Source organism: Micromonospora olivasterospora, from assembly GCF_007830265.1.
Taxonomy (GTDB): domain Bacteria; phylum Actinomycetota; class Actinomycetes; order Mycobacteriales; family Micromonosporaceae; genus Micromonospora; species Micromonospora olivasterospora.
Genome location: NZ_VLKE01000001.1, coordinates 1149656 through 1264998 on the forward strand (window position 1 = coordinate 1149656; position 115343 = coordinate 1264998).

Annotated in this window: 93 protein-coding genes, 3 tRNA genes, 3 rRNA genes and 10 pseudogenes (1 of these 109 cut by a window edge); 38 read left to right on the top strand and 71 right to left on the bottom strand. The window is 72.5% G+C overall.

Translation table 11 applies throughout. The features are described 5' to 3' along the window. The 6 genes from JD77_RS05045 to JD77_RS05070 all read right to left on the bottom strand — a co-directional run. Nucleotides 1-2309: the 5' portion of a molybdopterin oxidoreductase family protein gene (locus tag JD77_RS05045; protein WP_211372490.1), read on the bottom strand. The gene continues 130 nt to the left of window position 1, outside the view; only the first 2309 of its 2439 coding nucleotides appear in the window; it begins with the start codon at nt 2307-2309; its stop codon lies beyond the left edge, outside the window. A gap of 2 nt (nt 2310-2311) precedes the next feature. Further along, entirely contained in the window at nt 2312-2860 is a 549-nt protein-coding gene (locus JD77_RS05050; protein ID WP_145773252.1) for an HPP family protein, read from the bottom strand. A gap of 51 nt (nt 2861-2911) precedes the next feature. Next, the gene (locus JD77_RS05055) at nt 2912-3448 is read right to left on the bottom strand and encodes an SRPBCC family protein (RefSeq protein WP_246140529.1); all 537 of its coding nucleotides are present in this window, start codon (nt 3446-3448) and stop codon (nt 2912-2914) included. Between the two features lie 171 nt (nt 3449-3619). Further along, entirely contained in the window at nt 3620-4258 is a 639-nt protein-coding gene (locus tag JD77_RS05060) for a DUF3618 domain-containing protein (protein WP_145773253.1), read from the bottom strand. Continuing rightward, nucleotides 4255-4716 (bottom strand): phage holin family protein, encoded by a 462-nt coding sequence (locus tag JD77_RS05065; protein WP_145773254.1) that lies wholly within the window; start codon nt 4714-4716, stop codon nt 4255-4257. The genes JD77_RS05060 and JD77_RS05065 overlap by 4 nt, the downstream gene beginning before the upstream one ends. Nucleotides 4717-4738: 22 nt before the next feature. After that, complete coding sequence (locus tag JD77_RS05070; RefSeq protein WP_145773255.1) at nt 4739-5530, bottom strand: hypothetical protein; 792 nt, start codon at nt 5528-5530, stop codon at nt 4739-4741. Between the two features lie 188 nt (nt 5531-5718). On the opposite strand from JD77_RS05070, the gene JD77_RS05075 reads away from it, so the two are divergent. Continuing rightward, nucleotides 5719-6210, top strand: a complete 492-nt coding sequence (locus tag JD77_RS05075; protein WP_145773256.1) for a DUF4383 domain-containing protein — start codon at nt 5719-5721, stop codon at nt 6208-6210. A 44-nt stretch (nt 6211-6254) separates the two neighbouring features. Here JD77_RS05075 and obgE read toward each other — a convergent pair whose 3' ends face one another. The 7 genes from obgE to JD77_RS05110 all read right to left on the bottom strand — a co-directional run bounded on the left by obgE (nt 6255) and on the right by JD77_RS05110 (nt 15342). Next, nucleotides 6255-7709 carry a GTPase ObgE gene (gene obgE, locus JD77_RS05080; RefSeq protein ID WP_145773257.1) on the bottom strand — a complete coding sequence of 485 codons (1455 nt, stop codon included), beginning with the start codon at nt 7707-7709 and terminating at the stop codon, nt 6255-6257. An 88-nt stretch (nt 7710-7797) separates the two neighbouring features. After that, nucleotides 7798-8052: a 50S ribosomal protein L27 gene (gene rpmA, locus JD77_RS05085; RefSeq protein WP_088975624.1), complete on the bottom strand. Its 255-nt coding sequence runs from the start codon at nt 8050-8052 to the stop codon at nt 7798-7800. 11 nt (nt 8053-8063) lie between these two features. Beyond that, on the bottom strand, nt 8064-8378 hold the full coding sequence (gene rplU / locus JD77_RS05090; protein WP_145773258.1) for a 50S ribosomal protein L21: 315 nt from the start codon (nt 8376-8378) through the stop codon (nt 8064-8066). A 237-nt stretch (nt 8379-8615) separates the two neighbouring features. Then, complete coding sequence (locus JD77_RS05095; RefSeq protein WP_145773259.1) at nt 8616-9098, bottom strand: hypothetical protein; 483 nt, start codon at nt 9096-9098, stop codon at nt 8616-8618. Nucleotides 9099-9216: 118 nt separating this feature from the next. Next, nucleotides 9217-12258 (bottom strand): Rne/Rng family ribonuclease, encoded by a 3042-nt coding sequence (locus tag JD77_RS05100; RefSeq protein ID WP_145773260.1) that lies wholly within the window; start codon nt 12256-12258, stop codon nt 9217-9219. 138 nt (nt 12259-12396) lie between these two features. Then, nucleotides 12397-13146, bottom strand: coding sequence for a TIGR03936 family radical SAM-associated protein (locus JD77_RS05105; RefSeq protein ID WP_281292080.1), 750 nt, complete (start codon nt 13144-13146; stop codon nt 12397-12399). Between the two features lie 150 nt (nt 13147-13296). Beyond that, nucleotides 13297-15342 carry a TIGR03960 family B12-binding radical SAM protein gene (locus tag JD77_RS05110; protein ID WP_145773261.1) on the bottom strand — a complete coding sequence of 682 codons (2046 nt, stop codon included), beginning with the start codon at nt 15340-15342 and terminating at the stop codon, nt 13297-13299. Nucleotides 15343-15708: 366 nt separating this feature from the next. Between JD77_RS05110 and JD77_RS33375 the strand changes: the two genes are divergently transcribed. Continuing rightward, a complete protein-coding gene (locus JD77_RS33375) occupies nt 15709-17349 on the top strand; it encodes a hypothetical protein (RefSeq protein WP_145773262.1) in 1641 nt (546 codons plus the stop codon). Between the two features lie 39 nt (nt 17350-17388). Here JD77_RS33375 and JD77_RS05120 read toward each other — a convergent pair whose 3' ends face one another. Both JD77_RS05120 and ileS read right to left on the bottom strand, forming a co-directional pair. Next, nucleotides 17389-18108, bottom strand: coding sequence for a lysophospholipid acyltransferase family protein (locus JD77_RS05120; protein WP_145773263.1), 720 nt, complete (start codon nt 18106-18108; stop codon nt 17389-17391). A 161-nt stretch (nt 18109-18269) separates the two neighbouring features. After that, nucleotides 18270-21461: an isoleucine--tRNA ligase gene (ileS, locus tag JD77_RS05125; protein ID WP_145773264.1), complete on the bottom strand. Its 3192-nt coding sequence runs from the start codon at nt 21459-21461 to the stop codon at nt 18270-18272. A 381-nt stretch (nt 21462-21842) separates the two neighbouring features. Between ileS and JD77_RS05135 the strand changes: the two genes are divergently transcribed. Beyond that, nucleotides 21843-22283: a carboxymuconolactone decarboxylase family protein gene (locus JD77_RS05135; RefSeq protein ID WP_145773266.1), complete on the top strand. Its 441-nt coding sequence runs from the start codon at nt 21843-21845 to the stop codon at nt 22281-22283. Nucleotides 22284-22333: 50 nt separating this feature from the next. On the opposite strand, the gene ndk is transcribed toward JD77_RS05135, so the two are convergent. Further along, nucleotides 22334-22759 (bottom strand): nucleoside-diphosphate kinase, encoded by a 426-nt coding sequence (gene ndk, locus JD77_RS05140; protein WP_145773267.1) that lies wholly within the window; start codon nt 22757-22759, stop codon nt 22334-22336. Between the two features lie 143 nt (nt 22760-22902). On the opposite strand from ndk, the gene JD77_RS05145 reads away from it, so the two are divergent. Next, nucleotides 22903-24171: a VOC family protein gene (locus JD77_RS05145; protein WP_145773268.1), complete on the top strand. Its 1269-nt coding sequence runs from the start codon at nt 22903-22905 to the stop codon at nt 24169-24171. 10 nt (nt 24172-24181) lie between these two features. Here JD77_RS05145 and JD77_RS05150 read toward each other — a convergent pair whose 3' ends face one another. From JD77_RS05150 to JD77_RS05160, 3 genes and pseudogenes are all read right to left on the bottom strand, one after another. After that, complete coding sequence (locus JD77_RS05150) at nt 24182-24532, bottom strand: DUF4233 domain-containing protein (protein WP_145773269.1); 351 nt, start codon at nt 24530-24532, stop codon at nt 24182-24184. A gap of 118 nt (nt 24533-24650) precedes the next feature. Further along, nucleotides 24651-25921, bottom strand: a pseudogene (locus tag JD77_RS05155) (bifunctional folylpolyglutamate synthase/dihydrofolate synthase). 68 nt (nt 25922-25989) lie between these two features. Beyond that, the gene (locus JD77_RS05160; protein WP_145773270.1) at nt 25990-28608 is read right to left on the bottom strand and encodes a valine--tRNA ligase; all 2619 of its coding nucleotides are present in this window, start codon (nt 28606-28608) and stop codon (nt 25990-25992) included. Nucleotides 28609-28677: 69 nt separating this feature from the next. On the opposite strand from JD77_RS05160, the gene JD77_RS05165 reads away from it, so the two are divergent. Beyond that, the gene (locus tag JD77_RS05165; protein WP_145773271.1) at nt 28678-29358 is read left to right on the top strand and encodes a hypothetical protein; all 681 of its coding nucleotides are present in this window, start codon (nt 28678-28680) and stop codon (nt 29356-29358) included. Between the two features lie 140 nt (nt 29359-29498). Here JD77_RS05165 and rrf read toward each other — a convergent pair. The 3 genes from rrf to JD77_RS05180 form a co-directional block, all read right to left on the bottom strand. Further along, nucleotides 29499-29615, bottom strand: a 5S ribosomal RNA gene (gene rrf / locus JD77_RS05170). An 85-nt stretch (nt 29616-29700) separates the two neighbouring features. Further along, nucleotides 29701-32812, bottom strand: a 23S ribosomal RNA gene (locus JD77_RS05175). A gap of 368 nt (nt 32813-33180) precedes the next feature. After that, nucleotides 33181-34696: ribosomal RNA gene (locus JD77_RS05180) — 16S ribosomal RNA — on the bottom strand. The 16S, 23S and 5S rRNA genes sit together here, the layout of an rRNA operon. A 622-nt stretch (nt 34697-35318) precedes the next feature. Here JD77_RS05180 and JD77_RS05185 point away from each other — a divergent pair. Beyond that, nucleotides 35319-35546: a hypothetical protein gene (locus JD77_RS05185; protein ID WP_145773272.1), complete on the top strand. Its 228-nt coding sequence runs from the start codon at nt 35319-35321 to the stop codon at nt 35544-35546. 81 nt (nt 35547-35627) lie between these two features. Here the strand turns inward: JD77_RS05185 and JD77_RS05190 are convergent, their stop codons facing one another. The 6 genes from JD77_RS05190 to JD77_RS05215 form a co-directional block, all read right to left on the bottom strand. Further along, on the bottom strand, nt 35628-36425 hold the full coding sequence (locus JD77_RS05190; RefSeq protein WP_145773273.1) for a carbon-nitrogen hydrolase family protein: 798 nt from the start codon (nt 36423-36425) through the stop codon (nt 35628-35630). Between the two features lie 105 nt (nt 36426-36530). Further along, nucleotides 36531-37826: an ATP-dependent Clp protease ATP-binding subunit ClpX gene (gene clpX / locus JD77_RS05195; RefSeq protein WP_145773274.1), complete on the bottom strand. Its 1296-nt coding sequence runs from the start codon at nt 37824-37826 to the stop codon at nt 36531-36533. A 213-nt stretch (nt 37827-38039) separates the two neighbouring features. Further along, nucleotides 38040-38702: an ATP-dependent Clp protease proteolytic subunit gene (locus JD77_RS05200; protein ID WP_145773275.1), complete on the bottom strand. Its 663-nt coding sequence runs from the start codon at nt 38700-38702 to the stop codon at nt 38040-38042. A gap of 14 nt (nt 38703-38716) precedes the next feature. After that, complete coding sequence (locus JD77_RS05205) at nt 38717-39358, bottom strand: ATP-dependent Clp protease proteolytic subunit (RefSeq protein ID WP_145773276.1); 642 nt, start codon at nt 39356-39358, stop codon at nt 38717-38719. A 171-nt stretch (nt 39359-39529) separates the two neighbouring features. After that, nucleotides 39530-40882: a trigger factor gene (gene tig / locus JD77_RS05210; protein ID WP_145773277.1), complete on the bottom strand. Its 1353-nt coding sequence runs from the start codon at nt 40880-40882 to the stop codon at nt 39530-39532. A gap of 144 nt (nt 40883-41026) precedes the next feature. Beyond that, nucleotides 41027-41100: transfer RNA gene (locus JD77_RS05215), tRNA-Pro, on the bottom strand. A 281-nt stretch (nt 41101-41381) separates the two neighbouring features. Here JD77_RS05215 and JD77_RS05220 point away from each other — a divergent pair. Continuing rightward, nucleotides 41382-41455: transfer RNA gene (locus tag JD77_RS05220), tRNA-Gly, on the top strand. 131 nt (nt 41456-41586) lie between these two features. Here the strand turns inward: JD77_RS05220 and JD77_RS05225 are convergent. After that, the gene (locus JD77_RS05225; protein WP_145773278.1) at nt 41587-42000 is read right to left on the bottom strand and encodes a contact-dependent growth inhibition system immunity protein; all 414 of its coding nucleotides are present in this window, start codon (nt 41998-42000) and stop codon (nt 41587-41589) included. Nucleotides 42001-42098: 98 nt separating this feature from the next. On the opposite strand from JD77_RS05225, the pseudogene JD77_RS35860 reads away from it, so the two are divergent. Both JD77_RS35860 and JD77_RS35865 read left to right on the top strand, forming a co-directional pair. After that, a pseudogene (locus JD77_RS35860) lies at nt 42099-42404 on the top strand (winged helix DNA-binding domain-containing protein); the annotation flags it as partial. A gap of 116 nt (nt 42405-42520) precedes the next feature. Next, nucleotides 42521-43168, top strand: coding sequence for a DNA glycosylase AlkZ-like family protein (locus tag JD77_RS35865; RefSeq protein ID WP_484213896.1), 648 nt, complete (start codon nt 42521-42523; stop codon nt 43166-43168). Here the strand turns inward: JD77_RS35865 and JD77_RS33380 are convergent. Together JD77_RS33380 and JD77_RS35410 are read right to left on the bottom strand one after the other, a co-directional pair. After that, a complete protein-coding gene (locus JD77_RS33380) occupies nt 43143-43673 on the bottom strand; it encodes a hypothetical protein (RefSeq protein ID WP_246141371.1) in 531 nt (176 codons plus the stop codon). The genes JD77_RS35865 and JD77_RS33380 overlap by 26 nt on opposite strands. Beyond that, nucleotides 43658-44323 (bottom strand): annotated as a pseudogene (locus JD77_RS35410) (MFS transporter); the annotation flags it as partial. The gene JD77_RS33380 and the pseudogene JD77_RS35410, both read right to left, overlap by 16 nt. Before the next feature lie 281 nt (nt 44324-44604). On the opposite strand from JD77_RS35410, the gene JD77_RS05240 reads away from it, so the two are divergent. Further along, the gene (locus JD77_RS05240; RefSeq protein WP_246140531.1) at nt 44605-46539 is read left to right on the top strand and encodes an Hsp70 family protein; all 1935 of its coding nucleotides are present in this window, start codon (nt 44605-44607) and stop codon (nt 46537-46539) included. Nucleotides 46540-47779: 1240 nt separating this feature from the next. Here the strand turns inward: JD77_RS05240 and JD77_RS05245 are convergent. Further along, a complete protein-coding gene (locus JD77_RS05245; protein ID WP_145773279.1) occupies nt 47780-48325 on the bottom strand; it encodes a hypothetical protein in 546 nt (181 codons plus the stop codon). Nucleotides 48326-48433: 108 nt separating this feature from the next. Between JD77_RS05245 and JD77_RS05250 the strand changes: the two are divergent. Both JD77_RS05250 and JD77_RS05255 read left to right on the top strand, forming a co-directional pair. Beyond that, nucleotides 48434-49665 (top strand): annotated as a pseudogene (locus JD77_RS05250) (GNAT family N-acetyltransferase). 57 nt (nt 49666-49722) lie between these two features. Continuing rightward, a complete protein-coding gene (locus JD77_RS05255) occupies nt 49723-50058 on the top strand; it encodes a hypothetical protein (protein ID WP_145773280.1) in 336 nt (111 codons plus the stop codon). 31 nt (nt 50059-50089) lie between these two features. Here JD77_RS05255 and JD77_RS05260 read toward each other — a convergent pair whose 3' ends face one another. The 4 genes from JD77_RS05260 to JD77_RS05275 form a co-directional block, all read right to left on the bottom strand. Continuing rightward, the gene (locus JD77_RS05260; protein WP_145773281.1) at nt 50090-50557 is read right to left on the bottom strand and encodes a ribose-5-phosphate isomerase; all 468 of its coding nucleotides are present in this window, start codon (nt 50555-50557) and stop codon (nt 50090-50092) included. Nucleotides 50558-50631: 74 nt separating this feature from the next. After that, the gene (locus JD77_RS05265) at nt 50632-51828 is read right to left on the bottom strand and encodes a DUF1015 family protein (protein WP_145773282.1); all 1197 of its coding nucleotides are present in this window, start codon (nt 51826-51828) and stop codon (nt 50632-50634) included. A 96-nt stretch (nt 51829-51924) separates the two neighbouring features. Next, a complete protein-coding gene (locus JD77_RS05270; protein WP_211372491.1) occupies nt 51925-52239 on the bottom strand; it encodes a hypothetical protein in 315 nt (104 codons plus the stop codon). Nucleotides 52240-52517: 278 nt separating this feature from the next. Then, on the bottom strand, nt 52518-53117 hold the full coding sequence (locus JD77_RS05275; RefSeq protein WP_387229037.1) for a mycothiol-dependent nitroreductase Rv2466c family protein: 600 nt from the start codon (nt 53115-53117) through the stop codon (nt 52518-52520). 243 nt (nt 53118-53360) lie between these two features. Here JD77_RS05275 and pepN point away from each other — a divergent pair, with 243 nt between their 5' ends. Then, entirely contained in the window at nt 53361-55913 is a 2553-nt protein-coding gene (gene pepN / locus JD77_RS05280; protein ID WP_145773284.1) for an aminopeptidase N, read from the top strand. Between the two features lie 160 nt (nt 55914-56073). On the opposite strand, the gene JD77_RS05285 is transcribed toward pepN, so the two are convergent. The 6 genes and pseudogenes from JD77_RS05285 to JD77_RS05310 all read right to left on the bottom strand — a co-directional run bounded on the left by JD77_RS05285 (nt 56074) and on the right by JD77_RS05310 (nt 61939). Beyond that, entirely contained in the window at nt 56074-56481 is a 408-nt protein-coding gene (locus JD77_RS05285; protein ID WP_145773285.1) for a DUF5130 family protein, read from the bottom strand. Next, nucleotides 56468-56776 carry an aa3-type cytochrome oxidase subunit CtaJ gene (ctaJ, locus tag JD77_RS05290; protein WP_449289050.1) on the bottom strand — a complete coding sequence of 103 codons (309 nt, stop codon included), beginning with the start codon at nt 56774-56776 and terminating at the stop codon, nt 56468-56470. The genes JD77_RS05285 and ctaJ overlap by 14 nt, the downstream gene beginning before the upstream one ends. 49 nt (nt 56777-56825) lie before the next feature. Next, a complete protein-coding gene (locus JD77_RS05295; RefSeq protein WP_145773286.1) occupies nt 56826-58289 on the bottom strand; it encodes an amidase in 1464 nt (487 codons plus the stop codon). Nucleotides 58290-58348: 59 nt separating this feature from the next. Beyond that, on the bottom strand, nt 58349-59746 hold the full coding sequence (locus tag JD77_RS05300; RefSeq protein WP_387229214.1) for an FAD-dependent oxidoreductase: 1398 nt from the start codon (nt 59744-59746) through the stop codon (nt 58349-58351). Further along, a pseudogene (gene kynU / locus JD77_RS05305) lies at nt 59743-61019 on the bottom strand (kynureninase). The gene JD77_RS05300 and the pseudogene kynU overlap by 4 nt, the downstream one beginning before the upstream one ends. 14 nt (nt 61020-61033) lie before the next feature. Continuing rightward, complete coding sequence (locus JD77_RS05310) at nt 61034-61939, bottom strand: tryptophan 2,3-dioxygenase (protein ID WP_145773287.1); 906 nt, start codon at nt 61937-61939, stop codon at nt 61034-61036. Nucleotides 61940-62084: 145 nt separating this feature from the next. Here JD77_RS05310 and JD77_RS05315 point away from each other — a divergent pair, with 145 nt between their 5' ends. The 3 genes from JD77_RS05315 to JD77_RS05325 all read left to right on the top strand — a co-directional run bounded on the left by JD77_RS05315 (nt 62085) and on the right by JD77_RS05325 (nt 64160). Next, the gene (locus tag JD77_RS05315) at nt 62085-62537 is read left to right on the top strand and encodes an Lrp/AsnC family transcriptional regulator (RefSeq protein WP_145773288.1); all 453 of its coding nucleotides are present in this window, start codon (nt 62085-62087) and stop codon (nt 62535-62537) included. A gap of 105 nt (nt 62538-62642) precedes the next feature. After that, entirely contained in the window at nt 62643-63164 is a 522-nt protein-coding gene (locus JD77_RS05320) for a hypothetical protein (protein WP_145773289.1), read from the top strand. Between the two features lie 213 nt (nt 63165-63377). Next, on the top strand, nt 63378-64160 hold the full coding sequence (locus JD77_RS05325; RefSeq protein WP_145773290.1) for a class F sortase: 783 nt from the start codon (nt 63378-63380) through the stop codon (nt 64158-64160). A gap of 42 nt (nt 64161-64202) precedes the next feature. On the opposite strand, the gene JD77_RS05330 is transcribed toward JD77_RS05325, so the two are convergent. Both JD77_RS05330 and JD77_RS35415 read right to left on the bottom strand, forming a co-directional pair. Further along, the gene (locus tag JD77_RS05330; RefSeq protein WP_145773291.1) at nt 64203-64745 is read right to left on the bottom strand and encodes an HNH endonuclease; all 543 of its coding nucleotides are present in this window, start codon (nt 64743-64745) and stop codon (nt 64203-64205) included. Nucleotides 64746-65049: 304 nt separating this feature from the next. Beyond that, nucleotides 65050-65334, bottom strand: coding sequence for a winged helix-turn-helix domain-containing protein (locus tag JD77_RS35415; RefSeq protein WP_387229210.1), 285 nt, complete (start codon nt 65332-65334; stop codon nt 65050-65052). On the opposite strand from JD77_RS35415, the gene JD77_RS05340 reads away from it, so the two are divergent. The 3 genes and pseudogenes from JD77_RS05340 (at nt 65311) to JD77_RS05350 (ending at nt 68619) form a co-directional block, all read left to right on the top strand. Continuing rightward, entirely contained in the window at nt 65311-66363 is a 1053-nt protein-coding gene (locus tag JD77_RS05340; RefSeq protein ID WP_387229207.1) for a mechanosensitive ion channel family protein, read from the top strand. The genes JD77_RS35415 and JD77_RS05340 overlap by 24 nt on opposite strands. 253 nt (nt 66364-66616) lie before the next feature. Continuing rightward, nucleotides 66617-67991: pseudogene (locus JD77_RS05345) on the top strand (MFS transporter). A gap of 208 nt (nt 67992-68199) precedes the next feature. Next, nucleotides 68200-68619 (top strand): globin, encoded by a 420-nt coding sequence (locus JD77_RS05350; protein ID WP_145773293.1) that lies wholly within the window; start codon nt 68200-68202, stop codon nt 68617-68619. Between the two features lie 160 nt (nt 68620-68779). Here the strand turns inward: JD77_RS05350 and JD77_RS05355 are convergent, their stop codons facing one another. The 4 genes from JD77_RS05355 to ettA form a co-directional block, all read right to left on the bottom strand. Continuing rightward, nucleotides 68780-69364 (bottom strand): type III secretion system chaperone family protein, encoded by a 585-nt coding sequence (locus tag JD77_RS05355; RefSeq protein WP_145773294.1) that lies wholly within the window; start codon nt 69362-69364, stop codon nt 68780-68782. Nucleotides 69365-69513: 149 nt separating this feature from the next. Further along, nucleotides 69514-70254 carry a DUF8185 domain-containing protein gene (locus JD77_RS05360; protein WP_145773295.1) on the bottom strand — a complete coding sequence of 247 codons (741 nt, stop codon included), beginning with the start codon at nt 70252-70254 and terminating at the stop codon, nt 69514-69516. Next, nucleotides 70251-70694, bottom strand: a complete 444-nt coding sequence (locus JD77_RS05365) for an acyl-CoA thioesterase (protein ID WP_145773296.1) — start codon at nt 70692-70694, stop codon at nt 70251-70253. Before JD77_RS05365 ends, JD77_RS05360 begins: the two co-directional genes overlap by 4 nt. Before the next feature lie 2 nt (nt 70695-70696). Further along, nucleotides 70697-72373 (bottom strand): energy-dependent translational throttle protein EttA, encoded by a 1677-nt coding sequence (gene ettA / locus JD77_RS05370; RefSeq protein ID WP_145773297.1) that lies wholly within the window; start codon nt 72371-72373, stop codon nt 70697-70699. A gap of 174 nt (nt 72374-72547) precedes the next feature. Here ettA and JD77_RS05375 point away from each other — a divergent pair, with 174 nt between their 5' ends. The 3 genes from JD77_RS05375 (at nt 72548) to otsB (ending at nt 76880) form a co-directional block, all read left to right on the top strand. Continuing rightward, nucleotides 72548-72733: a hypothetical protein gene (locus tag JD77_RS05375; protein ID WP_145773298.1), complete on the top strand. Its 186-nt coding sequence runs from the start codon at nt 72548-72550 to the stop codon at nt 72731-72733. A 140-nt stretch (nt 72734-72873) separates the two neighbouring features. Then, nucleotides 72874-74274 carry an alpha,alpha-trehalose-phosphate synthase (UDP-forming) gene (locus JD77_RS05380; protein ID WP_145773299.1) on the top strand — a complete coding sequence of 467 codons (1401 nt, stop codon included), beginning with the start codon at nt 72874-72876 and terminating at the stop codon, nt 74272-74274. Next, nucleotides 74271-76880, top strand: a complete 2610-nt coding sequence (gene otsB, locus JD77_RS05385; protein ID WP_145773300.1) for a trehalose-phosphatase — start codon at nt 74271-74273, stop codon at nt 76878-76880. The genes JD77_RS05380 and otsB overlap by 4 nt, the downstream gene beginning before the upstream one ends. Nucleotides 76881-76968: 88 nt before the next feature. Here otsB and cobA read toward each other — a convergent pair whose 3' ends face one another. From cobA to cobC, 3 genes and pseudogenes are all read right to left on the bottom strand, one after another. Beyond that, nucleotides 76969-78186: a uroporphyrinogen-III C-methyltransferase gene (gene cobA, locus JD77_RS05390; protein ID WP_145773301.1), complete on the bottom strand. Its 1218-nt coding sequence runs from the start codon at nt 78184-78186 to the stop codon at nt 76969-76971. Next, nucleotides 78183-79306, bottom strand: a pseudogene (gene cobT / locus JD77_RS05395) (nicotinate-nucleotide--dimethylbenzimidazole phosphoribosyltransferase). The gene cobA and the pseudogene cobT overlap by 4 nt, the downstream one beginning before the upstream one ends. Beyond that, a pseudogene (gene cobC / locus JD77_RS05400) lies at nt 79306-80399 on the bottom strand (Rv2231c family histidinol phosphate aminotransferase CobC). The pseudogenes cobT and cobC overlap by 1 nt, the downstream one beginning before the upstream one ends. 132 nt (nt 80400-80531) lie before the next feature. Between cobC and JD77_RS05405 the strand changes: the two are divergent. Next, nucleotides 80532-82664, top strand: a complete 2133-nt coding sequence (locus JD77_RS05405; RefSeq protein WP_145773302.1) for a transglycosylase domain-containing protein — start codon at nt 80532-80534, stop codon at nt 82662-82664. 70 nt (nt 82665-82734) lie between these two features. Beyond that, nucleotides 82735-83555, top strand: a pseudogene (locus JD77_RS05410) (SURF1 family cytochrome oxidase biogenesis protein). A gap of 25 nt (nt 83556-83580) precedes the next feature. Here JD77_RS05410 and JD77_RS05415 read toward each other — a convergent pair. The 4 genes from JD77_RS05415 to JD77_RS05430 form a co-directional block, all read right to left on the bottom strand. Then, nucleotides 83581-85173, bottom strand: a complete 1593-nt coding sequence (locus tag JD77_RS05415; protein WP_211372492.1) for an ATP-dependent DNA ligase — start codon at nt 85171-85173, stop codon at nt 83581-83583. Nucleotides 85174-85196: 23 nt separating this feature from the next. Beyond that, on the bottom strand, nt 85197-85403 hold the full coding sequence (locus tag JD77_RS05420; protein ID WP_145773303.1) for a hypothetical protein: 207 nt from the start codon (nt 85401-85403) through the stop codon (nt 85197-85199). Between the two features lie 73 nt (nt 85404-85476). After that, complete coding sequence (locus JD77_RS05425; RefSeq protein ID WP_211372779.1) at nt 85477-86832, bottom strand: dipeptidase; 1356 nt, start codon at nt 86830-86832, stop codon at nt 85477-85479. A 121-nt stretch (nt 86833-86953) separates the two neighbouring features. Beyond that, on the bottom strand, nt 86954-87577 hold the full coding sequence (locus tag JD77_RS05430; protein WP_145773305.1) for a uridine kinase family protein: 624 nt from the start codon (nt 87575-87577) through the stop codon (nt 86954-86956). A 113-nt stretch (nt 87578-87690) separates the two neighbouring features. On the opposite strand from JD77_RS05430, the gene JD77_RS05435 reads away from it, so the two are divergent. Beyond that, nucleotides 87691-88092, top strand: a complete 402-nt coding sequence (locus JD77_RS05435) for a rhodanese-like domain-containing protein (RefSeq protein ID WP_145777432.1) — start codon at nt 87691-87693, stop codon at nt 88090-88092. Nucleotides 88093-88126: 34 nt separating this feature from the next. Here JD77_RS05435 and JD77_RS05440 read toward each other — a convergent pair whose 3' ends face one another. The 5 genes from JD77_RS05440 to ssb form a co-directional block, all read right to left on the bottom strand. After that, nucleotides 88127-88411: a hypothetical protein gene (locus tag JD77_RS05440; protein WP_145773306.1), complete on the bottom strand. Its 285-nt coding sequence runs from the start codon at nt 88409-88411 to the stop codon at nt 88127-88129. 53 nt (nt 88412-88464) lie between these two features. Further along, on the bottom strand, nt 88465-88941 hold the full coding sequence (locus tag JD77_RS05445; protein WP_145773307.1) for a hypothetical protein: 477 nt from the start codon (nt 88939-88941) through the stop codon (nt 88465-88467). Nucleotides 88942-88950: 9 nt separating this feature from the next. Then, a complete protein-coding gene (locus JD77_RS05450) occupies nt 88951-90507 on the bottom strand; it encodes a cobyric acid synthase (RefSeq protein WP_145773308.1) in 1557 nt (518 codons plus the stop codon). Continuing rightward, nucleotides 90504-91526 (bottom strand): cobalamin biosynthesis protein, encoded by a 1023-nt coding sequence (locus tag JD77_RS05455; RefSeq protein WP_145773309.1) that lies wholly within the window; start codon nt 91524-91526, stop codon nt 90504-90506. The genes JD77_RS05450 and JD77_RS05455 overlap by 4 nt, the downstream gene beginning before the upstream one ends. A gap of 260 nt (nt 91527-91786) precedes the next feature. Beyond that, complete coding sequence (ssb, locus tag JD77_RS05460; protein WP_145773310.1) at nt 91787-92674, bottom strand: single-stranded DNA-binding protein; 888 nt, start codon at nt 92672-92674, stop codon at nt 91787-91789. A 314-nt stretch (nt 92675-92988) separates the two neighbouring features. On the opposite strand from ssb, the gene JD77_RS05465 reads away from it, so the two are divergent. The 7 genes from JD77_RS05465 to JD77_RS05495 all read left to right on the top strand — a co-directional run bounded on the left by JD77_RS05465 (nt 92989) and on the right by JD77_RS05495 (nt 101851). Beyond that, the gene (locus tag JD77_RS05465; protein ID WP_145773311.1) at nt 92989-93408 is read left to right on the top strand and encodes an HPF/RaiA family ribosome-associated protein; all 420 of its coding nucleotides are present in this window, start codon (nt 92989-92991) and stop codon (nt 93406-93408) included. A gap of 103 nt (nt 93409-93511) precedes the next feature. Further along, nucleotides 93512-94561, top strand: a complete 1050-nt coding sequence (locus JD77_RS05470; protein ID WP_246140533.1) for an alpha/beta hydrolase — start codon at nt 93512-93514, stop codon at nt 94559-94561. A gap of 131 nt (nt 94562-94692) precedes the next feature. Continuing rightward, nucleotides 94693-94765, top strand: a tRNA-Arg gene (locus JD77_RS05475). Nucleotides 94766-94833: 68 nt separating this feature from the next. Then, nucleotides 94834-96318, top strand: a complete 1485-nt coding sequence (locus tag JD77_RS05480) for a tyrosine-type recombinase/integrase (protein WP_246140534.1) — start codon at nt 94834-94836, stop codon at nt 96316-96318. A 145-nt stretch (nt 96319-96463) separates the two neighbouring features. Continuing rightward, nucleotides 96464-98047: a site-specific DNA-methyltransferase gene (locus tag JD77_RS05485; RefSeq protein ID WP_145773313.1), complete on the top strand. Its 1584-nt coding sequence runs from the start codon at nt 96464-96466 to the stop codon at nt 98045-98047. Then, complete coding sequence (locus tag JD77_RS05490) at nt 98044-100491, top strand: DEAD/DEAH box helicase (RefSeq protein ID WP_145773314.1); 2448 nt, start codon at nt 98044-98046, stop codon at nt 100489-100491. Before JD77_RS05485 ends, JD77_RS05490 begins: the two co-directional genes overlap by 4 nt. Nucleotides 100492-100816: 325 nt before the next feature. Next, nucleotides 100817-101851: an NAD-dependent epimerase/dehydratase family protein gene (locus JD77_RS05495; RefSeq protein ID WP_145773315.1), complete on the top strand. Its 1035-nt coding sequence runs from the start codon at nt 100817-100819 to the stop codon at nt 101849-101851. Here JD77_RS05495 and JD77_RS05500 read toward each other — a convergent pair. Beyond that, on the bottom strand, nt 101831-103042 hold the full coding sequence (locus JD77_RS05500) for a hypothetical protein (protein WP_246140535.1): 1212 nt from the start codon (nt 103040-103042) through the stop codon (nt 101831-101833). The two genes, JD77_RS05495 and JD77_RS05500, sit on opposite strands and share 21 nt — an antisense overlap. Before the next feature lie 261 nt (nt 103043-103303). Between JD77_RS05500 and JD77_RS05505 the strand changes: the two genes are divergently transcribed. The 5 genes and pseudogenes from JD77_RS05505 to JD77_RS33390 all read left to right on the top strand — a co-directional run. Continuing rightward, on the top strand, nt 103304-104545 hold the full coding sequence (locus JD77_RS05505; RefSeq protein WP_145773316.1) for an IS256 family transposase: 1242 nt from the start codon (nt 103304-103306) through the stop codon (nt 104543-104545). Further along, entirely contained in the window at nt 104542-104742 is a 201-nt protein-coding gene (locus JD77_RS05510; protein WP_145773317.1) for a hypothetical protein, read from the top strand. Before JD77_RS05505 ends, JD77_RS05510 begins: the two co-directional genes overlap by 4 nt. A 324-nt stretch (nt 104743-105066) precedes the next feature. Continuing rightward, nucleotides 105067-105363: a hypothetical protein gene (locus JD77_RS05515; protein ID WP_246140536.1), complete on the top strand. Its 297-nt coding sequence runs from the start codon at nt 105067-105069 to the stop codon at nt 105361-105363. A 172-nt stretch (nt 105364-105535) separates the two neighbouring features. Then, on the top strand, nt 105536-105676 hold the full coding sequence (locus tag JD77_RS32755) for a hypothetical protein (protein WP_211372494.1): 141 nt from the start codon (nt 105536-105538) through the stop codon (nt 105674-105676). Then, nucleotides 105670-105942, top strand: a pseudogene (locus JD77_RS33390) (hypothetical protein); the annotation flags it as partial. The gene JD77_RS32755 and the pseudogene JD77_RS33390, both read left to right, overlap by 7 nt. 211 nt (nt 105943-106153) lie before the next feature. Here the strand turns inward: JD77_RS33390 and JD77_RS05525 are convergent. The 5 genes from JD77_RS05525 to JD77_RS05545 all read right to left on the bottom strand — a co-directional run bounded on the left by JD77_RS05525 (nt 106154) and on the right by JD77_RS05545 (nt 109439). Beyond that, nucleotides 106154-106741 carry a hypothetical protein gene (locus JD77_RS05525; protein WP_211372495.1) on the bottom strand — a complete coding sequence of 196 codons (588 nt, stop codon included), beginning with the start codon at nt 106739-106741 and terminating at the stop codon, nt 106154-106156. A gap of 224 nt (nt 106742-106965) precedes the next feature. Next, complete coding sequence (locus JD77_RS05530; RefSeq protein ID WP_145773320.1) at nt 106966-107430, bottom strand: GNAT family N-acetyltransferase; 465 nt, start codon at nt 107428-107430, stop codon at nt 106966-106968. Nucleotides 107431-107474: 44 nt separating this feature from the next. Next, entirely contained in the window at nt 107475-108155 is a 681-nt protein-coding gene (locus JD77_RS05535) for a hypothetical protein (protein ID WP_145773321.1), read from the bottom strand. A gap of 65 nt (nt 108156-108220) precedes the next feature. Beyond that, nucleotides 108221-108985: an alpha/beta fold hydrolase gene (locus JD77_RS05540; protein ID WP_145773322.1), complete on the bottom strand. Its 765-nt coding sequence runs from the start codon at nt 108983-108985 to the stop codon at nt 108221-108223. Next, nucleotides 108978-109439 carry a hypothetical protein gene (locus JD77_RS05545; protein ID WP_145773323.1) on the bottom strand — a complete coding sequence of 154 codons (462 nt, stop codon included), beginning with the start codon at nt 109437-109439 and terminating at the stop codon, nt 108978-108980. Before JD77_RS05545 ends, JD77_RS05540 begins: the two co-directional genes overlap by 8 nt. Before the next feature lie 115 nt (nt 109440-109554). On the opposite strand from JD77_RS05545, the gene JD77_RS05550 reads away from it, so the two are divergent. Next, nucleotides 109555-110181, top strand: a complete 627-nt coding sequence (locus tag JD77_RS05550; protein ID WP_246140537.1) for an alpha/beta hydrolase family protein — start codon at nt 109555-109557, stop codon at nt 110179-110181. A gap of 194 nt (nt 110182-110375) precedes the next feature. Here the strand turns inward: JD77_RS05550 and JD77_RS05555 are convergent, their stop codons facing one another. From JD77_RS05555 to JD77_RS05575, 5 genes are all read right to left on the bottom strand, one after another. Further along, the gene (locus tag JD77_RS05555) at nt 110376-112439 is read right to left on the bottom strand and encodes an amylo-alpha-1,6-glucosidase (protein ID WP_145773324.1); all 2064 of its coding nucleotides are present in this window, start codon (nt 112437-112439) and stop codon (nt 110376-110378) included. After that, the gene (locus JD77_RS05560; RefSeq protein WP_145773325.1) at nt 112439-112810 is read right to left on the bottom strand and encodes an SCP2 sterol-binding domain-containing protein; all 372 of its coding nucleotides are present in this window, start codon (nt 112808-112810) and stop codon (nt 112439-112441) included. Before JD77_RS05560 ends, JD77_RS05555 begins: the two co-directional genes overlap by 1 nt. A gap of 211 nt (nt 112811-113021) precedes the next feature. Beyond that, nucleotides 113022-113438, bottom strand: coding sequence for a CBS domain-containing protein (locus JD77_RS05565; RefSeq protein ID WP_145773326.1), 417 nt, complete (start codon nt 113436-113438; stop codon nt 113022-113024). Nucleotides 113439-113530: 92 nt separating this feature from the next. Continuing rightward, the gene (locus tag JD77_RS05570; protein ID WP_145773327.1) at nt 113531-113971 is read right to left on the bottom strand and encodes a PPOX class F420-dependent oxidoreductase; all 441 of its coding nucleotides are present in this window, start codon (nt 113969-113971) and stop codon (nt 113531-113533) included. A 190-nt stretch (nt 113972-114161) separates the two neighbouring features. Further along, nucleotides 114162-115184, bottom strand: a complete 1023-nt coding sequence (locus tag JD77_RS05575; RefSeq protein WP_145773328.1) for an aspartate-semialdehyde dehydrogenase — start codon at nt 115182-115184, stop codon at nt 114162-114164. Nucleotides 115185-115343 lie beyond the last annotated feature (159 nt).

A 115343-nucleotide genomic window follows, 5' to 3' on the forward strand; every position in this document is an offset into this window, starting at 1 on the left:
TCGCGGACCAGCCGGACCGCGGCGACCTTGAAGATGGGCTGCTTGGACACGGGGTCCCAGGCGGTGACCGTCAGCTCGTTCGCCGCCCGGTCCGGCTCGGCGCCGTCCCCGGCGTCCCAGTAGCCGTAGTGGAACGGCACGAAGACCACGCCGGGGCGTACCCCGCAGACGCGGGCCCGGACGCGCACCACGCCGCGCGGCGACTCGACCCGGACCCGGTCCCCCTCCCCCACGCCGAGCCGGTCGGCGTCGGCCGGGCTGACCTCGACCCAGACCTCCGGCGCGGCGTGCACGAGCTGCGTGGCCCGGCCGGTCTTGGTGCGGGTGTGGAACTGGTAGACGGTCCGGCCGGTGGTGAGCAGCAGCGGGTACTCGTCGCTCGGCACCTCCGGCGACGGCTGGTACGGCGTGGCGTGCAGGAACGCCCGCCCGCCCGGCTCCTTCGCGCGGTACTCGTCCGGCAGCAGCTCCGCGCCGGTGGCCAGGTCCTGCCCGTACGTCTCGCAGTAGTCCGGGTCGGTGTTGAACACGCCGTCGGTGTAGAGCCGCTCGGTGCCGTCGGGATGCTCGGAGTCGCACGGCCACTGGATGCCGCCGCCGCGCAGCCGCTCGTACGTGATGCCGGTGTAGTCGCACGGCCGGCCCCGCGAGCACTCCTTCCACGCCTCGAACGCCGACTCGGGGTCGGACCACGGGACCAGCGGGTTCCCGTCCCGGTCCCGGAAGTCCATCCGGCGCGCGTAGTCGAGGAAGATGTCGAGGTCGGGGCGGGCCTCGCCGGGCGGGTCGACGGCCTTGTCGGAGATGTGCACGGTCCGGTCGACGCTGGTGAACGTGCCGGTCTTCTCGCCCCAGGTGGCGGCCGGCAGCACCACGTCGGCCAGCTCGGCGGTCTCGGTCAGGAACAGGTCCTGCACCACCAGGAACAGCTCGGGCTTCGCCAGGATGCGGCGGATGCGGGCCAGGTCCGGCAGCGACACCGCCGGGTTGGTGGCCGAGATCCAGAGCAGCTTGATCGAGCCCTGCTCCGCGTACCGGAAGATCTGCATGGCGTGGGTCGGCGGCGCCCAGTGCGGGATCGTGTCCACGTCGACGTTCCACAGCCGGGCCAGCTGCGCGACGTGCTCGGGATTCGCCCAGTTGCGCAGACCGGGCAGGTCGCCGTCGGCCCCGCACTCCCGGTTGTTCTGCGCGGTGGGCTGGCCGTTCATCTGGTACAGGCCGGCGCCGGGGCGGCCGAGCATCCCCCGGAGCAGGTGCAGGTTGTTCACCGCGCAGCTCGCAGCGGTCGCCTGGTTGGACTGGTAGAAGCCCTGCAGGACGGTGGAGAGCAGCCGGTCGCAGGTGCCGAGCAGCTCGGCGGCGGCCTCCAGGTCGCGGGCGGGGACGTCGCAGATCTCCGCCACCCGCCGTACGGGGTAGTCCTCGACCACCCGGCACAGCTCCGCGAAGCCGATCGTGTGCGCGCGCACGTACGCCTCGTCGTACCAGCCGCGCCGGATCAGCTCGCGGAGCAGGCCGTTGAGCAGGGCGACGTTGGTGCCGTTGCGGACGGCCAGGTGCACGTCGGCCTCCCGGGCCACCGGGGTGGCGCGGGGGTCGACCGCGAGCATGGCCGGCGCGTTCGGGCCGCGCCGCCGGTCCAGCATCCGCATCCAGAGCACCGACTGGGTCTCCGCGACGTTGTGCCCCCACAGCGCGATCGCGTCGCAGTGGTCCACGTCGGTGTACGACCCGGGCTGCCCGTCGGTGCCGAAGGACGCCTTGAGCGCGGAGGCGGCGGTGGCGGTGCAGAGCCGGGTGTTGCCGTCCATGTGCGGGGTGCCGATCCCGGCCTTTCCGATCACGGAGAGCGTGTAGTACTCCTCGAGGAAGAGCTGGCCGGAGGTGTAGAAGCCGAAGTGCCCCCACCCGCCGGGGCCGTCGAGCAGCTCCTTCGAGCGGGCCACGATCCGGCCCATCGCCGTGTCCCAGTCGGCCTCGACGAGGCGGCCGCCCTCGCGTACCAGCGGCCGGCGCAGCCGGTCCGGGCTGTGGTTGGCCTGCCAGCCGTACAGGTCCTTGACGTCGAGGCGGCCGTGGTTGATCCGGTCACCCGCCCGCCCGCGCACGCCGACGATCCGGCCGCCGTGCACGGCGATGTCCATGGCGTCGCCGTTGGAGTGCAGGATCGACGCCGAGGGCACCCAGCGGTCGACGTCCGCGTCGGTGTGCCCGTCGGCGAGGAACGTGTCCACCCGCGCCGGCCAGGGCTCACCCGGCCCGTACGGCGTGCTCGGCCCCCAGGGGTCCGCGATCCGGTCGATCATCCTCACCCCTTCCTCGGCGCCGGCCCCGGCGCCCGCCACAGCGGCATGTCCCGGCCGGTGGCGCGGTTGAACAGCAGGTCCACCAGCGTCACCAGCACCACGGCCCCCGCCGCGACGATGAGCTGCCCGGGGGTGTGCAGCAGACCCAGGCTGACAATCAGTGTGGTCGCCCCGGCCGGCGGATGTGCCGCCTTGAGCAGCACGAGCACCAGCGCGGTGACCGCCAGCGAGCCGGCCGCGGCGACGATCCGCAGTCCGGTGACGCCCTCCTGGAGCGCCGAGGGGCGGCCGGCCAGCCCGGTCGCCGCCAGCAGGGCGTACCCGGCGAGCAGGGCCACCAGGTGGCCGATGACCGTGTTGCGGGGGGACGACTCCGGCTTCTCGGGCTGCTCGACGTGCAGCATGATCGCCGGGCCGAGGCTCGGGAACAGCCAGGGCTGCCGGGTCAGCAGGGCGACGGCGCCGGCCACCACCACGGCGACGGCCGCGCCGCCGAAGGCGCGCACACCCCTGCTGGCGGGGGACGACGGCTCGTCGATCTCAGGGGGCATGGCGGCTGATGTACCCCGACCCGCGGCGTACGAATCGGGCCGGGTACCCGTTCAGCCGGACTCGACCAGCGACTTCACCCGGCGCAGCGTCTCCCGCAGCCCGGCGTCGGGGTCGTGGCCGCCGGGCAGCCCGGCGATCCGGCGCACCGGCCCCGTGCGCCAGCGCAGCTCGGCCCGGATCTCGGTGCCCGGGTCCTGCGGGGCGGGGACCAGCTCGATCCGCCCCTGCTGCGGGTACGGGCCGTCGGTCACCCGCCAGCTCAGCCGGCCCGGGCCGTCGACCGTGATCTCCGCCCGCCACTCCGTGCCGCCGCCGGCCGGGTCGCGGGCCACGCAGCGCCACCGGTCGCCGTCGAGCTGCTCCAGGGTCGCCCACTCGGCGAGCGCCCGGTCGAGCCGCGCCCGATCGGTCCAGAAGCCGATCACGTTGGCCATCGGCCGGTCCACGGTGATCTCCCGCCGGACGACGTACCAGCCGCCCTGCCGCTCGGGCCGGTGCCGGCGCCGCCGGACCACCGCCCGCCCGACGCCGGCCGCGGCGACCCCGGCGGCACCGATCAGCGCCCATCTCGCTCCCCTGCTGGTCATGCCCGTTCCCTCCGCCCGGGGCGCCCGCGATGACCGCCCGTACCGGGCAGCGCTACCCGGCACCGCGGGCTCGAAACGACGAACCGCCCCGGAAGGCCACGCACACGACGGCTCGCGGCCACTCCGACGGGCGCCGGGAGTGGCCGCGAGCCGCGGCGTACGGGAACCTTGTCAGCGACCCACCTGCTGGGCCTGGTCCTTCACGTCGTGGGCGGCGGCGCGGGTGTCGTCCTTGACCGCGTGCACGGCGTCCTGGGCGGTGGCCCGCACCTCCTCCTTCGCCTGCTGCGCCGGCCCGCGCAGTTCGTCCCTCATCTCCGCGGCCACCTCGCCGAGCTTCTCCCGCACCGCTCCGGCGTGCTCGCCGGCCCGCTCCCGGACCTCGGTGGCGAGCCGCTGCTCGCGGCGGGTGGCCGGGATCAGCGAGGAGGCCAGCATGCCGACGCCGAAGGCGACCAGGCCGGCGGCGAGCGGATTGCCCTCGGACTTCTCCCGCAGCACCCGCGGGGCGGCGTGCGCGGCGTCGCCCATGGTCGAGGCCGCCGAGTGCGCCTTGTCGCTCGCGGTGGCGGCGGCCGAGGAGGCGCGGTCGGCCACCGCGTGCGCGGCGTGCCCGGTGTTGTGGCCGTAGTCCGAAGCGGTTCCCATGACCCTTTCCCTCACATTCTGTAGCGCGTTGCGCGCCCGCTGCTTGCGGTCGTGGACGATGCGGCCCGGGCTGACCTTGTACGCCAGGGCGTCCACATCGCTGCTCAGGCTGTTGCGGGTGGCCTCGATCTCGCGGCGGATCTGGTCGGGATCGGTGCTCATCGGGTGACTCCCTCCGGGTGTGGCTTGAGCGCGTCGGGAATCCGCTGGAGGCTGTCGCTGGTCCGGGCGAGACCGCGTACGCGCTGGGCGTTCTTCTTCGCCATGGAGTAGAGGACCGCGGCGATCGCGCCCCAGATCACGGCCACGATCAGGGCCGCCCAGCCGGCGTCCAGCACGTTGGACAGCCCGGCCCACAGGGCGATCGACAGGAACAGCGCCACCATGTAGCCGCCGAACCCGGCGCCGCCGAACAGACCGGCGGCCTTGCCCGCCCGCCTGCCCTCCTGGCGGATCTCGGCCTTGGCCAGCTCGACCTCCTGGCGCATGAGCGTCGACAGGTCGGTGGTCACCTGGCGCAGCAGCTCACCGACGGAGCTGCCCCGGACCTCGTCCGCGGTGGGCGGGGCACCCGCGGGGCCGTACCCGGAGTTCACCCGGGAATCCTGCGTCGTCGTCATGCCGCCGTCTCCCTTCGGACGCTCACCGACGCGTGCCGTTGGACGGCACGCCCGGCAGCGGGTCGGTCTGGCTCACCGGCGGCAGCGGCTGGCCGATGCCGCCCGCCGGGTCGGCGTAGCTGGTGTGCGAACGTGGGTCGGGGTAGGCGGCGCCCCGGCCGGAGTAGCCTGGGGCCGGCTCCACGTACGTGCTGGGGGTCGGGTCGAGGTAGCCGCCGGGCGGCGCCTGGTTCGGGACCCCGTTGGTGGACGGCAGGACCGCGGTGCGCTCCGGGTCGTAGCCGTTGGTCGAGCCGTACGCCTGGTGCGCGCCGCCGTCGGGCGTCGCGGCGAGGTTCTTGGTCAGCCGGCCGGCGAGCACGCCGAGCACGGCGGCGCCGACGAGGAACGTGCCGGGGTTGCGCCGGGCGTACTCCTTCACCTCGGCGAGGAGGTCGCCGGGCTGGCGCTCCTCCAGCCAGCCGGCCACGCCGTGCACCCGGTCGGCGGCCTGGTGGGCCAGCTCGGTCACCGGGCCGGACTGGCCGGAGTTCTGCGCCATCGCGCGCATCTCCTCGGCCAGCGAGCGCAGCCCGCCGGCCGCCCGGCGCTGCTGCTCACCGGCGTGGCCGGCGAGCTGGTCGCGCGCCTCGCCGTACAGGTTGCGCGCCTGGCGCGTCGCCTCGCCGACGACCTCCCGGCCCTGCTCCTTGGCCGTCTGCGCGACTGCCCCGCCCGCCTGGGCGGCCTCCGCGCCGACCTGGCGGGCCTGGTCGCGGACTCCGCCGCCGTTGCTCGACTCCTGCCCGTACGTGGGGGAGAGATCGTAGGTCATGATGTCCCTTCCGCTCGCAAACTCGTCGCGGTCGTGCTGGGGGATTTGGCCGGCGATCACATCGCCGGTGTCGTATGACCTACCCCGCGCCGGGTGTTCCATGCCTGATTCGCCATTCGACTGCATGGCGTACCCACAGGAACACAGAATGGAAAATCGCGGGCTTCCGACCGACGGAGGTGACATCGATGGCGCGTGACCGGCACGGTGGGGCGCCGGCGGGTCCGAAGCCCGCGGTGCAGGGCGCCGCCGTCCTGGTGGCCGCGGTGTTCCTCCTGGTCGGCGTGCTCGGGTTCGTCCCCGGCGTCACCGCGGGGTACGACGACATGACGTTCGCGGGGCACACCTCGGGCGCGAAGCTGTTCGGGCTGTTCCAGGTGTCGATCCTGCACAACCTGCTGCACCTGCTGTTCGGGCTGGTCGGGCTGGTGCTGGCCCGCAACGTCGCCGGGTCCCGGCTCTTCCTGGGCGGCGGCGGCGCGATCTACCTGGTGCTCTGGTTGTACGGGTTCGCCATCGACTTCTCCGCCGAGCACAGCGTGGTCAACTTCATCCCGCTCAACGGCCCGGACAACTGGCTGCACCTCGGGCTCGGCTTCGGCATGCTCGCCATGGGGCTGCTGCTGTCCCACGGCGTCGGCACCGGCGAGCCGCTGGACAGCCCGCCCGACCGCCCCTGAGCCCGGCCCGCAGGCGGACGGACCGCCTGCGGGCCAGGTGCCGGCTACTCGTCGAGGTCGGCGTCGGTCTCGGTCTCGGCCACCAGCTCGTCGGCGGGCCGCTGCCGGCGGGCCTTGCGCGCGGCGAGCCGCTCGGCGGCGTTGGGCCGGGCCGACCTCTCCTCCAGCCGCACGTCGGTGCCCCGGTTGCCGGGGACGAACTCGACGCCCGCGTAGACGGTCGGCTGCCAGTCGAACTCCCGCTCGGCGATGCGCACCAGGTCGCCGGGGTTCGCCCCCGCCTTGGCCAGCGCGTCCTCGACGCCGAGACGGTTGAGCCGGTCGGCCAGGTATCCCACGGCCTCGTCGTTGTCGAAGTTCGTCTGCCGCACCCAACGCTCCGGCCGCACGCCCCGGACGGTGTACGAGCCGTCCTCCTCGGCCTTGATGACGAAGCCGGCGTCGTCGACCGCCTTCGGCCGGATCACGATGCGGGTGGGCTCCGCCGGCGGGACGGCGGCGCGGGACCGCTCGACCAGCTCCACCATGGCGTACGTCAGCTCGCGCAGCCCCTCCCGGGTCGCCGCCGACACCTCGAACACGCGGAAGCCGCGCCCCTCCAGGTCGGGCCGGACGATCTCGGCGAGGTCCCGGCCGTCCGGCACGTCGACCTTGTTCAGCGCGACGAGCCGGGGCCGGTCGGCCAGCCCGCCGTACTCGGTCAGCTCGGCCTCGATGGTGTCGATGTCGGCGAGCGGGTCGCGGCCCGGCTCCAGCGTGGCGGTGTCGATCACGTGGACGAGCACGGCGCACCGCTCGACGTGGCGGAGGAACTCCAGCCCGAGGCCCTTGCCGGTGGCCGCGCCCGGGATCAGGCCGGGCACGTCGGCGACGGTGAAGGTCGCCTCGCCCGCCTGGACCACCCCGAGGTTCGGCACCAGCGTGGTGAACGGGTAGTCCGCGATCTTCGGCTTGGCGGCGGAGATGACCGAGATCAGCGACGACTTGCCGGCCGAGGGGAACCCGACCAGGCCGACGTCGGCGACGCTCTTCAGCTCCAGCACCACGTCGAGCTGGTCGCCGGGCTCCCCCAGCTCGGCGAAGCCGGGCGCCTTGCGCCGGGCGTTGGCCAGCGACGCGTTGCCCCGGCCGCCCCGGCCGCCCCGGGCCGCCTCGAACGTGGTGCCGGCGCCGACCATGTCGGCCAGCACCTCGCCGTCCGGGGTCTGCACGACGGTGCCGTTGGGCACCTTGATCACCAGGTCGCGCCCGTTCGCGCCGTCCCGGTTCGAGCCCGCGCCGCCCCGGCCGTTCTCGGCCTTGACGTGCGGGCGGAAGTGGAAGTCGAGCAGGGTGTGCACCTGCGGGTCGACGACCAGGGTCACGCTGCCGCCGTGCCCGCCGTTGCCGCCGTCCGGCCCGCCGAAGGGCTTGAACTTCTCCCGGTGGATCGAGACACAACCGTGCCCGCCATCGCCGGCCTGCAGGTGCAGGACGACCCGGTCCACGAACGTCGTCACGTCGTCAATCCTTCCAGCGAGGCCACCCTCGCACGAGAAAAGCGAAGCGGGCCGGGACCCGAGGTCCGCGGCCCGCTTCGCCGGCAGGCTACTGCTGGGGCACGATGCTGACGGTCTTGCGACCGCGCTTGGTGCCGAACTGGACCGCACCGGCCGCCAGCGCGAACAGCGTGTCGTCGCCGCCACGGCCGACCAGGTCACCGGGGTGGAACTTGGTGCCACGCTGACGGATGAGGATCTCACCCGCGCTGACGACCTGACCACCGAAGCGCTTCACGCCGAGCCGCTGGGCCGCGGAGTCACGGCCGTTACGCGAGCTGGACGCACCCTTTTTGTGAGCCATCTGAGGACGACCTACTTCCCGCTGGAGATGCCGGTCACCTTGACCTGGGTCAGCGGCTGGCGGTGACCCTGGCGCTTGTGGTAGCCGGTCTTGTTCTTGAACTTGTGAATCCGGATCTTCGGGCCCTTGGTGTGCGCGGCGATCTCACCGGACACCGAGACGTTGGCGAGCTTGGCCGCGTCGGTCACCAGGTCGTCACCGTCGACGAGGAGCACCGCGGTGAGCTGCACCGCGTCGCCGGGGGTGCCGGCGAGCTTCTCGACCTCGATCACGTCGCCCTCGGCGACCTTGTACTGCTTGCCGCCGGTCTTGACGATCGCGTACATCGGAGGCGGACTCCCTGTCGTTGAGGCTGCTGGTGGTCGTTCCCTCGGCGGCTCGCCGGGTAGCAGAGGCACGGCGGCGCGGGCACGCGGGAACTCGGCACACAAAAGTGCGCCGCAAGATAGCGTACGCCATCGGCCGCCCGACACCCAAACCGGCCTCCCCGTTCCCGCCCCGCCGGCACCGAACGCCGCCGCGGGGCACCCACGGGGGCGCCGGAAGGGCCACTCCCGGCACCCTCAGCAGAGCTGGTCGAGACGGTTCTGGAGCCGGTCCAGCTCCTCCTCGTCGATCGCGTCCACGTCGGTGCCGAGCACCGCCACCTCGCTGGCCAGGTCGGTCAGCAGCGTACGCAGCTGCGGGTCGGTGGCGCGGGTCGCCTGCTGCCGCAGGGCTGCCCGCCAGCCGGTCAGCGCCGCCTCGGCCCGCTTCCGGGCGGCCTCCGCCGTCGCGCTGTCGTTCGCGCCGACCGCCCCGAGCATCATGCCCAACTCGGCGACGTACGTGTGGACGGCCGTGCCCGTCGCCTGCTGGGCGGCGGCGCAGACCGCCGGGGCGTTCCCCCCGGCGGGAGCCGGCGACCCGCCGCCCGTCCCGGTGGTGGCGCCGGGGCCCGTGGAGCCGGCAGGGGCGGCGCGGTCGAGGCCGGCGCGCTCGGCGGAGCAGCCCGCGCCGGCGGCCAGGGCGGCCACGGCGACGGTTAGGGCGAGCAGACGACGCATACTTCTCTCCTGACCGCGGTGGCGCGATCGTAACCGGGCCCGGGACGCGACAGGACCCCTCCCGCCCGTGCTGCTGCCGGGGAGAGGGGTCCTGCGGGACGCGCGGCTGGTCAGCCGGTCACGGACGGGTACGCCGACGGGTGCCGCCGCGGCGGGACCGGCGCCGGCTCAGGCCGCCCTCGACGTCGGTGTCGTCGCCCAGGGCGTCCGGGTCGTCGGCCCCGGCGAGCCGGGCGGACTCGCCCCGCTGGCTGTCCGCGACGGCCGGCGCGGCCTCGGTGTCCGTCTCGAACCGGGACAGGTCGTAGCCCATGGTGTCGTGGTAGTCGTCCGGAGCCACCGCCGGGCCGCTCTCGGCCGGGGCGTCGGTCACCTCGACCACCGTGCGCTCCGGCGTGGCGCTCTTGCGGGCCCGCCGCCGGGAGGTCGTCGCGCCGGCCTGCTCCGCCGGGGCCGGCGTGCCGACGGCGGAGGCGACCGCCTTGACCTTCTCCCCCGCGCCCTGGCGCGGCTTCTCCGGCACCGGCTCGGTGTGGATGATCACGCCGCGGCCCTTGCAGCAGTCGCAGGTCTCGCTGAACGCCTCCAGCAGCCCCGCGCCGATCCGCTTGCGGGTCATCTGCACCAGGCCGAGCGAGGTGATCTCGGTGACCTGGTGCTTGGTGCGGTCCCGGCCCAGGCACTCGGTGAGCCGGCGCAGCACCAGCTCGCGGTTCGACTCCAGCACCATGTCGATGAAGTCGATCACCACGATGCCGCCGATGTCGCGCAGCCGGAGCTGGCGGACGATCTCCTCGGCGGCCTCCAGGTTGTTCCGGGTGACCGTCTCCTCCAGGTTGCCGCCCGCGCCCGTGTACTTGCCGGTGTTGACGTCGACCACGGTCATCGCCTCGGTCCGGTCGATCACCAGGTGGCCGCCGGAGGGCAGGAAGACCCTGCGGTCGAGGCCCTTGAGGATCTGCTCGTCGATCCGGTACACGGCGAAGACGTCGGACGTGCCGACGTGGCGGCGCAGCCGCGGGACCAGGTCCGGAGAGACGTGCGACAGGTACGACTCGACCATGCCGTACGCCTCGTCGCCCTCGATCACCAGCTCGCGGAAGTCCTCGTTGAACAGGTCCCGCACGACTCGGATGACCAGGTCCGGCTCCTCGTAGAGCAGCACCGGGGCGCCGCCCTCGGCCGCCTTGGCCTGGATGTCCTCCCACTGGGCCTGCAGCCGCTTGACGTCGCGGGCCAGCTCGTCCTCGCTCGCCCCCTCGGCGGCCGTCCGGACGATCACACCCGCGCCGTCCGGGACGAGCTTCTTGAGCACGTCGCGCAGCCGCTTGCGCTCGGTGTCGGGCAGCTTGCGGCTGATGCCGGACGCGTTGCCGTTCGGCACGTACACCAGGTGCCGACCGGAGAGCGCGATGTGGCTGGTCAGCCGGGCGCCCTTGTGCCCGATCGGGTCCTTGGTGACCTGCACCAGCACCGAGTCGCCGGACTTGAGCGCCTGCTCGATCGAGCGGGCCCGCCCCTCCAGGCCGGTGGTGTCCCAGTTGACCTCGCCCGCGTACAGGACGGCGTTGCGGCCGCGCCCGATGTCGACGAAGGCCGCCTCCATGCTCGGCAGGACGTTCTGCACCTTGCCGAGGTACACGTTGCCGGCCATGGTGCCGGAGGAGTTGCGGCTGACGTAGTGCTCGACCAGCACGCCGTCCTCCAGGACGGCGATCTGGATGCGGTCGCCGCGCTGGCGTACCGCCATCACCCGGTCGACCGCCTCCCGCCGGGCCAGGAACTCCGACTCGCTGAGGATCGCCGGGCGGGTCCGCCGCTGCTCGCGGCCGTCCCGGCGGCGCTGGCGCTTGGCCTCCAGCCGGGTCGAGCCGGAGACGCCCTGCACCTCGTCGACCGCCCGGCGCGGCTCGCGGATCTTCACGACCGTGGGGACGCCGTCCTCGGCGGCGCCCTCGATGTCCCCCGCCCCGCGCCGGCGCCGGCGCCGACGGCGGCGGGTCATCCCGTCCCCGGTCTCCTCGCCCTCCTCCTCGCCCTCGGCCTCGGGGCCCTCCTCCCCCTCGGCCTGGACGGCCTCCTCGAGCTCCTCCTCCTCGGCGTCGTCCGCGCCGCCCTTGCCCCGGCCGCGGCCACGGCGGCCGCGGCGGCGGCGACGCCGGGCGAGGGTCTCGTCGTCCTCCTCCTCCTCGGCGCCCTCCTCCGCCTCGGCGGTGGGCTCCTCCTCGGCCTCCACGACCTCGACCGGCTCGGCCTCGCGGCGGCCCCGCCGGCGCCGGCGCGGCGGCTCCGGCTGCTCCTCGGCGGGCTCCTCCTCGGTCGTGAGGGGCACCACGACCCGGGCGTGTTCCTCGGGCTGGGGGGCCATGAAGAGGACGGTCGGCGCGGAGAGGGCGGCGCGGCGCCGCCGGGTCTTCGCCGGGGGCTCCTCGGCCGGCTCCGGCGTCGGCTCGGCGCCGGAGACGGACGCACCGGGCGACACCTCGCCGGGGCGGCTCGCGACGGCGCCCTCGGCCGGCCGGGGCGCCTCCTGGGCCCCGGCGGCCTCGGGCTCACCGGTGGTCTCGCCGGCCTCCTCCGCCGCAACGGCTGGAGCGACCGCGGCCTGCTCGGCCGGCAGCTCGGCGGCACCCGCGGCCTGCTCGCCGCCGGGCGTGGGCGCCGCCGGGGCCTCGACGGCCGACTCGGCCGGGACCTCCGCGGCGGGCGCGGCGGCCTTGCGCCGGCGGGTCCGGGTCACCTTCACCGGGGGTACGACCTCGTCGGACGCCGGCTCCGCCCCGGCCGCCACGACGGGCTCCTCGGTCGCCTTCGCGGTGGTCGCCTTGCGGCGGCGGCGCGTCGGCTTCGGCGCCTCCTCCAGCTCGCCGGCGACGGGGGCGAACACCTCCGCCTGCGGGGCCTCCCCGCTGGTCGACCCGGCGGAGGTGGACGCCTCCACGGGCGCGTCGGTCTGCTCCGGCTGGTTCAGCGGGGCCCGCCGCCGGCTGGCCCGCTTCCGCGGCGGCGCGGCCGGGGCCTCGGCGCCGGTCGGCGCGCCGATCGGCGCCGCGCCCTCGCTGGTCGAGCCGCCCGTGGCGGCGCCGGTGGTGCGGTCAGGGGCCTCGTCCGCCGGCTGTGCGCCGGTCCGTTCGCCGCCCTCGGGCTCGTTCTCGAGCATGGAGGTTCTCCAGTTCTGGCTGCCCCGGGCGCGGGTGAGCGCTGCCACGCAGGGTCGCCGCAAAGATGTTTCCGCCGGGCGCGCGAGCCGCGCGACCGCCGAAGTCTGCCTGCCTGAGCACTGACCGTCGGTCAGCGCTCATCCGATGGTTGCCCCGCCGCGGTCCGCGTCCAACGGATCCACGATCGCACCCTGCGCGGTCAGCGTGCCCTGCGCCAGCCGGATCACCCGCGGGGAGACCGGCGGCGTCAGGTCGGCCACCACGCGGAGGCCGGAAAGGACGTCATCGGGTCGTACGGACGGGGTGACCTGCCGCACGACCAGTTCGAGTATCGCACACGGTATGGCCATCGCCCCGGAAGGTGCCACCGGAGCGGACTGGACATCGATGCGCATGACGGCCGCGCGGGCGTCGAACGTGCGCCGGCCCTGCTTGGTCATGCGCTCGACGAGCACCTCGTCGGCGACGGTGAAGGCGGCCACGGCCCGTTCCAGCGTCGCCGGGTCCAGCTCGGGCAGCTCGATCCGCCAGCGCGACGCCTCGATCCGGTCGGCGAGGCTGCCGCCGCCCGCGACGACGGCGTCGAGCACGTCGAGGCCGGGTGAGAGGGCGGCGTCCAGCGCGGCCCGGAGCCGGCCCGGGTCGACCGGCTCGCGCAGGCCGATCTCCAGGTACTCGGCCTCGCTGGCGACCCCGGTCGGGGCGGCGCTGGCGTAGGAGATCTTGGGGTGCGGGGTGAAGCCCTGCGAGAAGGCGACCGGCACGTTGGCCCGGCGCACCGCGCGCTCGAACGCCCGGGCGAAGTCGCGGTGCGAGGTGAACCGCAGGGGCCCGCGCTTGGCGTACCGGATGCGGACCCGCTGGACGACCGGGGCCTGACCGCCCACCGGCTGTGGTTTCTTACTGATCGTCGTGCTCCTCGGAAGTCATGACCGGTTGATCATGGGGTCATTGTCGCCACAGGCGGTGACGATGACAACACCCCGACGACCAACGCGGAGAGCGGCGGGCGGCGTCGGGCCGCCCGCCGCCGGGCGTCACTGCTGGGCGCCGGTGGGTACCCGCAGGCCGGTGCCGTTGATCGGGGTGAGCGGGAGCAGCTTCTTGCCGGTGGGACCGATCTGGATCTCCGTGTCCATCGACGGGCAGACGCCGCAGTCGAAGCACGGGGTCCACCGGCAGTCGTCCTGCTCGTACTCCGACAGGGCGTCCTGCCAGTCCTGCCAGAGCCAGTCCTTGTCCAGGCCGGAGTCCAGGTGGTCCCAGGGGAGGACCTCCAGCTCGTCGCGCTCCCGGGTGGTGTACCAGTCGAGGTCCACGCCGAAGGCCGGGAGCACCTCCGCCGCGGCGTCCACCCAGCGCTGGTACGAGAAGTGCTCGCTCCAGCCGTCGAACCGGCCGCCGTTCTCCCAGACCCTGCGGATCACCGCCCCGACCCGTCGGTCGCCCCGGGACAGCAGGCCCTCGATCAGTGACGGCTCCCCGTCGTGGTACCGGAAGCCGATCGCCCGGCCCAGCGAGCGGTCGGCGTTGATCGCCTGCTTGAGCAGCCTGAGCCGGCCGTCGATGACCTCCGGCCGCTCCATCGCCGCCCACTGGAACGGGGTGTGCGGCTTCGGCACGAACCCGCCGATCGACACGGTGCAGCGGATGTCCTTCGAGCCCGTGGCGGCCCGGCCGGCCCTGATCACCTCGTGCGCCATGTCCGCGATCTCCAGGACGTCGGCGTCGGTCTCCGTGGGCAGGCCGCACATGAAGTAGAGCTTCACCTGCCGCCAGCCGTTGGTGTACGCGGTGACCACGGTACGGATGAGGTCGTCCTTCGACACCATCTTGTTGATGACGCGGCGGATCCGCTCCGACCCGCCCTCCGGCGCGAAGGTCAGGCCGGTGCGCCGCCCGTTGCGCGACAGCTCCTGGGCCAGCTCGATGTTGAACGCGTCCACCCGGGTCGACGGCAGCGACAGCGACACGTTCGTGCCCTCGTACTGCTGCGCCAGGCCGGAGCACATGTCGCCGATCTCCGAGTGGTCGGCCGACGACAGCGACAGCAGGCCCACCTCGTGGAAGCCGGAGAACTCCAGGCCCTGCCGCACCATCTGCCCCACGGTGGTGATCGAGCGCTCCCGCACGGGACGGGTGATCATGCCGGCCTGGCAGAACCGGCAGCCCCGGGTGCAGCCGCGGAAGATCTCCACCGCGTACCGCTCGTGGACCGTCTCGGCCAGCGGCACGAGGGGCTTCTTCGGGTACGGCCAGGCGTCCAGGTCCATCGTCGTGCGCTTGTGCACCCGGAACGGCACGTCCGCCCGGTTCGGCACGACCCGCTGGATGCGGCCGTCGGGCAGGTAGTCCACGTCGTAGAAGCGCGGCACGTACACGCTCTCGGTGCGGGCCAGCCGCAGCAGCAGCTCGTCCCGGCCGCCCGGGCAGCCCTCGGCCTTCCACTCCCGGACGATCGCGGTGATCTCCAGGACCGCCTCCTCGCCGTCGCCCAGCACGGCGGCGTCGACGAAGTCGGCGATCGGCTCCGGGTTGAACGCGGCGTGGCCGCCCGCCACGACCACCGGGTCGGCGTCGGTGCGGTCGGTGGCGAGCAGCGGGATGCCGGCCAGGTCGATCGCGGTGAGCAGGTTGGTGTAGCCCAACTCGGTGGAGAAGGAGACGCCGAACACGTCGAAGTCGCGCACCGAGCGGTGGGCGTCGACGGTGAACTGCGGCACGCCGTGGGCGCGCATCAGCCGCTCCAGGTCCGGCCAGACCGCGTACGTCCGCTCGGCGAGGGTGTCGGGCTGCTCGTTGAGGATCTCGTACATGATCTGCACGCCCTGGTTCGGCAGGCCGACCTCGTACGCGTCGGGGTACATCAGCGCCCAGCGCACGGTCGCCGAGTCCCAGTCCTTGACGACCGCGCCCAGCTCGCCACCGACGTACTGGATGGGCTTGGTCACCTGGGGCAGCAGCGGCTCGAGCCGGGGCCAGACCGACGACCCCGGGTCGCGGCGCGGCGACTGACGCACCGAGCTGGAGTCGTCGGAGGAGTCGCCCGCGGCGGGGCGCGGCGTGGTGGACGGGACACTCATGATGCCCAAGGGTACGCGGCCGTCCGGCGCCCACCGCGCCGCACCGCTCCCGCCCGTCACCCCCGCCGACGCTTCCCCCGGGCTTCTCCATGATCGTGCTCGATCCTCGATGTAGTGGCCTCGTCGACCCCTCGATACCCCTACTTCCACGATCGAGCACGATCTTCACGGCGGCCCGGGCGCGAAACGCGCGGCCCGACCGCGAAACGGGCGGCGGGATCAGCCGGTCGTGGCGGGTCCCCTGTCCGCCCGCGGCGACCGGATCGCAGTCGGTGGCACGCCGGTACTAACCTCGGACCGGCGCGTGCACCGCCGGGATCTGCTCCGGCACCGGCGGGGGCGTCACGCCGAGAGGAGAATGCCGCGATGCCGCACCCCCAGCCGGGAGCAGACCGGCCGGCCGACGGGGGCGCCCCGGCCGGCGGCCGGGACCGGGATCCGGCGGTCGACGAGGAGACGACCCCCTCCCCCGTACCGTCGACCGGGCCACCCGAGCCGGGCCGGAAGGACGCGGCCGAGCCTGCCCCGGACGCCGAGACCTCCCCGGGCGGGCCCGACGCCACCGCGCCCGACGGCGTGGCCGGCGTGGCCACGTCCTCGACCGGGCCGGAGCCCACCCGCGTCGATCCCGACCCGGCCGCCGGCACCCGCCCCGGGCACCCTGCCCCGGACCCGACGAGGGTGGAGGCCGGACCCGAGCGGGCGGAGGCGGACCACACCCCGGTCGACACCGGACCGCGCCCGGCCGACGCGGCCGGGCCGGAACCGACGAAGGTCGAAGGCCCGCCCCCGTCCCCAGCCGCCGGCACGGCGCCCGAGCCGACCAAGATCGACACCGGACCGCGCCCGGCCGCCGGCGGACGCGAACCGACGAGGGTCGACGCCGCGCCGGACCGGACGACCGTCGACCCCGCGCCTCCCGCGTCGCGCTGGAGCGGATCGGCGGCCGTCCCGCCGCCCCCGCCGCGCCGGCGGAGCTGGGGCGAGTCCGCGGAGCCCACCCCGCCCCCGCCCGCGCCGGTCGGGCACGGCCCGCTGCCACCGCCGGAGAGCCAGGTCCCGGTGGACCCGTGGGCCGGCGTGGACACCGGCAGCTGGGACCTGCAGGCCGCCGCCGAGCTGCCGCCGCCGCCCCCGCTGTTCCCGACGCCGCCGATGCCGCCGACGCGCCCGTATCCGGCGCCGGCCGTCCACCCGGTCACGCCGCCGCAGCCGGCCCGACCGGTGTCCCCGCCGCCGGCCCTGCACCCGGTGTCCCCGCCGCCCGTGGCCCGACCGCTGCCGCCGGCACCGACCCATCCGCCGGCCCAGGCCCACCCGGTGCCCCTGCCGCCGGCCCCGGCCTACCCGGTGTCTCCGCCGCCGGTCCGGCCGCCGAAGCAGCGCCAGGCCGCCGCGCCGCAGCCCGCTCCGCAGGCACCCCCCGGGTACGCCAAACCGCGCCGGCGCCGCCGGCGCTGGCCGTGGGTGCTACTGCTCAGCATCGCCTGCTGCTGCGGCTGCCCGGCGTACTGGGTCAAGCCGATGTGGGACCAGTACCCGGCGAACGCCGCGCTGCCCCAGCGGATCGACGACCTGACGCTGCGCGACGACGCCCGCAGCAGGGCCGTGACGGAGGAGCTGGAGACCGACGTACGCGACGCGAACCTGCTGGTGGAGGAAATCTTCGCCGGCATCTACGCCTCGCGCAGCGGCAAGCCGGTGACCGTGTTCGGCGGCACCGGGTTCCGGATCTACCCGGAGGGCGACGCCGACGACGAGATGGCCCGGCTGAAGGAGTCGTTCCAGCTCGGGGAGACGCAGGTGGTGGAGACGGACGTGCGGGGCCGGTTCGAGCGCTGCGCCGTCGGCGCCCTCGACGGCCTGGACGTGGTGGTCTGCACCTCGGTCGACCACGGCAGCATCGCCACGGGGGTGTTCAGCCAGCTTTCTGTGGACGACAGCGCCCAGTTGCTGGAGAGAATGCGCGAGGAGATCATCACCCGGGACCAGTCCGCGGCGAGCTGACCCCGGTGGCCCGCCGGGGAGGCGGGCCACCGGCGGGGCTCAGGCCCCGGCCGCCGGCCCGCCGTTGCCGGACGGCTCGCCGCCGACCGGCGCGTGGGCGCGCGGCGGGGCGTACCGCGGGACGTACTCCTGGCCGGTGAGCTTCTGGATCTCGCTCATCACCTCGTCGGTCATCTCCCGCAGCGAGGTCCGGTCGCCGGGGCGGCCGGTGAAGTCCAGCGGCTTGCCGAACCGCACGATGATCTCGGCCTTGCCGGGCCGCGGCACCCGCACCCCGATCGGCTGGGCCTTGTCGGTGCCGACCATGCCCACCGGGATGATCGGCACGCCGGCCGCCACGGCCAGCCGGGCCGCGCCCGTGCGTCCACGGTAGAGCCGGCCGTCCGGCGAGCGGGTGCCCTCGGGGTAGACGGCGACCAGGTCACCGGCCTTGAGCACGGGGATCGCCGCGTCGAACGCCGACAGCGCGGCCCGCCCGCCGGCCCGCTCGACCGGGATCGCCCCCAGGCCGGTGAGCACGAACTTGGAGAACGCGCCCTTGACGCCGGTGCCCTTGAAGTACTCCGACTTGGCCCAGAACGCCAGGTGCCGGGGCACGACCGTGCCGAGGAACAGCTCGTCGGCGACCGAGAGGTGGTTGCCGGCGAAGATGGCCCCGCCGGTCGCCGGGATGTGCTCCAACCCCTCCACGGTCGGTCGGAAGGCCAACCGGAGCGCGGGGCCCACGGTGTGCTTGCCGATGGTGTAGAGCAGCGGCACTGGTCCTCCGGCGGTCGTGCTGGAACGGGCGCTGTCACGTTAGCCGACGCGGTCACGCCTGCCCGAGCGGGTGTTGCGCGGCCCACCCCGTGAGCGCCCGGCGCTCGCGGGCGTCGACGGTGGTCAGGAGGGACCCCACGGAAGGGGTCCCTCCTGTCACCTCATACCCGGCGGACGGCCACCGTCACGCGCTCGCCCTCGCCGACCTCGCCCGCGAAGCCGTCGACCCCGTCGGCGAAGTCGACGGCGTCGGCCAGCACCTCCCGGGCGACGAATTCGCGGTACGCCGACACCGCGGCCCGGACCTCCTCGGACGCCGACAGCGCCACCACGATCCGGTCCGACACGTCCAGGTCGGCGTCCCGGCGGGCCTGCTGCACCACCCGGACGACGTCCCGGGCCAGCCCCTCGGCGGCCAGCTCCGGGGTGACCTCGGTGTCCAGCACCACCACGCCCTCGCCGCCGGGCAGCGGCGCGGAGTGCTCGGCGTCGGCGGCGACCAGGCGCAGCTCGTACTCGCCCTCGGCGAGGGTGACCCCGGCGGCCACGGGGGCGCCGTCGACCAGCTCCCACTCCCCCGCCTTGACCGCCTTGATGACCTGCTGCACCTGCTTGCCGACCCGGGGGCCGAGCGCCCGGGGCACCACGGTCAACACCTGCTGGCAGTACGCGGACACCTCGTCGGTGAACTCCACCGCCTTCACGTTGACCTCGTCGGCGACCAGGTCGGCGAACGGGCGCAGCTGCTCCGCCGCCGGCGACGCCACCGTCAGCCTCGACAGCGGCAGCCGCACCCGCAGGCCCTTCGCCTTGCGCAGCGACAGCGCCGCCGAGCAGACGTCCCGGGTGGCGTCCATGGCGGCCACCAGGTCGTGGTCGGCCGGGAACTCCTCCGCCGCCGGCCAGTCGGTCAGGTGCACCGACCGCTCCCCGGTCAGGCCGCGCCAGATCTCCTCCGCGGTCAGCGGCGCCAGCGGCGCCACCACCCGGCACAGCGCCTCCAGCACCGTCCACAGGGTGTCGAACGCGTCGGCGTCGCCGGACCAGAACCGGTCGCGGGACCGGCGGACGTACCAGTTGGTCAGGGCGTCCAGGAAGGACCGCACGGTGGCGCAGGCGCCGGAAATGTCGTACGCGTCCAACTGCCCCTGCACGGCCGTGACCAGCTCGTTCGTCTTCGCCAGCACGTACCGGTCGAGCAGGTGGGTAAAGTCCACCCGCCGCTTCGCGGTGTAGCCGTCGGCGTTGGCGTACAGCGAGAAGAAGTACCAGACGTTCCACAGCGGCAGCAGCACCTGCCGGACGGCGTCCCGGATGCCCGCCTCGGTCACCGACATGTCCCCGCCGCGCAGCACCGGCGACGACATCAGCATCCAGCGCATCGCGTCCGACCCGTACGAGTCGAAGACGTGGTACACGTCCGGGTAGTTGCGCAGGCTCTTGGACATCTTCCGCCCGTCCGAGCCGAGCAGGATGCCGTGGCTGAGGCAGTTGCGGAACGCCGGCCGGTCGAACAGCGCCGTGGCCAGCACGTGCATGGTGTAGAACCAGCCGCGGGTCTGCCCGATGTACTCGACGATGAAGTCGCCCGGGTAGTGGTTCTCGAACCAGTCGCGGTTCTCGAACGGGTAGTGCACCTGGGCGAACGGCATCGAGCCGGACTCGAACCAGCAGTCCAGTACCTCCGGCACCCGGCGCATCGTCGACTTCCCGGTCGGGTCGTCCGGGTTCGGGCGGACCAGCTCGTCGACCGCCGGCCGGTGCAGGTCGGTCAGCCGTACGCCGAAGTCCCGCTCCAGCTCCTCCAGCGAGCCGTACACGTCCACCCGGGGGTAGTTGGGGTCGTCGGACTTCCACACCGGGATCGGCGAGCCCCAGAACCGGTTCCGGCTGATCGACCAGTCGCGGGCGTTGGCCAGCCACTTGCCGAACGAGCCGTCCTTGATGTGCCCCGGGGTCCAGTTGATCTGCTGGTTCAGCTCGACCATCCGGTCCTTGAACTTCGTCACCGCCACGAACCAGGACGACACCGCCTTGTAGACCAGCGGGGTGTCGCAGCGCCAGCAGTGCGGGTACGAGTGGGTGTAGGTGTCCTGCCGCAGCAGCACCCCCCGCTCCCTCAGCTCGCGGATCACCGGCTTGTTGACGTCGAAGACCTGCTCGCCCTGGTACGGCGGGACCAGCGCCGTGAACCGGGTGTGGTCGTCCACGGTCACGATGGTGGGGATGCCGGCGGCGTTGCAGACGTTCTGGTCGTCCTCGCCGAAGGCCGGGGCCAGGTGGACGATCCCGGTGCCGTCCTCGGTGGTGACGAAGTCCGCGCCGAGGACCTGGTAGGCGTCCTCCCCCGCCTGCTCGACCAGGAAGTCGAACAGCGGGGTGTAGCGGCGCCCGACCAGGTCGCGGCCGTGGACCGTGCCGACCCGCTCGTACCCCTCCAGCTCCTTGGCGTACGCGGCCAGCCGCGCCGCGCCCACCACGTACCGGGAGCCGTCGCGCTCCAGCACGGCGTACTCGATGTCCGGGCCGACGGCGAGCGCCAGGTTGGACGGGAGGGTCCACGGCGTGGTGGTCCACACGCCGACCCGCACCGCGCCGCGCACCGGCTCCGGCGCGCTCTCGTCGGCGGTCAGCTCGAACCAGACGGTCACCGTCGGGTCGTGTCGGTCCCGGTAGACGTCGTCCATCCGGGTCTCGGTGTTCGACAGCGGCGTCTCGCAGCGCCAGCAGTACGCCAGCACCCGGAAGCCCTCGTAGACCAGGCCCTTGTCGTGCAGGGTCCGGAAGGCCCACATGACGCTTTCCATGTAGTCCAGGTCGAGGGTCTTGTAGTCGTTGGCGAAGTCGACCCAGCGGGCCTGCCGGGTGACGTACCGCTCCCAGTCGTGGGTGAACTCCAGCACGGAGGTGCGGCACGCCTCGTTGAACCGGGCCACGCCCAGGTCGAGGATCTCCGCCTTGCTGGTGATGCCGAGCTGCTTCTCGGCCACCACCTCGGCGGGCAGGCCGTGGCAGTCCCAGCCGAAGCGCCGCTCCACCCGGCGCCCGCGCATGGTCTGGTAGCGCGGCACCACGTCCTTGACGTACCCGGTGAACAGGTGGCCGTAGTGCGGCAGGCCGTTGGCGAACGGCGGGCCGTCGTAGAAGACGTACTCGTTGTCGGCGGCGCGCGCGTCGCCGCCGTCGACGGAGCCCGCTTCCTCCGGCCGCCGGGCGGAGGCCGGCCTGGCCTCGACGGACGCCTCGAAGGTCTTGTCGGCCGTCCAGTGCTCCAGGACCCGGCGCTCGACCGCGGGCAGGTCCGGGCTCGCCGGGACACCGGCGGCGGTCGGGTCGTGCAACGGATAGGCCATCGGGGGTCGCTCTCCTCGCAGCTCACGCTCGTGTGGGTCTGCGAGGACGAGCCCGTTCCGGGTACGCCGTCCGGCGCCCCGGGCCAGGCCCGCGGTACCACCCCGCTTGACGGCCGAGATCGACCGCCCGCTCGTTGGCCGGCTGTGACGGGCCGGACCCGTCCGGTTCTACTGAGCCGGTCACCCGGCCGTTCTTCCGGAGGCTCGCCGGTGATGGCCGGGTCGTCGCCTTACGGTGGTCAAGAATACTCGACCGGTCGCGGTGATCGCCGCCGAGTAATCGTGGTCGGTGCGCCATGACCACCGTCACAGCCCCTCCTCGTCACGTTCCCCGGGGGTCACCCCGTCGTACGGCCGTCGGAGCCACACGAGGAGGACGAGATGAGTCGGATCGACATGGCGGCGGTGGCGCCGCAGGCGCTCCAGGCGGTGCTGGGGCTGGAGAAGTACGTCCGGGCGAACGTCGAGCACACCGTGCTGGAGCTGGTGAAGATGCGGGCCTCGATGCTCAACGGCTGCGCGTACTGCGTCGACCTGCACAGCCGGGACGCCCTCGCGGCGGGCGAGTCCAGCCGGCGGCTGTTCGCCGTGGCCGCGTGGCGGGAGGCGCCCTTCTTCGACGAGCGGGAGCGCGCCGCCCTCGCGCTCACCGACGCGGTCACCCGACTCGGCGAGCACGGGGTGCCCGACGACGTCTGGGACGCCGCCGTCAAGGTCTGGTCGGAGAAGGAGCTGGCGGATCTGGTCGTGGCGATCGCCACGATCAACGTGTGGAACCGGGTCGCCGTGACCAGCCGGAAGCAGCCCCCGGCGCAGGTGTGACGGCGGTCGCGGGCCGCGATGATCGCCATCCGGCCCGCGACCCCGTGGGTTCAGCCCAGCTCGGGGAACCAGAGCGCGATCTCGCGATTGGCGCTGTCCGTCGAGTCGGAGGCGTGCACCAGGTTCTCGCGGTTCGACAGGGACAGGTCGCCGCGGATGGTGCCGGCGGCGGCCTTGCGACCGTCGGTGCTGCCGATCATGCCGCGCACCACCTCGATCACCTGGTCGCCGGAGAGCACCAGGGCGACCAGCGGGCCGCCGGTCATGAACGCCTTCAGCGGCGGGTAGAACGCCTTGTCGACGTGCTCGGCGTAGTGCTGGTCGGCGAAGTCGCCGTCCATCGTCCGCGACTGCATCGCGTCGATCCGCAGGCCCTTGCGCTCGAAGCGGGACAGGATCTCGCCGACCAGGCCACGGCGGACCGCGTCGGGCTTGATCAGCACGAGCGTGCGCTCGTCCGGGCTGCTGCTGGACACGCTGGTTTCCTCCTGTGCGCGGAATCCGGTTCGGCTGGGTACGGTCAGCCTATCGACCCGGTCCCGGCGCCGGCGCGGCGGCTGCTCCTTCCCCCGCTCGCCGATCCGGCCTAGCCTGGCCCTTGACCCCTGGGAGGTCCACTGTGGCGAATGGCGGGAGCCGGCCCATCGCGCCGGTACGCAAGCTCATCGCGGCCGTGCTGGGCACCGTGGCGACCTTCGTGCTGCTGTTCGGGCTGGGCATGACGAGCTGGGCGATCGTGGCGCTGGGGGCGGCGCTGCTGGTGCTGGCGATCGCGCTGGCCACCGTGCGCGGCGGCGGCCGCACCTGGGTCGTCGGCGTCGGCCACGTGCACAGCGTCTCCGAGCCGCCCACGGCGTACGCCTTCGGCCGCTGCGAGCTGCAGATCGTGATCGACGCGCCGGGGCTGCCGCCGAGGTCCAAGAAGATCATCGAGCCCCGGGTGCCGGTGGCGAAGTGGCCCTCGATCGGGCAGACGCTGCCGATCCGGGTGGCCCTGGACGACCAGCGGCACGTCCGCGTCCTCTGGGACGACATGCCGACCCACACGGAGACGGCCGCCGCCCTGGCCGACCTGCCGCCCGAGTACGCCGGCGCGGAGCCGGTCGACGAGGTCCTCATCCAGCAGGAGGCCCCGCCGTGGGCCGACCGCCCGGACGACGACTTCCACGACGACCCGCGGGACGCGCCCACGCCCGAGCCGCTGCGCGACGACCTGGGCCCGCTGCCGGAGCAGCGGGAGCCGGTCGTGGTGCACCAGCGCCCGGGCGGCCCGGTCGTGCTGGAGGGCACGCTGGTGGAGCCGGCAGCGGGCCCGCTGCCGCGCCGCGCCACCACCCCGGGCCCCCGCCCGCCGGCCGAGGAGCGGTTCGACGTCCCCGCCCCGGTCGACCCGATCGACGTGCCGCTGGACGACCCGGTTCCGCAGCGCGAGCCGGAGCTGCGCGCCGACCAGTTGGACGAGGCGATCTTCGGTTACGACCCGGAGGCCGAGCCCGTCGACGCCGCCGCGTTCAGCGGGGTGGGCATCACGATGCTGGTCACCCAGCTGGACCGTTCCCTGGAGTTCTACCGGGGCGTGCTCGGCTTCGAGGAGGTCGACCGGGGCTCCGGCAACGCGGTGCTCGCCTCCGGGGCGACCCGGCTGGTGCTGCGGGAGGTCACCGAGGCCGCCCCGATCAGCCGCCGCCTCGTCCACGTCAACCTGGAGGTCGACGACATCCAGGGCGCGTACGCGCGGCTGCGCGACTCCGGCGTCCGCTTCACGTACGCCCCCCGCGTGGTCAACCGGGGCAGCAGGCTGGAGGTCTGGGCGGCGGCCTTCCGCGACCCGGACGGCCACGGCGTGGCCCTCACCCAGTGGCGCACCCGCGCCGACGCCGAGGCGTAGGTGCCGCTCCTCAGCCGAGGATCACCCGCCGCACGTGCAGGGCGTACGCCCAGACCAGGGAGAAGATGACGCCCAGCGCGAACAGCGACCAGTGCAGCAGGCCCGAGAGCAGCAGCGCCCCCTGTAGCACGGTGCCGGCGTGCCAGGCCCACGGCCGGCGCATCATGCCGGCCAGCGCCACCGCCGCCACGGCCAGCGTCACGATCGCCGCGATGGCCGCCCCGCCCAGCTCCCCGCCGACCAGCCGGATCGGCTGGATGGCGAGCAGCAGCACCAGCGCCTCCAGGGCCAGCGTCCCCGCGCCCAGGCCGCGCACCGCCCCGGCCGGGTTGCGCAGCCCGGAGCGCCGCTGCCCCGGCACCCCACCCTCCGGCCCGCCCGCACCGCCCGGCGCGGCGTCGCCGGCCGCAGCCGGCGCCGGCGCGGCACCGTCCGCCGGGCGCCGGTCCGGCCCGTGGGCCGGTCGTCCTCGGGGGCGGTCATCGCTTGAGCAGTCGGCGGGCGTCGGCCACGGTCACCACCGACCCGGTGATCAGTACGCCGACCCCGGCCAGCTCGCCGGGGACGTCGGTCTCCGCCTGCGCCACCGCCGACTCGATCGCGTCGGGCATCTCCTCGGCCACCTCCACCCGGTCCGGCCCGAAGACCTCCCGGGCCAGCGCCGCCAGCTCCTCCGCCGGCATCGCCCGGGGCGAGCTGTTGCGGGTCACCACGAGCGAATCCAGCACCGGCTCCAGCAGCTCCAGCAGGCCGGCCGCGTCCTTGTCGCCGAGCACGGCGAGCACGCCCACCAGCTTGCTGAACGCGAACTCCTCCTGCAGCGCGGTGACCGTGGCGGTCATCCCGTGCGGGTTGTGCGCGCCGTCGAGCAGGATGGTGGGCGCGGTACGCACCTTCTCCAGCCGGCCGGGCGAGCTGGCCGCGGCGAAGCCCTCCCGTACGGTCTCGACGTCGAGCTGCCGCCGCGCCCCGCCCCCAGGAACGCCTCGACCGCGGCCAGCGCCACCGCCGCGTTCTGCGCCTGGTGGGCGCCGTGCAGCGGGAGGAACACCTCGTCGTACACCCCGCCGAGTCCCTGGATGCTGACTACCTGGCCGCCGACGGCCACGGCCCGGCGCAGCACGCCGAACTCGGACCCCTCCCGGGCGATGGTCGCCCCGACCTCGGCGCAGCGTTCCAGGATCGGCCGGGCGGCCTCCTCCTCCTGCGCCGCGCAGATCACGGTGGCCCCCTTGTGGATGATCCCCGCCTTGTGCAGGGCGATGTCCTGGAGCGTGTCGCCCAGCCACTCGGTGTGGTCCAGCCCGATCGGCGTGAGCACCGCGACCCCGGCCTGGACCACGTTCGTGGAGTCCTCGGCGCCGCCCAGGCCCACCTCGACGACGGCCACGTCCACCGGCGCGTCCGCGAACGTCGCGAACGCCAGCGCGGTGGTCATGTCGAAGTAGGTCAGCGGCTCGGCCGACCGCTGGTCGACCAGCGCGGCCAGCGGGGCCACCTCTCGGTACGTGGCCACGAAGCGTTCCTCGCTGACCGGCTCGCCGTCGAGGCTGATCCGCTCCCGAACGGTCTCCAGGTGGGGGCTGGTGTAGCGGCCGGTGTGCAGCCCGAACGCCCGCAGCAGCGAGTCGATCATCCGGGCCGTCGAGGTCTTGCCGTTGGTCCCGGTCAGGTGGATCGACGGGTACGCCCGCTGCGGGTCGCCGAGCAGGTCCAGCAGCGACTCGATGCGGTCCAGCTCGAAGACCATGCGGGTGAAGCCGCGCGCCGCCAACTCGGCGTCGACGGCGGCGAACTCGGTGCGGTCGGTGCGGTCGGTCACGAGGGCAGCGCCTCCAGTGCGGCGTCGATGCGGATCAGGTCGGCCTCGGCGGTCGCGAGCCGGTCACGGATCTTGGCCACCACCGGCTCGGGGGCCTTCCCGACGAACGCCGGGTTGTCGAGCTTGGCCCGGGCCTGGGCGACCTCCTTCTCGGCCGCCGCGCGGTCCTTGGTCAGCCGGGCCCGCTCGGCGGCCACGTCGATCGACCCCCGGGTGTCCAGGGCGACGCCGACCGCGCCGGGCATGGCGAGGGTGGCGCTGGCCTGGAAGTCGTCGCCGGCCTCGTCCAGCCGCACCAGCGAACGGATCAGCCGCTCGTGGCCCGCGATGCCCGCGCCGGCCAGGCCGTCGAGCCGCGCCGCGACCCGCTGGGTGGGGCGCAGCCCCTGGTCCGACCGGAACCGCCGGATCTCGGTCACCACCCGCTGGACGGTGCCGACCTCGGCCTCCGCGGCGTCGTCGACCAGCGTACGGTCGGCGACCGGCCACGCGGCCGTCAGCACCGTCTCCCCGCCGGTGAGCGCGATCCACAGCTCGTCGGTGACGAACGGGATCACCGGGTGCAGCAGCCGCAGCAGCTGATCCAGCACGTGCCCGAGCACCCGCCGGGTGACCTCCGCCGCCGCGCCGCCCTCGGCGAGCACCGGCTTGGTCAGCTCCACGTACCAGTCGCAGACGTCGTCCCAGGCGAAGTGGTACAGCAGGTCGCAGACCTTGGCGAACTCGTACGCCTCGAACTGCTCGTCCACCTCGGCGGTCACGTGCGCCAGCCGGGACAGGATCCACCGGTCGACGGTCGAGAGCCGGTCCGCCGCCGGCAGCGGCCCGTCCGTGTGGGCGCCGTTCATCAGCGCGAACCGGGTGGCGTTCCAGAGCTTGTTGCAGAAGTTACGGGAGCCCTGGCACCAGTCCTCGCTGACCGGGACGTCCTGGCCCGGGTTGGCGCCCCGGGCGAGGGTGAACCGGGTGGCGTCCGCGCCGAACCGGTCGATCCAGTCCAGCGGGTCGACCACGTTGCCGAACGACTTGGACATCTTCTTGCCGTGCTCGTCACGCACCATGCCGTGCAGGGCGACCACGTGGAACGGTTGGACGCCGTCCATCGCGTACAGGCCGAACATCATCATCCGGGCGACCCAGAAGAAGAGGATGTCGTAGCCGGTGACCAGGACGCTGGTCGGGTAGAACTTCGCCAGGTCCGGGGTCCGCTCCGGCCAGCCGAGGGTGGAGAACGGCCACAGCCCGCTGGAGAACCAGGTGTCCAGGACGTCCTCGTCCTGGTGCCAGCCCTCGCCGGCGGGCGGCTGCTCGTCCGGCCCGACGCAGACGATCTCGCCGTCCGGGCCGTACCACACGGGAATGCGGTGACCCCACCACAGCTGCCGGGAGATGCACCAGTCGTGCATGTTGTCGACCCACGCGAAGTAGCGCTTGGCCAGCTCGGCCGGCTCGATCTTCACCCGGCCGTCGCGGACCGCGTCCCCGGCCGCGCTGGCCAGCGGGCCGGTCCGCACGAACCACTGCAGCGACAGCCGCGGCTCGACGGTCGTCCTGCACCGCGAGCAGTGCCCCACCGCGTGCACGTACGGCCGCTTCTCGGCCACGATGAGCCCCTGCTCGCGCAGCGCGGCGACGATCGCCGGCCGCGCCTCGTACCGGTCCAGTCCCTCGAACGGGCCGGGCGCGGTGATGACGCCTCGCTCGTCCATGATCGTCAGGGCCGGCAGGTCGTGGCGCTGGCCGATCTCGAAGTCGTTCGGGTCGTGCGCCGGGGTCACCTTGACCATGCCCGTGCCGAAGCTCGGGTCGACGTGCTCGTCCGCGACGATCGGGATGCGCCGGCCGGTGAGCGGCAGGGCGACCTCGGTGTCGATCAGGTGCCGGTACCGCTCGTCGTCGGGGTGCACCGCGACGGCGGTGTCGCCGAGCATCGTCTCGGCGCGGGTGGTGGCCACCACCACCTCGTCGCTGTACCGGATGGAGATCAGCTCGCCGTCGTCGTCGCTGTGCTCCACCTCGATGTCGGACAGGGCGGTCAGACAGCGCGGGCACCAGTTGATGATCCGGTTCGCCCGGTAGATCAGGCCGTCGTCGTACAGCTTCTTGAACATCGTCTGCACGGCCCGGGACAGGCCCGCGTCCATGGTGAAGCGCTCGCGGTCCCAGTCGACCGCGTCGCCGAGCCGGCGCATCTGGCCGAGGATCGCGCCGCCGGACTCGGCCTTCCACTGCCACACCCGCTCGATGAACTTCTCCCGGCCCAGGTCGTGGCGGGACAGTCCCTGGGTGGCGAGCTGCCGCTCCACCACGTTCTGGGTGGCGATGCCGGCGTGGTCCATGCCGGGCAGCCAGAGCGCCTCGTACCCCTGCATCCGCTTACGCCGCACCAGTGCGTCCTGGACGGTGTGGTCGAGGGCGTGGCCCATGTGCAGCGAACCGGTGACGTTCGGCGGTGGGATGACGATGGCGAAGGGGGGCTTGTCGCTCTCCGCCGACGCCCGGAAGTGGCCGGCGGCTACCCACTGCTCGTACCGTCGCTGCTCTACCTCGCCGGGCTGGTACTGGCCGGCAAGGGTCGGGGCGTCGGGGCGTCGGGCATCCAGTCTCTCGGTCACCCTGAAAGTCTACGGAGCGCTTCGGCGGACCCGGCGTGCGCCACCGGTCCTTCGCGTACGGTGTCGGCTATGTCCGACGCGCATCTCACCGGGCGGTCGCTCGCCCACGAGCCGGAGCCGGTGGACCTCACCGAGGAGCCGATCCAGCTCAGCAACCGGGACCCCGGGGAAGAGGGCCGACGCCGTCCCTGGTCCCGCCGCCGTAAGGTCGTCCTGGGGGTGCTCCTGGTGGCCGGCCTCGCCGGCACGGGAGCGCTCGGCGCCGCCGGATGGCAGGTGGCCCGGCAGAAGGACGCGCGCCTCGCCGCACCGGACACGGTCGCCGGCCTCCAGCGGGACGACAGCGAGCGGGCCCGGAGCACCGCGGACTACCTGCGCGACGGCCTGGCCGCCGACATCGACCTGGACCGCAGCTTCGGCACCGTGTACAGGGACCCCGCGGACGAGAAGCGTTCGGTGCTCATCTTCGGCGGCACCACCCTGCTGTGGCAGCCGGAGCGCGACCTGGACACGCTGTTCGGCCTGATGGCCGACGAGACGGGCAGGGTGATGGGGGTGCGGGAGGTTCCGGCCGGCCGGTTCGGCGGCGTGATGAAGTGCGGGACGACGAGCGGCGACGGGGGCGACTTCGCCATCTGCGGCTGGGCGGACCACGGCAGCGTCGCGATGGCCATGTTTCCCGGCCGCCCCGTGGACGCCGCCGGCGAGCTGATGCGCCAGCTCCGCGAGGGCATCCAGACGCGCTCCTGAGGCCGCCCGCCGCTCCACCCCGCGCGCCATTCGATCGGGCCGTCCGCCGCCGCGGCGGGCGGCCCTGTTCCGCTCTCCCAAAAATGGGGTGGAAATGCGTTCAGGGCCACCCCGGATGGGGTGGCCCTGAACGAAAGAATGTCCGGCGGTGTCCTACTCTCCCACACCCTCCCGAGTGCAGTACCATCGGCGCTGGAGGGCTTAGCTTCCGGGTTCGGAATGTAACCGGGCGTTTCCCCTCCGCCATGACCGCCGTAACACTATCGACATATCAAACAACACCAAAAACATGGTCTGCTGTTCGCTTGTCGGGAATCACACAGTGGACGCGTAGCACCTTTGATAATCAAGTCCTCGGCCTATTAGTACCGGTCAACTCAACCCGTTACCGAGCTTACATCTCCGGCCTATCAACCCAGTCGTCTAGCTGGGGGCCTTACCCCCTCAAAGAGGGGTGGGATACCTCATCTTGAAGCAGGCTTCCCGCTTAGATGCTTTCAGCGGTTATCCCTTCCGAACGTAGCCAACCAGCCGTGCCCCTGGCGGGACAACTGGCACACCAGAGGTTCGTCCGTCCCGGTCCTCTCGTACTAGGGACAGCCCTTCTCAAGTATCCTACGCGCACGGCGGATAGGGACCGAACTGTCTCACGACGTTCTAAACCCAGCTCGCGTACCGCTTTAATGGGCGAACAGCCCAACCCTTGGGACCTGCTACAGCCCCAGGATGCGACGAGCCGACATCGAGGTGCCAAACCATCCCGTCGATATGGACTCTTGGGGAAGATCAGCCTGTTATCCCCGGGGTACCTTTTATCCGTTGAGCGACACCGCTTCCACATGCCAGTGCCGGATCACTAGTCCCGACTTTCGTCCCTGCTCGACCCGTCAGTCTCACAGTCAAGCTCCCTTGTGCACTTGCACTCAACACCTGATTGCCAACCAGGCTGAGGGAACCTTTGGGCGCCTCCGTTACCCTTTAGGAGGCAACCGCCCCAGTTAAACTACCCACCAGACACTGTCCCTGAACCGGATAACGGTCCGAAGTTAGATACCCAAATCAACCAGAGTGGTATTTCAACAATGCCTCCACCCATACTGGCGTATGGACTTCACCGGCTCCCACCTATCCTACACAAGCTAATTCAGATACCAATGTCAAGCTATAGTAAAGGTCCCGGGGTCTTTCCGTCCTGCCGCGCGTAACGAGCATCTTTACTCGTAATGCAATTTCGCCGGGCCTGTGGTTGAGACAGTGGGGAAGTCGTTACGCCATTCGTGCAGGTCGGAACTTACCCGACAAGGAATTTCGCTACCTTAGGATGGTTATAGTTACCACCGCCGTTTACTGGCGCTTAAGTTCTCCGCTTCGCCCCAAAAGGAGCTAACAGGTCCCCTTAACGTTCCAGCACCGGGCAGGCGTCAGTCCATATACATCGAATTACTTCTTCGCATGGACCTGTGTTTTTAGTAAACAGTCGCTTCCCCCTGCTCTCTGCGGCCATACAACGCTCCACCCGCAAGGGGCTTCACGTCTCCGGCCCCCCTTCTCCCTAAGTTACGGGGGCAATTTGCCGAGTTCCTTAACCACAGTTCGCCCGATCGCCTCGGTATTCTCTACCTGACCACCTGTGTCGGTTTGGGGTACGGGCCGCTCAGAACTCGCTAGAGGCTTTTCTCGGCAGCATAGGATCACTGACTTCACCTGAATCGGCTCGGCATCACGTCTCAGCCCACATGTGCTGCGGATTTGCCTACAGCACGGCCTACACGCTTACCCCGGCACAACCACCGGCCGGGCTCAGCTACCTTCCTGCGTCACCCCATCGCTTGACTACTACCCACCAGGATCCCACGCTCCCCACCCTCAACCCGAAGGTCTTGGATGGCTTGGGTGGTTAGCACAGCAAGGTTCATCAGGGACGCTCTTTCGCGGGTACGGGAATATCAACCCGTTGTCCATCGACTACGCCTCTCGGCCTCGCCTTAGGTCCCGACTCACCCAGGGCGGATTAGCCTGGCCCTGGAACCCTTGGTCATCCGGCGGAAGGGTTTCTCACCCTTCATTCGCTACTCATGCCTGCATTCTCACTCGTGCCGCGTCCACGACTAGGTCACCCCGTCGCTTCACCCCCGGCACGACGCTCCCCTACCCATCCACACACCTGCACCAGATATCAAGACCTGGCGAAGTAAAAATGTGAATGCCACAGCTTCGGCGGTGTGCTTGAGCCCCGCTACATTGTCGGCGCGGAACCACTTGACCAGTGAGCTATTACGCACTCTTTAAAGGGTGGCTGCTTCTAAGCCAACCTCCTGGTTGTCTATGCGACCCCACATCCTTTTCCACTTAGCACACGCTTAGGGGCCTTAGCTGGTGATCTGGGCTGTTTCCCTCTCGACTACGAAGCTTATCCCCCGCAGTCTCACTGCCGCGCTCTCACTTACCGGCATTCGGAGTTTGGCTGATTTCGGTAAGCTTGTGGGCCCCCTAGACCATCCAGTGCTCTACCTCCGGCAAGAAACACGCGACGCTGCACCTAAATGCATTTCGGGGAGAACCAGCTATCACGGAGTTTGATTGGCCTTTCACCCCTAACCACAGGTCATCCCCCAACTTTTCAACGTTGGTGGGTTCGGCCCTCCACGCGGTCTTACCCGCGCTTCAGCCTGCCCATGGCTAGATCACTCCGCTTCGGGTCTAGAGCATGCGACTCAAACGCCCTATTCAGACTCGCTTTCGCTACGGCTCCCCCACACGGGTTAACCTCGCCACATGCCACTAACTCGCAGGCTCATTCTTCAAAAGGCACGCCGTCACCCCGCAAGGCTCCGACGGATTGTAGGCGAACGGTTTCAGGTACTATTTCACTCCCCTCCCGGGGTACTTTTCACCATTCCCTCACGGTACTCGTCCGCTATCGGTCACCAGGAAGTATTTAGGCTTACCAGGTGGTCCTGGCAGATTCACGGCAGATTACAGGAGTCCGCCGCTACTCGGGAACACCCACAGAAGACCAGCCACTTTCACCTACCGGACTCTCACCGCCTACGGTCAGCCTTCCCAGACTGTTCGGCTAGCAACTGGCTTTGTAACTCCTCAGGTGGTTGTCAGCCCACCTCGCAGGGTCCCACAACCCCGACCACGCAACCCCTGACAGGTATCACACGCAACCGGTTTAGCCTACATCCGCTTTCGCTCGCCACTACTCACGGAATCACATGTTGTTTTCTCTTCCTACGGGTACTGAGATGTTTCACTTCCCCGCGTTCCCCCCATACACCCTATGTGTTCAGGTGCAGGTGACATCACATGACTGATGCCAGGTTTCCCCATTCGGACACCCTGGGATCACAGCTCGGTTGACAGCTCCCCCAGGCCTATCGCGGCCTCCCACGTCCTTCATCGGCTCCTGGTGCCAAGGCATCCACCGTTCGCCCTTGACAACTTGACCACAAAGATGCTCGCGTCCACTGTGCAATTCTCAACAAACGACCAACCCACAACCCACAGCCCCACACCAGCCCGACACACGTCGACGGTATGCGAGACCAGGCCATGCCTGGCAGCCCCCAGAACTCACGTCCTGGCCAAGGCTCCGAAAGAAACAACCCACGGTTGTTCCTTCAGGACCCAACAGGGTGCTATCCATCCTCCCCAGCCGCACCACAACCAACCGTTCCACACCACCGAAGTGGCCGTACCAGGCGTCGTAGCCGTTGCCAGGATCGAACTCACCAGTGTCTCCGCCATCGAGCACCCCGACCCGACATTCGCAGGTCGCTGGCTCCATACCGTCCTTCGACGGATGGTGCTCCTTAGAAAGGAGGTGATCCAGCCGCACCTTCCGGTACGGCTACCTTGTTACGACTTCGTCCCAATCGCCAGCCCCACCTTCGACGGCTCCCTCCCTTACGGGTTGGGCCACCGGCTTCGGGTGTTGCCGACTTTCGTGACGTGACGGGCGGTGTGTACAAGGCCCGGGAACGTATTCACCGCAGCGTTGCTGATCTGCGATTACTAGCGACTCCGACTTCACGGGGTCGAGTTGCAGACCCCGATCCGAACTGAGACCGGCTTTTTGGGATTCGCTCCACCTCACGGTATCGCAGCCCATTGTACCGGCCATTGTAGCATGCGTGAAGCCCTGGACATAAGGGGCATGATGACTTGACGTCATCCCCACCTTCCTCCGAGTTGACCCCGGCAGTCTTCGATGAGTCCCCGCCATAACGCGCTGGCAACATCGAACGAGGGTTGCGCTCGTTGCGGGACTTAACCCAACATCTCACGACACGAGCTGACGACAGCCATGCACCACCTGTCACCGGCCCCGAAGGACCCCCCATCTCTGGAGGATTTCCGGCGATGTCAAACCCAGGTAAGGTTCTTCGCGTTGCATCGAATTAATCCGCATGCTCCGCCGCTTGTGCGGGCCCCCGTCAATTCCTTTGAGTTTTAGCCTTGCGGCCGTACTCCCCAGGCGGGGCGCTTAATGCGTTAGCTGCGGCACAGGGAACCGGAGAGGCCCCCCACACCTAGCGCCCAACGTTTACAGCGTGGACTACCAGGGTATCTAATCCTGTTCGCTCCCCACGCTTTCGCTCCTCAGCGTCAGTATCGGCCCAGAGACCCGCCTTCGCCACCGGTGTTCCTCCTGATATCTGCGCATTTCACCGCTACACCAGGAATTCCAGTCTCCCCTACCGAACTCTAGCCTGCCCGTATCGACTGCAGGCCCGCAGTTGAGCCGCGGGTTTTCACAGTCGACGCGACAAGCCGCCTACGAGCTCTTTACGCCCAATAAATCCGGACAACGCTCGCGCCCTACGTCTTACCGCGGCTGCTGGCACGTAGTTGGCCGGCGCTTCTTCTGCAGGTACCGTCACTTGCGCTTCGTCCCTGCTGAAAGAGGTTTACAACCCGAAGGCCGTCATCCCTCACGCGGCGTCGCTGCATCAGGCTTCCGCCCATTGTGCAATATTCCCCACTGCTGCCTCCCGTAGGAGTCTGGGCCGTGTCTCAGTCCCAGTGTGGCCGGTCGCCCTCTCAGGCCGGCTACCCGTCGTCGCCTTGGTAGGCCATCACCCCACCAACAAGCTGATAGGCCGCGAGCCCATCCCAGGCCGAAAAACTTTCCACCACCAGCCATGCGGCCAGCAGTAATATTCGGTATTAGCCCCCGTTTCCGAGGGTTATCCCAAAGCCTAGGGCAGGTTGCTCACGTGTTACTCACCCGTTCGCCGCTCGAGTACCCCGAAGGGCCTTTCCGCTCGACTTGCATGTGTTAAGCACGCCGCCAGCGTTCGTCCTGAGCCAGGATCAAACTCTCCAACAAAAACTTGGAAAATCATCCTGACAACAAAAATGTTGCCAAAGGAATCCACACCAGCCGAACCAAAGCTCGACCAGCGCGGGGGTAAATCATAATTGGCACTGGCTTATCAAGCACCCTGTTGAGTTCTCAAAGAACAACCACACACCAACCAGAAGCCCGACCTGCGGACCCCGTTTGGGGCAACCTATCCATCCGCCCGCCCGCGTCAACCCCGTTTCCGAGATCTTCGCGTCGATTCAGACGAGACCCACGGCGACGCACGCCAGACTTGGCGGTCGTTTCTGTCGTGGGAAACCGCAGACCGGCCGATCGCCGCTTCGCGGCCATCCGCCCGGCTCCTGCCGGCTTCAGAACTCTAGCTGGTCGGCTTCGCGATCGCAACTCCGTCTCACCGGAGAACTTTCGCACCGCCCAGATCCCCAGCCTCGCTCGGCGTGTCCGCCACGAGCCTGGCACCCGCTCTCGGCCGGTTTGTCCTGCCTCCCGCGTGCAGAGAGAAAGTTACGCGGACGTCCCGCAGAAGGCAAATCGGTGGCTGTCGCTGGATTGCGCCGACGGCTTCCGCGCCCGCCGTCCATCCGCTCGCCCACACGTCGGCGCCGGTCGTGTCAGAGTGTCTGACATGGATGACGCCTCGCCGTTCCCGGCGACCACGCTCGCCGAGGAAGCGCTGCTCGGACTGCTGCTGCCGTTCTGGCAGCTGGTCATCGGTGCCGTCGTGCTGGTCGTCATCCTGGTCTCGCTCCGCCGGCTGGCTCACCGCGGCCGGTCCCGGATGACCACGGCGCTCCTCGTCACGGCCGCCGCGATCGCCGGCCTGACGATGATCGGGGTCCTGTTGCAGGGCTGACCGCTCCGTCGGGCAGCACGCCCGACCCGGCCAATCGGTGACGGATCCACCCGGACGACCAGAGCGGCCGGCGCCGGAGCGTCAGAGGCGGCGGTTGGCCAGGCTGGGCACCTCGGCGCGGATGGTCCGGAGCCGGTCGAGGTCCAGGTCGACGACGGTCAGGCCCGGGCCGTCCGGCACCTGGCCGAGGATCGTCCCCCACGGGTCGACGATCATGCTGCGACCGAAACACGTACGCGCCGGCTCGTGGTCGCCGATCTGGCCGGCCGCCGCGACGAAACACTGGTTCTCGATGGCCCGCGCCCGCAGCAGTACCTCCCAGTGGTCGCGCCCGGTGTGCAGCATGAACGCCGCCGGCACCACCAGCAGCTGCGCGCCCCCGTCGGTCGCCAGTTGGCGGTACAGCTCCGGGAAGCGGAGGTCGTAGCAGATCGAGAGGCCGACCCGGAGGCCCTCGACGTCGACCACCACCGGCCTCTCGCCGGGTGCGACCGTCGCCGACTCGAGGTAGGAAACCCGGCCGGGGATCTCCACGTCGTACAGGTGGATCTTGCGATAGCTGGCCGCCAGCGCACCGGAACGGTCGAAGACCAGCGACGTGTTCCAGGTGTGCTCGGGGTCCGGACCCTGCTCGTGGAACGATCCCGCGATGACCCAGATGCCGAGCCGGCGGGCGACCTCGGCGAAGAACCGCCCAACCGTGCCGTCGACGGTCTCGGGCGCGGGCATCCGGTCGGCGGTGCCGAGGTAGTCGACGTACTCCGGGAGGACCGCCAGGTCGGCCCCGGCCTCGGCGGCGCGGACCAGCAGGGCCTCCGCGGCCGCAAGGTTGGCGGCCCGGTCGTCGCGGGCGTTGAGCTGACAGACAGCGACGCGCATGAGATCAGCGTACGGGCGGAAGTGGCGCGGCGACAGCCTTGACGGCTCTCGGCGGACCGGAAGCCCGCGGCGGTCCGCCGCCGGCGGGACCGCCCGATCGACGGGTCAGGCGGACTTCTCCTCACGGTCCCGGCGCGCCCGGCGGCCCGTGAACTCGCGCGGCACGATGGTCGGGTTGACGTTCTCCAGCACGACCTCGCGCGTGATCAGCACCCGGGCGGCGTCGGGGTTGCTCGGCACCTCGTACATCACGGAGAGCAGGACCTCTTCCATGATCGCGCGAAGGCCCCGGGCGCCGGTGCCGCGCAGCATGGCCTGGTCGGCGATGGCCTCCAGCGCCGCCTGCTCGAACTCCAGCTCGACGCCGTCCAGCTCGAAGAGGCGCTGGTACTGCTTGACCAGCGCGTTGCGTGGCTCGGTGAGGATCCGCACCAGGGCCGCCCGGTCGAGGCTGCGGACGTTGGTGATCACGGGGAGCCGGCCGATGAACTCCGGGATCAGCCCGAACTTGAGCATGTCCTCTGGCATGACCTGGCTGAAGATGTCGTCGGTCGACCGCTCGGAGACCGACCGGAGCCGCGCGCCGAAGCCGGTGCCGCCGTGCCCGGTGCGGGCCTCGATGATCTGGTCGAGCCCCGCGAAGGCGCCGCCGCAGATGAACAGCACGTTCGTGGTGTCGATCTGGATGAACTCCTGGTGCGGGTGTTTGCGCCCGCCCTGCGGCGGCACGTTGGCCACCGTGCCTTCCAGCATCTTGAGCAGGGCCTGCTGGACGCCCTCGCCGGACACGTCCCGGGTGATCGACGGATTCTCCGACTTGCGGGCGATCTTGTCGACCTCGTCGATGTAGATGATGCCGGTCTCGGCGCGCTTGATGTCGTAGTCCGCGGCCTGGATCAGCTTGAGGAGGATGTTCTCCACGTCCTCGCCCACGTAGCCGGCCTCGGTGAGCGCGGTGGCGTCGGCGATGGCGAACGGGACGTTGAGCATCCGCGCCAGGGTCTGCGCCAGGTGGGTCTTGCCACACCCGGTCGGGCCCAGCAGCAGGATGTTGGACTTGGCCAGCTCGACGGTGTCGCTGCCGGAGCCCGGCGCGCCGGCCGCCTCGGCCTGGATGCGCTTGTAGTGGTTGTAGACCGCGACGGCGAGGGCCTTCTTGGCCTGGTCCTGACCCACGACGTAGTTGTCGAGGAACTGGCAGATCTCCATCGGCTTGGGAAGCTCTTCCCACTTCACCTCGCCGGACTCGGCCAGCTCCTCTTCGATGATCTCGTTACAAAGATCGATGCACTCGTCGCAGATGTAGACGCCGGGACCCGCAATGAGTTTCTTGACCTGCTTCTGCGACTTGCCGCAGAAGGAGCACTTCAGTAGGTCGCCGCCGTCACCGATCCGTGCCACCTACGTTCTCCCTGCGCTCATCGGCCGGGACACCGGCCATGACCTGCGGATGCTGTGCTCCGCCCGTCTCCGTTCACCCCGTCGGGCCGACCCGGCACGGCGGTACAGACCCGACGTTACCCGCTGGCGGGGGTTTCTCCGACCCCCAAAACGGGTGTGTCAGGAGGCCGGCCGGGAACGACGCCCCGACCGACCCCTCCGACCCGGTACGGCTCAGCTGGCGGCGTTGGCCGCCAGGAGGCCCTTCTTGCGGCTGGTGAGGATGGTGTCGACCAGCCCGTACTCGCGGGCCTCCTCCGCCGTCATAATCTTGTCCCGGTCGATGTCCTTGCGGACCTTGTCGACCGGCTGGTTGCAGTGCCGGGAGAGCATCTCCTCCAGCTGCGTGCGCATCCGCAGGATCTCCCGGGCCTGGATCTCGATGTCCGAGCCCTGCCCGTAGCCGCCCTCGGTGGCCGGCTGGTGGATGATGATCCGGGAGTTCGGCAGCGCCATCCGCTTGCCGGGGGTGCCGGCGGCGAGCAGCACGGCGGCCGCGCTGGCCGCCTGGCCCAGGCAGACCGTCATGATGTCCGGCCGGACGTACTGCATGGTGTCGTAGATCGCCGTCATGGCGGTGAACGAGCCGCCCGGCGAGTTGATGTACATGATGATGTCGCGGTCCGGGTCGGTGCCCTCGAGCGTCAGCAGCTGCGCCATCACGTCGTTGGCCGACGCGTCGTCCACCTGGACGCCGAGGAAGATGATCCGGTCCTCGAAGAGCTTGTTGTACGGGTTGGACTCCTTGACCCCGTACGACGTGCGCTCGACGAACGACGGCAGGACGTAGCGGTTGTGCACGGCCCCGAACTGGGGCGGCAGGCTCAGGTCGGTCATCGTCAGCTCCTCGGTCAGCTCAGGGTCCCGGCGCCTTCCGGAACCTGGGCGGCTCCGGTGATCACCTTGTCGATGAAGCCGTAGTCCATGGCCTCCTGGGCGGTGAACCAGCGGTCGCGATCCGAGTCCGCCTCGATCTGGGCCTGGTCCTGGCCGGTGTGGAAGGCCACCCGCTCCTGGAACATGCGCTTGGTGTAGAGCATCTGCTCCGCCTGGATGGCGATGTCGGACGCCGTGCCGCCCATGCCGCCCGACGGCTGGTGCATCATGATCCGCGCGTGCGGGAGGGCGTACCGCTTGCCCTTGGTGCCCGCGCAGAGCAGCAGCTGCCCCATGGAGGCCGCCATGCCCATCGCCACGGTGGAAACGTCGTTGTCGATGTACTGCATCGTGTCGTAGATCGCCATGCCCGAGTAGACCGAGCCGCCCGGCGAGTTGATCCAGAGGAAGATGTCCCGGTCCGGGTCCTCCGCCGCGAGCAGCAGCAGCTGCGCGCAGATGCGGTTGGCCACCTGGTCGTTCACCTCGCTGCCCAGGAAGATGATCCGCTCCTTGAGCAACCGGTTGTATACCGAGTCGTCGAGGTTGCCAATGTTGTCGCCACCGCGGGCGTCGATCGCCCTGAGGGGCTTCGATGGGATGTGCATGTCGGTCATGGCAGCCCTTCGCTCTCCGTACCGTCCTACCCGACACTAACCGCTCAGGCGGGTCGCAGAGTCCCGGTCGGGGCACTGTTCGCTGACAGCGCACCACTCGGAAGACGTACCCGGAAAAGGGATTCGGCCGCCGCCCACCGGGACCGGTGGGCGGCGGCCTCGCCCGAGGCGTCAGTGCTCGTGATCGTGGTCGTGCTCCTCGGCGCCCTCCGCGCGGATCGCGTCGAGGCTCACCTCGTTGCCGGCCGCGTCCTTGATCTTGATGCGCTCCATCACCGAGGCGAGCGCCTTGCCGCGCCGCACGTCGCCGAAGACGGCGGCTGCCGCGCCGGAGCGGACGAGCTGGTCGTAGTACTGCTGCGGCGCCATCCCGGCGCGCTGGGCGCGGTGGACGATCTCGTGGCCGAACTCGTCGTCGGAGACCTGGACGTCCTCGGCGTCGGCCAGGGTGTCCAGCAGCAGCTGGATCTTGACGCCCTCGGTCGCCGCCTCGTTCAGCTCGGCGTCGATCTGCTCCTCGGTCTTCTCCTCGGCGGCGAGGTACTCCTCCAGGGAGGCGCCGATGCGCTCGAGCTGGTCGACCATGGCCTGCTTGCGGCTCTCGACCTCCTCGCGGACGACGCCCTCCGGCGCCGGCACCGAGGCGGCCTCGACGAGCTGCTCGAGGGCCTTGTCCCGGGCGGCGTAGATCTGCTCGACCCGCTTGCCCCGGGTGACCCGCTCGCGCAGGTCGTTGCGCAGCTCCTCGATGGTGTCGAACTCGCTCGCCATCTGGGCGAAGTCGTCGTCGAGCTCCGGCAGCTCCTTCTCCTTGACCGTGCGGACGGTCACTGCCACCTCGGCGTCCCGGCCGGCGAAGTCGCCGCCCACGAGCTGGGTGGTGAAGGTGGTGCTCTCGCCGGCGGCGAGGCCGACGAGGGCCTCGTCCAGCCCCGGCAGGAGCTGCTTGCTGCCGACCTCGTGCGAGATGTTCGCCGCCGAACCGCCGGGGACGTCCTCACCGTCGACCGTGGCGTTCAGGTCGATCTGGACGTAGTCGCCCTCCTGCGCGGCCCGCTCGACGGTCTTCAGGGTGGCGAACCGCTCGCGCAGGTTCTTCACCTGCTCGTCGATCTCGCTGTCGTCGACCTTGAGCTCGTCGACCGTGACCTCGACGCTGCTCAGGTCGGGCAGGGTGATCTCGGGCCGGACGTCGACCTCGGCGGTGAAGTTCAGCGAGTCCCCGTCGGCGAACTCGGTGATCTCGACCTCGGGGCGACCGAGGGTCTTCAGGTCGTGCTCGCGGACCGCGGCGAGGATGTTCTGCGGGATGGCCTCCTGCACCGCCTCGTTGAGGACGGTGCCCCGGCCGACGCGCTGGTCGATGACCGCGGGCGGCACCTTGCCCCGGCGGAAGCCGGGAACCTGGACCTGCTGGCCGATCTCCCGGTACGCCTTCTTGAGGCTCGGCTCGAGCTCGACGAACGGCACCTCGATGGCGAGCCGCACGCGCGTCGGGCTCAGAGTCTCGACGGTGCTCTTCACAGGCGTACTCCTTGACGGATCTCAGTTGAGTCTGGGCGTGATTCAGCCCATCGAGTGTAGGCGAGCCGGCGCGAGGCCCCGGCAGCGCCCGGGGGGCCGCGCGAGGACGGCGGCGACCCTGGGCGGCCCGGCCGCGGACGACAGTCGGGGTGGCGGGATTTGAACCCACGGCCCCTCGCTCCCAAAGCGAGTGCGCTACCAAGCTGCGCCACACCCCGTGGCGACCAGAAGTGTATGCCGTCGAGCTCCAGCAGGAGTGCCGGGGCGTCCCACAACGCGCCGCCCCAGACAAAACGCCCATGCTGCCTCCGCCGGGCTCACGCGGCTTCGTGATCGACTCCGTGGTGGCGACATGGCGGTGTCCGAGCCGCCCCGATGCCCCCATGTCGGCGACACGGAGGGGATCACCCCGGCTCGGCCGCGTCGCGCGGTATGGGGCTGCGCGGCCGGGCCGGACACCGGGTAGGCTGTCGGCGCGCGCCCGTACGGCGGGGCGCACGCGGGCGTAGCTCAATGGCAGAGCTTCAGTCTTCCAAACTGACGGTGCGGGTTCGATTCCCGTCGCCCGCTCCACACCACTCCGGCCCAGGTCAGAGGCCATATCCGCCGGGCCTGCGGCGGTGCCATCCCCGGGCCGCCCACCTCCGCGGCGCGCCGCCCCGGGGTCAAGGCCTGGTCCTCGATCCGGGGGCGACGAGGCGATCTCATTGACCGAGGAACCGGAGCATGGCGTCGCGAAGCTGTCGGTCCGGGTCCCGGGGCCTCAGACCAGGGTCGGAGAACGGAGGACGGGCGACAAGCTCGGTCAGCACGGACGCGAGTCGCTTCCGCTCCGCCCGTAGGCCCGACCAGGCGGAGTCGGGTAGCCGCAGCACGTTGGAGAGCAGGTCGCCCGGGTAGTGGTCGCCCTCGGCCAGGGGGTCGCGGAGCAGGACCCGCACCGCGATCGGCAGCAGGGCCGGCACGCCGATCTCCTGCCCGAGCATGACGCGCAGGTCCTCGACCGTGAACGCCGCCAGCGGCTTGCGTCGCAGTTCGTTGCACCGCCGCACCAGGGAGGAGGCGTCCGGGCCGGGATCCGGCCAGACGTCGCGCTCAAGGTTCTCGATGGTGGTCACGGCCGTCAGGGTAGTTCGCCCGGTGTCCCCTGAGACGCCGCCAACCAGGGCAGAGCCGCCGCGTCTAGGGTCGGGGAATGGTCGACCGACGGCAGGTGATGAGCTTCCGGTTCCGGGCCCAGCAGTTGGATCGCGCGCGGGGCGGGCTCGACGACACCGCGATCCTGGACATCGGCGTGCAGGACACCGGCCCGGACGGGGCCAGGTGGGCGCTCGCCCTGCGTGGCGTCGACGTGGCGGCGCTGCCGGCCGAGGCGTTGCTGCTGCTGTGGACGGTGCGCGGGGCGCCGCACCTGTACCGCCGGTCCGACGCGGGCGCGGTGGCGGCCGCGGTGGAGCCGTACTCGGACGCCGACGCGGGCAAGCGCATCTACGACGCGGCCAAGCCGTTGAAGGCGGCCGGCATCGGCAACCTGGCGGCCCTGGACGAGGTGGCCTCCCGGATGCGGGCCATCGTCACCCGGCCCACCGTCAAGGGGAGGTCTCGGGCCGCCTGGCCGAGGCGCTGCCCGAGCCGTACCTGCGATCGTGCCGGCCCTGCAAGGCCACCCACCTGTACGAGATGCCGTTCCGGCTCGCCGCCGTGCGGGCCGGGCTGGAACTGCGGCTCGGCACCTCACCGCCGGTGCTGGAACGCATCCCCGGGTTCCGGAAGGCGGCGACCCCGGACGACCGGTTCGACCTGATCCGGGCGTACCTGCGCCTGCTCGGTCCGGCCACGCCCAAGCACGTCGCCGACTACCTCGACGCGCCGGTGAAGGACGTGCAGGCGCGCTGGCCCGCGGACGCCGTGGAGGTGGCTGTCGACGGCGAGCCGCGCTGGTTGCTGGCCGGCGACGAGCGGGCCCTGGCCTCGGCCGACGCCGAGGGTTGCCGGCTGCTCGGCCCGTTCGACCTGTTCCTCCAGGCCAAGGACCGGTCCACGCTGATGCCGGACGCGGCCCTCGCCAAGGAGCTGTGGCCGGTGCTGGGCCGTCCCGGCGCCGTCCTGGTCGACGGGGAGTTGGTCGGCACCTGGCGGCCCCGCAAGTCCGGCCGCGCGTTCACGGTCGCCGTCCGGCCCTGGCGCAGGCTGGACCCGGCGACCCGCGACGCGGTCGCCGAGCAGGCCGAGCGCCTCGCCGCGTACCGTGGCGTGAGCCTCACCGGCGTCGACTTCGGCGACTAGGCCGGCGGAGGGCGACCGCCGTCATGACGGCGACCGCGGCCAGCCCGGCGACGGGGGCGGGCACGAAGCCGTACCGGAACTGCGCGACCGGGCCGGTGAGCGCCGCCCCGGCGGCGCTGCCCACGGTGAAGGCGGTGATCACCCAGGCGAACGCCTCCGCGATCGTGCCGGGCGGGGCGAGCCGGTCGGCGGCGGTGAACACGGCGGTCAGCACCGGGGGCAGCGCGAACCCGGCGACGGCCAGCAGCAGCGCCATCCACGGCGGGCCGGGCAGCGCCAGCAGCGGCAGGAAGCCGGCGGCGAAGGCGGCGGTGAGCAGCGGGAGCCGGCCCCGGCCGCCGGCGCCGGCCCGCGTGTAGAGCAGGCCGCCGACCAGGGCGCCGCCGGCCTGCGCCGCGAGCAGCCAGCCGCTGAGCGCGCGGGCGCCGGCCGCCTCGGCGTACGCGGTGACGGCCACCGGGAGGCTGCCGATCGCCGCCCCGACGCAGACGACCCCGGCGAGCATCGCGGTGAACCGGCCGGCGCGCAGCGGGCCGGCCCAGTGCCGGGCGCCGGCTCCCCGCGCCAGGCGCGTACGGCCGGGGTGAGCGCGAAGACGGCGGTGCCGGCGAGCTGGAGGACGGCGGCGGCGACCAGGCCGGCCGCCGGGCCGGCGAGGGCCACCGTGGCGAGCGTGACCGGTGGGCCCGCCACGAAGATCACCTCCTGTAGGGCGACGTCCAGCGCGTACGCGGCGGGGACGGTGGCCCGGGGCAGCAGGTCCGGCCAGAGGGCCCGCAGGCATGCCTCCAGCGGCGGCGTGCCGAGCCCGGCCGCGGCGGCTCCGGGTACGGCGAGGGCGAGCTCGCCGCCGCTGGCCGCGACGGCCAGGAAGCCGAGGCCGGACAGCACCGCGGAGCCCCACAGCACGGGCGGTTGGCGCCAGCGGTCCACGGTGCGGGCGAGCACGGGCGCGCCCAGGGCCATCGCCGCCGTGTACGCGGCGACGAGGAGGCCGGCGGCGGTGAGGCTGAGGGACTGGCGGCCGAACAGCAGCAGCGCGAGCGGCCCGGAGGCCAGCGGCAGCCGGCCGACCTGGCTGGCCACGAGCACCCGCGGGACCTGCGGTGCCCGCAGGACGGCCGAGGCGCCGACGGAGGAACTGACAGCGGACATGGATCATCGCTCCCGGTGCGACAGGGTGGGGGTGGACGCGTCGGTGCTCGTGCGCGTCAGGGAGCGAAGTCGGCCCGCTCGTGGTCGTCGCCGTAGAGCGGCAGGGCAGGCGTGGCCCAGCGGGCGTACGCCGCCGCGAGAGCCTCCACCCGGACCACGCGCCGACCGTACCGCGTGCCGCCCCCACGCGCCGCCCCCACCCGGGCGGCGGCGGGAGGCCGGGTGTCGCGCCTGCGTACGATGCGGGGCCGGGATCCCCTCGTACCCGGAGGTAGCGGCAGATGGCAGGTCAGCACGAGGGGTACGCCCTCGGCGTGGACCTCGGCACGTCGAACACGGTGGCGGTGCTGCGCTGGCCGGACGGCCGGACCCGCCCGCTGCTGGTCGACGGCCAGCCGGTGCTCCCCTCCGGTGTCTACGCCGACGCCGACGGCCGGCTGCACGTCGGGCGGGACGCGCGGCGGCTGGCGCAGGCCGACCCGGGCCGGTACGAGCCGAACCCGAAACGCCGCATCGACGACCCGGCCGTACGGTTGGGCGACCGCGAGTACGTCCCCGCCGACCTGCTGGCGGCGGTCCTGCACGCGGTGGGGCAGGCGGCGGTCGCCGCGGTCGGTTTCCTGCCCCCGGCGGTCGTGACCTGCCCGGCGTCGTGGGACGCCGCCCGGCGTCAGGTCCTGTTCGACGCGCTGCTGCGGGCGGGCTGGCCGCAGGCGGCGGAGCACACCCTCTCCGGCCCCACCCCGCCCGGGACCCGGTTACTGCGCGAGCCGGTCGCCGCCGCCCGCTACTACACGCAGGTGCTGCGGCGGCCGGTGCCCGTCGGCGGCTCGATCGCCGTGTTCGACCTCGGCGGCGGCACGCTCGACGTGGCGGTGCTGCGCAACGAGGGCGCGGACCCGTGGGGCGATTCGGGCTTCACGGTGACCGCCGCCGGCGGCGCGCCCGACCTGGGCGGCCTCGACCTGGACGCGGCGCTGGTCGGGCGGCTGGGCGAGCTGGTGGCCGCTACGCACCCGGCGGACTGGGAGCGCCTGACCGACCCCGCCGACGCGGGGCAGTGGCGCGACCGCCACCAGCTCTGGGAGGGCGTCCGCGAGGCCCGGGAGATGCTGTCCCGGGCGACGGTGGCGCCCGTCGTCGTCCCCCGGTCGCAGGCGGTGGTCCGGCTGACCCGAGAGGACCTGGAGCGGGTGGCCGCGCCGCTGCTGCGCCGGGCGGTGGAGGAGACCCGGAAGGTCGTCGCCGCCGCCGGCCTCACCCCGGAGCAGCTGGCGGGGCTGTTCCTGGTCGGCGGGCCGACCCGGATGCCGCTGGTGGCCCGGCTGCTGCACGCCGAGCTGGGCATCGCGCCGACCGTGCTGGAGCAGCCGGAGCTGCCGGTGGCCGAGGGGGCGCTGACGGACCTGCCGACGCCCCGCCCGGCCCCGCGCCGCCGCCCGCGCCGGCCGGGCCGACCCCCGGAGGCGTACCGCCCACCGTGCCGACCCCCGGAGGCGTACCGCCCACCGTGCCGACTGCCGGAGGCGTCCCGCCCACCGTGCCGACTGCCGGAGGCGTCCCGCCCACCCTGCCGGGCGCGCCGGGCCCCGGCGGCGCGTCGCCGACCGTGCCGGCCGGCGGCCTGCCGCCCACCCGGCTCGACGGCGCGCCGGGGGTCCCGCTGTCGCCCGCCGGCCCGCCGGCGGGTCCCTGGGGCCAGCCGATCTCCGGCCCGCCGGTCTCGGGCCCACCCGTCTCGGGTACGCCCGCCCCACCGCCGGCCGGGCCGCTGCGGGGCGGGCGCGCGCTCTGGATCACCGTCGCCGCCGTCGCCGCGCTCCTCGGGGTGGGCGGCGGGGCCGCGCTGTGGCTTACCCGGGACCCCTATCCGGCCCTGGAGTTCGACCTCGACGAGGTCAAGCGCATCAGGGCCGGCGACGAGCGCCCGACGGAGGCGTTCACCGCGGTGCTCGGCGACGCCGGGTACGTGGCGTACCCGCTGCCCGACGACCGCCTGGAGATCGTGGCGGTCGACGCGAACACCGGGGCGCAGCGGTGGCGGAAGCAGACCGCCCAGCCGGCGGAGCAGTGGGACGGGATCGTGGCCGTGCCCGGCGCCGTGGCGGTGTTCGCCGGCGCGATCGGCTCGGACACCCCGCGCGAGCTGGAGCTGCGCGACGCCGGCTCCGGGGAGCTGCGGTGGCGGCGGACGATCACCGGCGACGACAAGGTGATTTTCGGCCGGGACGTGGCGGTGCTCGTGGAGCGGGCCGGCGACCGGCTGGTCGGGCTGCGCCTGCGCGACGGCGAGCCCGCCTGGAAACCGATCGACAACCCGCGGACCGAGTCCGGCGACGCCCGCAGCACCGTACTGCGGGTGGGCAGCGAGGAGAGCGCGGGCGGCCCGGCGTACACGGACGGGACGCCCCGCGACCCCTGGCGCGGCGAGGCGGACCGGCTGGTGCAGCTCGGCGCGGACCGCTCGGCGCGGCTGATCGACATGACCGGCGGCTCGGTCGTGCGTACCTGGCGCTCCGTCGCCGACCGAGACGACCTGGTCGCCGCCCGGGACGACCGGATGTACGTGGTCGACGACTCCGGCGGCCAGTACCGGCTGCTCGCGTACGACCTGACCCGGGTGGGCGAGCCGGTGATCCTGCACACCGCGCCGGACGACCGGCGGCGGCCGGAGGCGCTGGTGGCCTGCGGCGAGGACCGGGCGTGCCTGCTGGAGGTGCCGTCCGGCGAGGCGGACCGGGCCGAGGTGGTGGCGGTCACCGGGGACGGCAAGGCGAAGCACTGGACGGCGCCGGGGGCCAAGGAGCTGGTCCCGGTGGGCGAGCACCTGCTCGCCCGGCGGACGTACCCGGAGCCGGCGTCGACGCTGTTCGACCCGGAGGGGCGGGCGGTGCTGGCCGACCGCCCCGGGGTGGCCGTCCGGCTCGACGGGGGCAACCTGCTGGTCTTCGCCGACCCGCTCGGCGGCGGCGAGGCCGACCGCAGCGTGGCCGGGATGGCCGTCGACTCCCAGAAGCCGGACGAGTTGGGCGAGCTGCTGGACGTCCGCGGCGAGTCGTGCTCGTGGAACACCAGCGTGATCCTCTGCGCGGCGGAGAAGGACTTCGTCCTGTACCGCTTCGCGCGGTCGTGACGCCGCCCGCCACCCGTTTTCCGACGTCCGGACCACGAAGGAGCACGGCGCGGACGGGACGGTCTACAACTACGACGGCATGGTGGCCCCGGACGGCGGGGAGCCCGGCGTCGAGGACCCGCGGGCGCGGGTGGCCTCGCCCAGGGCGGACGCCGAGGGACACGGCGGAAGCCACTGACCCGGCCGCCCTCCCGGCGCGGATGAACTCCCGCCGGCCGGGTAAGCCGGCGCCGACCGGCGGGGGAACGACCGGCGTCGCGGCGGACCGCGACGCGCGGGCGGGCGGCTGGGGCACGCCCCGCCGCCCGCCGGTGCCGGCCGGGTCAGCCGCCCGTGACCCAGTTCCAGGCGGACATCACCCACTCGGTCTGCCGGAGGTAGGCGACCCCCAGGCCGACCAGGAACACCGCCGTCACGAGGTGGGCGCCGCGGGCGCTGCGCCGGACGCGCCCCAACTGCCGCTCCAGGACCACGCGGCCGAGCAGCCGGGACAGCCCGAACAGCCCGACGGCCACCAGCAGGCTCAGCACGAAGGTGAGCACGGGCGCGCCGAGGTTGCCGCGCCCGGAGATCGCCCAGATGCCCCAGCAGACGAACGCGAACAGGCCGCCGGCGGCGCTCCACTCGCCGCCGACCCGCAGCTGCGCCAGATGCCAGCTCAGCGGGCGGCGGGCCTGCGGGCCGTCGGACCAGAGACCGTCGTGCTCCCCGGGGTGGACGGTGGAGAACTGCTCGGTACGCGGGGTGCGCGGCTGCCCGACGGAGGCCACGCCCCGGCGGAAGGCGTCGCGCTGGGGCGGCACCCCGACACCCGGCTGCGGTGACACCTCCACGGTCCGCTCCGCCCACGGCTGTGTCTGGTCTGCCATCTCGCGCCCTCCCCCTGACCGGTGCCGGCGTCGACCGCCCGCGTCTTCGAGGGTAGCCAGCCCGGTAAATCGGTCGCCGACCCCGTACGGGTCGGGTAGACACGGGCGATGACACATCCCCTGCTTCCGATACGGGTCGCGCGCCCCGGTGACTTCGACGAGGTGGCCCGGCTGGTCGAGGTCGCGTTCCACGCCACGCTCGGCGAGGAGGTGCGCGAGGCGGAGCGGGGGCTGTGGGAGCCGGAGCGAGGGCTCGTGGTCCGGGACGGGCCGGACCTGGTGGCGCACGCCACGGCGGGCACCCGGGAGTTGACCGTGCCGGGCGCCGTCGTACCGGCCGCGCACGTCACGGGGGTCGCGGTGCTGCCGACGCACCGCCGCCGCGGGCTGCTCACCCGGCTCATGCGGCGGCAGCTGCGCGAGATCCGCGACGCGGGCCGGGAGCCGGTCGCCGTGCTCTGGGCCAGCGAGGGCAGGATCTACCCCCGGTTCGGCTACGGCCTGGCCGCGCAGCAGCTCACCGTCGAGTGCGCCACCGCCGAGCTGCGGCTGCCCGCCCCGGCCCCCGTCGAGGGCCGGCTGCGCCTGGACCGGCCGGCCCCCGGCAGCCCGAGCTGGCCCGGCTGTACGACCGGCTGCGCGTCGACCGCCCCGGCTGGTCGAGCCGGGACGAGCGGTGGTGGCGGTACGTGCTCAACGACCCGCCCGGCGAGCGCGGCGGCGCCACCGAGCGCCGGGTGGTGCTGCACGAGGGTCCGGGCGGTGACGTCGACGGGTACGCGCTGTGGCGTACCCGTGGGGAGTGGGACGCGGCCGGGCCGCGCGGGGTGACCATGGTCCAGGAGGTCGTCGCGGCGAACGTACCGGCCCGGCTGGCGCTGTGGCGGATGCTGCTGTCGCTCGACCTGACCCGCCGGCTCGACTACCGGGGCCCGGTGGACGATCCGCTGCTGCGCCTGGTGGACGAGCCGCGCCGGCTGGAGGCGCGGCTCGTCGACGCCCTCTGGGTACGGGTGGTCGACGTGCCCGCCGCCCTGGCGGCCCGCCGGTACGCCACCGAAGTGGACGTGACGATCGAGGTCACCGACGAGCTGCTGCCGGAGAACGCGGGCCGCTGGCGGCTGCGCGGCGGGCCGGACGGGGCCCGGTGTGGGCCCGCCGACGGGCCGGCGGACCTGGCCTGCGACGTACGGGCGCTCGGCGAGCTGTACCTGGGCGGCACGGGGCTGACCGCGCTGGCCGACGCCGGCCGGATCGTCGAGCGGCGGGCCGGGGCCCTGGCCGCGGCCGGCCCGGCGTTCACCTGGCACCGGGCGCCTGCCCCGATGGGCACCTTCTGACCCGCCCCGCCCGGGCCGGGGCGGGCGTTCGAGCGGCGCGGGCGGTACGGTCGGTTCATGGGGGACGCGGAGCGACGGCGACGCCGGCTGCGGCACCAGTCCGACGGCGAGGGGCGGAACGGCGAGGGGCCGACCGCCGCCACGACCGGGGTGCACGACCCGGTGGAGCCGCCACGGCGCCGGGGCGGGCCCGCCGCCGACGACCGGGACGGCGAGCGGGGCCTGCGCGGCCTGGTCGGCCCCGGATCGTCCCAGGTGGGGCTGAGCGCCGCGCTACGGGCCCGCGACGCCGCCCGGCCCACCGAGGAGGACATGACCGAGGCGGAGGCCCGGGTGGTGATCGTCCGGCGCAACTGGGTGCCCCGCGAGGACCTGCCGCGCACCAACCGCTGACCGGGCACGCCGAGGGCGGCCCGGCGGACGGTCAGGGCAGCTCGGGCAGTTCCCGGTTCTGCTCGTACGCGGCCACCTGGCCGATCCGGCGGGAGTGCCGCGGGTTACCGGAGAACGGCGTGGCGAGGAACGCCTCCACGATGGCGGTCGCCTCGTCGAGGGTGTGCTGGCGGGCACCGACGGCGACGATGTTGGCGTCGTTGTGCTCACGGCCCAGCTGGGCGGTGTCCAGGCTCCAGGCCAGCGCCGCCCGGACGCCGGCGACCTTGTTCGCGGCGATCTGCTCGCCGTTGCCCGAACCGCCGATGACCACCCCGAGGCTGCCCGGGTCGGCCACCACGCGGGCGCCGGTGTGCAGGCAGAACGCCGGGTAGTCGTCGTCCGGGTCGAAGACGTGCGGACCGACGTCGACCACCTCGTACCCCTGCTTGGCCAGGTGGTTGACCAGGTGCCCCTTCAGCTCGAAACCGGCGTGGTCGGATCCCAGGTAGACGCGCATACCGCGCAGTCTGTCAGGCCGTTCCTCCTCCGGCGGCGCGGGGGCGGCACCGGAGGAGGCGGATTCGTCACAGGTCAGCGGACCTCGGCCGACACCAGGCCGGCCCGGGCCTTCGGCGTGAACCAGGTGCTCTTGCGCGGCATCTTCTCCCGGGCCAGGTTCACGGCGACGAAGTCGTCCACGGTCACCGGGGCGATCAGCACGGCCAGCTCCGCCCGGCCCGCGTCGACCTCGCCGGTGAGCCAGCTCGCCGGGTAGTCGCCCCCGACGTAGGTGATCCGCTTGTCGCCCGGGTCGAGGCCGAGCGCGTCGCGCAGCAGCACCCGCTCCACCAGGGCGTGGTCGAGGTTCTCCAGCCGGCCGCCGTCGACGTGCGGCAGCCGCACGGCGTACCCGCCGTCGGGGAGCCGGAGATGGACGGTGCCGCCGGCCGCCGGGACGTCGACCGGCCCGTCGACTGCGGTGACCTCGGCGCCCGCGGCGCGGAGCCGGTCGAGCAGCTCGACCGGGGGCACGGTCAGCTCGCTGACCAGCCGGTTGTACGGCTGGATGGCCACGGAGGCGGGGGTGGTGACCACAGCCAGGAAGCGCGGCAGGTGACCGGTCTGGGCGGCCAGGCTGCGGTGGTTGCCGTCGGCGACCACCAGCTCGCCGCCGCCGGCGAGCGCGGTCAGCTCGTCCTGCTCGGGCCCGGGGCCGACCAGCCAGATCGCGTGGGTGCGCCCGGCCTGGTCGACGTCGGTGGCGGCGGGCGCCCCGGCCGCCTCCGTCGCCGCGGCCAGCGCGGCGTGCAGCTCGTCGCCCCGGCCGGTCTGCAGCAGCAGGACGGGCGAGAGCAGGTGCCCGAGCGCCTCGGCGAGGGCGACCCGCTCCCGCACCTTGGCGATGAAGACGTCCTCGTTGCGGATGACCAGGCCGGGCTCGTCCGCGCTGGTGGAGATCTGGTCGGTGTCGACCAGGGCCCACAGGCCGTACGCGGGCTCCTCCCCCGGCGCGCTGATCCGGTACAGGACCACGACCTGCTCGGCCGGCGTGTAGCTGCCGTCGGCCTTGGCCTCGGCGAGCCGGGCCACCGCGTCGGGCAGCGCGTCGAGGAACGGCTTCCCCACGCTGCCCGGCGCCCGGTGCGGCATCTCGATACCGAGGGCACTGTGCGGGTTGGCCTCGATGATCGCGGTGATCTCCGCGTCGTCGGCGAACTCGTCGTAGTTCTGCGCGCCGGTGCCGCCAGTGGTGATCCAGGCCCGGGCGATCGGATGCACGACCGTCATGTCCGCTGACGCTACCGGCGGGCGGTGGCGCCGCGCGTCGGACCCCGCACCCCGTCCACCAGATGAAAGGAAGGCCGCTGTCACCAGGGGCCCCGCTCACTCGTCGCTGCGGTGCCGCCCCGTGCCGGCCGCGGTGGCGGCGGGGGCCGCGGCGGGTACCGGGTCCGGCGCGGGCGCGCGTACCGGGATCGTCACGGCGACCGGGTCGGCGGGCGGGGTCAGCCGGGAGGTGGCCACCACCCGGGCCACGCCGACCACGATCGGCGGCGCCAGCAGGTCGACCATCTCGGCCGGCAGGGCCGGCCGTACGGAGGGCCAGCGCCCCTCGGCCACGGACCAGTACGTCACGCCGGAGTCCCCGGTCGGCGCCCCCGCTGGCGCGTCGTCGGACGTACTGCGGTGCTTGCTCATCGGATCGCCTCCACGGCTGCCACGTTGGCCCGGCGGGGCCATCGGCTGGGACATCCGGTGAAACGAGCCCTTCGCCGCGCCGGTGACGCCGCCCCGGCGCGCCGCCGATGCCGGGGCCGCCGAGGCGTTGCTACTGGCCGGTTCGGCCGCGGCGCGGCCCCTTTGGAGCTGAGCCGTTTGCGATATCGCCGGCCGCACCGGTGATTCGGGTACGACATCAGCTCCAAAGGGCTACCCACAGCAGGTAGGTGGGCCCTGGCCCTGCCCGCGGCGGTGTCTCAGTCGAAGATCGGACCGAGCTCGCGGGAGCGCTTGAGCTCGTAGAAGCCGGGGGTGCCGGCCACCAGCAGGACGCCGTCCCAGAGCCGACCGGCCGCCTCGCCCTTCGGGCGCGGGGTGACCACCGGGCCGAAGAAGGCGACCTTGCCGCCGTCCGGGCCCGGGGCGTGGATGACCGGGGTCCCCACGTCGGTGCCGACCGGCCGCATGCCTGCCTCGTGGCTGGCCCGCAGCGCCTCGTCGTACCCGGTGCTCTCGGCGGCGTCGGCCAGGGAGGGGTCGAGCCCGCCGTCGTTCAGCGCGGCCGCGAGCAGTTCCCGGCCCAACTCCTCCTTGCCGAGGTGGATGCGGGTGCCCAGCGCCGTGTACAGCTCGCGGAGCGCGTCCGGGCCGTGCTTCCGCTCGGCGGCGATGCAGACCCGCACCGGGCCCCAGCCCGTACGCATCAGCTCCTGGTACTGCTCGGGCAGGTCACGCCCCTCGTTGAGCACGGACAGGCTCATCACGTGGAAGCGGACGTCGACGTCCCGGACCTGTTCCACCTCCAGCAGCCAGCGGGAGGTGATCCACGCCCACGGACAGATCGGGTCGAACCACATGTCGACGGCGACACGGTCGGTCACGGTGATGTCCCTTCGCGACGGGAGCGCCGGGAGCGGCGCCCTCTCCCCCGATCCTCACCCCGGCGCCCGTGGACTGGTACCGGATTGAGAGCGTGACCTCGACCACCGCGAGGGGCCCTCGCATGGAAGGATCGGATCGGCCCGGTCGCCACGAGCGGGCGGTGGCTGGCGCCACGGCGGCGCGCGGCGAGAGTGGGATGGAGACGAACAGTGCCGGGAGTGCGCAACCTGACCCAGGTCGAGGCCACCGAGCGGGCCCGCCTGCTTGAGGTGACCGGGTACGACATCAGTCTGGACCTGTCGACCGCCGTCCTGGCGGCCGGTGGTCGCACGTTCCGGTCGGTGACCGAGGTCCGGTTCCGCTGCGCCGAGCCGGGTGCGACGACCTTCATCGAGGCGGCCGCCGATTCGGTGCGCTCGGCGACGCTCAACGGCGCCCCGGTGGACGTGTCCGGCTGGTCGGCCGAGAAGGGTCTGACCCTGACGGACCTGGCCGCCGAGAACGTCCTCGTCGTGGACGCCGACTTCGCGTACTCCAACAGCGGGCAGGGGCTGCACCGCACCGTCGACCCGGTCGACGGGGAGACCTACCTCTACAGCCAGTTCGAGACGGCGGACGCGCAGCGGGTGTATGCCTGCTTCGACCAGCCCGACCTGAAGAGCGTCTACACCTGGCACGCCACCGTCCCCGAGCACTGGCGGGTGGTGTCCAACATGCCGGTCGAGCGCGAGGAGCCGGCCGGCGAGGCGCTCAAGACGCTGCACTTCCGCGAGTCGGCGCGGATGAGCACGTACATCACGGCGCTCTGCGCCGGCCCGTACCACGAGGTGCGGGACAGCCACGACGGCATCGACCTCGGGGTGTACTGCCGGGCCTCGATGGCACGGTACCTGGACTCCGACGACCTGTTCCGCATCACCAAGCAGGGCTTCGACTTCTTCCACGAGCAGTTCGGGGTGCGCTACCCGCTGCCCAAGTACGACCAGCTCTGGGTACCGGACTTCAACGCCGGCGCGATGGAGAACTTCGGCTGCGTCACGCACGCCGAGTCGCACTACATCTTCCGCTCGCAGGTCACCGACTTCGAGTACGAGCAGCGCGCCAACACGATCCTGCACGAGCTGGCCCACATGTGGTTCGGCGACCTGGTCACCATGCGCTGGTGGAACGACCTGTGGCTCAACGAGTCGTTCGCCGAGTGGGCCAGCCACTGGTGCAACGCCAACGCCACCCGGTTCACCGACGCCTGGACGACCTTCCTGTCCATCCGCAAGAACTGGGGCTACCGGCAGGACCAGCTCTCCTCCACCCACCCGGTCTACTGCGAGATGCCGGACCTGGAGGCGGTCGAGGTCAACTTCGACGGCATCACGTACGCCAAGGGCGCGAGCGTGCTCAAGCAGCTCGTCGCGTACGTGGGCGAGGAGCCGTTCCTGGCCGGGCTGCGGGCGTACTTCGGCAAGCACGCGTGGGGCAACGCCACGTTCGACGACCTGCTGTCCGAGCTGGAGGCCGCCTCCGGGCGGGAGCTGCGCAAGTTCGCCGCCCAGTGGCTGGAGACCGCCCAGGTCAACACGCTGCGCCCCGAGGTGACGATCGGCGCCGACGGCGGCTACGAGCGGGTGGTGGTCCGCCAGGAGGCGCCGGCCGGGCACCCGACGCTGCGCACCCACCGCGTCGGGGTGGGCCTGTACGACCTGACCGACGGCCGGCTGGTCCGCCGGGAGCGGATCGAGGCGGACGTGACCGGCGAGCTCACGGAGCTGACCGCCCTGCACGGCGTGCCCGCGGCGGACGTGCTGCTGCTCAACGACGACGACCTGACGTACACCAAGCTGCGGCTGGACGAGCGGTCGATGGCCACGGTGGTGCAGCACATCGCCGGCTTCGAGTCGTCGCTGGCCCGCGCGCTGTGCTGGACGGCCGCGTGGGACATGGTCCGCGACGCCGAGCTGGCGGCCCGGGACTACGTGGCGCTGGTGCTGGCCGGGCTGCCCGCCGAGACCGACATCAACCTGGTCACCGCCACCCTGCGGCAGCAGGTGCCCATCGCCCTCAACCTGTACGTCGACCCGGCCTGGCGGCCGACCGGCTGGGCCGCGGTGGCGCGTACGGCCAGGGTCACCCTCGCCGTTGCCGAGCCGGGCGGCGGGCTCCAGCTGGCGTGGGCCCGGGCGTACGTGTCGTCGGCCCGCTCGGCGGAGGACCTGGCCGCGATCCGGGGCTGGCTGGACGGCGTCGAGGTGCCGGTCGGGTTGACCATCGACACCGAGCTGCGCTGGGCGATCGTCCACGCGCTGGTGGCGAACGGGGCCGCCGGCCCGGCCGAGATCGAGGCCGAGCTGGCCGCCGACCGTACGGCCAGCGGCGAGCGGGAGGCCGCGTTCGCCCACGCGCTGGTGGCGACGCCGGAGAACAAGGCCGCCGTGTGGGCGCAGCTCACCGGCCCCGAGGCGCTGCCGAACTGGCGTAACCGGGCGCTGCTGCAGGGCTTCGGCCCCTCGATGCAGGCCGAGCTGGTCGCCCCGTACCGGGAGCGGTACTTCGCCGTGGTGGACCAGGTGTGGGCGCAGCGGGACAGCGAGCCGGCGCAGGAGTTCGTGCAGCTGGCGTACCCGACGCAGCAGGTCTCGGAGGAGACCGTCGCGATGACCGACGCCTGGCTGGCCGCCGAGGGCCACCCGGCGCCGCTGCGCCGGCTCGTCGCCGAGGGCCGCGACGGCGTCGTCCGCGCGCTCAGGGCCCGCGCGAGGGACGCCCAGAGCGCCTGAGACACGGGAGTACGCGGCCGGGGGCCGGTGTGGGCTTACCCCCACACCGGCCCCCGGCCGTTCCTGCTTGCGCAAGGAGGTGGACGTGACTGCCCGTCCCGGGCACGACGAAGCCCGGTCCGCTCGCGGCGGACCGGGCTTCCCGGCGTGACTCGGCGGTTCAGCCCTTACCGGCGTGGCTGGCGAGCTGGTCGAGGCCGTTGATGATGCCGCCGGCCAGGTCGCCGCCACCGAAGGCGGCCACCATGGACAGCGCCGCCAGCCGGGCGTACGTGTCCGGGATGCGCTTGCGGGCGTGCCGCCCGGTGACGATCTCCAGCTGACGCTGGTTGGGTGACACGGCGATCAGCACCGACCGGTCGGGCTCGGCGAGCTGGCGGTGCAGCCGCTGGGCGTGCTCGCGGATCGGCTCGTCGAGGCCGCCCACGTAGACCGAGAAGACCAGCCCCGTCCCCTGGTCGGCCAGGCGGAGCGCCTCGTCGATGCGCAGCAGCTGACGGGTCGAGAACGGCCCGTCGAGCACCTCGGGCGGGTTGACCGGCCCGGCCTGCTTCTCACCAACGGTCACTTGCGCCTCCGGTTCCACCCGCCGGCGCCTCGACGCCGGCCTTCTCAAGCTTGTGGCTGGTCAACGCCGGCGCCTGCGCGCCGGCGGCCAGCGCGCAGCCGGTCGTGTCGGCCAGCTGCTCCGGACGGCCGAGGAACCAGACCGGAGCGAAGTCGAAGGGCCGGCCCGGCCGGTAGCGCTTGGCGCCGCCACCCTTGCCGCGGCCACCGGCGAACGCCAGCGCGGTGATCACCAGCACCGTGGCGGCCGGGATGCCGACGTAGATCAGCAGCGTGTCGGTAACAGACAATCCCAACGCCCCCAGGCGGAAAGAGAGACCAGGAATCCCCGGGTCGAGTGGACGATCATGAGGCCGGCCGCCCGACTCCGCTCGTATTCACGTTAGCGGAGCCCACGGCCCGCCAGATTGCGGGGTGGCGATCCCACCCGTCACTCACGTGCTCAAGCTGCGCGGCGACGGCGATCAGCGTGGCGTCGTCGCCGTAGGAACCGGTCAGCAGGGCACCGACGGGCAGTCCCTCGGCGGTACGCCCGAGCGGCAGGGAAACGGACGGCTGCCCGGTCAGGTTGAACACCGCGCAGTACGGCGAGAACCGCCGCTGCCGGTCGAAGTCGCGCTCCGGGTCGCCGTCGGCGGTGAACCAGCCGACGGGCGCCTGCGGCGCGGCGAGGGTCGGGCAGAGCAGCAGGTCGCAGCCGGCGGTGCGGCGGGCGCCGAGGCGTACCTGCGCCTGGAGCTCGCCCAGCGTGCCCATCAGCGCGCCCGCGGAGAGCGCCGCCCCCCGCGACCGCAGGAACCGGGTCAGCGGCAGCAGCCTGCTCTCCCGCTCGGGCGCGACCGGGGTGAGCGCCAGGACATACCAGACGACCTCGAACAGCGGCCACGTCTCGGGGCCGAGCGGCGCGGGCACCTCGACCACCTCGTGGCCGGCCGCGGTGAGCAGCGCGGCGGCCCGGTCGACGGCGGCCACGCAGTCGGGGTGGACCGGCTCGTCGGCGAGCATCGGGGCGGTGAACCGGCCGACCCGCAGCCGGCGGGGCGCCGCCTCGCGCGCCGCGGCCAGGTAGCCGCCGTCGGGTGCGGCCCGCGGCAGGTAGGGCTCGCCGGGCACGGGCACCGCCATGACGTCCAGCAGCGCGGCGACGTCGGCGACGGTACGGCCCAGCGGCCCGTTGACCGGCAGGCCGAACGCGCCGAAGCCGAGCGGGCCGCCCGAGACCGTGCCCCGGCTGGGCTTGTAGCCGACCAGCCCGCACAGGGACGCGGGGATGCGCAGCGACCCGCCGCCGTCGGAGCCCTGGGCGACCGGCACCAGGCCCGCCGCCACCGCGGCCGCCGCCCCGCCGCTGGACCCGCCCGCCGTGTACGCGAGGTCCCACGGATTGCGCGCCGGCGGCGCGACCAGCCCCTCGGAGTACAGCGAGCAGCCCAGCTCCGAGGTGGTGGTCTTACCGAGGCTGACCAGCCCGGCGGCGCGCATCAGCCGGACGACGTCGGCGTCGAGCGGGGGCACCAGGTCGGCGAAGGCGGCCGACCCGAAGGTGGTGCGCACGCCCGCGGTGAGGGTCAGGTCCTTGATCGCGGTGGGTACGCCGTGCAGCGGGCCGCGCGCCTCGGCGGGCGCGGCGTCGGCGGCCTGCGCCGCGTCGAGGGCCAGTTCGGGGGTGACCGTGACGAACGCGCCGACGGTGTCGGCGAGCGCGCCGACCCGGGCGAGGTGGTGCGCGACCAGTTCCACGCTGGACAGTTCGCCGCGCGCGATCGCGGCGCCCTGCTCCAGCGCGGTCAGGTCGTGCAGCTCACCCATCCCGCCATCCTGCCCCGTACGCCGGCTCTGATCACCGTGCGACACGACAGGTGAAGCGGTTACGTGAGGGTGCCAGCCGGCGCCACCCACTCGGATCGAGGGCCGCCCACGTCCTCGATGAGATCGAAGGCGCGGTCGTGATGCAGGACGACGGCAGAGTATTCGGCGGCGGCTGCGGCCACTGTGAGGTCCACCGGACTCGCGGCACGATGGTATCCGCGGGCTGCCAGAGCCAGTTGCAGATCTGTGGTGGAGAAGGAGACCAGCTCGTACTGGGAGACGTACCGGCCGGGCAGCGCCCGTTCCAGCGCGTGCTCGACGCGCCGCCGGGCCTGGAACACCGGGGAGGCGACCCTGTCCCGCATCTCCACGAAGTTCGCCAGCGCCATCCGGGCGATCGCCTCCGCGTTGGCCTGCCGCCGCGCCTGGAACAGCGGCAGCGCCGCCACCCAGTCGTCGCCGCACTCGTCGAGGCAGCGGTCCAGCTCGACCACGTCCTCGAACGCGCAGTTCGCGCCCTGGCCGTAGAACGGGACGATGGCGTGCGCGGCGTCGCCGAGCAGGCCGACCCGCCCGTTCGCCTGCCACCGGTCGCAACGCACGGTGCCGAGCACGCCGACGGGGTTGTGCTGGTAGTCGTCGACCAGGTTCGGCGCCAGCGGGACGAGGTCCGGGTAGTGGGTGGCGAAGTGCCGCTCGATCGCGGCCGGGCTGGTCAGCGAGGCGAGGCTGGCCGTGCCGTGGGTGGGCCAGAACAGGGTGCAGGTGAAGGAGCGGTCCGGGTTGGGCAGCGCGATCATCATCGAGGTGCCGCGCGGCCAGACGTGCAGCGCCGCCGGGTCGAGGGCGAACTCGCCGCCGAGCGGCGGGATGGTCAGCTCCTTGTAGCCGTAGTCGAGGAAGTCGAGGCTCTCGCTCAGCATCCCGTACGCGAGCAGTTGCCCGCGCACGGCGGAGCCGGCCCCGTCGGCGCCGAGGACGACCGGCGCGGTGGCCGTGACCTTGCCCTGCGGCGTCTCGAACGTCATCTCCCCGGTGGCCGGGTCGAGGCCGACCAGCCGGTGGTCGAAGGCGGGCCGCACGCCCGGCAGCGCGTCGGCCGCGCTGAGCAAGGCGTTGTTCAGCGCGCCCCGGCTGATCGAGTTGATCGCCCGGTCCCCCGCGGCGCTGTACGACTGGAACTGCGGCTCGCCCGCGACGGGGTGGATCATCCGGCCGCGCATCGGCAGCGCGTCCGCCATCACCTGCCGGTCCAGGCCGATGCGGCGCAGCGCGTCGAGCCCCCGCTCGGACAGCGCCAGGTTGATCGAGCGGCCCCGCTCGACCCGCCCGGTGCGCGGATCCGGTCGCCGCTCGTAGAGCGCGACCCGGTGGCCGCGCCGGGCCAGGAAGCAGGCCAGCAGGCAGCCGGCCAACCCGGCGCCGACGACGGCGATCTCGTCGTGTTCGCTGTTCATCGGTTTGTCTCCACCGTCGCGGCCAGCGCGTCGGCGACCCACCAGCAGTCGTGGTACGTCGAGTAGAGCGGCACCGGGGCGAACCGGACGATGTCCGGCTCCCGGGCGTCGGCGATCACGCCGTGCTCGTGCCGCAGCCGCTTGGTCAGCTCGTTCGCGCTGCCCGCGCCGATGCGCACGGAGAGCTGGCAGCCCCGCCGCGCCGGGTCGCGCGGGGTCACCACGGTCAGCGGCCGGCCGGCGGTGACCTGGTCGAGCAGCCGCTCCAGGTATCCGGTGAGCCGCACGCTGCGCTCGCGCAGCGCCGGCATGCCGACGGCGTCGAACAGCTCCAGCGACGTGCGCACCGGCCCCATCGCGAGGATCGGCGGGTTGGACACCTGCCACGCCTCCACGGTGGCCGGCGGCCGGGACACCGGGGCCATCTCGAACCGGGTGCCGGCCTCGGTGCTCCACCAGCCCTCGAAGCGGGGCAGGTCGGCCCGGCCGAGGTGGCGCTCGTGGACGAACGCGCCGGCCAGCGCGCCCGGCCCGAGTTGAGGTACTTGTACGAGCACCAGGCGGCGAAGTCCACGTCCCAGTCGTGCAGCGCCAGCGGCACGTTGCCGGCGGCGTGCGCCAGGTCCCAGCCGACGACCGCCCCGGCGGCCCGGCCGGCGGCCGTCATCGCGGGAATGTCCAGCAGCTCGCCGGTGAGGTAGTTGACCCCGCCGAGCAGCACCAGCGCGACGGTGTGCCCCTCGGCGGCGAGGAAGTCGACGACGTCGGAGGTGCGCAGGGTGTCCTCCCCGGGGCGCGGGGTGAGCCGCACCACCGTGGCGTCCGGGTCCAGGCCATGGAAGCGGGCCTGGCTGCGCACGGCGTAGCTGTCCGACGGGAAGGCGGTGTCCTCGATGACGATCCGGGTCCGCTCCCCCGCCGGCCGGTAGAAGCTGACCATCAACAGGTGCAGGTTGACCGTGAGGGAGTTCATCACCACGGCCTCCGCGGGCCGGGCGCCGACCAGCCGGGCGGCCGGGCCGGTCAGCAGTTCGTGGTACGGCAGCCAGGGCCGCCGCGCCTCCAGGTGTCCCGCCACCCCGAGCCGGCCCCACGCGTCCAGGTCGGCGAGCAGTTCCTCGCGGGTGGCCCGGGGTTGCAGTCCGAGGGAGTTCCCGGCCAGGTACGCGGCCTCGGGGTAGCGCCCGCCGTCGGCCGGGGGCACGTGGAACAGGTGCCGGTGTCCGGGGTCGGCGGCGTCGAGTCTCCGCGCCTCTTCTTCGGCGGTGTGCATGTCTCGTGCTCCGCTCACATCGCGGTCCGGGCCGACCACAGCTCCGGGAAGACCACCCGGGCCATGCTGCGCTGCAACCACGCCAGGCCGGCCGAGCCGCCGCTGCCGGCCTTGGCGCCCATGCTGCGCTGCACCGCCTTGAGGTGGTTCCACCGCCAGTCGCCGAACTGCTCGGCCACCTCGGTCAGCGCCTCGCCGAGCAGGCGCAGGTGGTTGTCCGGGCCGCCACCGTCGGCGTACACGGCCACCCACGCCGCCTCCACGGCCGGGTGCGGCTGGTGCTCCTCGGCGGCGTCCCGGGCGAGGACCTCGGCGGGCAGGTCGAAGCCGCACCGGGCCAGCAGGGCCAGCACGTCGTCCCAGAGGCTGGGGGCGGCCAGGGCGGCGCGCAGCTCGGCGTACACCTCGGGCTGCCGGCGGAACGGCCGGACCAGGGCCGCGTCGCGCAGGCCGAGCAGGAACTCCAGGTGCCGGTACATGGCCGACTGGAAGCCGGAGCCCTCGCCGAGCAGGTTGCGGAACCGGTTGAAGTCGGCCGGGGTCATCCAGCGCAGCCCCTTCCAGGCCGCGTTGAGCCCCTCCAGGTGCAGGGCGGCCCGGCGCAGCGGGGCGAGGGCGTCCCACACCCGGTCGGCGCGCAGGCAGCGCTGCGCCTCGCGCAGCTCGTGGCAGGTCAGCCCGAAGTACAGCTCCATGATCTGGCTGACCATCAGGAAGGACAGCTCGCCCGGGTCGTCACTGAGCGGCTGCTGCAACCGGTGCAGGGTGCTCGCGCGCACGTACGCGTCGTAGGGCACGCGCTCGGCGAACTCCAGGGTCGGCTTGCCGCCGTTGCGGGCCGCCCTGGCCGCGCGCTGTTGGGGGGTGACCGGACGCACCCCCGCGGCCAGCGTGGGCGCCCGCAGGTCCGTCTGCTCCACCTGTCGTCTCCTTCATGTGCCGGGTAACGTCATGATCCCGCGGTGAATACGCCGAACGGAATGCCGGATCAACGGCGCTTTGGCGGTCTGGCCTGCGGCGCATAAGGCCGAGGCGCGTTCGGGGTTTCGGAGAGGAAGGTCGAACGTGGACGACATGGACTGGGCGCTGCTGCGCGAACTGCAGGCCGACGCGCGACTGTCGTTCAGCGAACTGTCCCGCCGGGTGCACCTGTCGCCGCCGGCGGTGGCCGAGCGGGTGCGCCGGCTGGAGGAGTCCGGCGTCATCACCGGCTACCACGCGCACGTCGACCTGGCCCGCGCCGGCCGGGCAGTGGTCGCGCTGATCCGGATGTCCTGCTACGGCTCCCGCTGCATCCTCAACGACCCCGGGGTGGCGGGCTGGCCCGAGATCATGGAGATCCACCGCATCACCGGGGACGCGTGCAGCATGCTCAAGGTGGCGGCCGGCTCGATCGCCGAGTTCGAGGGGGTGATCGACCGCCTCGCCCCGTACGGCCAGCCGTCCAGCACGATGGTCCTGTCCACCCCCCTCGACTGGCACCCGGTCACCCCACTGAGAGGAAGGTCCCCCTCCTGACGCCCTACCCCGGACCAGCGGCCGGGCGGGTTTGGCCCGGGGTCACCGGGAAAGCAAGGCGCTCACCCGTCGATTTCCGGTGTTCCGCACCGGGAGGGGGGAACCATGCGGGGGCTCACCGTCTCATCTCGTGTCCTGTCGGCCGTGCTGACCGTGCTCGGCCTGGTCGGGCCGTTCGTCCTGGCCACCGCCGCGCCGGCGCGGGCCGGCCAGAACACCTTCGTCGAGGTCACCCCGAACAGCGCGCAGGCCGGCACCCGGGTCAGCATCCGGGCCGGCTGCGACAACGACAACAGGCGCCAGGCGGAGGTACGCTCCGACGCCTTCGGGCGGGTCGTGGTCCGCCCGGACAACGGCTTCCTGACCGGCGCGGTCACCATCCCCGCCAACAAGGAGCCGGGCGACTTCCCGGTCGACCTGCGCTGCCCGAACGGCAACACGGCACAGACCACGCTCACGGTGCTGAACATGACGCAGCCGAGCAAGGGCCCGAACACCGGTCTCGGCGGCACCTCCGGGGGCCGGGGCACCGCCGCGCTGCTGCTGATCGGCGGCCTGGCCGTGGCGGCCGTCGCGGCCGGGTTCGGCGCGTTCGGCTCCCGCGGGCGGCCCGGGACGCGTTCCTGACGAGGCACCCGTCATGGCCCGTCGACGTACGCGTGCCACCCCGGCGCGGAGCCGCCGCGCCGCCGCTCGGACGCCCGACCACGACGCCCGGCGGCCGCCCGAGCACGGCGCGACGCGGGAACGCCCGGCCACCGGGGCGCGGAGCGGGCGCCGGTCCGTCGCGCCACGGAACGGCCGCCCGACCGCCGCGCGACCGAACGGTCGCCGGGCCGGATCCGGGCCGCGGCGCGCCTCGCCGCCCGCGGCTGCCGCCGGTTCGCCCGGGTCGCCGGCCAGTCCTTCGCGGCGAGCGTCGCCACGGCCCACCCCGCCGCCCGGCCCGTACCGGCGAGCGCCACGCGGCCCGGAGCGGGCGCGAGGCGGTGGCGGGCGGTCGGCCGCCGTGGTCCGGGCGCACCCGTGCTCGTCGTCGCCGCCCTGATCGTGCTGATCCTGGCGATGCTGGGCACGCAGCGGCTGACCGGCTACACCGTGCTGCCGGACCGGTTCGTGGTCGGGCTGCGACCGCCGCCGAAGAAGTTCCCGGTGCTGCCGGCCAGCCGGCCGACCGGCATCGCGATCAACTCGATCGACCTCGACGCCCCCGTACACGACGTCGGCATCGCGCCCGACGGCACGATCGGGGTGCCGGACGCCGGCCGGGCCCAGGAGGCCGGCTGGTACGACCAGGGCCCCACCCCCGGGCAGTACGGCCCGGCGGTGATCGTCGGGCACGTCGACACCCGGACCGGGCCGGCGGTCTTCCACGAGCTGAAGAGCCTGCGCAACGGCAACCGGATCGAGGTCCGCCGGGCGGACGGCTCGGTGGCCGTCTTCGAGGTGGACTCGGTGCACCGGTACGACAAGGACCAGTTGCCGGTGGACGAGGTGTTCGGCGACTTCAGCCGGCCGCGCCTGCGCCTGATCACCTGCGGCGGCCGCTGGGTCGGCGGCGAGACCGGGTACGCCGACAACGTGGTGGTCTACGCGTCGCTGGTCACGGCCCGCAACGCGTGAGTCCGGGGTGTCCCCGTCGGCGGGCCCGGCAGCCGGGACCGCTCAGGCCGCCGCCTCGGTCTCGGGCTCGCGCAGGTCGAGCCAGTTCGCCCAGCGCGGGTCGGGGGCCCGGTGCCCGAGCACCCGCCAGGCCGTCCCCTTCGGGGGAGCCGGGAGCGCGTGCAGCCGCCAGCCCAGCTCGGCCGGGGTCTTGTCGCCCTTGGTGTGGTTGCACCGCGCGCAGGCGGCCACCACGTTCTCCCAGGCGTGCCGCCCGCCCCGGCTGCGGGGGAAGACGTGGTCGATGGTCTCGGCCGGGCCCCGGCAGTACGCGCACCGCCAGTTGTCGCGGGCGAAGATGGCCCGGCGGGACAGGCCGACGTGGGTGCGGTAGGGCACCCGGACGAACCGGGTGAGCCGGACCACCGAGGGCACCGGGAGCTCGCTGCGGGCGCTGTGCAGCACGCCGTCGCCGTCCGCGACGCAGACGGCCTTGGCGGACAGCACGAGGATCGCGGCGCGACGCACCGACACGACACACAGCGGCTCGTAGGTGGCGTTGAGGACCAGCGCTCCGGAGCCCACCGTGGGTCGTATGTCAGGCATCGCGCTCACCCTCCCGGTCCAGCCGCTCCCGCCGCTGGTCGCGCCGGGCGTGCCCGCGCGCACGGCGGCCACACCCGACGTCGGCGGGATCACCCACGTCCGTTGCGCCAATCGTCCCTGATAAGACCCCGGATTGCACGTACTAATGCGGTACGTGGAATGAGGATCATTCAAAATCGGGCAGACCCGGCGTCTGACCAGGTCAGCGCCCCTCAACGCCTCTCGACGTTTCACACGGGTTCTCGGACTCAGTTCTGCCGGATCTGGGCCCGATGATCATGGCTGCGCATCGAGGGACGCCACTCTACGGCTTCACGAACGTCCCGCGCTGCGGCACCACGAACAACACACCCTGATCCACCAACACGGCGACGGCACGCCGCACCGTGGCGCGGGCTATTCCGTACTCCTGAACGAGGCGCGACTCCGACGGGATCGCCCGGTTCGGCTGAAGCTTTTCGGGCCGTGTCAGGATGACCGTTTCCGCACGGTTACCCGGTGACGCCGGGTACGGGATGGCGGGTCCGCCAGCGGGCGGCCAGGGGCGGTGCGGTACGAAAGCAGGGTGAGTGCCGCCAGCCTGATCCACGCCGCCCTGTCCCTGCCCGATCAGAGCGCCAGCCCGAGCGCCGACTGCAAGGGCAGCACCTCGTGCGAGTGGTTGTACGACACGACCGGCTCGGCCTGGTTCGCCGAGGGCAGCTACTGGATCCTGCTCAAGCCGCTGCGGGTCGCGCTGATCCTGGCGGTCGCCCTCGTCGCCCGCTGGGCGCTGCACCGGACGATCAACCGGCTGGTCCGCACCACCACGGAAGGTGCCGTGCCGACGCTGCTGCGCCCGCTGCGGGAGCGGGTGCCCACCGCCGCGCCCGACTCCGGCGACTTCGTCCCGGAACGGCGGCGGCAGCGGGCCGAGGCCATCGGGTCGGTGCTGCGCAGCACGGTGACCGCGTTCGTCTTCGGCATCGCGCTGCTGATGATCCTGCGCGAGTTCAGCTTCGACCTGGCGCCGCTGCTGGCCAGCGCGGGGATCGCCGGCGTGGCGCTCGGCTTCGGCGCGCAGAGCCTGGTGAAGGATCTCATCGCCGGCCTGTTCATGCTGGTGGAGGACCAGTACGGCGTGGGCGACACCGTCGACCTGGGCGAGGCGACCGGCGTGGTGGAGGCGGTGGGGCTGCGGGTCACCACCGTCCGGGACGGCCGGGGCGTGCTCTGGTACATCCGCAACGGTGAGATCATCCGGGTGGGGAACAAGAGCCAGGGCTGGGCACTGGTGGTGGTCGACCTGCCGATCGGGTTCGCCGGCACCGAGGAGGCGACGGCGGTGCTGCGTACGGCCGCGGCGTCGGTGGCGATGGACCCGGACCTGGCGCCGGAGATCGTCGAGGAGCCGGAGGTGCTGGGCGTCGAGCAGATGACCGTGGAGGGCGCGGTGATCCGTACTGTCGTCAAGACCACCGCCGACGGGCAGTTCGCGGTGGGCCGGGAGCTGCGGCGGCGGCTCGCCGAGGCGCTGGAGAACTCGGGCATCACCGCCCGGATCGCCGCCCGCCTCTATCCCTCGGTGACGCTCCGGGCGCCCGAGGCCGAGGGCACCGGGCAGGGCGGCGCGACCTGAGCCTCAGGAGCACCGGTTCACCTGCGAAAACAGGCGGTCGTCGATCCGGTCTCGGCACCGCGCGTCCCCTCGGGTATCGTCCGTTCGTTCAGTCGGAGATGCGACGATCAAGCCGTTCGCCCTAGCCAGCTCTCAGACGATCGGGCAGAATCCGGTACGCACGTTCCTCTGCCGGGCGTGCTCACGTCTCGCTGATCCGTAGATCTGACGATGGTTCCCGGGCAGGTCACCACGAGTGGTCGCGGCGGGGACGATGGAGGCCACGGTGTCCGACGAGCGACCCTCCCAGGAAGGGCCGGCCACCTTCCGTGAGGTGTTCGCCCAGGGGGAGTACAGGGCGGTCTACGCCGCGAGTGCCCTCTCCTGGCTCGGCGACTTCATCGCCAAGGCCGCGGTCACCGTGCTGGTCTACCGCGAGACGCAGTCCGTGGGCTACTCGGCCGCCGCGTTCGCGGTCAGCTTCCTGCCCTGGTTGATCGGTGGGCCGCTACTGGCCACGCTGGCCGAGCGGCACCGCTACCGCTCGGTCATGGTGGCGTGCGACCTGATCCGGATGGCCCTGATGGTGCTGGTCGCCATCCCCGGCAACCCGCCGTGGCTGATCCTCTGCCTGCTCTTCGCGACCACCCTGGCCAACCCGCCGAGCCAGGCCGCCCGGTCCGCGCTGATGCCGCTCATCCTCACCGGCGACCGGCTGGTCGTCGGGCTCTCGCTCAACAGCAGCACCGGGCAGGCCGCCCAGGTGCTCGGCTATCTGATCGGGGCGGCCATCGCGGCTGTCGACCCGACCGCCGCCCTGCTGGTCAACGCCGCCACCTTCGCCGTCTCGGCGGCCCTGGTGCGCTTCGGCGTCCGCGACCGGCCGCCGGCGATGAGCGCGGCGAGCCGGAGCCACCTGCTGCGCGAGACGAGCGAGGGTTTCCGGATCGTCTTCGGCACTCCGGTGCTGCGGGCGATCGCCCTGCTGGTGTTCAGCTCCATGCTCTTCTCGATCGTGCCGGAGGGGCTCGCCGCGGCGTGGGCCCGGGAGGGCGCCGGCGGGGCATGGACACGGGCGCGGCCCAGGCCGTCATCATGGCCGCCAATCCGGTCGGCTTCATCCTGGGCGGGCTGGTCGTCAGCAGGGCGGTAGCCCCGGCCCGCCGGCTGGTCCTGATCCGGCCGTTGGCGGTGCTGGCCCCGCTGATGCTGGTGCCCGCGCTGCTCGACCCGCCGCCGCTGGTGGTGGCCCTGCTGGCCGCCCTATGCGGCTTCGCGGTCGCGGGTCTGCTGCCGGTCGCCAACGGGCTCTTCGTCCGGGCGCTGCCCAACGGCTACCGGGCCCGGGCCTTCGGCGTGATGGCCACCGGGGTCCAGGTCACCCAGGGGCGGCCGTGCTCGTCACGGGGCTGCTCGCCGAGCGGATCGACATTCCCACCGTGGTCGGCGGGTGGAGCGTCGCCGGGGTGCTGCTGATGTTGCTGACCGTCGCGGCGTGGCCGAGCCGGGAGACGGTCGACGCGGCGGTCGAGGCCGCCGGGAACGGCACCCCGCCCGCGGTCGCGCGACCGCGGCAGGTCGCGGAGGGCGAACCGCCGGTCGGCGGCATGCCGGGTGAGCGGGGCCGGACCAGCCACACGGTGAGCTGAGCACCGGCCACCCTGCCCCCCCCCCCCCCCCCGGCCGGGGCGCCCGCCCGTCACCACGCGGCACCGCAGCGCCCCGCCCGGTCGCGCCGCACCGCCGCCCCGCCCGGTCGCACTGCCGCGCCGCGCCGGCCCACGCTGTGACGCGGTCGGCGTCCGCCCCGGACGGTACGGCCCCGCCGGTGCCCGCGGCGCCTGGCAGGATGGAACGGTGAATCCCGCAGGTGCGTCCGAGCGTTCCGTGACCCTCTTCGAGGCGGTCGGCGGCGAGCCCACCTTCCGCAAGCTGGTGGACGAGTTCTACGCCGGCGTCGCCACCGATCCGCTGCTGCGGCCCATGTACCCGGAGGAGGACCTCGGGCCCGCGGCGGACAGGCTGACGCTGTTCCTGATGCAGTACTGGGGCGGCCCCAACACCTACTCGGCGCAGCGGGGGCACCCCCGGCTGCGGATGCGGCACGCCCCGTTCCGCATCGGGGCGGCCGAGCGCGACGCCTGGCTGCGCCACATGCGTCGAGCGGTCGACCGGCTGGACCTGCCGCCGGACATCGCCACCGCGCTCTGGGACTACCTGGAGCGGGCCGCGTTCTTCATGGTGAACGTGCTGGACGACCCGACGGGCACCGCCTGAGCGCCTGCCCACCCCTGGGCCCCGCCCGGGACTTGCCGGGCCCCGCCCGAGGCGGGCCCCGCCAGCCCGGGCAGATTCACGGAGAGAGTGGCTATTCCACGTCGGACAGCCACTCTCTCCGTGAATCTGCGAGTGGAAGCCCTCCGTGGGAGGGCACGGATCAGAGCAGGGCGCCCTCGTCGTGCAGCCAGTCGACGAAGCTGGTGGCCACGGCGGCCCCGCAGTCGAGCATCTCCACCAGCAGCGCGTCGTGCGCGCCGGCACCGAGCGGCACCTGAAGCTCCGCGTAGATCGGCAGTTGCCCCCGCTCGGTGGGGTCGCCGATGTAGGCCTTGCAGAACCGTCGAGTGTGGTTCCACTCGTTGACCACCCGGTACGCCCGGTCGGCCCAGTCCGGCGGCACCGTCGCGTGTGGACGGGCCCGCATCACGAGAATCTCGTCCTCCGGTCCCTCCACAGTGACCAGCACCGCGTGCCGCTCCCACATGGCCAGCAGGTTGCCGTCACCGTCGGCCAGGTAGCGCACGTCCAGCAGGTCGAGCGCGTCGCAGACCCGGCGAAGGGTCACCGGCGCGATGGTGGCCGACATGTCCGCGATCACCGGGCGGTCGGTGACCGGGCAGTCGTCCTCCGGCTGACGGGGGGCCGGTGGTCCGACCCGGACGGTGCTGTCCACTGTGATCCCGCTTCGAGTTTCCGGTTCGCCGCCATCGGCGGGACCGGGGCGCCATGACCACCACGGCATCGCTCGCGCACCTCACTCCCCAGCGGATCCAGCCGCCTACAGTGCGTTGGATCCGAGGATGGACGGTACCCGGACAGCCGGGTTGAAGCATCCCCCCAACGGCAGCCCCAGGCCAGAAGAATGAACGCGGGTCATCCGTTCGGATGATCTCAGAGCGCCATAACGGCAAGGTCCGCGACCTTCTGCGACCACACGGCTCCGTACGGCCCCACAAGACCGACCCATCGGCCGGCCACTCGCACCTGGACGTCGCCGCCGACGCCCCCCGACTGGCGCGCCGCGGCGGCCCCGGGATCGTCGCCGGGGCGGCCCAGGAAGCCCATCCGGACCAGACCCTGGACCAGTCGCTGGGCGACCTCCACCGGCGGGCCGGGCGGGTCGTCGGGTGTGACCACCACGGCCACGTGGTCGAGAAGCGCGTCCCGCAGCGCCCGCTGGCCCACCGCCCGGCCGGCCACCCCGTGCGCGGCGGCCTCCCGCAGGGTGCCCGCCGCCGCCTCCGCGATCCGCCACAGCTGCCCGGCCGGCAGCGCCTCCACCGCCCGGCTCGCCGCCGGTGGCAGCGGCCAGCGCCACTCGGCGTCCCGCCGGGCCGGCAGGGCGTCCGCGCCGCCGCCCAGCCGGGCCAGCAGCTCGGCCGCCGCCACGGTCACGTCGCCGCACCCCGACCCCGCCACGGTGCGCACGGCGAGCACGCCCCACGGCAGGCGGCCCCAGATGGCCGTACGGCCGGGCGCGCCGGGCCGGGCCGCCGGACGCAGCCGGACCAGCGCGGCGGGGTCGAGGCGCACCAGCCGGGCCAGGAACGCGCCCGCGTCGGCCACCCCGTCCAGCCCGTGCCCGCCCTCGCCAACGGCCGGGCGCCGGGACTGGGCCGGCGCCCCGCTCACGGCGCACCCCCGGGGGCGTACGCGAGCAGGAACGCCCGCTCTTCTTCGGTGAGCCGCCGGGGCCGCTGCGCGGCCAGGTCGAACGGGACCAGCACCGAGCGCGCGGTGCTGGCCAGCACGTCCCCGTCGTACAGCTCGTAACCGACGGTGAACCGCGAATGCCGGATCTCCTCGACCCACATCTCGATCCGGACCATCGGGGCCGCCTCGGCGGTGGCCCGGCCCAGGGCGTAGTCGACCGGGCGCAGGTAGTCGACCTCGTGCCGGCGGATGACCACCCCGTCGGCGAACGAGCCCACCCCCCACGCCCGGCCGCCGGCGAACATCAACGCCACCCGCGCCTCCTCGTACAGCGTGAGGAAGCGCGAGTTGTTGACGTGCCCGTACGCGTCCAGGTCGGACCAGCGCAGCGTGCAGTGGTAGACGAACCGGTCAGCCACGATCAGTCGCGGGTCAGCTTGCGGTAGGTCACCCGGTGCGGGCGGGCGGCCTCGGCGCCGAGCCGGTCGATCTTGTTCTTCTCGTACGCCTCGAAGTTGCCCTCGAACCAGAACCACTTCGCCGGGTTCTGGTCGTCGCCCTCCCAGGCCAGGATGTGCGTGGCGACCCGGTCCAGGAACATCCGGTCGTGGGAGATGACCACGGCGCAGCCGGGGAACTCCAGCAGGGCGTTCTCCAGGCTGGAGAGGGTCTCGACGTCCAGGTCGTTGGTCGGCTCGTCGAGCAGGATCACGTTGCCGCCGATCTTGAGCGTCAGCGCCAGGTTGAGCCGGTTGCGCTCGCCGCCGGAGAGCACCTTGGTCGGCTTCTGCTGGTCCGGCCCCTTGAACCCGAACGCGGCGATGTACGCCCGCGACGGCATCTCGACCTTGCCCACCATGATGTGGTCCAGCCCGTCGGAGACGACCTCCCAGACCGTCTTGTCACCGGCCAGGCCCTGCCGGTTCTGGTCGACGTACGACAGCGCGACGGTCTCACCGACCCGGACCTGGCCGTCGGTCGGCTGCTCCAGCCCGACGATGGTCTTGAACAGGGTGGTCTTGCCGACGCCGTTCGGGCCGATGATGCCGACGATGCCGTTGCGCGGCAGCGAGAAGGACAGGTCGTCGATGAGCACCCGGTCGCCGAAGCCCTTGGTCAGGTGGTTCGCCTCGATGACCGTGTTGCCCAGGCGCGGGCCCGGCGGGATCTGGATCTCCTCGAAGTCCAGCTTCCGGGTCTTCTCCGCCTCGGCGGCCATCTCGTCGTACCGGTCGAGGCGGGCCTTCGACTTGGTCTGCCGGGCCTTGGCGTTGGAGCGGACCCACTCCAGTTCCTCGGAGAGGCGCTTCTTCATCTTGGCGTCGCGGCGGCCCTCGACGGAGAGCCGGGCGGCCTTCTTCTCCAGGTACGTGGAGTAGTTGCCCTCGTAGCCGATGGCCCGGCCGCGGTCCAGCTCGAGGATCCAGCCGGCCACGTTGTCGAGGAAGTACCGGTCGTGGGTGATCGCCAGGACCGTGCCGGCGTACTTGGCCAGATGCTGCTCCAGCCACTGCACGCTCTCCGCGTCCAGGTGGTTGGTGGGCTCGTCCAGCAGCAGCAGGTCGGGCGCCTCCAGCAGCAGCTTGCACAGCGCGACCCGGCGGCGCTCACCGCCGGAGAGCTTGGTGACGTCGGCGTCCGGCGGCGGGCAGCGCAGCGCGTCCATGGCCAGCTCGAGCTTCGAGTCGATGTCCCACGCGTCGGCGTTGTCCAGTTCCTCCTGGAGCCGGCCCATCTCCTCCATCAGCTCGTCGGAGTAGTCCGTCGCCATCTGCTCGGCGATCTTGTTGAACCGCTCCAGCTTGGCCTTGGTGTCGGCGACCGCCTCCTCGACGTTGCCGAGGACGGTCTTGGCGTCGTTGAGCGGCGGCTCCTGCGCCAGCATGCCGACGGTGTAGCCGGGCATGAGCCGGGCCTCGCCGTTGCTCGGCTGGTCCCACCCTGCCATGATCTTGAGGAGGCTGGACTTACCGGCGCCGTTCGGACCGACCACACCGATCTTGGCCCCCGGCAGGAAGTTCAGCGTCACGTTGTCGAGCACGACCTTGTCGCCGTGCGCCTTGCGCGCCTTTTCCAGGACGTAGATGAACTGGGCCACGGTGCGGGCTACCTCCGTAGGTTGCGACTGGGAGCCGGCGGGCGAGGGCGCGGGCCGGGAACTCCGCCCGCGGCCGCCGGCCGGTGGCCGGCCGCACGCACGCCATCCTCAATCCTGACAGGTACGGCGCGCTGCGCCCACATCGCCCCGCCCCGGCGTACGCGGGCGCGCCGCGTGACGGCGGTCGAGGCCGACATGTGCCCCTTCCTCGGCGGTTGGTCGCGACGCCTGGGCGGCCGGATGGACCTGGCCCAGTTGGCGATGGACGCCGCCGCCCACCCGCTCGTCCCGGTCCTGACGGACCGGCGGGAGCTGCTCGGCGAGGTGCTGCCCAAGGACTGGCCGATCATCGACCTCTGACCAGGGATGTCGGCAAGATCACTGCGGGGTTCGGCGGGCTCGGGAACGGGTAGCGAACTCCGGCACGGGGCACCAGATGCCACAGCTACGCTCAGTACGCTCATCGCGGTGGACCCGACAGCACCCGGAGGTGGCCGATCGTGACCGTCCGTAGCTCCTTTGTCGTAGTGGCGAACCGGCTGCCGGTCGACGAGGTGAGCACGCCCGAGGGACGGCAGTGGCGACGCAGCCCAGGCGGGTTGGTCACCGCCCTGCACCCCGTGCTGGCCGAGCACAAGGGCACCTGGGTCGGCTGGGCCGGGGGCACCGGGGCCGCGCCCGAGCCGTTCGACCTGGAGGGGATCCGGCTGCACCCGGTGCCGCTGAGCGCCGAGGAACTGGAGCGCTACTACGAGGGCCAGTCGAACGCGACGATCTGGCCGCTCTACCACGACGCGGTGGAGACGCCGGCCTACAAGCGCCGCTGGCGGGAGGCGTACCGGCTGGTCAACGCGCGCTTCGCGGAGGCCGCCGCGGAGGTGGCGGCCGAGGGGGCGACGGTCTGGGTGCAGGACTACCAGCTCCAGCTGGTCCCGGCCATGCTCCGCGAGCTGCGCCCGGACCTGCGCATCGGGTTCTTCCTGCACATCCCGTTCCCGCCGATCGAGCTGTTCATGCAGATGCCGTTCCGCACCGAGATCCTGCGCGGCCTGCTCGGGGCGGACCTGGTCGGCTTCCAGCAGCGGCTCGCCGCGCAGAACTTCGTCCGGCTGGCCCGGCACCTGCTCGGGCTGCGCTACGAGGGGCAGATGATCCAGGTCGACGGCCGGCAGGTGAAGGCCGGGGCCTTCCCCATCTCCATCGACACGAAGGAGATGGAGCGGATGGCCGCCGACCCGGCGATCCAGGCCCGGGCCAAGCAGATCCGCGAGGAGCTGGGCAACCCGAGGACGGTCGTCCTGGGCGTGGACCGGCTCGACTACACCAAGGGCATCGAGCTCAGACTCAAGGCCTTCCGCGAACTTCTCGCGGACGGGAAGTTGACAGTTCCAGAGGCCGTCATGGTGCAGGTCGCCACGCCGAGCCGCGAACGCGTGGAGCACTACCAGGCACTTCGGGTCAAAGTGGAGCGCGAGGTTGGTCGGATTAACGGCGAGTTCGGCAGGGTGGGTGTGCCTGCAGTGCATTATCTACATCAGTCGTACAGTCGCAGTGAACTGGCGGCGATGTACGTCGCTGCCGACGTGATGATGGTGACCCCGCTGCGAGACGGAATGAATCTGGTGGCCAAGGAGTACGTCGCATCGCGCGCCGACCACGGCGGCGCGCTCGTGCTCAGTGAGTTCGCCGGCGCCGCGACAGAGCTGCGCCAGGCGTTTCTGTGTAACCCGCACGACCCCGACGCGGTCAAGGACGCGTTGCTCAGGGCCGTGCACGTCGAGAAGGCCGAGGCCCGCCGCCGCATGCGCATAATGCAGCGCCACCTGCGCACCCACGACGTGGGGAACTGGGCGAAGTCGTTCCTCAGCGAGCTGGGCGTGCCCGAGGCGGAGGCGGCGTGAACACGACCGTCCGCGACGGGGCGACCCCGGCCGCGGGAACGCTGGACCCGCAACTGCGAGCCGCCATCGGACGGATCGCCCGCGTCCCCCAGCTCCTGATCGCCTGTGACTACGACGGCACGCTCGCGCCGATCGTGGAGGACCCGAGCAAGGCCGTGCCGTTGCCCGAGTCGGTCGCGGCCGTCCGCGCGCTCGCGTCGCTGCCGCAGACCACGGTCGCCGTGGTCTCCGGCCGCGCGCTGCGCGACCTGGCCGCGCTGTCCCGGCTGCCCAGCGAGGTGCACCTCGTCGGCAGCCACGGCTCCGAGTTCGACATCGGCTTCGTCGAGCGGCTCTCCCCCGAGCTGATCACCGTACGCACCCGGCTGCGCGACGCGCTGCGCGAGATCGCCGCCGCCCACCCCGGCGTACGGCTGGAGCGCAAGCCGGCCAGCGTCGCGGTGCACACCCGCGGTGTGGACCCGCAGATCGCCGCCGCCGCCATCGAGGCGGTCCGCGGCGGCCCCGCCACCTGGGACGGCGTCACCGTCACCCAGGGCAAGGAGGTCATCGAGCTGTCGGTGGTGGCCACCCACAAGGGCACCGCCGTGGACCAGCTGCGCACCCAGCTCTCGGCCAGCGCCGTGCTGTTCATCGGCGACGACGTGACCGACGAGAACGCGTTCGGCAACCTGCACGGTCCCGACGTCGGCGTCAAGATCGGCCCCGGCGAGACGAAGGCCGAATACCGGGTCGTCGAGCCGATCGAGGCCGCCCGCGCCCTCGGCCTGCTGCTGGAGACCCGGCGGCACTGGCTGTTCGGCGAGCGGGCCGTCCCGATCGAGCGGCACTCGATGCTCGCCAACGGGCGTACGGTCGCGCTGCTCACCCCCGAGGCGAACGTCACCTGGCTCTGCCACCCCAAGCCCGACTCGGCGGCGATCTTCGCCGACCTGGTCGGCGGCAGCCCCGCCGGGCACTTCAGCGTCGCCCCCGAGCGCGGCGGCATCCCGCTGGGCCAGCGCTACCGCTCCAACACCATGACCGTCGAGACCCGCTGGTCGGGCCTGACGGTCACGGACTGGCTGGACCGGCCGGCCCGGGAGACCACCCCGGACGGCCCGACGGTCGTCTCCGGCGACTCCACCCTCGTCCGGGTGCTCACCGGCACCGGCCGGGCCCGGCTGGAGTTCGCCCCCCGGCCCGAGTTCGGGCAGGTGGCGGTGCAGCTCCAGCCGACCGATGACGGCCTGCTGGTGCTCGGCTCCAACGAGCCGGTCGCGCTCTACTCCCCCGGCGTCGAGTGGGACGTCACCGACGACGGGGGCGGGTACGAGACGGCCCGGGCCGTGGTCGACCTGGCCGCCGCCGGCGGGCAGGTGGTGCTGGAGCTGCGCTTCGGCACGCACAGCGTGGAGCACCACCGGGTGCCGGTGCACGAGCGGCAGGCCGCGGCCGAGCAGCCGTGGCGGGACTGGGTGGCCTCGCTGCGGCTGCCCACCACCGCCCGGGACCTGGTCGCCCGCAGCGCGCTGACCCTGCGGGGGCTCTGCCACGAGGCCACCGGCTCGATCCTCGCCGCGGCGACCACCTCGCTGCCCGAGGAGCTGGGCGGCGTGCGCAACTGGGACTACCGGTACTGCTGGCTGCGCGACGCGGCGATGACCGCGCGGGCGCTGGTCGACCTCGGCTCGACCGAGGAGGCCGAGGCGCTGCTGCGCTGGGTGGACGGCTGCATCGAGCGCACCGGCGGCCACCCCGAGCGGCTGCACCCCCTGTACACGGTCGACGGATACGAGCTGGGCGCCGAGGCCGTCATCGACACCCTCCCCGGGTACGCGGGCTCCCGGCCCGTCCGGGTCGGCAACCTGGCCAACCACCAGCTCCAGCTGGACGTCTTCGGCCCGATCGCCGACCTGATCGCGGCCGTCGCCGACGCCCGCGGCACGGTCCGGGAGGACGAGTGGCGGGTGCTGGAGAACATGGTCGAGGCGGTACGCCGCCGCTGGCACGAGCCCGACCACGGCATCTGGGAGGCCCGCCTCCCCCCGCGGCACCACATCTTCTCGAAGGTGATGTGCTGGATGACCGTGGACCGCGCGCTGCACGTCGTACGGCAGCACGGGGGCGAGGACCGGCCGGAGTGGGTGGAGCTGCGCGACCGGATCGCCGCCAACGTGCTGGAGCACGGCTGGCACGCCGACGTCGAGGCGTACAGCGTCGCGTACGGCGACGACGACATGGACGCCTCGTCGCTCTGGATCGGCCTGTCGGGCCTGCTCCCGGGCGACGACCCGCGCTTCCTGTCCACGGTGCTCCGGATCGAGGCGGACCTGCGCAGCGGCCCGGTCGTCTACCGGTACCACTGGGACGACGGCCTGCCCGGGCGCGAGGGTGGCTTCCACATCTGCACGGCGTGGCTGATCGAGGCGTACCTGCGCACCGGCCGGCGCACCGACGCCGAGGAGCTGTTCGCCCAGATGATCGACACGGCGGGTCCGACCGGGCTGCTCCCCGAGCAGTACGACCCGCTGGCCGAGCGCGGGCTGGGCAACCACCCGCAGGCGTACAGCCACCTCGGGCTCATCCGCTGCGCCCTGCTGCTGGACAACATGCTCAAGCAGTGAGCTGACCGGCGTCGCGCGGGCGGTGGGAGTTCCTTCCCACCGCCCGCGCTGTCGTCACGGCGGGGAGCCGGGCCGGTGGCAGCGGCGACTACGACAGGGCGTCGACCACGTCGCCCACGACGACCACGGCGGGCGGGCGCAGTCCGGCCGCGGCCACGTCGGCGGCCACCGCGCCGAGCGTCGACCGGAGCACCCGCTGCCCGCCGGTCGTCCCCTCCTGCACGACGGCCGCCGGCGTGTCGGCGGGCCGGCCGTGCGCGACCAGGGTTGCGGTGATCGCGGCGAGGTTCTTCAGCCCCATCAGGACGACCAGCGTCCCGCGCAGCGCGGCGAGGGCGTCCCAGCGCACCAGCGAGGCCGGCGAGTCGGGCGCGACGTGACCGGAGACCACGGTGAACTCGTGCGCCACCGCCCGGTGGGTGACCGGGATGCCGGCCGCCGCTGGGGCGGCCACCGAGCTGGTCACGCCGGGGACGACGGTCACCGGCACGCCGGCCGCCGCGCAGGCGAGGAGTTCCTCGCCGCCCCGGCCGAAGACGTACGGGTCACCGCCCTTGAGCCGGACCACGAACGCCCCGGCCCGGGCCCGGTCGACGAGGATCCGGTTGATCTCCTCCTGGGCGCGCGCCGGCCCGTACGGGATCTTCGAGGCGTCCACCAGCTCGACGTCGGGGCGCAGCTCGTCGAGGAGCAGCCCGGGCACCAGCCGGTCGGCGACCACCACGTCGGCCTGGGTGAGCAGCCGCCACCCCTTCACGGTGATCAACTCTGGATCCCCGGGCCCGGCCCCGACCAGGGCCACCCGGCCGGGGGCCGGGCCCCGCCTGTCGGCGTCCACCGGGCGCGTCAGCTCGGTCGCGGCCAGCAGGTCGCGGATCGCGTCCCGGACGGTCATCGCCCGGCGCGGGTGGCCGCCGCCGAGCACGGCCACCGTGACCGGGCCGTGCCGGGTGACCGCCGGGGTCCAGGCGGTCGCCGCGGCCCGGTCGTCCGCCCGGACGCAGAAGATCCGGCGCTCGGCGGCGGCGGCGCTGACCGCCGCGGCGGCGGTCGGGTCGTCGACGGCGGCGTGGACCAGCCACGCCCCGTCCAGGTCCGCCGGGGCGAAGCGGCGCGGTTCCCAGCGCAGCCGGCCGGCGTCGGCGTGGGCGCGCAGCGCCGGGGTGAGTTCCGGCGCGACCAGCAGGACGTCCGCGCCGGCGTCGAGGAGCGCGGGCACCCGCCGGGTGGCCACCGCTCCCCCGCCCACCACGACCACCCGCCGCTTCGCCAGCCGCAGTCCCAGGGGGTACGGATTCGTCGTCACTTCTCGGACACGCCCGCCGAGTCGAAGGTGGCGACCTCGTGCAGCACCCGGACCGCGCCGGTGACCACCGGCAGGGCGAGCAGCGCGCCGGTGCCCTCGCCGAGCCGCAGCCCGAGGTCGATCAGCGGGTCGAGGCCGAGGTGCCGCAGCGCGGCGGTGGCCCCGGCTCGGCGGAGCGGTGGCCGGCGACCATCGCGCCGACCGCGTCCGGGGCGAACGCGGCGGCGGCGAGCGCGGCGCTGACCGCGATCACCCCGTCGAGCAGCACCGGGACCCGGCGCGCGGCGGCGCCGAGGATCAGCCCGGCCAGCGCGGCGTGCTCCAGGCCGCCGACCGCGGCGAGCACGCCGAGCGGATCGGCGGGGTCGGGGGCGTGGCGGACCAGCGCGGCCCGCACCACGTCGACCTTCCGCGCGTACGTCGGGTCGTCCACGCCGGTGCCGCGGCCGGTGGCCGCCGCCGGGTCGACGCCGGCGAACGCGGCGACGAGGGCGGCGGCCGGGGTGGTGTTGGCGATGCCCATGTCCCCGGTGAGCAGGATGCCCGCCCCGGCGTCGATCAGCTCGCCGGCCACCCGGATGCCGGTCTCGACGGCGGCGCGGGCCTCGTCCCGGGTGAGCGCGGGGGTGACCGCGAGGTCCCGGGTGCCGGGGCGCACGTTCGCCGTGACGAGGCGGGGCGTGGCGGGCCCACCCGCCCCGGCGTGGGCGCCGGTCGGCGGGGCGGCCGGGTCGGCGGGCTGGTCGGCCTGCGCGGCCGGCGGCAGCGGAGTGGCGACGCCGACGTCGACCACGGTGACCGAGGCGCCGGCCTGCCGGGCGAACGCGTTGACCACCGCGCCGCCGGCCAGGAAGTTGCCGATCATCTGGGCGGTGACCTCCTGCGGCCAGGGGGTCACCCCCTGGGCGTGCACGCCGTGGTCGCCCGCGAAGATCGCCACCGCGGCCGGCTCGGGCAGCGGCGGCGGGCAGACGCCGGCCAGGCCGGCGAGGCGGACGGATAGCTCCTCCAGCGCGCCCAGCGAGCCGGCGGGCTTGGTCAGCCGGCCCTGGAGCTCCCGGGCCGCCGCCATCGCCGGCTCGTCGAGCGGCCGGACCGCCCGGATCGTGGACTCCAACATCATGCCTCCAGGATCTCCGCCAGTGCGGCGGTGAACGCGTCGGTGGTGGCCCGGTCGCGGACGGCCACCCGCAGCCAGTCCGGGCCGAGCCCGGGGAACGTGTCGCCCCGGCGTACCGCCCAGCCGTGCTCGCGCAGGCGTTCGCGCACCCGCGCCGCCCCGGCCAGGTGCATTAGCACGAACGCACTGGCCGGGCGGCCCGCGACGCGTACGCCGGGCAGGCCGGACAGGCGGGCCACCAGGTGGTCGCGGTCGGCGGCCAGCTCGGCGGCGATCGCGCGCTCGGCCGCGACGGCGGCCGGCGAAGCGCAGGCGGTGGCGGCGGCCAGCGCCGGTGTGGAGACTGCCCACAGCGGCTGGGCCGCGGCCAGGCGGGCGAGCAGCGGGGCCGCGCCGAGCAGGTAGCCGATCCGCAGCCCGGCCAGGCCCCAGGTCTTGGTCAGGCTGCGCACCACCAGCAGGCCGGGTAGGTCGCGCCGGCCGGCCAGGGACTCGGGTTCCCCGGGTACGCCCGGAGCCCCGGTCGTGTCGGCGAACGCCTCGTCGACGACCAGTACGCGGCCGGGCGGGCCAGGGCGGCCAGGGCGGCGGCGGGATGCAGCACGGAGGTGGGGTTGGTCGGGTTGCCGACGACGACCAGGTCGGCGTCCTCGGGCACCCGGGCCGGGTCGAGCCGGAAGTCCTCGGTCGGGTCGAGCAGCACCCGCTCGACCTCGTGGCCGGCCGCCCGCAGCGCGGCCTCCGGCTCGGTGAACTGGGGGTGCACGACCACCGGCCGGCGCAGCCCGGTCAGGGCCCGGGCGAGCAGCACGAAGGCCTCGGCCGCCCCGGCGGTGAGCAGCACCTCCTCCGCGGGTCGGCCGTGCCGGGCGGCGACGGCGGCCCGGGCGGGCGCGGGGTCCGGGTACGCGGCCAGCTCGCCCAGTGCGGCGGTGATCGGGTCGGCCAGCCAGTCGGGCAGCGGGGCCCGGCGCACGTTGACGGCCAGGTCGACCAGGCCGGCGCCGACCTCGGCGTCCCCGTGGTGGCCGAGGTCCGGCCCGTCGTCGTGGGCACGACCGGGAACGGCGCCCGGCGCCGGCAGCACACGCATGCCCGCGATCCTGCCGGGAAGCAGCCGTACGGCACAGCGGATCTCGGCGTGGTCCGCGTCACCCACCTTCGACCGACCGCCCGTTTATGAATTCTTCTCATTTCTGAATCGGAAATGTCATAGCTTGACCGTGTGAGCAACCGACCCCTTGGCAGCCCTGGTCGCTTCGTCCCTCTCCTCCGCGCCGGCCTGATCGCCGGCATCGTGATCGCGGGAGCCCTCTACCCGGTGGCCGCCCTCACCGGGCTCGGCGCCAAGGCCACCGCGCACGCGGTGGAGCAGAAGACGAACATCCTGCGCACCGCGCTGCCCGCCGAGACGTCGTACCTCTACGCACCCGACGGCAAGACCGTGCTGACGATGTTCTACGAGGAGTACCGGCGCTACACGAAGCTGTCGGACATGTCCCCGAACATCCAGCAGGCCATCGTGGCCGCCGAGGACTCCCGCTTCTACCAGCACCGCGGCGTCGACCCGAAGGGCGTCGCCCGCGCCTTCGTGGCCAACTCCCGCTCCGGCGGGGTGTCCCAGGGCGCGTCCACGTTGACCATGCAGTTCGTCCGGATGGCCCTGCGGGACAGCGCGGGGACGCCGAAGGAGGTCCAGGAGGCCACCCAGCAGACCAGCCTGCGCAAGGTCAAGGAGATGCGGATGGCCCTGGACGTGGAGAAGGAGCTGACCAAAGAGCAGATCATGGAGCGCTACCTCAACTCCGCGTACTTCGGCCACCGCGCGTACGGCATCTTCGCCGCCGCGCAGATCTTCTTCTCCAAGACGCCGGCCACCCTCACCCCCGCCGAGGCGGCCACCCTCGCCGGCCTGGTCAAGTCCCCCTCCGAGTACGACCCGGTCACCTCGGACCAGAAGGACGCCACCGGCCGGCGCAACTACGTGCTGGACCGGATGGCCCAGCTCGGCTACCTCAGCCCGGACGCCGCCGCGGCGGCGAAGGCCGAGCCGATCCGGCTGAAGCTGACCTACCCGTCCAACGACTGCACGTCGGTGCCGGAGAAGTACAACAGCTGGGGCTTCTACTGCGACTACCTGAAGAACTGGTGGAGCTCGCAGCCGGCGTTCGGCGAGAACCGGCTGGAGCGGATGGACAAGCTGCGCCGGGGCGGCTACCGGATCGTGCTCGCCATCGACCCGAAGATCCAGGAGGCGGCCGAGAAGGGCGTCGGGGCCAAGGACGGCATCGGCAGCCCGTTCGCCAACGGCATCGTGGTCGCCGAGCCCGGCACGGGACGGATCAAGGCGATGGCGGTCAACCGGAAGTACTCGCTCGACCTCAGCGAGAACGGGCCGAGCGGCAACCCGGAGGCCAGCCCGAACGTCAAGGCGACCTATCCCAACACGGTCGCCCCCCTGCTCGGCGGCGGCGACCTGCCCGGCTACCAGGCGGGATCGACGTTCAAGATGTTCCCGATGCTCGCCGCGCTCAACTCGGGGCTGCCCCTGTCGACCGCGTACGACTCGCCGTACCGGTACCAGTCCAAGGTCTACGACGGCTGGGCGCCGTCCAACGCCAGCGGCGCCATGACGGGCCGGCAGACCATGTGGTCCGGGTTCGGCAAGTCGGTCAACACGTACTTCGTGCAGCTCGAGGAGCAGATCGGAGCGGAGAAGGGGGTACGGCTCGCGGAGCAGCTCGGGCTGCGCTGGCGCACCGACGTCGACCGGGACCACGCCTCCCCCACGAAGGCGAACAAGTGGGGCGCGTTCACCCTGGGCGTCTCCGACGCCACCCCGCTGGAGATGGCGAACGCGTACGCCGCGATCGCCGCCGACGGGCGGTACTGCGAGGCGCTGCCGGTGCAGTCGATCAGCAACCGGGACGGGACGCCCACCACGTACACGACGGCCGGCGGAATCCAGCGGGAGGTCGCCAAGCCGCGCTGCCGGCAGGTGGTGAGCGCGGACGCGGCCCGGGCCGCCACCGACGCGGCCCGCTGCCCGACCGGGGACACCCCGGCCAAGGGAGGCTGCGGCGGCTGGTCGACGGCGGACAGCGTCCGGGGCACGGTGGGGCGCCCCGTGGCCGGCAAGACCGGTACGACGGACAGCACCCGGTCGGCCTGGTTCGTCGGCTACACGCCGGAGCTGGCGGCGGCGAGCTTCATCGCCGACCCGGACAACCCGTTCAACGCGGTGGGCGACGGCATGTCCCAGGTGCCGATCGCTGCGGTGGCGGAGACCCTCCGCGACGGCCTCAAGGGCCGGCCCGGCCGCAACTTCACCCCACCCTCGGACGCCATCGTCGGCTGAGGGGCAGGGAAGGGCGGCGGCCTGGCCCGGCCGCCGCCAGTGGCGGCGGTCGTACGGGTAGCCTCGACGCGTGTACCGGTTCCTCCTGACGCCACGCTGGCTGGGCATCCTCGCGCTGACCCTGGTCGCCGCGGCCGTGATGGTGCTGCTCGGCAACTGGCAGCTGGACCGTTACCGGGGCCGTACCGCGATCAACGAGCGGATCGACGCCGGCACGCGGATGGCGCCCGTGCCGCTGCGCGACGCCGTACCCGCCCCGACGGGCGGCAACGGCACCGCCGGCCCGGCCCCCGCCGAGGAGGCCACCTGGGCCCGGGTCACGGTGACCGGCCGGTACGACGCCGCGAACGTCGTCCTCGTACGCGGCCGGACGGTCGACAGCCAGGTCGGCTTCGAGGTGGTCACCCCGCTGGTCCTCGCCGACGGCACGGCCGTGCTCGTGGACCAGGGCTGGGTGCCCCCGGCCCCGGGCGGGGCGATTGCGCAGCCGCAGCTGCCGCCGGTGCCGCAGGGCGAGGTCACCGTGGTGGGCCGGGTGCACCCGAGCGAGAGCGGCGCGGGCCCCGTCGACCGGCGGGGGGCCGGCTGGAGACCCGCCGGATCGCCGTCCCCCGGCTGGCCCGAGAGCTGCCGTACCCGGTGCACGGCGCGTACGTCCTGCTGAACGAGCAGACCCCGGCCGCCGACCCGGCGTTCCAGGCCGTGCCGATCGGGCACACCAACAACTGGCAGAACTTCGGGTACGTGGTGCAGTGGTGGCTGTTCGCCGGCATGACGCTGTTCGGCTACGGCTGGGTGGCCCGGCGGGAGGCCCGCCGGCTGTCCGGGCCGACCGGGCCGGAGCAGCCGCTCGACCGGGCCGCCGAGCCCGCCCCGAGCACGCCGGCCTGAGCCTCCGCCGGGCCCCTGCGGCCGGTCAGCCGGCCGGGCGGGCCTCGTGGATGGCCCGGACGGCGTCGATCGTGTCCGCCTCGGCGGCGGTCTTGTCGTCGCGGTAGCGGACCACCCGGGCGAAGCGCAGGGCCATCCCACCCGGATAGCGGGAGCTGGTCTGCACCCCGTCGAACGCGATCTCGACGACCTGCTCGGGGCGGACCCGGACGACCCAGTCGCCCCGCTCCACGGTCAGGGCGAGGAACCGCTCGGTCTGCCAGCGCAGCATCTCGTCGGTGAGGCCCTTGAACGTCTTGCCGAGCATGACGAAGCCGCCCGTGCCCGGGTCGCGGGCGCCGAGGTGCAGGTTCGACAACCAGCCGCTGCGCCGGCCGCTGCCCCATTCCACGGCGAGCACCACCAGGTCGAGGGTGTGCCGGGGCTTCACCTTGACCCAGGCCGCGCCGCGCCGGCCGGCATCGTACGGGGCCTCGAGGGACTTGACCACCACCCCCTCCTGGCCGGCGTCGACCGCGGCGGCGAAGGCCTCGCCCGCCGGCCCGGGACCGTCGACCTCGACCCGGCCGACCAGCAGCGTCGGGTCGACCGCGCCGGCCAGCGCCGCCCACCGGTCCCGGCCGGGCAGGTCGATCAGATCCCGCCCGTCGAGGTGCAGCAGGTCGAAGAAGTACGGCGTCAGCACCGCCTCGCCGGTCGTCGCGGCGGCGGCGAGCACGGCCGGGGCGACCGGGGTGGGGCCGGTGGTGCTGGGCGTGGTGCGCCGGGCGGCCCGGCTGGAGGTCTGCTGGAACGGCAGTGGCCGGCCCGCCTCGTCCAGCCCGATCGCCTCGCCGTCGAGCACCAGCTCGCGAGCGGGCAGCGCCCGCACCGCGGCGACCACCTCGGGCACGCGGGTGGTGATCTCGTCGAGGCTCCGGCTGAACACGGCGATGTCGGAGCCGGAGCGGTGCACCTGGATGCGGATGCCGTCGAGCTTCACGTCGACCACGGCGGGCACGCCGGTCGCGGCCAGCGCCTCGTCGACCGAGGGGGCGCTCTGCGCCAGCATCGGGGCGAGCGGGCGGCCGACCTGGAGGCCGAACCCGGCGAGTGCCGCCGCGCCGCCGGCCAGCGCCGCCTCCGCGACCGCGCGCAGGTCGCCGGCGAGCAGCAGGGCCCGGCGCACCGCGCCCAGCGGCACGTCGGCCGCCTTCGCGACCGCGTCGGCGAGCAGCCCCGCCTGGGCGCCCTGGCGCAGCTCGCCGCTGAACAGGCCGCGCAGCATCCGCTGTTCCTCGGCGGTGGCCCGGGCGAACAGCGCGTCGAGCAGCGCCCGGCGCCGGGCCTGGGAGCCCGGGCCGCGCACCGCCGCGATCTCGTCGATCGCGGCGTCGACCCCGGTGACGGTAAGGGTCGGCTCGGCGGCCGGCGGCGGCAGGTCGCGCAGGCTGGCCCAGCCCACGCCCGTCTGGCGCTGCCGCAGCTCACCGGCGAGCCAGCCGGAGCCCGCCGGGACCTCGGGCGGGTCGAGCGCCCGCAGCGCGGCGGCCAGCAGCTCCACCTTGGCCCGCCGGCCGCTCGTGGCGCCCACGGCGGCGGAGGTGGCCGCCAGGTCGAGGAACCGCACGGCTCCCATCCTGCCAGCCACCCCCGACAGGCTCAGGCGGAGACAGGCTCCTCGATGCGCAGGCCGCGGGCGCGCACCCCGTCGGCGACCCGGGAGAGGGCCGCGTCCAGCGCGACCAGGGCCGTGGAGAGCTGCCCGAGCTGTTCCCTGAGCGAGTCCTCGGGCCACGCGGAGACATCGACGTCCCCCAGAGCGCTGACGGCGGCCTCCAACCGGGCCATCACCTCGTTCGTACTCATGTTCGAAAGGCTACAACAGCCCCGCGCCCGACACACCGAGAACCGCCCAACCGACCCGGAAGTTACGGTTTCGTCATCCGGCCAGGTGCACGGCCGCGGCGGCCACCCTGGCCAGCAGCAACGCCTCGGCCTCGCAGACCCGGGCGAACTCGCCGAGGTGCAGGCTCTCGTTGGGCCCGTGCGCCCGGGACTGCGGGTCCTCCACGCCGGTCACCAGGATCGACGCCCGCGGGAACATCTCCTGGAAGGTGGCGATGAACGGGATCGAGCCGCCGATGCCGATGTCCACGGGGGCGGTGCCGTCCCAGGCCGTACGGAAGGCGTCGCGCGCGGCGTCGAACACCGGCCCGGTGGCGTCGATGACGCAGGGGTCGCCGTCGTGCTCGATCGTCACCGTCACCTGGGCGCCCCACGGGGCGTGCTCGGTCAGGTGCTTCTGGACGGCCACGTACGCCCGCTGCGGGTCGTCGCCCGGCGCCAGCCGTACGCTCAGCTTGGCCTTCGCCGCCGGAACCAGGGCGTTCGGCGCCTCGGCGGTGGCCGGGGCGTCGATGCCGAGCACGGACAGCGAGGGCTTGGTCCAGATCCGGTCGGTGATCCGGCCGGTGCCGATCAGCCGCACGCCCTCGACCAGGCCGGCCTCGGCCCGGAACCGGCCCTCCGGGTAGTCGACGGTCGCGCCCTCCCCGCCGGTCAGCCCGGCGACGGCCACGTTGCCCGCGGTGTCGTGCAGGGTGGCCAGCAGCCGGGCCAGCGCCGTCAGCGCGTCCGGGACCGCGCCGCCGAACATGCCGCTGTGCACCGCGTGGTCCAGGGTGCGGACCTCGACGAAGCAGTTGACGAGGCCGCGCAGCGAGGTGGTCAGCGCCGGCATGCCGATGTCCCAGTTGGTCGAGTCGGCGATCACGATGACGTCGCAGGCGAGTTCCTCGCGGTGCTCGGCGAGCAGTTGCTCCAGCGAGTCCGAGCCGAACTCCTCCTCGCCCTCGATGAACAGCACCACGCCGACCGGCAGCCGGTCGCCGAACGCGCGCAGCGCCGCGATATGCGCCATGATCCCGGCCTTGTCGTCGGCGGCGCCGCGGCCGTACAGGCGGCCGTCGCGCTCGACCGGCTCGAACGGGTCGGACTCCCACAGCGACAGGTCGCCGACCGGCTGGACGTCGTGGTGGGCGTACATCAGGACGGTCGGCGCGCCGGGCGGGGCGGCCCTCCTGCCGATCACTGCCGGCTGGCCGCCGCGGCGCACGATCTTGACGTCGAGGTCGCACCCGCGCAGCAGCTCGGCCACCGCCTCGGCCGACCGCTCGACGTGCGAGTGGTCGAAGCCGTCGAAGGCGATCCCGGGGATGCGGACGAGTCGTTCCAGGTCGGCGCGGACGCCCGGCAGTTCCCGCTCGACGGCGGCCCGCAGCTCGGCGTCGGACATGATCGGTGTCGTCATGACCGGCAATCTATGCGGCCTTACCGGGCCGGCGCGTCGAGCCCGTCCGGCCTCGGCGTCCGGCCGGGCACCCCGTCCCGGTCGGTCCCGGCTGCCACCGGCCCGCTCAGCGGAGCCGGACGTACTCGCGCGGCGCGTCGTGCGGCAGGGCCGGGGCGCCGTCGACGACCAGGTCCGCGGCCTCGGCCGTGCCGTCCGCGGCGAAGTGCGCCCGCTCGCCGGCGTGCCAGCGGCGCAGCTCCGGCAGGATCGCCGGGCCGTCCCGCTCCACCGCCCGCCGCAGCCGCAGCCCCTGCGGCGCGGCGACGAACACCGACAGGGTCAGTTCCGCCCGGACCGCGGCGCGGGCCGCGCTGACCCCCTCCAGCACCACCACGGGGGCGGGCGGCACCGGCACCGCGCGGGGCAGGAAGCGCCGCCGCACCCAGCTGTACCGCCGGTACGCCCCCGGCCGACCTTCCCGCAGCGGGGCCAGCACCTGCTCGTCCAGCCGGGGCCAGAAGGTGAGCTGGTCGTCCCAGCCGTCGAGCAGGTCGTCGGTGTGCACCACCGGGGGCCGGGCACCGCCGGGCAGCGCCCCGAGGGCGTCCGCGAGGCGCGCGGCGAAGACGCTCTTGCCCGCGCCGCTCGGCCCGTCGACCGCCGCCAGTCGGGTACGCCCCAACCGCGCCGGCCCGGCCAGCACCCGCCGCGCCAGCTCGGCGTACGTCTCGACGGTCGGCACCACCACGGGCCCGACGCTAACGCCCTGCTCGGCGCGTACGTCTACCGGTCTACCCGGCGCCCGTTCGGCCGCAGACCCGCCGCACCGCCCGGCATGATCGGGCCGTGCGCCACAACGTGATGAGCCCGGGCGTCGACGCCCTGCTGGAACAGGCCCGCTCCGGGGTCCGCCGGCTGACCCCGCACGAAACGGTCGAGGCGGTACGCCTCGGCGCGCTGCTCGTCGACACCCGCACCGAACACCAGCGCCGGCAGCAGGGCGAGCTGCCCGGCGCGGTCGTCATCGACCGGACGGTGCTGGAGTGGCGACTCGACCCGGCCAGCGAGTGGCGCATCCCCGAGGCCACCGGCTACGACCGGGAGATCGTGCTGGTGTGCCGCGAGGGCTACAGCTCCAGCCTCGCCGTCGCCAGCCTGCGGGCGCTCGGGCTGCACCGCGCCACCGACCTGATCGGCGGGGTGGAGGCGTGGCGGGAGGCGGGGCTGCCGATGTCCGACCGACCCGCCGACGTCCGTCTCTGAGCGCCGCGGGTCGGGCGCGGCCGGGCCCGCCGTCTCAGGCCGGCGGGGCGATCCGGTCCAGCCAGTCGGCCGCCTCGGCCGGCGGGAGCGCCCCGGCCACGGTCAGCGACGCGGACATCATCGGGAACCGCCGGATGTTGTTCCAGCTCCGCTGGTACGGCGGCGGGTCCAACACGACGACCCGGGCGCCCTCGAACAGCGGGATGTCCGCCGGCGCGCCCTCGTTCCAGATCCACTTGCCGTACCCGTCGACCAGGTTGAAGCTGCCGACGACCGTGCCGCCGAACCGCTCCTCCGGCGCGTCGGTGGCCACCGCCACCCAGGCCGGGTCGACGGTCAGCCCCTCGACGAGCCCCCGCTCGGCCGACCCGCTCAGCGCCCCGGCGAGCAGGGTGTGCAGCTGGAATGCACCGCGTCGAACGCGGCCTCCTCGGTCCCGTACGCCTCGGTGAGGACGCCGATCGACTCGTCCATGCCGCCCGGGTCCTCGGGGTCCGGCAGCTCGTCGTCGCCGCGTACCCGCTGCCAGCCGACCCGGAACCGCGCCGCCCCCGCGAGCGCGGTGGCGAACCCGTCGGCGGCCGGGGCGACCAGCGTGTCCGGGCGGGCACCCAGCTCGACCAGCGCCCCGCAGAGGACGGAGAACTGCCCGCCCGCGCCGGTGCCGAGCTGCGGCAGCAGCGCCACGCACCGCGGCAGCGCCTCGTCCAGCTCCGCGACGGACGCCTGCTGCGCCGCCTCCCACACCCGCGGGACTGCCCTGGTCATGGCGGCGCCGTCGCGCTCGCGTACGGCCACCTCGACCGCGGCGACCCGGTCCGCCAGTCTCCCCCTGCGGTTGAAGATCATCGCGGCAGCCTAGCCCGTGGCGGTGGGCGGCGCGCCGGGTGGGACGAACGGGAGCTTACCGGGCGGTCCGGACTCGATCAGCCGCCACAGCGCGTCGGTGTCGAGGTGCTCCTCGACCATGTCGCCGAGCAGGTCCAGGGACCGCTCCCGGGCGGCGGCGAACGCCGTGTCCGGGGCGACCCGGAAGCCCGACCGGCCGGCGAGCCGTGCCACCTCGGTGAGGAACCGGCGGCGGAACGCGTCCGACTCGAACGCGCCATGCCAGTGCGTGCCGCACACCGCGCCGAGCACCGCCCCCTCGCCGGCCCCGTCCGCGTACGTCAGCAGGGGCGCCAGCGCCGGGTCGGCGGACGAGACGTACCCGTGGTGGATCTCGTACCCGCGGACCGGGACGCCCGGGTCCGCGACGGCGACGCCGGCCGACTGCCGGACGGTCTTGCGCGGGTCGAACGTGACCTCGATCGGCAGCAGATTCAGGCCCGGGACGCTGCCCTCGCGGCTCTCCACCGGGTCGTGGATGGCCCGGCCGAGCATCTGGAACCCGCCGCAGATGCCCAGCAGCGGCCGGCCCGCCGCCGCGTGCGCGAGCACGGCGTCGGCCAGCCCGGTCTCCCGCAGCCAGGCCAGGTCCGCCACCGTGGACTTGGAGCCGGGCAGCACGACCAGGTCGGCGGCGGCCAGCTCGGCGGGCTCCACGGTCAGCCGGACCCGCACGCCGGGCTCGGTGGCCAGCGCCTCGACGTCGGTGGCGTTGCTGATCCGGGGCAGCCGGACCACGGCGACGTCCAGCCAGTCGGTGCCGCGCGGGGCGGCCGGCCGGCCGAGCACCCGCCCGTACGCGAGCGAGTCCTCGGCGTCCAGCCACAGGTCCAGGTGCCAGGGCAGCACCCCGTACGTCGGGCGGCCGGTGACCTGGCGCAGCATGTCGAGCCCCGGCCGGAGCAGCCCGAGGTCGCCCCGGAACTTGTTGATGACGAACCCGGCGACCAGCGCCTGGTCGGCCGGGTCGAGCAGGGCGACCGTGCCGAACATCGAGGCGAACACCCCGCCCCGGTCGATGTCGCCGACCACGATCGTGGGCAGGTCGGCGTGCCGGGCGAGCCCCATGTTCACGTAGTCGCCGGCCCGCAGGTTGATCTCCGCCGGGCTGCCGGCGCCCTCGCAGACCACCACGTCGTACGCCTCGCGCAGCTCGGCGAGCGCGGCGAAGGCCGCCTCGGCGAGCCGGGGCCGCAGGGCGTGGTAGTTCCCGGCGGCGATCGTGTCGACGGCCTGCCCGAGCAGGACGACCTGGCTGGACCGGTCGCTGCCCGGCTTGAGCAGCACCGGGTTGAAGCGCAGGTCGGGGGCGACCCCGCAGGCCGCCGCCTGCATCGCCTGGGCGCGGCCGATCTCGCCGCCCCGCCCGTCGGCGCCGACCACCACCGCCGAGTTGTTGGACATGTTCTGCGCCTTGAACGGCGCCACCTTCACCCCGCGGCGGTGCAGCCAGCGGCAGATCCCGGCGGTGAGCACGCTCTTGCCCGCGTCGGAGGTCGTCCCGGCGACCAGCAGCCCCCCGCTCACCGGCCGGCCCCCTCGTGCGCGGCGGCGGCCCGCGTCAGGGCGCGCCAGCCCCGGCGCCACACAACGCCGACCAGCCGACCGGCGGTGACCGGGTACGCGGCGGCCAGGCCGAGGGCGGCCAGCCCCACCGCGCCGGAGATCCGGGCGGCCCGCTTCAGGTGCCGCGCCTCCGGGCGGGGCCCGTCGCCGAGGAACGGCCGCACCTCCGACCGCCCGAAGTAGACGTTCCGACCCCCGAGCCGTACGCCGAGCGCCCCCGCCATCGCCGCCTCGCACTGCCCAGCGTTCGGGCTCGGGTGGTCGTTGCGGTCCCGGCGCCACACCCGCCACGCCCGCGCCCGGTCCCCGCGCGCGACGGGGGCGGCAACGATCGTGAGCAGCCCGGTCAGCCGGGCCGGCACCAGGTTGAGCAGGTCGTCCAGGCGGGCGGCCGGGGTGCCGAAGCGCGCGTACCGGGGCGAGCGGTGGCCGACCATCGCGTCCAGGGTGTTGGCCGCCCGGTAGCCGAGCAGGCCGGGCAGCCCGGCGACCGCGCCCCAGAACAGCGGCGCCACCACGGCGTCCGAGGTGTTCTCGGCGACGGACTCGACGGTGGCGCGGGCCAACTCCGGCTCGTCCAGGGTGGACGGGTCCCGGCCGCAGAGGTGCCCCAGCCGGCCGCGGGCCGCCGGCAGGTCGCCGCCACGCAGCGCCCGCCCCATCAGCCCCGCCTCGCGGCGCAGCGTCCGGCCGCCGAGCACGGTCCAGGTGCCGGCGGCCACCAGCGCGGCCCGCCCGACCGGGTGCCGCCGGGTGGCGACCGCCGCGCCCGTCCCGACCAGCACCGGCACCCCCACGGCGAGCGCGGTGAACACGGCTCCGGCCGTGCGCTCCGGCCGGTACACCCGCCGCTCCAGGGCCCGGGCGGCCCGGCCGAAGCCGGCCACCGGATGCCAGCGGCGCGGATCGCCGAGGAGGAGGTCCAGGGCGTACCCGGCCACCAGTCCTGCCGAGTTCGCCACGGCCGTCGAATGCCGCACCCGCCACCACCTCCGGCCGGCAGCCTAACCGGACCTCTCCCCCACGCCGCCCCCCAGGCCCCGACCTCTCCTCGGCGATCAAGAAGTTTGCGTCGGTCTTGATCTCCGCGACTGCCGCAAGGCTCTTGATCGCCGGATGCGGGCGGGCAGATGGCCGGGGGCGGGCCGCCGCTGTCGATCGAGGGGTCGGGGTTCTGGCCTCACCGGTGGAGCCTGTCGGGCTGCCCCGTGCCGACCCGACAGGCGTCCGCGGCTGATCGTCAGGCGGGCACCGGGACCCGTCCGCCGGCCCGCCTACCCCCACGTTTCGCGGGCGCCCCGCCCGACTCCCCCGCGGAGGGTTCCGGCTCGTCCTGTCCAGCCCCGCCGGCCGGCTCGACGCCGTCGAGCTGTTCCGCGTCCGCGGGCAGCGGCGACAAGGGATCCGCCACGTCGCTCAGCTCGTCCAGGTCCTCGCCGTCGCCGAGTCCGCCGTCGTCCTCGGGGTCGTCGGGGGCCTCGTCCGCGTCGTCGACCCAGCCGCGGAGGGAGCCGACCCGGAGACCGACGAAGGACTCGGCCTCCGAGTCGTCGACAGCGACAGGGCCGCCGGGCAGGCCCCGCCCGGCCGACGGGGCGTCGAACGAGACGCGCGCCGGGTCGAAGCCGTTCCGCTCGAAGTCCTCGTCGAACGGGCGGTTATCCGGCGAGGCGGGCGCCTGCCCCTGCGGGACGCGCTCGGTCGGCTCGCCGTGCACCCGGCTCTCGGCCTCGGCGTCCTCCACCGTGCTGGTGGCCATGCTCGGCCGGTTGCGCAGGAACCGCGCCCGCCCTCGGGACAGGTCGTGCCCGACCGCGACCGCCTCCAACTCGTACACGGTGCGGTGGTTGCCGGCGTCGTCGGTCCAGTCCCGGGTGTAGAGGCGCCCGACGACCACCACCGGGTCGCCGACCATCACGGAGGAGGCGACCCCCTCGGCCAGCTTCCGCCAGCAGTTGACCCGTACGCGAAGGCTGTTGCCGTCGACCCACCGGCCGCTGTCCCGGTCGAGCCGGCGGGCGGTGGAGGCCACCTTGAAGTTGGCCACCAGCGTGTTGCTCTGGGTGGTGCGTCGCCACTCCGGGGTGGTCAGAACATTCCCGACAATCGTTACATAGGTATCGAACATCGTCCCTCCAGGGGATCCAGGCGTGCCGTGGCGAGTCGACTCACCGGCGAGCCTTGCCGCCGCGACGCCGCACCGCCACCAGCGACCGGCGACCTGTGGACGACGGGGCCGGCTGTGGACAACCGCCTGATCAAGGTCCCGGTGTGCTAACCGAAGATCCCGGCGGGTGGACGGGAAGGGGTGTTTCCGCGGGCGCCGCGCCTGGGTACGGCTCTGGTCAACCGAATCTGGCAACCGAAGCGACGAGAAGGGCCACGGATGATGACTGGACCGCGTACGACCGGCACCCTCCACAACGAGGGCGGGGCGCGCCGATGAGCGCCGTGACGAATCCCGCGACCGTGGCGGAGTGCCTGCGCGTCGGCGCGGGGTTCACGCAGGGCGACCGGAACTGGATCGCCGAGCGGTTCGCCACCCTCGATGCCAGACTGGCCGGCTTCCACGCCGACGCCACCGAGCTGGAGGTCTCGGTGAAGGACCGGAACGCCCGGGGGCAGAAGGTCACGCTGGAGTGCTGGATTGCCGGCCGGCAGCGGATCGTGACCACCTCCACGGAGGAGGACCTGCACACGGCGCTCAACGACGTCCGCGACGACCTGCGCCGGCGGCTCAACGACGCCAAGACCCGGCAGGAGCCCCGCAGCAACAAGCACATCCGCGAGCTCGGCCAGCCCGAGGTCGGAGCGGGCGAGGGCGGGGCCGACCTGGCCCGCGGGGACGCCGAGCCGACCTGACCAGGACCGGCGACGGTGGGGCTCCGGCATCCCCGGTAGGCGGATGCCCCACTTTCCCCGGCGGGGCTACCGACGGGTAGGCGCGGGGCGTACCGTCGCGGTCGTGGAACCGGACGTGCTGGGGCCGCCCTACGAGCGGCAGACGATCGACCTGGGCACCGACGACGAGGGCCCCGTCGTCGCGACCCTGGTCCGCCGGCGGGCCGACCGCCCGACCCGCCGGGCGGTGCTCTACGTGCACGGCTACGTCGACTACTTCTTCCAGACCCACCTGGCCGACTTCTTCGCCGAGCGGGGCTGGGACTTCTACGCACTCGACCTGCGCAAGTACGGCCGCAGCCTGCTGCCGCACCAGACTCCCAACTTCTGCCGCGACCTCGGCGACTACTTCCCCGAGCTGGACGCCGCCGCGAAGATCGTCCGTGACGGCGACGGCCACGACACGCTGCTCGCCATGGGCCACTCCACCGGCGGCCTGATCCTGTCGCTCTGGTCGCACGCCCGCCGCGACGCCGGCCTGGTCGACGGGCTCTTCCTCAACAGCCCCTTCTTCGACATCAAGGCTCCCTGGCTGGTGCGCCGGCCCCTCGCGGCCGCCGTCTCCCGCCTGGGCCGCAGGGCGCCGCGCCGTGCCCTCCCCATCGGCCTGGGCACCGTGTACGGCGAGAGCCTGCACGCCGAACACCGGGGCGAGTGGACGTACGACCTGGCCTGGAAGCCGCTCGCCGGGTTCCCGGTCCGGGTCGGCTGGCTGGACGCGGTCCGCACCGCCCAGCGCCAACTGCGCGCCGGCCTCGAGATCCCGGTGCCGGTGCTGGTCGCCTGCTCCACCCGCACCTACCGGGGCAGCAGGTGGCACGACTCGGCGGCCCTCGCCGACGCCGTGCTGGACGTGGAGCACATCGTGCGCTGGGCGCCCCGCCTCGGCCGGCACGTCACCCTGGCCCGCTTCGACGGCGGCCTGCACGACCTGACGCTGTCCGGCCCCACCGTGCGGGAGAAGGTCTTCGCGGAGGTGGGCCGGTGGGCGGAGGCGCTCCTCGCCGCCGGGCCGACCGCCCCGGTTCCCGCCAGTCGTCAGCCGACCGGGGAACCGGACGGAACGGACACCGCCGGCGAGCCGAGGCAGGCCGACGCCACCGCCCAGGGGTGACCCGAGCGGGGCTGAAACGGGGATGCCCGGCGAGGGCGGGACGTGCGACGCTGTGCGGGCGCCGAGGGCCGCCCCGTTGCACCCTTCCGCGCCGCTTCGGCGGTACCCTCTTGGCGCGACACGCACGACGCGCGCCCGTAGCTCAGCGGATAGAGCAGGGGACTTCTAATCCCAAGGCCGCAGGTTCGAATCCTGCCGGGCGCACAGGCACTTCTCTAACTTGACCGGCTCGCGTGGGGCTATTCGTGGTGCGAGCGAGCTACGGTGGCCCCGTGGCAGCCTCGAATGGACGTAGCAAGCGCCAGCGCGGCGAGATCGAAACCCTGCCCAGCGGGTCACTGCGCGTGAAGGTCTATGCCGGCGTCGATCCGATCAGCGGGAAGCGGCACTACCTCACCGAGACCATCCCCGCCGGCCGTACGGCGGCCAAGGAAGCGGAGAAGGTGCGTACCCGGCTGCTGGCCCAGGTGGACGAGCGGCGCAACCCGCGCACACGCGCGACGCTCGACCAACTCCTAGACCGGTGGCTTGAGGTCGCCGACATCGAGGCCACCACCCGCATGGGCTACGTGAACAAGCTCAACAAACACGTCCGGCCGGTCCTCGGCAAGCTGCCCGTTGGCCGGCTCGACGCCGAGACCTTGGAATCGTTCTACGCGAGCCTGCGCCGCTGCCGGGACTGGTGCGGCGGCAAGGCGTACGTCAAGCACCGGGTAGAGGGCGACCACCGATGCACCGCGAAGTGTCAGCCGCACGTCTGCAAGCCGCTCAGCCCTTCATCCGTGCGGCAGATCCACTGGATTCTGAGCGGTGCGCTGAGCCGCGCCGTCCGGTGGCGCTGGATCGCCGTCAACCCCGCCGGGCAGGCTGAACCACCCGCGCCGCCCCATCCCGATCCGCAGCCACCGAATCCGGCCGATGCCGCACGCATCATCAACGAGGCATGGCGCGACCCAGACTGGGGCGCGCTCATCTGGCTGGCCATGACCACCGGCGCCCGCCGCGGTGAGCTGTGCGCGCTGCGCTGGCACCACCTCGACCTGGCCGCCGGCGTGCTGACGCTGCGGCGCAGTGCCTACCTCGACGACAACGGCGAGGTGCAGGAGAAGGACACCAAGACTCACCAGCAACGGCGCGTTGCGCTCGATCCCGAGACCATCGAAGTGCTCACCGAGCTGCACGCCCGGTACGCCGATCGCCTGGCGCAGCTCGACGCAACGGCCGACCCTGCTGATTACGTCTTCTCCCCCGAGCCAGACAACAGCCGGGGCTACCGGCCCGACACCATCACCCAGCGATACGGCCGGCTCGCCAAGCGGCTCGGCACCGATAGCCACCTTCATGCCCTGCGCCACTACTCGGCAACTGAGCTGATCAACGCTGGCGTTGACGTGCGGACCGTCGCCGGCCGGCTCGGTCACGGTGGCGGTGGCACCACCACCCTGCGGGTTTACGCGGCATGGCTGTCGGAGTCCGACCAGCGGGCCGCCGGAACACTGGCTGCTCGGATGCCGCCGCGCCCGCTCGCGGCGACTCAGCGCACGAGCAGCCCGTACCAGACGATCGCTGTCGAGCTGCGCGAGCAGATCGCGGATGGGCGACTGCGGGCCGGCGACCAGTTCCCCACGGTTACCGAGCTGGCTGCGACGCACAGCGTCTCGGTTGGCACCGCTCACCGTGCCGTGGCGCTGCTGACGGCGGAAGGTTTGGTGAGCGTTGCCCGAGGCCGCCGCGCGACCGTGGCCCATGTCGAGTGACGCTGCCCGCGAGGGGCTTGCGGCTTGCCGGTCAGGACCTCTGGCCGGCAGCACCCGCCCAAAGCCCCACCGAGGGCCAAACACTGCCTTCTGTCCCGCGTCGCCTTGCCGATAGGCTCGCAGGACGCAGAGAGTGGAGTAGAACATGAGCGGCCGTCTGACTCTGTCGTGGGTCAACAAGGACAAGGCACTTGTGCCAACAGACGATGGCAGCTACCAGTGGGTTGAGCGCGACGATCCCCGCGTAACGGAGGTTCGCCTGCTGCAACAGCGAGAGCGCGTCGGCGACGTCACAGACGGCCCTGAGGACAACCTCCTGATCCGCGGGGATAGTTATGACGCCCTCCACGCACTGGCCCGAACGCCTGAATACGCGGCGCGCTACAGGGGAAAGGTTAACCTCGTCTATATTGACCCGCCGTTCAATACCAATCAGGCGTTCGAGGACTACGAAGACTCACTGGAGCACTCCGTCTGGCTCGGAATGATGCGCGAGCGCCTTCTACTCGTCCGAGATCTTCTGGCCGACGGCGGGTCCGTCTGGGTACATCTTGACGATGCCGAGGTGGCGTATTGCCGGGTCTTGATGGACGAGATTTTCGGCCGAGCGAATTTTATTGCTACGGTCGTTTGGAAGCGCCGCAACGATCCAAGAAATACCGCTACCCACATCTCAGCCGATCACGACTTTATTCTCTGCTACGCCAAAGAATTAGGATCTACCAAGTTCCAGCACCTGCCTCGGACGGAGGCGATGGACTCCGCTTACGTCAATCCTGACGGAGATCTGCGTGGCCCCTGGAGGCGGGGTGACCTGGCAGCCCGCAACTTCTATTCTAAGGGCCTCTATCCCGTAACTACGCCTAGCGGCCGTCTCATTGCCGGCCCGCCATCCGGAAGCTACTGGCGGGTGTCGGAGGACGAGCTCAAGCGTTTGGACGCGGATGGTCGCATTTACTGGGGTCCTGACGGAAGTAGCAGGCCTTACCTCAAGCGATATCTAAGCGAGGTCAAGGGTGGCCGTGTGCCCTCATCGGTCTGGCATCCCGAAGAGGTAGGCTTTGTCCGCAACGGCAAGGAGGAAGTCCGAGCCCTTGTGGGGGACGTCTTTGCTACCCCCAAACCCGAGCGACTTCTTGAAAGGGTAATCCAGATCGCCACCCGGCCGGGTGACGTCGTCTTGGACTGCTTTGCCGGCTCTGGCACTACTGGGGCAGTTGCGCAAAAGCTTAACCGGAAGTGGGTCCTAGTTGAGGCGTCGTCGCTAACGGTTGAGAAGTTCACAAAGCCACGGCTCGAAAAGGTCGTTTGCGGCGAAGATAAGGGAGGCGTCACTAAGGACGTCTCCTGGGATGGCGGAGGCGGCTTTCGCGTGCTTGAAATCGGACCCTCGCTCTACGAGAGGTTCGGGAGCAGACTCCTGCTCGCCGACTGGGCGAAAGGCGAGGAGTTCTCGCGGGCCGTCGCAGCGCAGCTTCGCTTCGCATACAAAGCAGATGGTCCATTCTGCGGAAGCAAGGGGCGGACTCGCCTCGCCGTGATTGACGGCGTAGCCGACGACGTTGTCGTGCGTTCTGTCGTGTCGCACCTCGAAGAGGAAGAGCGTGTCACTATCGTGGCGAAAGGTGCAAGCCCGGAGGCAGCGGAAACACTAGCCTGGGTTTCAAAGGGCTCCCGCCTCCTTAAGGCGCCCGCCGACTTGACTCGCAGTGGGAGAGTCGTCCGATGAGCTGGCTACCCTACGACGAGTCACTCGTTGACGAAATCGCCGCACGTATGGCGCTACGACGCCCCAACGCGGAGGCGCTGAAGGCCGTCGCACAGAAAATCGAGGCAGGCGACGGACAAGAGGTGGTCTGCGACCTCGCAACTGGTGTGGGGAAGACCTACCTTGCCGCAGCCTTCCTGGACTACCTCGCAGCAAAGGGCATCCGCAACGTACTGATCGTCACACCAGGAAAGACGATTCAGGACAAGACCGTTGCCAACTTCACCCCGGGGCATCCAAAACACATCCCTGGATCAGAATACCAGCCAATTCTTATAACCTCGGAGAATTTTGCGCGAGGTCAGGTGGGCGATGCACTCCACGATGACAGCGTGCTGAAGCTTTTTGTTTTCAATGTTCAGCAGCTCATCAAGCCGACAGTCCTCACGTCACGCAGGGTGCGGGAGACAGACGAGTTCATCGGATCAGGGCTTTATGACCACCTCGAAAACGCGGACGACCTGGTCATTCTTGCCGACGAGCATCACGTATACCGATCAAGCGCCAGAGCGTTTGGATCCGCAGTCCGCGAGCTAAACCCTCGCGCGCTCGTAGGGCTAACGGCTACGCCGGATGAGGCTGACCTCCCGAAAGTTGTTTACCAGTACACGCTTGCAGAGGCCATCGCTGACGGATGGGTCAAGATTCCAGTAATCGTATACCGCGAAGATGGAATCAAAGACATCAAGACACAGCTCGCGGATGCATGTCACCTCCGCGCTCGAAAAGAGGTGGTCTGGCGATCGTGGGCTGAAAAGAATGGCCGAGATGCAGTGACGCCCGTTCTGTTTGTCGTCTGTCAGTCGATTTCAGACGCGGAGGCGGTTGCAGAGGCCCTGACGCAAGAAAGTTACCTCCCGGGCGAAGGACAAGTACTCCTCATCACGTCGCAGTCCAGCGATCAAGCCCTCGGCGCCTTGGCGTCCGTCGAAGCGCCGGATTCACCGGTGCGTGCGGTTGTGTCGGTCGATAAGCTCAAGGAAGGCTGGGATGTTAAGAACATTGGCGTCATCGTTGGACATCGGGCCCTTGCTTCTCAGACGCTGACCGAGCAAATTTTGGGCCGAGGCCTGCGTTTGCCATTCGGTGAACGCGTCGGCGTGCCGGCAATCGACCAGGTGGACCTCGTTGCGCACGACTCCTACAGGCAGTTGCTGGCACAGAAGAACGCTCTACTACAGCAGGTGCTGCCTCCAGCCAATTCGTCGCCACCCGCCTCCAAAGGTTCGCTTCAACCTCCGCTTCCGCTGAGCGCAGATCCCCGATTTCCCAAGGTGCAGGAAATCGAAAGCCAAGGCGCCCTCAACCTCGTCGGTCCTGCAAGAATTGCGGGGGGAGAGCAACTCGACGGCTCCCTCATGCTCCAACTGGCATCGATGGATGCGGCTATGGAGCAGCATAGCCGCGATGAGCAGGTCAGCCACAAGATTCTCTACAAAGTCGAGGGTGCTCCGTCGATCACGTTTCCAAGGCGCGAGAGGGAAGTTCTGCCGGTCCACTTCTCGCTAAGCGCGATCCGCAACGCCGACGCTCAGGCCGAGGGTGCGGGCTTCCGCCATGAGTTCGCTGTACATCTCTCGCGAAAGGCCCTAATCGCAGAGCGGGACATGCTGGGCAAGGTCGTCGTCAGAGAACAGAGGCTGGAAGACGAGGACGCCACTCAGCGGTACGTCCCCGTACCGGACGTCCGCAAGGACCTAGAGGATCGGATTTGGGCTCTTGGGCTGGTGGAGCAGACCCTCTCGGAGCTCAACGCGGCTCAGCGAATCACTCGCGAGTTCCTGCTTGGCGCGGGCGTTGTAGACGATGACGACGCGGCTCTTTGGAGCGAGCGCCGAGCACAGCAAGCGGCACGGGCTGTCGCAGACCTCATCCGTACCAACTACAACGTGCGCAAGCTTCAGCCCCAGTATGCATTCCGGCCCGTCGAGATACCGATCCGGCGCCCGATGCCGAGCGATGTCGCAAGCATGTGGGACGAATTCATCAAGCGTCGTTGGTATGAGGGATGGGATCGGTCGATCCAGCCCGTTGCCAGCTTTGATGCCAAGACAACAGAATGGGCTCTTGCGCATCTTTTTGACCGGTCGAGCCTAATTCAATGGTGGATCCGAGTATACGAACCCGGCGAGGTTTGGATTGAGCGCGACAACGGACGTAAGTACTACCCAGACTTTATTATCCTCGACACCGAAGGCGCCTATTGGGTAATTGAGGGCAAGTCGGACCGAGATGCTCGTGACGTCGATGTTTTGGACAAGAAGAGGAGCGGGGAGGAGTGGGCCCGGTCCGTACGTGATGACGGACGGTTCGGCACATGGTATTACGTCTTCGCGACCGAAACGCACATCAAGCAGTCAAAGAGCTGGGAAGAGCTGCTGGTGCGGACGCGCCCAGAGCGATAGGAACCCAGCTCTCGCCATCCCGATGCTCGTATGGTGGTCAAGGGGCAGAGGGCGGGCGAAGTCGGCGCGTAGGGGTCACCTCACTGACCCAGGCTGACACGCGGGGCGGGGCGTGGGGTTCGGGCCGGCTGACTTTCCGCCCCGGCACTGTGGTGCCGGGGCGGCGGCTCCCGAAGGAGCCTTTTGCCACGCCCCGGCCGCGTCGCGTGTAGCACCTTGATCCATATCGAGGCCGGTTCAGCGTGTCAGTCGGACCACCCGCCCGCGCCAAGACGCTGTGCCGACCGCCGGTCGCGCTTCGACCGGTGCTCGGCATGATGGACGCATGCGTCTGCTGGTGCTCGGAGGAACGTGGTTCGTAGGTCGGGCGATCGTCGCTGCCGCCCTCAATGCGGGTTGGGATGTCACCACGTTCAACCGAGGCACCTCCGGCCCGGACAGCGACGGCGTCCGGGCGATCCGGGGCAGTCGAACGGAAGCCGCCGGCGTTGTCGCCCTGGCCGCCGCCGGGCCCTGGGACGCCGTAGTTGACACCTCCGGCTACGTACCGAGGAACACGCTCGACGTGGCGCGCACCCTGGCGCCGGTCGCAGACCGGTACGTCTTCATGTCGACGGTGAGCGTGTACCGCGATTGGCCGGTGAAGCCGCTCAGCGAGGATTCCGAGGTGCTGTACTGTCCGCCCGATGCCGGGCCGGACTACGGCACCGACACAGAGGACGGACCCACACGGTACGGCTACCAGAAGTCGGGGTGCGAGGCCGCCGCGTTGGCCGCGTTCGGTACGGGACGAGCAACCATCCTGCGGCCCGGGGTGGTGCTCGGGCCACGTGAGTACGTCGGCCGACTGCCCTGGTGGCTGCGCCGCGTTGCGGCCGGTGGGCGGGTTCTCGCCCCGGGGTCGCCCCATCGCACGGTCCAGCCAATCGACGTGCGGGACCTGGCCGCGTTCACGCTGCGAACGATCGCCGAGGGCACATCTGGTGCCTTAAACGTCTGCGCCCCAGTCGACGGAGCCACCTTCGGGGAGTTGCTGACCGCGTGTGCTGATGCGACGGGTGCCGCGGCCTCGTTCGGATGGGTGCCAGATTACGTGCTTCTCGCCCAGGGCGTACGCCAGTGGTCGGAACTGCCGCTGTGGCGCACCTTCGAGGGAGTCTGGCGGGTGGACTCCACCCGCGCACATGGCGCCGGCCTGCGCTGCCGCCCGCTGTCCGAAACCGTTGCCGACACCTGGCGTTGGATGGTGGAAAGCGGCGAAGTGACCGCCCACGACCGAGCCACCGAGATCGGACTCAGCCGGGACAAGGAAGCCCGCGTGCTGGCCGCATGGGAGTCGTCAGGCAAGCGGCCGGGCTGACGACTCCGCCAGCCAACCAGCGATCCGCTCGGCCAGGTGCTGCGCTTCCGAGTCCTTGTCCCACGGCGGCATCGTCAACAGCCCCTCGACCTTCGCCAGTCGACCGGTCAGCGAGACGTTCCGCTTCTGCGCGGGCAGGTCAAGAACGCCGCGGAGTGCTTCAGCAGCGCCGCCCCTGTCGTGCATATGCAGGTGCGCCGCCGCGATATCGATCTGTGTTCCGTTGATCTGCGAGTACGGCCGCCGTGCCGCCGGCTGCGATTCGTATACCTGCAACGCTTCACGGGCGCATTTCGCCGCCTGCTCACCGTTCTGCAGGTCGAGCCACGCTGCCGCCGCGCATGCCGCCGCCCTGGCTTCACCGAAACCGAATTCACCGCCTATTGACGCGCTGAGTTCGTCGGGACGAGAAGCAGACAACTCCCGATCGCGCTGCGCAGCCTGCAAAACCTCGGCAACCGAATTCGCGTCGGCGAGCAAGGCATGGGACCGAGAGGCAATGTATCGAAGCCGCAACTTCGGCTCGCCGTCGGGCGCTTTCCGGATGGCCCTGGCAAAGTAGGTCAGCGCCGCATCCGGCTCGTTACGCCAGTTCGCTAACGTCATCTGAAGGCCGTACGTCCATGCCTTCAGCGAGGCGTGCCCGGCCAGGTCTGCGTACTGCGTGGATGCCCGAGCGAGTGCGGCCGATTCGTTCCAGTGACCCAGGTCGAACGCCGTAGACGCCATGAGCGCTGTTCCCTGCCCGACGATGACGTATAGGTTAGCCAGGTCATCTGGCCTGCGTGTGCGCTCGGCCAGCTTCCGGGCTTCGTCCCTCAATCGACGCGCGGTGGCGAAAATGTCGAAGGCTGCCATTCCTCCAGATCTGGCAAGTAGGGCCATCTCCTCTTGCAGCGACTCTATCGAGTCGTCACCGATGGACCCGGCGGCCAGCAGTGGATCGTTGGCAACAAAGCTCGCAGCGTCACTCACGGCTTCTACAATGGCGTTTCCGGCGCGAGGAATTTCAGCATCGCTGCCGGCAACCATGCGAAAGAAGCGTTCTCGGGCCGAGTCAGACACCCGCTCCAGGGCCGCCGTCAGCAACTCCTGATTGGAGTTGCCGGGCACGGTATCCGGCCGGCTATGCCAATAGGCAACAGTCCTGACCGCGATCCCAAGCCAGCCTGCGAACCCCTCGTTCGTCATGCCGGCCGCGGACTGGAGAAGGCACGCCAGCGCCCCAGACCACCGTTCAATCCTCGTCATCCCCGTCTCCCGTGATCGCGGGATTGCACTACCTTGCCTGGGCTTGCATCAGGATTGCATCGCCGAAGTGCCCAGTGGCGTCCCTGATAGTGGTGTAACGCGGTTGGCGTGATCGCCGGACAGCCTGTCCGGCATAGAGCGCGGCCATCGCGTGATCTTTCGAGTGAACCTTCGACAGCACTCTCGAAAGGGACTACCGCGATGACCGCACCTCACATCATCGACCCTGCCGGCCTGCTGGGCCAGGCACTGACCGACGCGTCACCGGATCTGATGCGGCACCTGCTGTCCACGGTGATCAACTCTCTGCTGTCGGCGGAGGCCGACGCGGTCTGCGGCGCCGAGTACGGCATCGCCTCGCCGGAACGGATCAACTCCCGCAACGGCTACCGGCACCGCGAGCTCGACACCCGCATCGGCACGATCGACGTGGCCATCCCGAAACTGCGGTCGGGCTCCTACTTCCCCGAGTGGCTGCTCGAACGGCGTAAGCGGGCCGAGGCCGCGCTGGTCAGTGTGGTCGCGACCTGCTACCTGCTCGGCGTCTCCACCCGACGCATGGACAAACTCGTACAGTCGCTGGGCATCACCAGCCTGTCCAAGTCACAGGTCTCGCGGATGGCCGCCGACCTGGACGCCCAGGTCGCGGCGTTCCGCACCCGGCCGCTGAGCGAGTCGGGGCCGTTCACGTTCGTGGCCGCCGACGCGCTGACCATGAAGGTCCGCGAGCAGGGCCGGGTCGTCAACGCGGTCGTGCTGGTCGCGACCGGCGTCAACGCCGACGGCCACCGCGAGGTCCTCGGCGTCAAGGTCGCCACAAGCGAGACCAAGCAGGCATGGAACGCGTTCTTCGCCGACATGGTCGCCCGCGGCCTGACCGGCACCCTGCTGGTCACCAGCGACGCCCACGCCGGCCTGGTCGACGCGATCGCCGCGAACCTGCCCGGCGCGTCCTGGCAGAGGTGCCGCACGCACTACGCCGCGAACCTGATGGCGGTGTGTCCGAAGTCCGCGTGGCCGGCGGTCAAGACCGTGCTGCACTCGGTCTACGACCAGGTCGACGCCGCTACGGTCCACGCCCAGTTCGACAAACTCCTCGACTCGGTCAGCAGGTCGCTGCCGGCCGTGGCCGCCCACCTCGACGACGCCCGCGCCGACCTGCTCGCCTTCACCGGCTTCCCGCAACAGATCTGGCGCCAGATCTGGTCGAACAACCCCAACGAACGACTCAACAAGGAGATCCGCCGCCGCACCGACGTCGTCGGGATCTTCCCCGACCGCGACGCCGTCATCCGCCTCGTCGGTGCCGTCCTTGCCGAACAACACGACGAATGGACCGAAGGCCGCCGCTACTTCGCCCTCGACATCCTCGCCAAGGCCCGCGAGACCGCCAGAACCACCACGACGAGTCCGGACCTGCCCCAACTGGAGACCGCAGCATGACCGACGTGACCGGCGACCACACCATCCCCACCCCGGCCGAACGCAAGAAGCTCAACGCCGCCCTGGCCGCCACCGGCACCGAGACCGGCTTCTGGGACGGCCACGGCCGTCCCGCAGCCTGGCCCGACGACATCGACCGCTGGCAACCCGAAACCAACGAACCCGCCCCTGAGCAGCCCGGAACACAACCCTTCTAACCAGTACAACTCGAAAGATCAGCCGTTACACCACTTCCAGGGGCTTGACCAAGTGCCCTCCATCCGATTTCACTGGTTGCGGGCCCCAATAGCAAGTCCCACGGGTGTTCAGGAGTACCTCTTGATCGCACCCGGCACCACAAGCAACCAGGCAAACCCCGAGATGAATCCGCCTTGGCAGCGGTGGAGGCCAGGGGTGATCGGGGTTCGGCCGGTTTGAGCAGGCCCGGGGCGGGTGCTGGGTCAACGGTCGGCCGCAATGAAGCGGCCGACTGCCCCCGCCCGCTCCGGCGCCGCAATCCGAGCAACGAGGGAGGGAACGGCGTGAAGTCAGCCGTCGACGAGCCGGTGGACGCGGTGGAGAAGGTGCTCGGCGAGGTGCCGGTACCGCCGTACGTGACGCAGCAGCACGTCCAACTCGCCATGCGGGCCGTGCTGCAACACGGCCCCGAGTCCTGGCCGACCGGCGACCTGTGCCGCAGCGACCTCACCCCGTACCCCTGCCGACTGCACCGCTGGGGACGGGCCGTACTGCGCACCCGGGGCATGACCGACCGGGCCGTCGAAGACCTGATCGCCCGCGCCCAGCAGCCGGCGCGCGTACCCGACGGGCGGCGCTGAGATGTGGCCACCCCGGCGGCGAAACACCCAGCCGATCCCCCTCGCCCCGCGCCACCGGCCCACCTGGCGCCGCTGGCGGCGCTGGTGCACCTGCGGCCTACGCTGGACCACCTGCCCCGACCGCCACACACCCGTACCCACCGAGCCCAACGCCTATGGAGCTGCCCCATCCATGCGCCCGGGCCACCGGGCCGCCGCCCCGGCGCGGAACACCCGCTGGTGCGACGAGGTGACCCGCGCCAACCCCCAGGTCGGCCGGGCCGGCCGCCTCACCCCCGCCCAGACCTGGCGGGCCAACGGCGGCCACTGGTGACCCCACCACGCCCCCACCTACCCATCCGGCCACTGTGGCTGTGCCGCGCCTGCGCCGCACCCTGGCCCTGCGCCACCGCCCGACTCACCCTCCGCCACGAGCACACCCACGACCGCGTCGCCCTGCTCGTCTACCTCGGCGGGCAACTCCACGACGCCGCAGACGAGCTGTACCGACTCAACCCGCACGACGGACCGGAACCCCGGCAACTCTTCGACCGGTTCCTGGGCTGGGCGCTCATCCGGGGAACGGGCAGCTCGCCCCCACCGCCCGGCGCCGGAGTCCCTGACAACAGCCCTGCGGGTGACCGCGCCTGTTGCGTGCCCAATCCCGCGACCAATGAGGACCAAACCCGGTAAACGTGCCCAGGAACGCTGCGCCCGGATTCATCGCGCATGCGTCCGGGTCACTGGCCGCCTCGCGGTGGCAACCCCCGCTGGTCAAACCGTCGTCGCTGCCGGCGTCCTTTTCGGAGTGTCAGTTGTGCCCCGGACAGGCTGGCTCGGCGGGCGCGGCGGATATCCGGACGAAGATCTCTCCCGGCAGGTCCGTCGGTTGCGGCGGCTGGGGAGCAGGCGAGTTGCCCGGGCCGCGTACACGAACCTGGGGCCCCATGTTCGTCGCGCTCAGTAGCAGGTAGCTGGTGATTCCGCGAATGTGCTTACAGTAGCGGAGCGCGACGTCGCCGGACGGTGGGGACGGCGCCGGCACCGGCCGCCAGCCCTCGGCGGCGACCGCTGCGTGGTACGCCTCGGTCAGGGCGTCGAGTTCATACCTCTGCGGCACGGACAGCCGCAGGTCGGCCGCCGTCTCGGTGGGGTCGTCGGGCCAGTCCGGGGAGACGACACAGGCCATGGATCGCTGCACCCCGGACACCGGCTGTGCCCCGTCGGGCCGGATGGCGAACAGCGGGTCGCCGGCGTACTGATCGAGCAGACCCGGCTCGTCGGGTGGCGGGACACAGCCGGCCGCCCGGTCGTCGTCGTGGCAGCCGGACAGCCCGACCGCCACGGTGAGTAGCCCGACCACGATCGCGGCGCCGGCAGGTGCCTTCCGCCCAGCCACGGCAGTCAACACGAGCCCAGCGAAAGCAACCCGCCGGCCGCCCAGGTCATGCCGTAGAACCTCGCGCGCCGAATCTCACCGAGGCACTTCCGACCCCGGTGGGGCTGCCGGCTCTGCCCGTAGGGCTCGGCTCCTCCCATGCTCCACAATCTACTCGCGGCGCCCGTCACGCGCGTCAAGCCAAGCTCGACGCTGCGACCGGCCGCTGGGGAACCCCGAGCGAACTACAACCCCAGCGTGCCGACGGTCTGGCCGCCGCTGGACTCCCCGGTGAGCCGGAACCCCAGCCGCCGGTAGAACTCCTCCGGCCCGTCGTCGCCCGGCTCCCACGTCGTGTAGATCCGGGTCTCCCCGCGCCGCCGCGCCTCCTCGGAGACCGCCCGGACGGCGAAGCGCCCGTACCCGCGCCCCTGGCGGTCGGCGGCGATGTTCAGCCGCCACAGCCCGGACCGCAGGTCGGCCGGGTCGTCGTGCCGCCACTGGATGCGGAAGAAGCCCATCGGGAAGCCGACCAGCTCGTCGCCGTCGTAGACCAGCCGGGGCCAGGCGATCTCCCGCCACGCGTACGCCTCGGCCAGTGACTTGGCGACCGGCGCGACCAGGTGCTCCTGGTCGGGCCGTACGCGCAGCTCGCACGCGGCCTCGACGTTGTCCGGCGTGATCTCTTCGAGGCGCGGCGAGGAGGGCATGGCGCGCACCCTACCGGCGCGGCCGCCCCCGCCTCGACCCGAATTCAGCCTGGCAGCGCCGCGCGGATCCGGTCGAACGTGGCCAGCAGGTGCCCGCCGTCGCCGGGCAGGACGAGCCCGAGGCAGTGCACCTCCAGGTCGCCGTCGGGGTCCGTGTCGACGGCGAACACGGGCGCGCCGACGTACCCGTCGGGCAGGTCGGCGTCGAGCCGGACCGCGTCCCCCTCGCGGACGACGCGCTCGATGGCCAGCTCCAGCGGCCGCCGGCCGGCGGGGTCCTCCCGCACGCCGTGGGCGAGCACGAACGCCGAGGAGGGCTGGGGGCCGAGCCGGGCGATCCGGTCCGCTCCGGCGGCGAGGCCCTCGGTGACGTGCTGGAGGCGCCAGCGCCAGCCCCGCTCCCGGGCGCGCTCGTGCAGGACCGCCATCGGCAGGATCGCGGCCCCGAGATCCGGGCGGTGGATCCAGGCCGAGGCGACGCCGGTCAGGTCCAGGGCGTCGCCGGCCACGCCGGTCGGCTCGGTGACGCTGCCGCGCAGCACGATCTCGCCGCAAGGGGTGTGGGTGAGCGCGTCGGCGGTGAGCAGGTGCTCACCCCCGGGGTCGGCGTCGAAGAGGAACGCCGTGCCGGAGCCGGCGGGCCCGTCGACCGGCAGGATGGCCCGGCCGAGGAGCTGGCAGAGCCGGTAGGCGACCTCGTTCTCGGCATCGGCGTCGAGCAGCACCGGCCGAGGGTACGCCAGCGCGGGGCGCGCCCGGGCACCGACGCGGTTTCCGCCGGTGCAGCCGGTCATGGTCGCTCGGCGAGGAAGCCCGCGACCAGCTCCGCGATCCGGTCGGGGCGCTCGGCGAGCATGGCGTGGCTGGCCCCGGGGAGCGGGTGGAGGCGCAGCCGCGGCTGCCTGGCGGCGATCGCGGTGAGCCGGGCGAGGGTGCCCCGCCGGTATGCCGCGTACAGCTCGGCGAAGGGCTGCTGCGCGGGCAGGTCCTCGGTGGCGAGCACCAGCAGCAGCGGGGCGGCCAGCGCCCGGCAGGCGGCGTCGAGGTCGAGGTCGGCCATGGCGCGGCGCAGCCGGTCGGCCTCCGCCGGGTCGGGCATCGCGGCGGCCATGCCGGCGAACACGGCCTCCAGCCGGGCCAGCTCGGCGGCCGCCCGGGTCGGGTCGAGGCCGGCGAGCTGGTCGGGCCGGCTGGGCACCGGCAGCCCGTCCAGGCTGACGGCGCCGGGGCACTCCGGCTGGCGGGCGGCCCACCGGGCGGCGAGCATGCCGCCGAGGGACCCGCCGACGACGGCGGGCCGGTCGAGGCCCAGCGCGGCGACGACCCGGGCGAGGTCGTCCAGCGCGCCGGCCCAGCTCCACGGCGCGGCGCCGGAGCGGCCGTGCCCGCGCAGGTCGGGCAGCACCACCCGGTACGCGCCGCGCAGCCGCTCGGCGAGCGGGAGCAGCCCGGCCGAGTCGCCGCCCGCGCCGTGCAGCAGCACCAGGGGTGGACGGTCGCCGCCGAGGTCGCGTACGGCGAGGGTCGGGTCGCCGGGGACGGTGTGCTCACGCATCGCTGCGCGCCCGCAGCCGGTCCCGCACGGACTCCGGGGTGACCCCGCCGTCGGGGTGGCGGGTGAGCCTGCCCCGGGTCACCAGGTCGTGCACGCCCTGTCGGCTGATCCCGAGCATCGCCCCGGCGACGGCGTACGAGACGGAGGTGGCGGTGGGGTGGCCGACCCGCCAGGCGACGGCCCGGCCGAGCGGGGTGCCCCACCATTGCGGGGGCGGCGAGAAGGGGCCGTCGTCGGGATACAGGGTGGCGATCACGCGCATCACCGTGCCGACGGCGGTGGCGTCGTCGCCGGCGACGATCCGCTCGGCCCAGCGTCCGGCGCGGACGCGGACCAGGTCGCGCAGGGCGGTGACGGACTCGTCGCCGTCGAGCAGGATCTCCAGCGGGTCGAGCAGCCGGATGGCGAGCAGCCGGACGAGCTGGTCGGCGAGTTCGTCGGGGGTCGGTGGCATGGGCGCTCCTTCACTACTTGACATGAATCGTCAAGCACTTGACGCCAACTGTCAAGCATTCTGCCGTCAGCCGAGCGGACTGGGCATGCGAGGCGGCGCGCCGGAGGATGGCGGAATGACGGAACGCGGGGTGCTGCTGTGGATCCACGGCGGCGGCTGGCGCGCCCGGTCCACGGAGGACGGCGGCGCGCTGGCCGGGCACGGGCTGCGGATGGTGCAGGCGACGTACCGGCTGGCCGCCGAGGCGCGCTGGCCGGCGCAGCTCGACCACGTACGCGCGGCGGCACGCGCGGCCCGGGCCGGGGCGGACGGAGGCCGGCTGCTCGTCGGCGGCGACTCGGCCGGGGCGATGCTGGCCCTGCACCTGGCCCTGCGCGGAGTGGACCGGCCGGACGACGTGGCCGGCGCGCTGGCGTACTGGCCGCCGGTCGACCCCCTCGGCGAGGACCATCTGCGGCTGGGCCGCGCCGACGACCCGTGGGCCGGGCTGCTCGGCCATCGCCCCGCCCCCGGCGATCCCGCCACGGCGGACGCGACGGTCGGCACCCACGCCGGCAACCGGGTGCCGGTCCTGCTGGTGCACGGGGTCGCCGACGGGTCCGTGCCGGCGACCCAGTCGGTCGCCCTCGCGGGCGCGCTGCTGGCGGCCGGGCACCCGGTACACGCCTGGATCACCCACGGGGGGGCACGCGCTCGACCTGGACCGCCCAGACATCCGCGCGGCGACCGCGGCCTTCCTTGACACCGTCCTGCCCGGCGCCTGACGCGGGGACAGGGCCGTGACGCGGCAACGGGGCCGTGACACGGCAGCGGGGCCGGCACGGGGCGACGGCCCGGCGTACGGGTGGACCGGTCGCCCACCGCGCGGGAGGGCGACCGGTCCGGGCCCCCGCCGCCGGAGTCGGCGGCACTGGCGACGCCGGCGGCGGGGGCGGCTCAGGCGGCCAGTTGGTGCAGGTCGAGCCGGCCGCGGGCGAAGGCGTCCAACCTGCCCCAGCGGCCCGGGATGTCCAGCACCTCGATCCGGCCCATGCCGACCGGCAGGCGCGGCTCCACCCCCAGGTGACCCTCGTGCGGCTCGAGGCCGAGCATCGTGCGCAGCAGCAGCATCGGCGTACCCGTCGACCAGGCCTGCGGGCTGCACGCCGTCGGATACTCCACCGGGAACTTCGTCAGCTCCCGCGGATACCCGCCGAACGCCTCCGGCAGCCGGCCGTCGAAGTACTGGGCGGCGGCGATGATGCCGTCGGCGATCGTGGCGGCCTCCTCGGCGAACCCGTACCGGCGCAGGCCCCAGGCGATGAACGAGTTGTCGAACGGCCAGATCGTGCCGTTGTGGTAGCCGATCGGGTTGTAGCGGACCTCCCCCTCGGCCAGCGTCCGCACGCCCCAGCCGGAGAACAGCCTCGGCCCCACCAGGTGCCGCGCGATCTTCTCGGCCCGGGCGTCGTCGACGATGCCGCTCCACAGCAGGTGGCCGATGTTCGAGCTGAGCACGTCCAGGTGGCGGCCCTCCGGGTCCAGCGCGAGGGCGTAGTACTCCCCGTCCTCGACCCACCAGTCCCGGTTGAACCGCTCCTTCAGCTCCGCCGCCTCCCGCTCCAACTGCTCGGCGTACGCCGGGTCCCGCCAGAACTCCCGGGCGAGCCGCGCCGCCCGGACCTTCGCGTCGTACGCGTACCCCTGCAGCTCACAGGTGGCCCGGGGATAGCCGGGCAGCCGGCCGTCCCGGTACGACAGCGAGTCCCACGAGTCCTTCCAGCACTGGTTCTCCAGGCCGGTGTCGGTGTTGCGCCGCTCGTACCAGATGTAGCCGTTGCCCACCAGGTCGGCGTAGTCGTCGATCCACCTCAGCGCGGCCCGGCACTCCCGTTCCAGCTCCCTGACCAGCGCCTCGTCCCCGGTCCACTTCTCGTACTCGTCGAGCAGCACCACGAACAGCGGGGTGGCGTCCGCCGTCCCGTAGTACGGCGAGTGCGGCTGCTCCTCGAACGCGGCGGTCTCGCCGTACCGCATCTCGTGCAGGATCCGGCCCGGGTCCTCGTCCCGGAAGTCGTCGAACCGGGTGCCCTGCAGGGAGGCGAGGATGCGCAGCGTCGTACTGGACAGGGTTGGGGCGAACGGCAGCACCTGGAGGCAGGTGAGGATGCTGTCCCGGCCGAACATCGTCATGAACCATGGCAGGCCCGCCGCCGGCAGCGTCGCCCCGCCGAGCGACAGCGGCGAGAAGCGCAGCGCCGCCAGGTCGATAAGGCTGCGCTTGTACGTCCGGCCCAGGTGCTCGCACTCGGCGTTCACCTTCGGCGCGTTGGCGATCCACTCCTGCAGGTCGCGCTCCAGTGCCAGCCGCTCGCTGCTGCCATGCGCCCGCAGCCCTATCCGCAGGTCCCGCCCGCCCGGGCCCAGCGCGTACGTCCGCACGTCGATGTCGGCCACCCACCGCTCGTTCGGCTCCAGGTGGAGCGTGTACGCGAAGCCGTCGCGGTCGTACCGGGCGGGTTGCGACGAGGTGATGATCGTCTCCCGCTTGAAGTTGCCCCGCCGGTAGCCCAGCCGCAGCCGGCCCGGCTCGACCTCGCTGTAGATCTCCCCCTTCTTGTTCACGATCTCGTCCTTGACCTGGAACAGGTCGGCGAAGTCGGAGCCGGCGTCCATCCGGATCTCCAGGTCGACCGGCTTCTCGTCGTGGTTGAGGATGGTCAACTGCTCGTGGAAGCTGCCGCAGACGATGCGCTCGCGGATGATCGACAGCTTCGCGTCGACGTAGTGGGTCGCCATGCCGGGCACCAGGAAGAACCGCGCCTCGTAGTACTGGAGGTCGTCGTAGGACAGGGCGTTGAGCCGCTGCCCGTTGACCGTCAGCACCCAGCGGGACAGGAACCGGGTGTCGAGCGAGAACAGGCCCGTCGGCTCGCTCGGCGTCGCCTCGATGTCGCCGGTGTCCTCGGAGACCACGAAGGTACTGCCGTCCAGGATCCGGACCGTGTTGGTATCCGCCATCAGCGCGCCTCCCTCTCGAAGATCCGGCGCGGCCCGTGGCTGTCCGGCGGCCCGGGAAACAGCCGCTCCACCTGCACCACCAGCCGGGCGTCACCGGTCACCGTCATGTCCCCGCGCAGCCAGGCCGCGATGCCGTCCTCCCGGCCGGAGGCGAGCAGGTCCAACAGTTCCGGGCAGGTCGCGACGATCGTGTCCGCCTCCCGGTTCTCCTGGCTCACCCGCAGGTTCCCCCGGTCGATCGCCAGGAGCCAGTGCGTGGTCTGCGCCCCCTCGCACAGGTCGAAACGCAGGGTCCCGGAGGTCTTGGCCAGCAGCGGCTCGTACCCCCGCCGGTTCAGCCCCTCGAAGAACCGCGTGGTCGCTTCCGTCATCGGGTCGCCCCCTCCCGTCGATCGCGGCGTCCGACGCAGTCAGGAGGGTCCCCGCCGGGCACGGGGTCAACCTCGCCCGGATCGGGTGAGCCGTGGGGACACCGCGAGCGCCGCCGTCCGGCGAGGCAGGCCGGTCCCGGCGGCCGCGCCGCGCGCAGGACAGGCGACGCCGGCCCCCTCGGTGCGGGGGCCGGCGCGCCGCGGCGGACGGTCAGTTGTTGGGGTCGTCGGCGCTGATGTCCGCCAGCACCGACTGCGGCTCCCGCTCGACCGCGAGGTCGCCCATCGAGACCAGGCCGACCAGCCGGCCGTCGTCGACCACCGGCAGGCGGCGTACGGCGTACGTGCGCATGAGGTCCGCGGCGGCCACCGCGTCGTCGTTCTGGCTCACCGTCACCACGTCGCGGCTGATGATCTGGTTGAGCCTGGTCGTGCCGGGGTCCATGCTCTGGGCCACGGCCCGGACCGTGATGTCCCGGTCCGTGACGATGCCGACCACGTTGTCGCCGTCGGTCACCACCACGTCGCCGATGGCGCTGTCGCGCATCTCCTGCGCCGCGGCCGTGAGCGAGTCGTTGCCGTCCATCGTCACCAACCGGGTCGTCATGAACTCTCCGACCGTTGTCATGGTGCTCCCCTTTCGGTGTCGGCACCGCCGTCTACCCGCCCCTCGGGGCGGGGTAACGCGCGCCGGGGCGGGGCGCGGGGCAGGCAGGCCGGTCAGCCGCGCGGGGGCATGCCGTAGAGGCGCTCGACGTGCAGCCGCAGCACCAGCCGGCGCTCGGCCACCATCGCGGCCCGGAAGTCGTCCCAGTCCGGGTGTTCGCCCTGCACGGCCCGGTAGAGCACGACGAGTTCCTCGACCGTCGGGGCGTCCGGACGCTCGGCGACCGGGGTCAGCTCGGCGCGCGCCTCGGCGACCGCGTACGACCAACCGTCGTCGCTGCTCGCATGGAAGCTGGCCCGGGGGTCGCGGCGCAGGTTGGCCGTCTTCGCCCGCCCGTCGGTCACCGAAACCCGGATCAGCATCCGCTCCCGGTCGAAGGAGTAGACCACGTTCGACAGTTGCGGCCGGCCGTCCCGCTTGATGGTCGCCAGCACGCCCAGCCACCGGCCGGCGACCACGTCGGTCAGGGCCTGCCGCTCGGTCTCGTCCGTCATCTGCGCCTCCGCCTCGCGTCGTGGGTGTCGCCTCCATCCAACCCGACGCAGCCCGCGCCGACCGGCACGACGCCCACCCGCCCGGCCCGCCAGCCCGGCGCGTCCGCGCAGATGCACCGAAAAGTGGCTGTCCGACACGGAACAGCCACTTTTCGTGAATCCGGGCGCCCAACCCCCGGCGCAGGGCGGGTCAGCGGGCGGCGGCGACCAGCTCGGCGATCTGCACCGCGTTCAGCGCGGCACCCTTGCGCAGGTTGTCGTTGGAGCAGAACAGGGCGAGCCCGTGCTCCACCGTCTCGTCGGCCCGGATCCGGCCCACGTACGTCGGGTCCTGCCCGGCGGCGTCCAGCGGCGTCGGCACGTCGGACAGCGCCACCCCGGGGGCCCCGTCGAGCAGCTCGCGGGCCCGCTGCGGAGTGATCGGCCGGGCGAACCGGGCGTTGATCTGGAGCGAGTGGCCGGTGAAGACCGGTACCCGGACGCAGGTGCCGGACACCTTGAGCCCGGGGATCTCCAGGATCTTGCGGCTCTCGTTGCGCAGCTTCTGCTCCTCGTCGGTCTCCTCGGAGCCGTCGTCGACGACCGAGCCGGCGAGCGGCAGCACGTTGAACGCGATCGGCCGGGAGAACACCCGGGGCGCCGGGAACTCCACCGCCGCGCCGTCGAAGGTCAGCCCGGCGGCCTGTTCGGCCACCTTGCGGACCTGCTCGTCCAGCTCGGCCACGCCGGCCAGGCCGGCACCGGAGACCGCCTGGTACGTCGAGACGACCAGCCCGGTCAGGCCGGCCTCGGCGTGCAGCGGGCGCAGCACCGGCATCGCGGCCATCGTGGTGCAGTTCGGGTTGGCGATGATGCCCTTGGGGCGGCGGGCGGCCGCGTGCGGGTTGACCTCGGCGACGACCAGCGGGACGTCCGGGTCCATCCGGAACGCCGACGAGTTGTCGATGACGACCGCGCCGGCCGCGGCGACGCGGGGCGCCAACTCCCTGGCCGTGCCCTTTCCGGCGGAAAAGAGCACGATGTCCAGCCCGGAGTAGTCGGCGGTGGTGGCGTCCTCGACGGTCACCTCGCCGTCCCGCCACGGCAGGGTTCGCCCCGCCGACCGGGCGGAGGCGAACAGTCGCACCTGCTCCGCCGGGAACTCCCGTTCCGCCAGCACCTGCCGCATCACGCCACCGACCTGCCCGGTGGCTCCCACAATGCCGATCCTCATGTCCGCGAGGCTACCCAGCCGCACGGCCCGACCGGGAACGCTTTCCCACCGCCCGGGCCCGGACCCGACCCCGCCCGACCTGCCCACCCGCGGCAAGACCGCCCGCCGGACCCGCCCGGGACGGAAGATCCCCGGCCGATCCCCCGCCCCGCCGCAGCA

What these genes read in the sequence shown, in the direction of transcription:
- JD77_RS05190 (WP_145773273.1), bottom strand. Translation starts at nt 36,425, where the DNA reads ATGCGCGTCGCTGTCTGTCAGCTCAACGCCCGCGACGACCGGGCCGCC.
- JD77_RS05330 (WP_145773291.1), bottom strand. Translation starts at nt 64,745, where the DNA reads ATGCCTGACATACGACCCACGGTGGGCTCCGGAGCGCTGGTCCTCAAC.
- JD77_RS05065 (WP_145773254.1), bottom strand. Translation starts at nt 4,716, where the DNA reads ATGACGACGACGCAGGATTCCCGGGTGAACTCCGGGTACGGCCCCGCG.
- JD77_RS05060 (WP_145773253.1), bottom strand. Translation starts at nt 4,258, where the DNA reads ATGAGCACCGATCCCGACCAGATCCGCCGCGAGATCGAGGCCACCCGC.
- JD77_RS05320 (WP_145773289.1), top strand. Translation starts at nt 62,643, where the DNA reads ATGCGGGGGCTCACCGTCTCATCTCGTGTCCTGTCGGCCGTGCTGACC.
- rplU (WP_145773258.1), bottom strand. Translation starts at nt 8,378, where the DNA reads ATGTACGCGATCGTCAAGACCGGCGGCAAGCAGTACAAGGTCGCCGAG.
- JD77_RS05560 (WP_145773325.1), bottom strand. Translation starts at nt 112,810, where the DNA reads ATGACGGAAGCGACCACGCGGTTCTTCGAGGGGCTGAACCGGCGGGGG.
- JD77_RS05495 (WP_145773315.1), top strand. Translation starts at nt 100,817, where the DNA reads ATGCGTCTGCTGGTGCTCGGAGGAACGTGGTTCGTAGGTCGGGCGATC.
- JD77_RS05420 (WP_145773303.1), bottom strand. Translation starts at nt 85,403, where the DNA reads ATGAGTACGAACGAGGTGATGGCCCGGTTGGAGGCCGCCGTCAGCGCT.
- JD77_RS05075 (WP_145773256.1), top strand. Translation starts at nt 5,719, where the DNA reads ATGGCGCGTGACCGGCACGGTGGGGCGCCGGCGGGTCCGAAGCCCGCG.
- JD77_RS05165 (WP_145773271.1), top strand. Translation starts at nt 28,678, where the DNA reads ATGTCCGACGCGCATCTCACCGGGCGGTCGCTCGCCCACGAGCCGGAG.
- JD77_RS05110 (WP_145773261.1), bottom strand. Translation starts at nt 15,342, where the DNA reads ATGAGTGTCCCGTCCACCACGCCGCGCCCCGCCGCGGGCGACTCCTCC.
- JD77_RS05555 (WP_145773324.1), bottom strand. Translation starts at nt 112,439, where the DNA reads ATGGCGGATACCAACACGGTCCGGATCCTGGACGGCAGTACCTTCGTG.
- ileS (WP_145773264.1), bottom strand. Translation starts at nt 21,461, where the DNA reads ATGGCCTATCCGTTGCACGACCCGACCGCCGCCGGTGTCCCGGCGAGC.
- JD77_RS05240 (WP_246140531.1), top strand. Translation starts at nt 44,605, where the DNA reads ATGGCAGGTCAGCACGAGGGGTACGCCCTCGGCGTGGACCTCGGCACG.
- JD77_RS05485 (WP_145773313.1), top strand. Translation starts at nt 96,464, where the DNA reads ATGAGCGGCCGTCTGACTCTGTCGTGGGTCAACAAGGACAAGGCACTT.
- JD77_RS05500 (WP_246140535.1), bottom strand. Translation starts at nt 103,042, where the DNA reads ATGACGAACGAGGGGTTCGCAGGCTGGCTTGGGATCGCGGTCAGGACT.
- JD77_RS05055 (WP_246140529.1), bottom strand. Translation starts at nt 3,448, where the DNA reads ATGACCAGCAGGGGAGCGAGATGGGCGCTGATCGGTGCCGCCGGGGTC.
- JD77_RS05295 (WP_145773286.1), bottom strand. Translation starts at nt 58,289, where the DNA reads ATGGGTGAGCTGCACGACCTGACCGCGCTGGAGCAGGGCGCCGCGATC.
- JD77_RS05300 (WP_387229214.1), bottom strand. Translation starts at nt 59,746, where the DNA reads ATGAACAGCGAACACGACGAGATCGCCGTCGTCGGCGCCGGGTTGGCC.
- JD77_RS05135 (WP_145773266.1), top strand. Translation starts at nt 21,843, where the DNA reads ATGAGTCGGATCGACATGGCGGCGGTGGCGCCGCAGGCGCTCCAGGCG.
- JD77_RS05435 (WP_145777432.1), top strand. Translation starts at nt 87,691, where the DNA reads ATGAGCCCGGGCGTCGACGCCCTGCTGGAACAGGCCCGCTCCGGGGTC.
- JD77_RS33380 (WP_246141371.1), bottom strand. Translation starts at nt 43,673, where the DNA reads ATGCTCGCCGGGGTCGTCTGCGTCGGGGCGGCGATCGGCAGCCTCCCG.
- JD77_RS05490 (WP_145773314.1), top strand. Translation starts at nt 98,044, where the DNA reads ATGAGCTGGCTACCCTACGACGAGTCACTCGTTGACGAAATCGCCGCA.
- JD77_RS05465 (WP_145773311.1), top strand. Translation starts at nt 92,989, where the DNA reads ATGAGCGCCGTGACGAATCCCGCGACCGTGGCGGAGTGCCTGCGCGTC.
- JD77_RS05415 (WP_211372492.1), bottom strand. Translation starts at nt 85,173, where the DNA reads ATGGGAGCCGTGCGGTTCCTCGACCTGGCGGCCACCTCCGCCGCCGTG.
- JD77_RS05550 (WP_246140537.1), top strand. Translation starts at nt 109,555, where the DNA reads ATGACGGAACGCGGGGTGCTGCTGTGGATCCACGGCGGCGGCTGGCGC.
- JD77_RS05185 (WP_145773272.1), top strand. Translation starts at nt 35,319, where the DNA reads ATGGATGACGCCTCGCCGTTCCCGGCGACCACGCTCGCCGAGGAAGCG.
- JD77_RS05530 (WP_145773320.1), bottom strand. Translation starts at nt 107,430, where the DNA reads ATGCCCTCCTCGCCGCGCCTCGAAGAGATCACGCCGGACAACGTCGAG.
- JD77_RS05070 (WP_145773255.1), bottom strand. Translation starts at nt 5,530, where the DNA reads ATGACCTACGATCTCTCCCCCACGTACGGGCAGGAGTCGAGCAACGGC.
- JD77_RS05095 (WP_145773259.1), bottom strand. Translation starts at nt 9,098, where the DNA reads ATGCGTCGTCTGCTCGCCCTAACCGTCGCCGTGGCCGCCCTGGCCGCC.
- JD77_RS05205 (WP_145773276.1), bottom strand. Translation starts at nt 39,358, where the DNA reads ATGACCGACATGCACATCCCATCGAAGCCCCTCAGGGCGATCGACGCC.
- JD77_RS05355 (WP_145773294.1), bottom strand. Translation starts at nt 69,364, where the DNA reads ATGCCGTGGTGGTCATGGCGCCCCGGTCCCGCCGATGGCGGCGAACCG.
- JD77_RS05425 (WP_211372779.1), bottom strand. Translation starts at nt 86,832, where the DNA reads ATGTCCGACGCCGAGCTGCGGGCCGCCGTCGAGCGGGAACTGCCGGGC.
- JD77_RS05200 (WP_145773275.1), bottom strand. Translation starts at nt 38,702, where the DNA reads ATGACCGACCTGAGCCTGCCGCCCCAGTTCGGGGCCGTGCACAACCGC.
- rpmA (WP_088975624.1), bottom strand. Translation starts at nt 8,052, where the DNA reads ATGGCTCACAAAAAGGGTGCGTCCAGCTCGCGTAACGGCCGTGACTCC.
- JD77_RS05545 (WP_145773323.1), bottom strand. Translation starts at nt 109,439, where the DNA reads ATGCCACCGACCCCCGACGAACTCGCCGACCAGCTCGTCCGGCTGCTC.
- JD77_RS33375 (WP_145773262.1), top strand. Translation starts at nt 15,709, where the DNA reads ATGCCGCACCCCCAGCCGGGAGCAGACCGGCCGGCCGACGGGGGCGCC.
- JD77_RS05265 (WP_145773282.1), bottom strand. Translation starts at nt 51,828, where the DNA reads ATGACGGTCGTGCATCCGATCGCCCGGGCCTGGATCACCACTGGCGGC.
- JD77_RS05275 (WP_387229037.1), bottom strand. Translation starts at nt 53,117, where the DNA reads ATGTGGTTCGACCCGATCTGTCCGTGGGCGTGGATCACCTCCCGCTGG.
- JD77_RS05050 (WP_145773252.1), bottom strand. Translation starts at nt 2,860, where the DNA reads ATGCCCCCTGAGATCGACGAGCCGTCGTCCCCCGCCAGCAGGGGTGTG.
- JD77_RS05245 (WP_145773279.1), bottom strand. Translation starts at nt 48,325, where the DNA reads ATGGCAGACCAGACACAGCCGTGGGCGGAGCGGACCGTGGAGGTGTCA.
- JD77_RS32755 (WP_211372494.1), top strand. Translation starts at nt 105,536, where the DNA reads ATGCGCCCGGGCCACCGGGCCGCCGCCCCGGCGCGGAACACCCGCTGG.
- JD77_RS05540 (WP_145773322.1), bottom strand. Translation starts at nt 108,985, where the DNA reads ATGCGTGAGCACACCGTCCCCGGCGACCCGACCCTCGCCGTACGCGAC.
- JD77_RS05100 (WP_145773260.1), bottom strand. Translation starts at nt 12,258, where the DNA reads ATGCTCGAGAACGAGCCCGAGGGCGGCGAACGGACCGGCGCACAGCCG.
- JD77_RS05570 (WP_145773327.1), bottom strand. Translation starts at nt 113,971, where the DNA reads ATGACGGACGAGACCGAGCGGCAGGCCCTGACCGACGTGGTCGCCGGC.
- JD77_RS05575 (WP_145773328.1), bottom strand. Translation starts at nt 115,184, where the DNA reads ATGAGGATCGGCATTGTGGGAGCCACCGGGCAGGTCGGTGGCGTGATG.
- JD77_RS05270 (WP_211372491.1), bottom strand. Translation starts at nt 52,239, where the DNA reads ATGAGCAAGCACCGCAGTACGTCCGACGACGCGCCAGCGGGGGCGCCG.
- JD77_RS05505 (WP_145773316.1), top strand. Translation starts at nt 103,304, where the DNA reads ATGACCGCACCTCACATCATCGACCCTGCCGGCCTGCTGGGCCAGGCA.
- JD77_RS05255 (WP_145773280.1), top strand. Translation starts at nt 49,723, where the DNA reads ATGGGGGACGCGGAGCGACGGCGACGCCGGCTGCGGCACCAGTCCGAC.
- JD77_RS05565 (WP_145773326.1), bottom strand. Translation starts at nt 113,438, where the DNA reads ATGACAACGGTCGGAGAGTTCATGACGACCCGGTTGGTGACGATGGAC.
- JD77_RS05510 (WP_145773317.1), top strand. Translation starts at nt 104,542, where the DNA reads ATGACCGACGTGACCGGCGACCACACCATCCCCACCCCGGCCGAACGC.
- JD77_RS05445 (WP_145773307.1), bottom strand. Translation starts at nt 88,941, where the DNA reads ATGATCTTCAACCGCAGGGGGAGACTGGCGGACCGGGTCGCCGCGGTC.
- JD77_RS05260 (WP_145773281.1), bottom strand. Translation starts at nt 50,557, where the DNA reads ATGCGCGTCTACCTGGGATCCGACCACGCCGGTTTCGAGCTGAAGGGG.
- ssb (WP_145773310.1), bottom strand. Translation starts at nt 92,674, where the DNA reads ATGTTCGATACCTATGTAACGATTGTCGGGAATGTTCTGACCACCCCG.